This is a genomic window from Proteus sp. fly-1089 (assembly GCF_040138965.1).
Lineage (GTDB): Bacteria > Pseudomonadota > Gammaproteobacteria > Enterobacterales > Enterobacteriaceae > Proteus > Proteus vulgaris_B.
Map to the genome: position 1 here is coordinate 57672 of NZ_JBEETS010000004.1, position 115343 is coordinate 173014.

The following is a 115343-nucleotide window of genomic DNA, read 5'->3' on the forward strand; positions in this document are numbered from 1 at the left end:
TATAAGGGAATTGATTTAAGTCGCTATTTATCTGCTGATCCTAATGCTAAGCGTGGCATATTTTTATTAAAACTGACTTCTTGGGATCCGAATAAAGCATCAAGAACAGATGATGAAAACGAAGAGTATTATGAAGAGGGCGATGATGAAGTGGTTTCTGATGCTCGCTTTGTTGTTGTCACTGATTTAGGCATTATCGCGAAATCCTCGATTAACGGTTCAAGAGATGTTTTTGTACAATCTATTTATAGTGGTGAACCTGTTAGTAATGCGAAAGTCTCTGTCATTGCTAAAAATGGAACAACGTTACTTAGCAAAATAACTAATGCTGATGGACATGTTGCTTTTCCAACGCTTAAAGACTTTAGAAATGAACAAACTGCGGTTCTCTTTTTAGTTGAAAAAGAAGGGGATATTTCATTTTTACCGACAAATGCTTATTACGATAGACAATTAAACCTTTCTCGCTTTGATGTTTATGGCGATGATACGCCCAAAGATCCCCGCACTCTTGATAGTTTTCTTTTTTCTGATAGAGGTGTTTATAGGCCTGGTGAAACTTTCAATATAGGGCTAATTACACGGACATTTGACTGGAAAACGGCTATTGATGGAGTACCTCTACGTGTTGAAATTCGTGATCCTCGTAATACATTAATGTTAAATAAGTCCATGACATTAAACGAATTTGGTTTTAATGAATTGAGTTATACCACTTCAGAAAACTCGCCGACTGGAGATTGGAATATTTATCTTTACTTGGTGGGTAAGAATAACGAAGATGCCAGTTTATTAGGCAGTACGAGTATTGTCGTTAAAGAATTTGAACCTGACTTACTTAAAGTTGCACTTAATCTGAAACCTAATAGGCAACAAGGGTGGGTTAAACCTTCTGAATTAAAAGCATCAATTGACGTACAAAATTTATTTGGTACGCCTGCACAAAATAGACGTGTTGTGTCCAAATTAACGTTACGACCAATTTATCCTAATTTCTCACGCTATTCTGATTATCGTTTTTATGAAAACCGCCGTAATCACGATAGTTTTGAAACAGAGTTAGAAGAGACGACAACAAATGATGAAGGGATAGCTGATATTGATTTAGGGCTAGAGTCCTATGATGATGCAACTTATCAATTACAACTTATCTCTGAAGCTTTTGATGCAGGAAGTGGTCGCTCAGTCACTGCGGCGGCCCGTGTAATGGTATCTCCTCATGATTATCTCGTTGGGGTAAAAGCAGATGGAACACTTGACTATATCAATCAAAATGCACAACGTAATCTCAATTTTATCGCCATTGATCCAACATTAAAACAAGTTACTCAAGAGGCACTCACACTAGAACGTTATGAGCAAAAATACCTTTCTGTTTTAACTCGTCAAAATTCGGGTGTTTATAAATATCAGTCTAAATTAAAAGAAGTTTTTATTAATGAAGTCTCATTTTCTATTGATGAAAAAGGTAGCCACTTTTTATTAGAGACGCAAACACCAGGTAATTTTGTATTATTAGTCAAAAATAAAGCAGGTAATGTACTCAACCGTATCAATTATACGGTTGCAGGAAACGCGAATGTTACGCGATCCCTTGATCGCGAAGCTGAGCTACAACTTACTTTAAACAAAGACACATACAAAGCTGGTGAAGAAATAGAAATTGCCATTAATGCGCCTTATATCGGTAGTGGCATTATCACTATAGAAAAAGATAAGGTTTATCATTGGCAGTGGTTTACATCATCAACAACAAGTTCAGTACAAAAGATCCGTGTTCCAGATGATTTACAAGGTAATGGTTATATCAATGTCCAATTTGTTCGAGATATTAACTCTGACGAAATATTTATGAGTCCACTTAGCTATGGTGTTATACCGTTTAAAGTGAGTCGTGAAAATTTTCAAGCTAATATTGAATTGCAATCACCAGAGATTATCAAGCCAGGTGAGACTTTGCCGATCACCGTAAAAACAGAGATTCCGCAACAAGTTGCTGTATTTGCTGTTGACGAAGGCATTTTACAAGTTGCACGATATAAATTAAAAGATCCATTGGATTACTTCTTCCGTAAACGATCATTAGAAGTTGAAAGCACACAAATACTCGATCTTATCTTGCCTGAGTTTAGTAAAATGATGTCACTGACTTCGGCACCGGGTGGAGATGCAGGAGAAGGTGTTGATCTCTATTTAAATCCATTCAAACGTAAAAAAGAAGAACCTGTGGCCTATTGGTCTGGTATTACGGAAGTAGAGGGTGAAGCAGTCTTTAATTATAAAGTGCCTGAATATTTTAATGGCAAGATCCGCATAATGGCAGTATCTGTTACCCAAAGTCGTATAGGGAATGCACAACGTTATACTACAGTGCGTGATGATTTTGTATTAAGCCCACATATACCGACGACTGTCGCACCAAATGATGAATTTGATGTGACTTTGGGTATTGCAAATAATCTCACTGATCTTAATGGCGTTGAAACAAAACTAGATGTCATGATAACACCAGAGCCTCAATTAGAGGTGATAGGACAAAAGAGTTATCAATTGGAATTAGGCGAGAAAAAAGAAACGGTGGTTTCCTTTAGACTAAAAGCGAAATCGCAATTGGGTAATGGTGCTATCACTTTCTCAGTGAATACAGAAGGTAAAGTAACTCAACGGACGGTGGCTCTCTCTATTCGCCCAGCTTCAGCTTATCGGACTCAATCAAGCTTAGGACGCATGGATGGAAAAGAGCAGAGTGTCACGTATATTCGCCAAATGTATGATGAATATGCCAATAGAGATGCGCGTGTTTCTTACTCTCCTTTGGTGCTCAGTAGTGCATTAGCACAATACCTAGCTAATTATCCTTATAATTGTTCAGAGCAAATAACCAGTCAGGCAATACCGTTATTATTCCATCAACGTAATCCTGAAATGAAGGCTATCTATTCACAAGGTAAAATTCGTTCTCAACTTGAACAAACAATGGCGACATTACTCACTCGTCAAAATGGGCAAGGAGCAATAGGAACATGGCGCTCTACACCATCGACAGATCCCTTTGTCACCTTATATGTGGTTCAATTTTTACTAGAGGCACAAGAAGCAAATTACCCTGTATCTGATACGCTATTGCGATCATCCAATGAATATTTAACTAAGCTTGCCGTCAATGTAGGGTTAAATAATCAAGACGAACTTAGAATGCGTGCTTTTGCAGTCTATTTGTTAACGCGTCAAGGTAAAGTCACTACCAGTGAAATAGCTGCTATTCAAACGCGTATGCAAAAGAATTATCCAAAAACATGGCAGAGTGATTTAGGTGCTTTATATTTAGCAGCTTCTTATAAAATGTTGAAAATGGATAAACAAGCTGACGAGTTGTTAAAACCCACATGGCAAGAGCTAAGCAAGGCTTATAGTAAGGCGTGGTGGTCGAAAAACTATTTAGATCCACTGGTTTTAGACAGTACAAGATTGTATTTGATTGTGAAACATTTCCCTGAAAAAGTCGCTGATATTCCACCGCAGCTCTTAGAGAATATGGTATTGAGTTTTAAAGAAGAGCGCTATACCACACAATCATCAGCGATGAGTATTTTGGCGTTAGAGCATTACACTAAACAGATCCAAAACACCACAGCATCAGCACAACCATTAACTGTGAGTGCTAAAAAAGGTGAAAATCCGCCAATAGTGATCTCATCGATGACAAATGCAACTGCGATTGGCCAGTTTGGTGCAGGTATTAACGAAGTTTTGTTTAATAACCAAACAAATAATCCTGCTTGGTATGTTGTCACACAGTCTGGTTTTGATAGCGAGCAGCCTAAAGAAGCGTTTTCACAAGGATTAGAAATTTCTCGTGATTACGTGAATGAAAATGGTGAGTCTGTAAATAGTGCAATATTAGGCGAAAAGCTTTATGTACATATAAAAGTCAGAGCCAATGCAAAGCAGGGCGTTGATAATGTTGTGCTGGTGGACTTACTTCCGGGAGGATTTGAGGTTGTACAACAATCAATGGATGATGTTGATAACCCTGAAGTGGAATGGTTGTCACCAACCGGATCAAAAGGAACACGCTGGTCACCAGAATACAGTGATATTCGAGAAGATAGAGTCATTATTTATGGTACAGCTAGCCAACAGGTACAAGAATTCGTTTATCAAATTAAAGCGACTAATTCTGGGGTGTTTACAATACCGCCAGCATTTGCAGAAGCGATGTATGATAGAGAAATACAAGCATTAGCTGTTGGTAAAGGCGTTATGACTGTTAATAAACCGACGCAAAATAATGGCAATGTAAAATGAAATTAAATTGGGTTTCAAACGCCGGTTTTTGGTTATTTTAAAATGATCAGGAGTCGGCGTGTTTTACAAAATATTTTGATGGGTGGCTTCTTAGTCGCCCTCTTTTGTGTAGTGTTCCGATTATTTCCTCATCCCGCACTTTCAGAGGGTTTTTTATCTTCAACGGCTTATTATGATAGCAATGGAAACCTACTTCGCTTAACACTTGCTAATGATGAACGCTATCGATTATGGACAGATTTAGACGACATTTCGCCTTTAATGGTTGAGAGTGCCATGCGATATGAAGATCGCTGGTTTTATTATCATACAGGTTTTAACCCTTACAGTTTAATTCGTGGTTTTTTTGTCAGTTATATTTATGGTGAACGATTACAAGGTGGCTCTACTATTACAATGCAATTAGCGCGTATGCATTGGCAATTAAATACGCGAAATGTAGGGGGAAAACTGGTTCAAGTATTACGCGCTATCCAATTAGAACTCAGTTATTCAAAACATGATATTTTGGAAGCGTATTTTAACTATGCACCTTATGGGCGAAATATAGAGAGTGTTGGGGCAGCAAGCCTGATTTACTTTAATAAAAATCCTAAAGAATTAACATTACCCGAAGCGTTAACACTTGCCGTATTACCTCAATCACCCAGTTACCGGATAGAACCAAATACCGATGGTATTAGTCTCTCTTTAATGAAAACACGTAACCAGCTTTATGATTATTGGTTAAAAGATCACCCTAAAGATGCCAATTTATCTGCACTCTTCCAATTGCCTCTTCAGTTACGTCAACCAGAAAAAATGCCTTATATTGCCCCTCATTTAGTGGAACAAATAGAAAAACAAGAAAAATTTAATCCAAGAAAACCCACAACTATAGTGACAACGCTTGATCTTTCATTACAGAGATTAGTTGAAAAGCAGGTTGATGCCTTTATTGAGCGAAATAAACATCTTGGTGTTAAAAATGCTTCGGTGATCCTCGTTGATACGCGAGATATGGGGGTTAAAGCGTTAGTCGGTTCGGCAGATTATTATAATGTGGATATTCATGGGCAAGTTAATGGAACTAATGCCAAGCGTTCACCGGGTTCAACATTAAAGCCTTTTATCTATGCATTAGGATTAGAGCAAGGCATTTTACATCCCCGAACAATTTTAAAAGATGTACCCTCTACCTTTGGCAGTTATGCGCCAGAGAACTTTGACTTACGCTTTTTAGGGCCTATTTCTGCCACTCAAGCTCTCAATTATAGTCGAAATATTCCCGCGGTAGCTATTGCTTCACAATTGAAACAGCCTACGCTTTATCAGTTTTTACAAATGTCGGGTATCAGTAATATGGCCAGTGAAAAACATTATGGTTTATCGCTGGTGCTTGGAGGTGGCGAAATTACGGTACAAGAGTTAGCAAAGCTTTATGGAATATTAGCTAATCGGGGAGAGCTTAAACCATTAAGAATGCAAAGTACGGATACTATTGCTAAACCTATCCGATTGCTAAGTGAAGAGGCAAGCTTTATCACGCTAGATATGCTAGGGCAACATCGAAGACCCGATGATACTCTTGCTCAAAAATCTATGACTTTACCCATTTATTGGAAAACAGGCACCTCTTGGGGATTTCGTGATGCATGGAGTAGTGGGATCTTTGGCCCCTATGTTTTAGTGGTTTGGATCGGTAACTTTGATGGTAAAGGAAATAGCGCATTAATTGGCGCCGAAGCTGCTGCACCTCTATTTTTTAATATTATAGATAATATAGTTGCAGACTATCCGAAACTAAAAGAGCCTCGATTTAAACTGCCTGAAAATATTAAACAAGTCGATATTTGTTTGGCGAGTGGTAATTTACCTACACCATGGTGTCAACGTAAGGGTAAAACATGGTTTATTCCAGGAAAATCACCGATTAAAGTGGATACTATTTATCGGCCTCTAGCAATTGATAAAATAACGGGAGAGGTTGTCTGTCCACCGTATAATGAAGATCAGGTAAATATCGAAATTTTTGAATATTGGCCTTCTGATTTAGCCAAAGTATTTGCTCAAGCAGGGCTACCAAAGCGAACACCTCCTTCTACCGCTCATTGTAAAAATGGAGATATGGCCGTGGCAGGGACACCTCCTCGCATATTATCGCCATTACGAAATACAACCTATACCTTAAGACGAGCATCAGTACCAAATACGTCCATTGTATTTAATGCAACAGCAGATAATGACAGTAATATTATTTACTGGTTTGTTGATGATGCTTATTTGGGAAACAGTACCAATCAACGTTCAATAGAGTGGCAGCCAAAAGAAAGTGGCCGTTACCGCATACGTGCCGTTGATGATAAAGGACGAGCAGACACTCGTAATATTCGAGTTGATATTATTGGTGTGATGAGAACACAAGTGGCAGAGGTAGATTAATATTAGTGTTAAAAACCACTGATTTTACTTAATGATTGTCTTGAAATTTTAATATTAATTTCTATCGTGATCTTATTCTAACTATTATAACTCGATATTGTTGCAAGATAATTATTAGGTAAAATATTGAAAAATATTTAATCTTGTCAGCAAGGAAGAAATAATCAGCATGAAAACTCGAATTCTAAAATTAGCATTATTAGGCGCATTAACGTTACCTTTAGTTGGGTGTGGTGATGGAACACCTAATTGTGATAGCACTGAAGCAAAGAACTTAGTGGTCGATATTACGAAAGATGAATTACGTGATCAAAAAATGGCCGCAGTGATAGATCAAATTAAGATAAAAGTGGAAAGCGTACGTACTCGTGAACATGACGAAAAAAGAGATACTTATTCGTGTGCAGCTGAACTTTCTTTTGAAGGTAAAGGCGGTAAGAACTCGATTCCAATTACTTATACCATCGAAAGTACGGATGATGGCAAAGAATTTTACGTCAATGTATTTGGTTTATAATTGATTCAGATAAAAAACCATCGTTATGATGGTTTTTTATCTTAAGAGGGCATATGACTGATTTTAATAAACAGGAAGATTTTTGTGATGAATCGGTAAAAAAGAAATACTCAGCCATTATAAATTTAGCAAGAAATACAGCTCTAAAACATGATGAATTAGAAGATAATCTTTTATGCTCTACTAACTTAGTTGATGTGCTTAATATTAATGAAAATAAACATAGTATTATTTTAAAGAAAATATTAAATAATAAAAAAGATAACGAATATAAATTTATTCCTTCTTTTTTAAAACGGGTTTTAAAGAAAGAAATTATCTTTAATTATAAAGAATTAAAAATTAAAACAGAAATTAATAGAGTTGATATTAGTATTGAAGATGGATTTAATGCAATTATAATAGAAAGTAAAGTTTGTAATGCACCAGATCAAGAACGACAATTAGAAAGATATATTGAGAAGTTTATCTCTAATGGGTATCAAGAAGAGAAGATTTTTATTTTATATTTAACGGGGAATAAAAAAGAAAGTTATCGACCTGAGAGTCTTGGTAAGTATAAAGAAAGTAATAAGGTTTATTTTAAACTTTCTTCATTCGAAAGTGAAATATTAACGTGGTTAGAAAAGGATGTTTATCCTCATATAAATAAAAATAATAAAGCTTTTGATTCTTTTGTTTATCAATATAAAGATAGTTTGAAAATTAATTTTCTAAATAAGCATGAAGAAGAAAAAAATAAAATGAATGATAAAATAAATGACTATATTCTTAATGAAATAAATGTGTCTAAAAATTACATTGATGACGGCATTGATGAGATAAAAAAAATCATTAATGATACAGAATTATTAAGAAAAAATTTAAATGCTCTCTTAATAAGAGAAGTAGAGAGAGCTTTTACTTTATGGGGTAATAAAATAAAAAAGGATTATCCTCAGTTAGAGTTTTCAGATGATAACTGCGAAATAAATGAAAAGTATGTAGGTGTTTTAATCAATTATAACAAAAATAAATTTTCTGTTGCTATCGAAAAAGATAGCTCGAATATTTATATTGGTGTAAAAGTTCATTCTTATAAAGAACCAGGGCTTAATGAAGAAATAGCTGAATTATTAAATAACGTATTTGATACCTCTTATAAAATAGGAGTAAATTATTGGTATGGATGGAAATATATCAATAATTATGGTCAGGTTTACTCTAATTTTGAATTATTATTGGACAAGATAAATCAAGAGATAGAACTGCTATCTGAGAATAAAAAGTAGATATATAAATACTAACCCTATATATCTACCTGTAATAAATTACGCTAGATCATCCAGAAACTCGGGTGATGGAACAAAGAATAATGTACCTGTTATAGGAGTGCTGAATTTAAGTAATTTATCAGTATGACCTTCAGGTGTGCCTGCAAACATATTTTCTAACATGCGACGGGTTGTTGAAAAATAACGTGCATAACCAATAAAATAAGTACCATATTCATTTTTTGATGGATTGGAAAAAGGCATATTGGCTCTGACAATTTTTAAATCATCACCATTTTCATCTTGAATATTGGTGACAACATTATGAGAACCGGGCTCTTTTTCTTCATCGGTTAATTCAACATCATTGAATTTATGTCTACCAATGACTTTTTCTTGTTCGATAAGAGACTGCTTTTCCCATGCTTCCATATCGTGAATATACTTTTGTACAAAGGCGTAGCTACCTCCTGTAAACTCAGGATCTTCATCACCAACAACAGCATAAGAAGCACGTTCATCTTCATATTCAGGGTTTTCAGTTCCATCGACAAAACCAATAATAGAACGCCCATCAAAATATCTAAATCCATGCACTTCATCGACAGGTGTAACAATATTCTTTAGCTTTTGGCTGATGATAGAAGCTAATTCGTAACAGGCAGAAACTTTGAGCGCTCGAATATGGAAAAAAAGATCGCCCGAAGTAGAAACCGCAGTATAAGTATCACCTTTAATTTCTTTAAAGGTATTTAGCTCTTTGGGTTTTGCTTGATTGGGGAATAATGTAGCCCATGCATTTGCACCAAAGCCCATTACACAGCTTGTTTCCAATTCAGGAAAACGAGTTCTCATACTACGTATTAGACCAGAAAAATTATTACAAAGATCGATCAGAATTTCGCGGTTTTCAGGTGAGTGGATGAGGTTAAAAACTAAAAAATAGGCATTCTCACAGGGTGATTTCGTAACATCTTGGTATTTCATGGTGATCCCTAAATGACGAATAATAATTAAGTCATATTTACAAAATATTGTTTTTTAGTTTTACACCAAAACTCTCCCTATTACAAAGAAAGAGAGAGGTTTTTGTCCTGATTTTTATAAAAAAAGAATGGAAGGCTATGTTATTCTTTTTATTTTGTAGCATATTAATGTGATGTGTTAATTAATACTTTCATGACTACGATAAATTAAAGATAAATGAGGATGTTGCCATAAACTTGCTGGAGTGACGGTTGTTCTTTCCCAAGGAATTTGCCCAATAAACCATAATTTCCAAAATTGTAATTTAGCATTAGGATTTTTACTTAATAATTCTTGGAAGGTTTCGATTTCACCTACACGAATAGAAAGCGCTGATTTATAAATATCGAAAACAAATTTAGAGCAAAATTGACGGGAAGAATCGTATTTGAATCCTGTATGGTAAAGCTTATTTAATCTTTCTGGGACTTGTGCGATAAGTGCATTTTTTTGTTCATCGGATAATTGTGTTGATAAACGGCGTATTGCATAGCGTTTACCAGATGAACGATTAATAAAGCGAGTTAATGTCGTTGTTGTTGAGAGTGGAACACGACTTTCTGCTACTAAATAATCTTTACCATTATGGCCAATAATAATGCCAACATGATTGCTCCAGCATAAAGAAGCGGAGGAAATTTGACGAAATAAAGAGGTACCAATACATGTAAATACGATATCACCAACTTCTAATTCTTGCGGATAATCAAGTTTTATCATCATTATATTACCTATTAAATAGAAGCATAATTATCATTCTTTGACTCTAATAAATAGATATGGTTTCTATTTTATAACTCAATGACTTTAAAATAAAAAGTAGACTGCAACTTAATAAAACCTTAATTTTAAGAACAATATAATTTTTTATTGATAATAAGATGCTTAATTTAGAATATTTTAAAAAACATTGTGATTAATCCAATTGTTCATCTGGAATATCATATTTTACGACAACACTATTTTTATAAAGTAATTCAGATTTCAGTAACTTAGGGAAAGCGCCTACATTATTCTTAGTATAAATATCTCGCCAAATTTCATTGCAACGATACACATGCTCTCCTTTTTTAATAAAAGCAGAGGATTTTTCGTAGATATGATAGCGATACTCCCTCGCTTTGTTACAGAGCAATTCTCCTTCTAGTTGATGCTCTGCTACATGTAATTTAATTTGATAATCATAAGGTGTTGGATTATATAAAACTAAATCCACATAATTATAGAAAATAGCAGCGCCAGATCCAAAAGGAAGGACTCTTCCCTCATCAGGAAAAGGATCAAAACTATGATTAGCTTTTTCAATCACTTTTAACTCAGAATGTAGTGCTAGCCAATGAATTAAATTACTTGCCTGACAAATTCCGCCGCCGACACCTTTTCTAGCCTTACCGTAAGAAAGTTGCATGCCATCAATAAAGCCTCGTTTATAACTAGGTTTTCCAACTAGATAGCAAAAAGAGAAATACTCACCAGGATGGATAATGATGCCATCAAGTGCTTTTTCAACTAATTTAAGATTTGTAATTTTATTGTATTGTAATTGAATATCACTTTCGCCACGGCGACTAATTAATTTAGATGTGTGTTTTAGATAACGGTATAAAAGTCGTTGTTCTGGTTGAATATCTCTACTATATTTTCGGCCTGAAAATCGCCAGCTTAGCGAACGAAACAAACGACGTTGCGCCACTCTCAAAGTATAAAGAATAGGGTGATAGGATGAGAGTGTTTTACGCATAAAATCCTTTTAAACGATATTAGAGAAAGGTAGAGAATAGGGAATGTATCATAACGATTTAGCCGAGATATTGATACGCGAATATCCCTAAAATAAGGTAACTAAGAGATTAGATAATCAATTTACTGATTGATATCTTTAGTTAAAATCTGAGCTTGAGATTGTAAGACTGATAAGAAGTTCTTAGTAGCAGGAGAGATATACTTTTCTTTATGATGAAAATAACGAATGCCCCGACTAAATTGAATATCATCAAAAGAAATCTCACATAAAAGGCCTGATTTTAATTCTTGTAAAATAGATAAGCGAGATAAAACGGAAACTCCTAATCCATGAATAACACCTTGCTTGATCCCCTCTAAACTATTTATTTCCATTACATTTTTGATCTCTTTATTATTTTCTTTGATTCTGTCTAATAAAAAATCACGTGTGGCAGAGTGCTCTGGCTTGATCAGAAAAACTTCAGATGCAATATCAGAAAATCTGCAATGTTTCTTTTTGGCTAACCAATGTTTTGGAGAACAAATCAGCACGAGAGGATCGATAAGAAACGTATCAAGGTGATATTCAGTCGGATCTAAATAGATATGATCTGACATGATTAAAAACTCTAATTCTTGGGTATCAAGTTTATGGATAAGTTGTGTTGAACTTGAAATATCCATGCTGAGTTTTACGTCAGGATACTGTTCTCTAAATTGAGCCATAATTTGTGGCAACAGGTAAACACCAACAAAATGGCTAGCGCCAAACTTAATTTCGCCTTTAGAGGGATCATCAAATTGTCGCATATGCTCGGAAGAGGATTTTACTAAATTAATAATTTGAGTTGCATATTGTTGATATACCTTACCTTGAGGCGTTAAATAAAGTCGATTATTGATCCTTTCAAACAATGTTGTTTGTAATTCTTCTTCCAATTTTCGAATTTTTATACTGACACTAGGCTGAGTGCAAAATAGGCGCTCCGCAGTTTCAGTCACATTAAAACCGTTAGCAAGTAATAGAAAGGCATCTAATTGGCTTAAGTTCATATCAATACCATAAATTATTTTTATAGTGATAATATATTAATACAATTATCTTTATACCTCAATATTTCTATACTGGACTTCCTACCCTACATATTAAGAGGAACCGGTTATGGAAAAGACTGCGAAGCGAGATGATATCGCTAAACCAGCGCCATCATCACCAGAACAAAACGGCAAAAAAATAACATTAAAAACAATAGGAATACCTTTAGCTTTATTGGTATTACTCACTCTGTTCTTTATGCCAACACCAGATGGATTAAGCATTGAAGGACAAAAAGCAATTGCTATTTTTTGTGCGGCATTAATTTTATGGGTGTGTGGATCGTTGCCCATTTATTTAACGTCAATGTTAGTGATTGTATTACTCCCATTAACAGGCACTGTAGCAAAAGAAAAAGTTGTTTTTGGTACATTAGGCTATGACGTTATTTGGTTGATGGTGTCAGCATTTGTTTTAACCTCGGCAATGATCAAATCAAATATTGCCAGACGTTTTGCCTTGTGGATGATCACAAATTTTGGTCAGACTCCCAAAAAAGCACTCTTTGTTCTTATTCTTATTAACTTCTGTTTAGTTTTCTTTGTTCCATCAACAACTGCTCGTGCAACATTAATGGTGCCGATATGTATGATCTTATTAGAAATACATAAGGCTATTCCTGGAAAAAGTAATTACGGAAAATTAATGATGTTGCAAGGTGTGCAAGCCGATGCATTAGCAACATCAGGAGTGATGACAGGAACGGCGGCTAATATTATTGCGGTTGGGTTTATCAACTCACAAGCCGGTGGCTCTATTGGTTATATGGATTGGCTAATTGCTTCTTTCCCATTGGCAATTGTGGGAATGACTATCTCCTTTTTTATTGGATTAAAACTTTTCTCTTTTAAAGGAGAGGTCGATTTCGAAGGTTCTTTAGAGAAATTAAAAAAAGAACGCTCACAACTTGGTTTATTAACCAAGAATGAGAAAAAAGCCATGTATATCTTTTTAATGGCGGTCTTTTTATGGGCAACAGAAAGTTATCACCAAGATATGTTTGGTTTTAAAATTAGCGTCTATATGACAGCTGTCATTGCTGCCATTCTCTGTTTGATGCCACGTATTGGTTTATTAACGTGGAATGAAGCCAATATCAAATGGGATCTAATGATATTTGCAGCAGGTGCTTATGCGGCTGGTAACACCTTAGAATCTACAGAAGGTGCGCAATGGTTAATTGGTAAAATGGTTTATGGGCTTGGGCTAGAAAATATGAGCACTACAATGGTCTATATTGTGGTTGTTTTTATCTGCATGTATAGCCATTTAATTTTTACGAGTAAAACAGTAAAAACAACCATATTAATTCCAGCCATTATTGCACTTGCCAAAACATTGGGCATGGATCCAGTTACATTGGCATTAGCTGCGTCATTTACACTGACTTATACCATTACCCTACCACCACATTCAAAAGTAAATACTATCTATTTCTCAAGTGGCTACTTTAGTGTATTAGAGCAAATGAAATATGGATTAATTACTTGTTTTGTTGGGGCGTCGGTAATTTCTATCGCGATATTTACTTGGTTCCAAATTCTTGGATATGGCCTATAAACCATTAAATTAAGGAATAATAATGAGACTAATTTTATTAAGACACGGTGAAACCTTATGGAATATGGAATCGCGCTTACAAGGACATGCTAATTCATGTTTATCACCAAAAGGAATTAATCAAGCAATGGCGATAAAAGAGAGTATTAAATTATTATCGCCAGCTCGGATTATCACGTCAGATTTAGGTAGAACAGTACAAACAGCAGAAATTGTTGGTCATCCAGAAGCAATAAAAGAGCCATTATTGCGAGAACTAAATATGGGTGAATGGACAGGACAAAGAAAACCAGAACTGATAAGGCACCATGCAGATAAATATAAAAATTGGCGAGCTGGAACTTATACACCACCTAAAGGCGAAAATTGGTTTGATTTTTGTGATCGCATAGGGGCTGCATTACAAGGATGGGTACGTAAAGAAGATAGTGATTTATTAGCTGTTGTACATAGTGGGGTTATTCGAGCGGCTTGCAAAGTTTTTTTAAATCTATCTCCAGAGTTTTTATTACCTGCAACACCAGGAACAATAACAATATTAAATTTTGACTTGAATTCTGATAAAGCACCAAAATTAGAAGCTTATAATATTGGTTCCTATATGCCAGATAAGAATGTCGCTGATTAAGATTAATAAGAAGTGGTTTTAAAATTAATCGTTGTAATTTAATTTATATAGCTATCTAAAAAACACTCCGATATTAAATCAGAGCAAGGGAAACCTTGCTCTTTTTTTGCTTATGGAAATGAAAAAAAATCATATATTTTATATGCAATATTTTTTTATTCTTTTTTTATTCAAATTGTAACTGATAAGTTAAATCGAATTTTGTTCAAAAATAGCACGTTAAGGATTTAATTTAATCAAAAAAGAATAAAAAGTAGATTTTATTATTAAGAGAAAATAATACTTTTCTTTATTCACACCATATGCGTTATAAAACGAAATAAAAAATACATTTATTAACAAGAAATAGTATTTAACTTTTATTTTGATTTAACAATGTTGTATCAATATATGAAAATTTAAAATAATTAAAAATAAACTTCATTAATTAACTAATGAAGAGTTTGCTTGGTTTTAAATTCTGATTTAAATCAAAAAAGTGAATATTATACCGCTATAACCAAAACTTGTTTATTATAAAAAACAATTAGATAATACTCATATTCTGAGTTAATTAAGTATTTTTAATTAATTTGGTTTTATTAATAAAAATTAATCGGAGTAAAAATGAGAAAAAACTTACTTGCAACATTAATTGCTGCTACCACTATCTTTGTCGCTAATAATACATTAGCCGCGGATGGCACTATTGATTTTACAGGGGAAATCATCGATAACGCGTGTGAATTAGCGGCTGGTTCAGATGCATTAAAAGTGAATCTTGGTAAAGTTTCTAAAACAGCATTACCAAGTACAGGAAGTACAGCAGCAGCAACGAAATTTACAATTAAATTAATTAATTGCCCTGCAACTATTAATAGTGCAACCGTAAAATTTGATGCTGACTCTTACTTAGGTGACGACACTGTTATTGCCTTAAGAAAGGATACAGGGGTAGCGACAGGAGTTGGTATTCAAATTACAGATGATACAAATACGGTAGTTCCATTATTTACAGCATCTAAAGCGTATGCATTAAAAACAGGGGTGGAAAATAATTTAGATTTTCGTGCTCGTTATATTGCAAAATCTGACACAGTGACTGTAGGTCCTGCAAATGGTAATGCAACATTTACAATTAATTATAATTAAAAATAATTAAGTAGTAACAAAAGGATTAAAGGGATTTGATCCTTTATTTTAAAATTATGGTGATAATATGAAATATATTCTGTATGTTTTAATTTTTATTTTACCTCTGATAAATACTGCGAATGCTGGTGTCATTATCGGTGGTACTCGGGTTATTTATGACGAGGGAAAAAAAGACGTTAGTATTGGTGTTGAAAACCCTGATGCTATTCCTTATTTAATCCAGTCTTGGATTGATGATATTAATGAAAATGAACAACCTTTTTTTACTATAACTCCTCCATTATTTAGGTTAAATAGTGAGAATACTAATGCGTTAAGGATATTCTTGACTGAAAATAAATTACCTAAAGATAGAGAATCACTTTTTTGGTTAAATATAAAAACAATTCCAGCAACAGAAAAAACGGAAAACTCATTACAAATTGCCTTTAAAACACAAATTAAATTAATTTTTCGCCCTGAGGGTTTGAAAGGTGTTAATTTTATAGAAGAACAGAAAAAACTAGAGTGGTCAAAAAATGGGAATAAAATAAATGTAAAAAACCCGACCCCTTACTTTATTAATTTTCAAATAGTCAAATTTAATGGTTTTTCTGTTAATGATGTTTCATATGTCGAACCTTATTCAACAAAATCTTTTGATATTAATAATAATGAAAATCATGGCATTATAAGTTGGGAGATTATTAATGACTATGGTGCAACTACTGAATTATCGGAAGTTAAAATATAATATCTAATAAATTTAGGTTTTAATATGAAATTAAATAAAGTATGTATTAGCCTATTTTTATATTTAGGCTATATAGCCTCATTATATGCAGAAGAGATAAACTCAAAAAATACCTACTTCGATCCGGATTTTTTAGAGTTACCCAATAAAGGCTCTATTGATCTATCTCAATTCGATAATGATGAACAGTTAGCTGGCATTTATTATGTTGATATTTATGTTAACACTAACTTAATTGGTACTAAGAAAGTCAAATTTGATAAGAAAGATAATGGTGAATTAATTCCATGTTTATCAATAATAGATCTTGATAGTTTTGGTATTAAAACAAAAGAATACCAAGAGCAATTCAAGTCGAATGATCAATGTGTGGACTTATCTATTATTCCTAATAGTAAAAGCGAATTTGATTTTAATTCTCAACGCTTGTATTTAAGTATTCCCCAAATTGCGTTAGATAATAAACCGAGAGGATTTGTTAATTTAGATAATGTTGATAATGGGATAGCCGCATTGCTCTTAAATTACAGTTACAGTGGCTCAAAAAATTATGATCGGAAGAATAATGGTTCAAATATAACATCAAATTATCTTAATTTAAGGCCTGGTATAAATCTGGGACCTTGGCGCTTGAGAAATTATACAACTTGGTCAAATAGTAGTGACAGCTCAAGCCAATGGGATACCGTTTATACGTATTTATCTCGTAGTATTAACCAAATTAAAAGCCAATTAATTCTAGGTGATGGTGTTTCTCCCTCTTCTGTCTTTGATAGTGTGCCGTTTAGGGGAATACAACTCGCTACAGATGATGATATGCATCCTGAAAGCTTACGTGGATATGCTCCAGTTGTACGCGGGATTGCTCGTAGTAATGCTCAAATTACGATCAGACAGAATGGTTATACAATTTATCAAACTGAGGTTGCAGCTGGGCCTTTTGAAATTGATGATTTATATCCAACGGGAAGTAGTGGTGATTTGTATGTAACAATTAAAGAGTCTAATGGCAGTGAACAACATCAAATAATCCCTTTTGCCTCTTTACCTGTTTTACAACGAGAAGGGTATTTATCTTATAGTATTACTGGGGGAGAGTATCGCTCTTATGATAAAGATATTGAAAAAAAGAAATTTGGACAGGCGACTTTAATTTATGGTTTACCTTATGGAGCGACTGCTTATGGTGGTAGCCAAATAAGTAATAAATATCAATCATACTCTCTTGGTTTAGGGCAAAATTTAGGCGCTTTAGGCGCGATATCAATTGATGTCACTCAGGCTAATTCAACCTTGAATAACGGTAGCACAGAGCGTGGACAGTCTTATCGTTTTAGATATAACAAGAATTTAAATACGTTAGGAACAAATATTGCGTTAGCAGGATATCGTTATTCTACTGGTGGATATTACAGTTTATCTGAGGTTTTTGATGAATATCGTAGTGGAATGAATGCACCAGAGATTGAACGACGTCGTAATCGTGCTGAAATTACGATCAATCAAAATTTAGGTGAAAGTTATGGTTCACTTTCTGTAGGTTATGTTAGAGAAAATTATTGGAATAGTGAGAGAAAAACACAATCAGCGACAGTCGGTTATAACAATAGTTGGCAGGGGATAAGCTATGGGCTGAACTATATTTATAATAAAAATACGAATCGCTATTCTTATAAATCAGATAGTTATTCTAAGAATGAAGATGATCATCAATTAGCATTTTCGGTTAGTGTGCCATTTAGTTTCTTTGAAGATACTTTTTATTATAACTTTAATACGAATAGCAGTAGTAATAGTCCGAGCACAGGAAGTGTGGGCATCTCCGCATCTCAGTTAAATAATCGGTTAAATTGGAATCTTCAACAAGCTTTTACGAATCAAGATCAAGGATCTTCTGGAAATTTAAACGCATCTTATAAGGGAAAATACGGGGAGTTGTCAGGAGGAAGTGGGTATAGCAAGGATAATTATAATTTATATTATGGCGCAAATGGAAGTTTAGTTGTTCACTCTGGCGGGATTGTTTTAGGGCAACAGCTTGGAGAAACGGCGGCTATTGTTGATATTCCAGATGCCGCAGATGTTGCTATTTTAAATCAGGCGGGAGTTAAAACGAATGATAATGGCTATGCTTTAGTACCTTATATTACGCCATATCGTAAAAATACAATTGATGTTGATACTTCGGCATTACCAGAAGATACCGAAATGGCGCTGACAAGTCAGACCGTTTCACCAAGCCGAGGTGCTTTAGTTAAAGCAAAATTTGCCGCTAATGTCGGATATAGAGCATTAGTAAAATTAACATTTGAAAACGGTGAACCACTTCCATTTGGGGCACAGGTTATTTTTAATAATAATTTACAATTAAACAGTATTGTTGGAAAAGATGGAGAAGTATATTTATCAGGGCTTAATGAATCGGGGAAATTTATTGTTAAATATAACGATGGTCAATGTAGTGTAAATTATAATTTATCAGGAGTGTCTAATTATTTAGGGCTTTATAAAATCACTGCTATTTGTCAAAAATAAACTGACATAAGTTTACATATTAATAAGATAATCTCTTTTTGGCTAATTTAAATATAGCTAAGGGTGTTCTCTGCGCGTAGGTAAATAAAATGAAAAAAAGAGTCAGTAGTTTTATATTAATAAATATATTTTTAATAAGTTTTTGGTCTAAAGCATCAGATAATATTACCTTGAATTTCTCTGGGAATATAAGGGTTTCAACTTGTAATATATCTAATGGAAGTAATATTAATGTTGATTTGAAAAATATTCCCGCGGCTAAATTTGAGAAAGCGAATACCTCATCTGAATGGAATAACTTTTATATTAATTTTACAAATTGTTCTACAGCTATTAATCAAATACACCTGACATTTTCAGGCGTTGCTGATACTGCAGATGTGAATAGCCTATATAAAAACCAAGGAAGTGCTAAAAATATCGCTGTGCAATTAGAGAATGGTACGGGTACGGTGAAGCTAGGAAATAAACAATCATTAGTTCTCACATTAAATGGGAAAACAGACGTTAATTTATGGTTGCGAACACGTGCTTTTAGTCCATCAGGAAAAGGAATGCCGGGGACAATATCAGCGAAAGTAACTGCCAATATTGTTTATTTATAAAAGAGAATAATATGAGAAATTTAATATTTTTATTGTATTTCTTTTCATTTTTTACAATGGCAAATACTGTCAATATCAATATTTATGGTTCAGTGACAGTATCACCTTGCGAAGTTGTTAGTAAAGATTATTTAATCGATTTTAAAAAGGTAAATATCAGAGAGTTAAAAAGTACACAATATACTGATTGGATTAATTTCTCAGTAAAATTAAAAAATTGTCCTATAAGTACCCAGAAAGCAATAATGACAATAACAGGTGTTGCAGATCCTAATAATGGAAATTATTTTATTAATAATGGGACAGCGAAAAATATTTCATTAAATTTGATAGAAAACATTAATAAAGCAAATGTAAAAAATGGGACTAAATTAGAAACTACGATTAATAGTGGAACAAAAACAGCAGAATATCTCTTTGCTGCTAGATTAATTAGAACAAGTAATGAAATAACTACAGGCTCATTTAAAAGTCACCTTGAATTTACATTACTTTATAATTAAAAAATATTTAATTTAGGAGATAAATGTGACAAATAAATATCCAGTATCAAAAGCAATAGGTAAAAAAATTGCATACTACAGAAAAATGTATGGGATTTCATTGGATGAATTAGCGGAAAAAATTGGTGTTAGCCAGCAACAACAATCAAGATATGAAAGAGGTATTAATAGAATTAATATAGATAGATTAAATCAATATGCAGAAATATTTGGTGTTCACTTAAAGGATTTTTTTATTCTCGATGAAAAAGACGATAGTGAAATTAAAAAAATTCTATTGAAAAAAAATGAGATAAAAAATGAAAGATACAATAACTAAATCATTGTTATTAAGTGGTTTTTTGTTTTATTCCACTTATTCGGTTGCGGCTTGCATTCAAAATCCAAACTTTAATAACATTATTGTTAATGTGCCTAATCGAGAGTTTAATATTCAATATGACGACACCACAACACGAACACTTGCTGAGCTTAAAATTACGTACAAACAAAATTTTATTAATACATTCTCAGGAAAAGATGGTAAATGCGGAAATGCCGTTATTTCAGGTGATTATATTAATGGATGGGTAACTAATTCAAATAAAATAGCGGCAACCAATATTCCGGGTATAGGGATTAGAGTCAAGATGACAGAAATTGGTTATATAAATACCACGTTTAGTCGATTCGCAGATAATCTTAAGTATGAAATTAGAAATCCTTATTGGACTGTGGAAATAATAAAAACAGGTAGAGTAACTCAATCAAACTCTTTAACCGCAGGAAATTTAGCACGAATGGTACAAACGAATACATTACCAAATAATAGCCGATGGATTTTATCGACATTAAGAATACCTATCGGTGCGATAAAGGTAAATTCATTAAAATGCACCACTAAAGCGTATAGCTATAATATCAATTTAGGCACATGGTATGATACCCAGTTTAAAAACATTGGAGATGTTAGTCAAAATGTTAATATTCCGATCACCTTAAATTGTGCAGCAGGAACAAATATAAAGGCAACTGTAACAAGTAGTGCTGGATATATTGACGTGAATACAGGAAAGTTAAATTTGTCGGGTTCAAACAGAGCTACGGGAATAGGGATACAACTAGTTGACCGTAATAATAATCCGATTAGGTTAAATACAAAGCTTAGTTTACAAAATAACGTCTCATCTGGAGATTATATTTTTAACTGGAAAGCACGTTATATTAAAACGGGTAGTAAGATAACAGCTGGTTCGGCTAATTCAACCGCAACAGTAAATATTTTATATGAATAAATTTATAAAAATAAGTACATATTAATTTATTTTTAAGGATATATTGTGAACAAGAGAATATCGAAGATAGTTGGAAAAAAAATTAGATGTTTGAGAGAGCGATACTCTATGAGTGGTAATGATTTTGGTGCTTTACTCGGCATTAGCCAGCAGCATCAATCTCGTTATGAAAATGGAGTAACTAATATTCATGCTGATACTCTTTATAATTTATCTTACCTTTTTGATGTTGATCCAGAGTATTTTCTAAGCGATTTACAGATTGAGGATAATAAGTTAGATAAGGATAGGATTGAATGTAATAAAAATCACTATATTGCTGAATCATTATTTTTAAAATGAAGTTAAATATAAATAATGCCTAAGAGCTGAATAAACATTTATAAAAATGAAATAATCGCTGATACTTAGGCATTTAAGTTTAAATTAATTAAATAGTAAAGATAAATTTCTTGTCTTTTTTACCAATACCCTAATACTTTCCACCATAAGCTTCCGAGTGTTAACCAAATAACTAAATTCACTACACTCATGACAAAACCCGCTTTCCACCACTCTCCTAAAGTAGCATAACCTGAGCCGAAAATAATCGGTGCTGTACCTGTGCCGTAATGGGTAAGAGACATCATTAATGATGAGGAAAAAGCTAAAATTAACCCTAATAACATCGGTGGCGCGCCAAGTGCTAAACCTGCGGCATAGAAAGCGGCAAACATTGCAGTAATATGCGCGGTAGTGCTGGCAAAGAAATAGTGAGAATACACATAAATTAACACCAGTAATATCATGCCACTGACCCAACTAATTCCCATACTATCAATACTTGCCCCTACGCTGAGTGATAACCACTTAATTAATCCTAATTTTCCTAAGAAGGATGCCATCATCACTAAAGCTGAGAACCAAACGACGGTATCCCAAGCACCTTTATTTTTTAAAATATCATCCCAGTTTAAAACACCCGTACATAATAAAATAGATAAACCAATAAAAGCCGCAGTGGTGGCATTTACGCTAAATCCATCACCAAATAACAATGCAGGTACACCTGCCCACATAATTAATAATAAGGCGAATACTGCAAGGGTTATTTTTTCAGGTAATGAAATAGGTCCTAATTGTGCTAAACGCTCTTTAGCAAAATGTGGCGCATTCGGGGTGCTGGTTATTTCAGGTTTATAAAGAAGGTAGATAACAATGGGCATTAATATTAATGAAACGATAGCGGGCACAAACGCAGCAATTGCCCACATAGACCAACTAAGTTCATGTGTAGGATCAGTTTCACTGATAATTAAACTCACTATAAGTGGGTTAGGCGCTGTTGCCGTAATAAACATGGCAGAAGTAATTGGATTTATATTGTAGTTCACTAAAGAGAGGTAACGACCTATTTTACCACTTGTACCGTCTTCTGCTTTAGAGTTAAAACTGTCTGAAATTGAACGCATAATCGGGTGAATAATACCTCCACCACGAGCAGTATTACTTGGTGTTACCGGGGCTAATATTGTTTCGGCAATGGCTAATGAGTAAGCTATTCCAATCGTTTTTTTACCAAATAGTGAAATAAAATAGTAACCAATTCTCGCACCAAGCCCAGTCTTATTTAGGCTCATGGAAACCATAATAGAAATACCAATTAACCAAATAAGATCATTAGAAAAACCACTTAATGCATCACCGATAGCGGCTTTAGTTGAATTAGGGTTAGTGACACCAGTAACAGCTACTAAGGCAATAGCAATTATAGAAACAGCACCGATAGGAAGTGCTTTACCAATAATAGCAGCGATAGTCCCAACAAAAAGAGCTAATAAATGCCAAGCATTGGGATCAACGCCTTCTGGAACGGGAATCAAAAACCAGATAATAAGGGTAATAGAAACAGCGATTAAAGTAGGTATGGGTCGTAATGGAGTTAATTTGTTCATCAGGTTATTCCATTAAGTTGCAGGTTAAATAAATAATAAGAAGTAAAAATGAAACTAATAAGTATTTTTATTGCTAGTAATCTTATTAACATATTATTAAACATTCATTGACTGATGTCATAAAAATAAAATTATTTGTTAACTTGTTTTCTTAATAAGTGTTTTTATGTAACTTGATGTTGTTAAAATAAAGAGTAATTCTTTATCCTTTTGTTTTTTCTGTGATTTTTGTCGTTTCTTAATGGTTGGCATTAAATTCAATAATAGGTGGAAATAAAATATAGTTGTGATAAGTGAAGTGATTGGATATCACATTTATCATATTTCATACATTTAACAAAGATAGATTATGTTATTATTTCTAGTCGCCTTTGTTTCATTAATCTACGAAAATAAAGATGTTTTTAACAATTATTGAATAATAGAAAAGAAAAATAACATCTTTTTTTGCTATAATATTGTTGCCTGAAACAATTCAGCTCAATATTGAAAATAACCTAATAGGTGATACGCAATGAAGTATGATTTAAACGACCTCTACTATTTTGTGAAAGTTGTTGAGTTCGGCGGTTTTTCTCAAGCGGCAGAAACACTAGGAATACCTAAATCTAAACTCAGTCGTCGTATTGCAGATTTAGAAGAGAAACTCAATGTCTCTTTAATTTATCGCTCTACTCGTCAATTTCATGTCACCAAAATTGGGCAAACTTTTTATCAACAATGTAAAAATGTGGTTGCAGAAGCTGAAATTGCAGAAGAGGTTATTTGTTCAGCACAAGGGCACCCTCATGGCACAATTAAACTCTCTTGTCCTGTTGCATTATTACAAATATATATTCAAGATATTTTGGTCGATTTTATGGAAAAATATCCAGATATTAATATTCAGATATTAGCCATTAATCGCCCAGTTGATGTGATTAGTGAAGGCCTTGACCTTGCATTAAGAGTCAGAGCATTGCCACTAGATGATTCAGGTTTAACAATGAAAATTCTAGGTTATTCTCGACGTGTATTAGTCGCTAGTCCCTTGCTTTTTAAAGGACGTGAGATCCCTGAGTCACCAGAACAACTTGCAGATTATCCTATTTTGGCAAATAGCGAGCACTCACAACAATATACGCTAACGCTGACACATGAAACGGGTTCTGTTTCCACTCAGCATGTTACCCCTAAATTAGCCACAACCGATGTTTTGACTCTTTATAAAGCAACATTAAAGGGATTGGGTATAACAAGATTACCCTTGAGTGTGGTTGAAAAAGAGTTACAAGATGGCAAGTTAATTGAGGTATTGCCAAGTTGGCGTTTTCCTAAAGATGTGATCCATGCCGTTTATCCATCAAGAAAAGGGCTATTACCTGCAATCCAAGTATTATTGGAATACCTTGCTGAAAATATGTCACCAATGAAAGAGTAAAATTGATATAAAAACGGCTCCAAATAGAATAAGGAGCCGTTTGATTTCTATTATTTTTGTATGAAATAACAACGTTATTCGTTAGGTATACGGCCAAATTTACCTTGGTTAAAATCATCAATGGCTTGTCTGATTTGCGCTTCACTATTCATTACAAAAGGGCCATAACCTACGACAGGTTCATTAATAGGCTCACCACTGAGATATAAGACAACGGCATCTTCAATTGCTTCAAGATTAACAGAGCCTCCTTCATTATCTAAAATAACCAAATCTCCAGTTTGTAATTGGGTTTGATTATCAAGATAAACACTACCATGTAATACGACTAAGCCCACATAACGCCCTTTTTTCGTTGGCAGTGTGGCTGATTTTGCATTCTTTAATTGCAGATCCCACACATCCACAGGCGAAAAGGTTTTAGCAGCACCTTTAGTTTCATGGTAATCACCTGCGATAATACGAAGCTGTCCTGCATTATCAGGCAATGGGAGTACTGGGATCGCACTTTCTTTCAGTAATTGATAGCCAGCAGGTGCTGATTTGGCATCTGATGGGAGATTAACCCATAATTGCACCATATCTAATACCCCCCCTTCTTTGGTAAATGCATCAGAATGATATTCTTGATGCAAAATACCCGATGCTGCAGTCATCCATTGCACATCACCAGGACCAATAACACCGCCTTCACCCGTTGAATCATGATGTGCAACTTCGCCTTTATAAACGATGGTCACTGTTTCAAATCCACGGTGAGGATGTTCACCCACACCTCGGTTATGGCCTTGAGAGGCAGGAAAATCGGTTGGTCCTGCTCTATCTAACAGTAAGAATGGATTTAAATATTTACCATGATCACCATAACTAAACAGTGAACGCACATGAAAGCCATCACCTACCCAATGTTGACGAGGTGCTTTATAAATACCAATAACTTTTTTCATAATGATATTCCTATAAAATTTCTATAGGACGTATTTTAAAGTAATTAATATATTTAAGTAGTATTAAAAATAGATTTCATTATTCTAAGAATAGAACAATAACAAAATGTTTCAGTGTTCTATTTTTAGAATAGTGTTTATCATAATTGACTCTAGCGATATTTTAATTAATTGACTATTGTTTATTACAACGAGGGGGGGAACGATATAAAGATATCATCTTTTAATATTTCTCCTTAACTCAGTTAATAATCAATATTTATTAATTAAAAGGAATAAGCAAATGAGCGCTCCAGCAAATTTTAATGGCCAACGTCCTGTTATTAATCCAGAAGATGCTGTTATGTTATTAATTGATCACCAAAGTGGTTTATTCCAAACGGTTGGTGATATGCCGATGACTGAATTACGAGCACGAGCTTCAGTATTAGCGAAAATGGCAACATTAGCTAATATGCCGGTAATTACTACAGCATCTGTTCCACAAGGCCCAAATGGCCCATTAATTCCTGAAATTCATCAAAATGCACCACATGCTAAATATGTTGCACGTAAAGGTGAAATAAATGCATGGGATAACCCTGAGTTTGTTGAAGCGGTTAAAGCGACTGGTAAAAAACAATTAATTATTGCTGGTACTATTACGAGTGTTTGTATGGCATTCCCTGCTATTAGTGCTGTTGCTGAGGGTTATCAAGTCTTCGCAGTTATTGATGCATCAGGAACTTACAGTAAAATGGCGGAAGAAATTACCTTAGCTCGTATCGTTCAAGCAGGAGTTGTGCCAATGGATACCGCAGCGGTTGCTTCTGAAATGCAGAAGACATGGAACCGTGATGATGCTGCACAATGGGCGCAAGCATATACCCAAATTTTCCCAGCTTATCAATTATTAATTGAAAGTTATAGCAAAGCTCAAGATGTATTAAAAAATAACGAGATATTAGATTCTCAGCGTTAATTAATTCTCAACTCTCTTTGTACTTTATATTATCTGTGTTTAAAAATGCCCATAAAGTATTTTCTTTATGGGCATTATTCTATAAAAATAGATTAGGAAATTATAATGAAATTTATTTTACCGGCTGTACTATCTTCATTATTACTTGTGCCAGCAGTACAAGCCAATGAATATAAACTTGAACCAACGCATACTAAGGCAATGTTTTATATTGATCATTTTGGGACATCTACCAACAGTGGTGGTTTCTATGAAATTGAAGGTGATTTAACATACTCACCAGAAAAAAATATAGGAAAAATAAACGTTTCTATTCCAGTTAAAACTCTAAATACGGGATTAACGGCATTTGATAATCATGTAAAAAGTGCAGATATTTTAGATGCGGATAAGTACCCAACAATTCAGTTTTCATCAACAAAATGGTATTTCTCGGATAATAAACCCACATCCATAGAAGGGCTATTAACGATGAAAGGAAAAACATTGCCAGTTAAATTAACAACAACTAAGTTTAATTGTTATGAAAGCCCTGTATTTAATGCGTCAGTCTGTGGTGGTGATTTTGAAACAACTATTAAACGTTCAGATTGGGGCGTGGATTTTTTGGTCAAAGAAGGGATGGCTGATAATATGACATTAAAAATTCAAGTTGAAGCTATTAAGCAGTAAATTAAGTCATATTTTATTTTTATTTCATAGAAAAGGCCTTGTTAAATATGAGGCCTTTTCTGTTTTTATATAACAATAAATATAATTTAAGTTAGGTGTTAAATTCTAAAAATAGAGTTAAAAGAGAGTTTGTTTTTAATTGTTGATAATAATGATTTATTACGGTATGTTATCGAATTGTTGCTTTGATTTTATTTCCTATTGTTTTATATGATTTTTGTTGCCATTGTTTTGTTTCTTGTTCGTTAAATCTCACCTTTCTATTTTTAATTTTATCTCTGAATTAATAAACTTTCCTCATCATAATTTATTTAATAAATATCATCCGATTAAATAAAAATTTTTTACAATAAATAAGTGTGACTTCAATCACTCTACATTTCGATATTTCTTCAGTATGTTTATACGCAGAGATTCAAAATTAATAAATCAGACATTTATTTATATTGCTTAATAACTTAAGCAAATAGGCTTCTTATTATCAAAAAAACGAAATGCAAATAGATATGTGCTGTTACATATATTAAATGCGTTAAGGATATCATAATGATCCATGCTTTTATTAAAAAAGGGAGCTTTCAGGATTCAGTAAGCCTGATGATTATTTCCCGAAAATTAAGTGAAGCCCCAGAGGTGGAAGAAATTTCCGTCATGATGGGAACACCAGCGAATAAATCTCTTCTTGATGTCACCGGTTTCTGGCATGACATGTTTAACGAAGCAACACCGAATGACATCTGTGTTTCGATTAAGGCAGAATCAGAAGACCCTGCCATTATCGATATGATTTCGACTGCTTTAGAAGAAGCATTAGCTGAAATTGCAAGTGGTCAGAAAGGCGGTAACAAATTAACGACAGTACGTAGCTGGCGTACCGCTAAACAAAAAAGCACTAATGCCAATATGTTGCTCATCTCTATTGCTGGTGAATATGCTGCTGAGCTAGCAGATACTGGTTTAGAAGATGGCTGTAACGTTATGCTGTTCTCTGACAACGTATCTATCGCAGATGAAAAAGCATTAAAAGAAAAAGCAGCGGCGAAAGGTCTGATTGTTATGGGACCTGACTGTGGTACGGCAAATATTGCAGGCGCGCCTCTTGCTTTCGCTAACATTGCACCTAAAGGCTCTATTGGTATTGTTGGCGCATCAGGTACAGGTATTCAAGAAATTACCTCTCAAATCGTTTTACAACGCCAAGGTATTTCTCATTCAATTGGCCTAGGTGGTCGTGATTTAACAGAGCAAATTGGTGGTATCAGTGCAATCACTGCTATCAATATGCTGGCTGCTGATCCTAATACGCGTGTTATTGCCTTTGTTTCTAAGCCACCCGCACCTGCGGTTCGTCAAAAAATCATTGCAGAAATGAAACGCCATAATAAACCAATTGTGGCTCAATTCTTAGGAACAACACCTGAGAAATTCCAAGACGACAATATCTATTTTACTCGTACTTTAGATGAAACCGCACGTATTGCGGCTGAATTAGCACGTGTTGAAGATATCGCAGCTGAGTTACCAAAAGTTACAGGTAAGAAAATCATTGGTCTTTATGCCGGTGGTACGCTAGCGGCTGAATGCGCCATGTTGTTATCTGAAAAACTTAATGTTGAAGTCGATAACGAGCATAAGCAAGGCACAATGCTAGATGCTGATGGTCACAAAATCATCGATATGGGTGATGATTTTTATACACAGGGTAAACCACACCCAATGATTGACCCATCAACACGTAACAAATTTATCAGTGAGTTAAGCAATAAAACAGAAGCTGGCGTGTTACTGGTTGATTTTGTTATTGGTTATGGTGCAACTCAAGATCCAGCCGGCGCGTTAATTCAGGAAATCAAAAAACTGAATGAGAAACGTGGCGAAGCTAATCCACTGATCACTATCGCAACCATCACTGGTACTGAAGACGATCCACAAAACCGTAGCGAACAGCAAAAACAGCTGAAAGAAGCGGGCATTATTGTGATGGATACGTTGCCAGAAGCGGTTTTATTAGCAAAAGAATTAATCCAGCCACATCCAGCAGAAGCACATGCTGAAGTGTCACCACTGCTTAACGGGATCTCTGTGATCAACGCTGGTCTACGTAGTTTTGCAGACGATCTGCAATCGAGTGGGACACCTGTTGTGCATTATCAGTGGGCACCTGTCGCAGGTGGTAATAAAAAACTGGCTGAAATATTAAAGAAATTGAAATAAGGAATTGCAGATATGTATTCAACTATCGAACAAGCGAATGAAGCAGTTATCGAACGTATCCGTGAAGCCCGTCCTCACTGGTGTGATGTTAACTTAGCAAAAGAAGTTGTACCGGCTTTAGAAACAGGCAAAAAATTACTTCATGCTGGCCCTCCTGTAACTTGGGGGGAAATGAGTGGCCCTGTTCGTGGTGCATGTATCGGAGCTTCTTTATTTGAAGGCTGGGCAGAAACAGAAGAACAAGCATTAGCGATGTTAGAAGCGGGTGAAATTGAGTTTATCCCTTGCCATAACGTAAATGCAGTAGGCCCAATGGGCGGTATTACTTCTGCTCATATGCCAATGTTGGTGATTAAAAACCACATTCACGGTAACTACGCTTACTGCAACATGAACGAAGGTATCGGTAAAGTAATGCGTTTTGGTGCTTACGGCCCAGACGTGCAAGAGCGTCTACATTGGATGCAAAAAAGCTTAGCGCCAGTGTTAAAAGCAGCGATTGCCACTTTTGAAAATGGTATCGACCTGACTGCAATTATGGGTCAAGCAATTACTATGGGTGATGAATTCCACCAACGTAATATCGCTGCTTCAGCCCTGTTACTGCGTCAATTGGCACCAGTATTAAGCACATTAGATTTTGAAGATGCTGAAATCACAAAGGTAACAAAATTCCTGAGCATTACAGACCAGTTCTTCCTGAACTTAGCAATGGCTTACTGTAAAGCTGCGATGGATGCTGGTGCTCAAATCAAACAAGGCACCATCGTTACGGTTATGACCCGTAATGGTAGCAACTTTGGTATCAAAATCAGTGGAATGGGTGATCAATGGTTTACTGCGCCAGTAAATACACCACAAGGTCTGTTCTTCTCTGGTTTTAGTCAAGCAGATGCAAACCCAGATATCGGTGACAGTGCAATTACTGAAACTTTCGGTATTGGTGGCGCAGCAATGGTTGCAGCACCAGGTGTAACACGCTTTGTTGGTGCATCAGGTGGTATGGATGCCGCACGTGAAGTGACTGAAGAAATGGCTGAGATCTACCTTGCTCGTAACATGATGTTGCAAATTCCAACTTGGGATTTCCAAGGTGCATGTTTAGGATTAGATGCTCGTCGCGTTGTTGAAACGGGTATTACACCACTGATTAATACGGGTATTGCACATAAAGAGCCGGGTGTTGGCCAGATTGGTGCAGGTACTGTACGCGCACCTTTAGGTTGCTTTGAAAAAGCGATTGTTGCATTGGCAGAAGAGTTAGGCATCGACGCTTAATCGTGCTTTGTAACGATAAATCACAGCAATAAAGGGGGCATTATGCAAATTCAAGCACTTCAAACCAGCCAGCATATCACTGATTTTGAAGGTGAGATTAAATGTGTGGGCATTTATGACCATGCTTTGAATTTCATTTGCCCTCAACAACGCTTAATCACTTTTCATCGCGAAGGGAGAGGATTAAGCCCGATGGGATGGTTATTGAAACAAAATGATTTCGATTATTTTGCTAAACAGTGCCATCCTTCGGTCATGATGAGTCTAAAAGATCATCAAGCAATACTTGCAAATAAACTCACTCTACTCGCAGGTCAGAGTGAGAATTTACGTTTACAAGATAAAGCGGAACTAGATTTGCGTTGGTTAGAAAGTTTTTTTTCTCTGCTCTCACCCTCGATTGCAACAGGGTTGTATGGGCCATTAAAAAATTATCGCCAAATTGCGCAACTCAGTGAAATTAAGTTATTAATTAAGCTATTTCATAATCAGTCAGTGGGCAATGCGGTTAACTGGGCTATTTTTACAGGGAAAGGCCCCGGATTAACACCAAGTTCAGATGATATGCTAGTGGGAATGTTATTTGCACATTATTTAGCAGAGCCAGAAAAAAAACTTAATTATTTTTTTAATAACACTCCCCCTTTATCTGAATTGACCACCGTTGTCAGTAAGCATTATTTGGAATATGCCACCCAGGGAATATTTTCTACCTATCTCATTCAACTAGGTAAAAAAATAAAGAATAAAGAGATTATTTTTAAGGATATGTTGGAAATACTCTCTATTGGTCATCATTCCGGTGCAGATACATTACTGGGATTATGGATTGGTTACCAAACTAAAAAACAACGACAGCATATTGATTAAATTTTTTTAATAAAAGAATTTATATAAACATTCGGATACGGATAATTATGAAAACAATTGTTATTGCTTTAGGCGGAAATGCATTATTACAACGCGGAGAAGTTTTGTCTGCTGAGAATCAATATAAAAATATTGAATTAATGTCAGAGACAATTAATAAATTAGCAAAAGAGTACCGTGTTGTATTAGTACACGGCAATGGGCCTCAAGTTGGACTACTTGCACTACAAAATCTGGCATATCAAGATGTTCCTGCATATCCGTTGGATATTCTAGTGGCTGAAAGCCAGGGTATGATTGGTTATATGATGATGCAAAAAATTAATCAAAATAACCCAGATCAAGCTATTACAACGGTAATGACGCGTGTTTCTGTTGATATTAATGATGAAGCATTTAACGATCCAAGTAAATTTATTGGCCCTATTTATGATGAAGCTGATAAAGAAGAATTGATTGCTAAGTATCAATGGACATTTAAACAAGATGGTAAACATTACCGTCGTGTTGTGCCATCACCAACACCGAAAAAGATTATTGATATCGAAGCGGTAAGACTTTTATTAGATAAAGGTCATATTGTTATTTGTGGTGGTGGTGGCGGTATTCCAGTCAATAATACAAATAATGAATTTATTGGTAGTGAAGCGGTTATTGATAAAGATTTAACCGCGGCTTTAATTTCTCGTGAATTAAATGCAGAGCACTTTGTTATTTTAACAGAGGCTGATGCTATTTATAAAAATTGGGGTACACCAGAACAAGCCGCAATTCGTGAAGCAACACCAGAAGAACTTGCACCAATGGCTGTCGCTGATGGCGCAATGGGACCAAAAATTATGGCGGTGAGTGATTTTGTTAACGCAACTGGGCAACAAGCCCATATTGGTGCATTACAAAATATTCAACAAGTTATTGAAGGTCAGTCTGGCACTTTAATTTATAAGTCTTAATAAAAATTCTTTCAGGAGCGTCATTATGAACGATGCACAAGTGAATGAGAAAGGCAAAGTCCCTTATTGGGTCAAACTGACCATTATCTTCTTTTTTGGTTGGATTGCACTTTATGGTAGCCGCGCCATTGTCGGCCCATTAATGGTAAATATTGGTGCTGAGTTTGATCTTACTAAAGCTCAACTTGGTTCTATTATGAGTATTTTCTTTATCGGATATACAGCACTCAATATTCCATCAGGCATGATTGGTGACTATTTAGGTAAGAAAAAAGTATTAGTAACCGGGGTTGTGCTCTTTGGTGGGTTCACCATTATTGCGGGTATGATGCCAACTTACGTGACCTTTATGTTTGCATGGGTCATGGTAGGTATCTTTCAAGGCTTCTATTATGGCCCTCAATATGGCTTATCTTCAGAAGCGATACCGAAACATCGTATTACGTTAGGTAGTGCGATTATCAATAGTGGTATGGCCTTTGGTCTGTCGATTGGTTATTACATCTCAAGTATTTCTGTTGGTGAGATGGGAATGAGCTGGCGTGCGCCGTTCTATATTATTGGTGTTCCTATTATCATCATTGGTTTGGTGATGTTATGGATAATCAAAGATAAACCCAAAGCACAATCTGTGGCAGAAGCTGGCGCACCAAAACAGAAAGTTAAACTGACATTTAAAGATTTATTTGGCAATCGCAATATCAACCTTGCGTATGTCACTATCTTCTGTTCAATCTATGGTTTCTTCGTATTAGTCACTTGGTTACCGTACTACTTAGAAACTGAACGTGGAATTACAGGGACACAAATTTCAACTATTGCATCATTAATGCCGTGGTTTGCTATTCCTGGTTCACTTATTTTTAGCTGGGTTTCAGATAAAATTGGTCGTCGTAAGCCTGTATTGCTGATCATGTTACCACTGTCACTTGTCGCTATTCTTGCTGTACCAATGTCAGAATCAATGCCTGTATTAATTGGTGCTCTGATCCTTTACGGTATTGTAGGTAAAATCAGTACAAACCCAGTATTGGTTGCTGTAGTTGCTGATAATTCACCACGACATGCGTTAGGTACATCGTTTGGTGTTTATAACTGTATTGGTATGCTGGGTTCGGTTTTCGCACCAACACTAACTGGTTTCTTATCAGATAAAACAGGAAGTATGGACTCAGGTTTCTACTTTGCCGCTATTCTGATTTGTATTGGTATTGTGGCCAGCCTCTTTATTAAAGAAAGCAACAATAATAATGAAGAAGCAAAAGCATAGTTCACCATTCAGTTAGTCACTGAATAAACAGTAAAAGGGCAGACTTCGGTTTGCCCTTTTAGTTTAAAGGATCATAAAACGATTGCACGCTAGGATGATTTTGCTTAAAAAGCTCGACTAAATAACTGACCACAGCGCCTTTTTTATCTTCACACCATGCAAAAGAAAGTGGCGAATTATGACGACGATTTTTTACTTCTTTGGCAATTAGTTGCCCACTATCAATAAGAGGTTTACACAAACTTAATGGTAAAAATCCGATACCGACGCCTTTTAAATGACAGGCTAATTTGGTGTGTAAATCAGGTACGCGAATTTCGTGCTGACCGGATAAGCGCCATGCTGTGCGTTTAGAAAGATGGCGAGACGTATCTTCTACGTTAACCGCGGAATACATTCGCATTTGATCATCACTTAATACCCCACTGATATTGGCTAAAGGATGATTAGGTGCGACAACAAATTGCCATTGAATTTCACCCATGGCGCAAATATTGATATTATTCTTAAGTGACTCATTCCCCGTAACGCCAATAGCAAAATGATAATCTTCATTAATAAGTGCATCCCAAACACCCATATAAACTTGGCGAGTAATATGAAATTGTGTGGAAGGAAAACGTTGATGAAGACAAGCCAGCATACTGGCAACCGCAGTGCGATCATAAAGAAGATTATTAATGACAATATTCACTTGATGTTCGACACCAGCATTCATTTGTTGAAGCTCAACAGGCATCGATTCTAACCATACAATCCATTGGCGGCATTTTTCTAATAAATATTCACCTGCTGGGGTTAATGTTACGGTTCTGGTTGTACGATTAAAAAGTTGAGTACCAATATTTTCTTCTAATGTTTTAATCCGATAACTAATGGCTGCGGATGTTTTATGAAGCATATCGGCAGCTTTCGTAAAACTTTGGCAATCGGCGACCTGTATAAAAGTACGGATCATTTCTTGGTCTAACATATCTTTTGTCCTGGTAATAAGAGAGGCAAAATTTCAGCAGATAATGCTGAACTAAAAAAAGCAAACAAAGCAAAGCTTACCTATTTTTTCTAAGGTCTATACTGCAAAGTAAGACAACTTCTTATCGTGTTAATGGATGTTATTATTATTGGTTTGATATTGTGTGCCGTATGAAGTTTCGATTATTTATAGATAAGCGATAAAGCATACTAACAAAAATTCCATCGGATGATGGGCGTAAATAAGAATATCTATATTCCATTTGTGTGATTACTTTCACGTTTCACTCATCCTTTTACCGATGAAGTTAAGATATCAGTAAAAGGCGGTGAAAGTCAGGATAAAAAATTCTTTAATAAGATGAAAGAAAAGAGATCAGGCTATTTTAAATGGGTAAGTAAAAAAGAGTAGATGAGTCAAATTAAGCACAAAATGAAACGCGGTTGAAACCCAAAGCCGACCACTCCACATCCAAGCCAAACCATAAATAATCCCTGCCAACGAAGCGAAAACAACTAACAATATTCCTCCTGCAATATGTGCGAGGCCAAAGATTATGGATGCAATTAATAGTGCAACATAAGGAGGAAGGTAACGTGATAAGGTTTGTTGAATAACACCTCTAAATAAAGCTTCTTCAGCAAGAGAGACAAAAAAGAGGTTTGCCAGAATAAATGCAGGTAACCAATGTGGTAAATGAAGCTCAATGGCTAATCCCCCTAATTTTACGGCAATAAGTAATAATGCGGGAATAGCAATAATCAACATTATCCATTGTAATTTATTCGCTTTTTTTAATGGAGGACAGACAAAAAGTGTGGGAATAAAAATGAGAAAAATAAAGGGTATCAATGCTTTATCCGCATTGAAATAAAACGTAAAAGGGACGCTTTTTATTCCTATAGAGGTGTGTGAAAGGTAACGTAAATTGTTAAAGCCAGGAATAAGATGAAAGGCTAAACCACTAGCAATGATAATAAGAGCAAGAATGATAATTGCTCGAAGCAGTGGTTGTGTTTTATAACGGGAATAAGCAAACGTTAATAACAGAATACTAAAGATAATCGGCAAGATTTGCCATGTAATAATGCCTGTTATAAATGCGCTAAGTGCTGTGACTGCAAGTGTAATAAGTGCAAGTATGCGATTGAAACCTAAAAATAATAAAGAAGCAGCGAGAAGTAGCCAAGTGATCATAATTATAGATATTTTAGAATGAAAAGGGGCGTTAGGGTAAAAGATAGCTGGCATTTAGGCTATCACAATGAATAAAAAATACAGAAATCAGACCTCTGGATTAAGAATGTAATTAATTAATTTATTGATTTTATTATGAAAGTAATGATATTTACTTTTAGTCTAAAATAAAAACAATTGTTTAATTATTATGTTGATAATCAATATCTGATATTAAATTTGTATGAATAATAAGATAAAAGTGAATATATAAAAATGCCGATAATATGGATATCGGCATTTTTGTTTGTCTTGAGTTCGCTTATTTTTGACTAAATAGTGTAAAAACTAAACGTAAAAATAGCGAATAACATGAAAGAAAATAGGGGCTGCAAAACAGAGTGAATCCATTCTATCCATCATGCCACCATGGCCTTCTATCATTGTGCCAAAGTCTTTTACGCCACTGTCTCTTTTTATCGCTGACATACATAAACCACCAGCAAAACCCGCCAATGTAATGACTAAAGAGAGTAAAAAGGCAGCCCACCATGAAAAAGGCGTCGCCCACCACAACATCATACCGATAAGGCTGGCGGAAATAATGCCACCAAAAAATCCTTCGATTGTTTTATTTGGGCTTAATTTAGGCACGATAGGATGTTTGCCAAATAATTTACCAAAGACATATTGGAGTACGTCAGAAACTTGTACCACAATTATTAAAAAGAGCAGTAAGTTGATATTACGGCCTTCAAAACCTTCAATAGGTAACATTAATAGTGCCGGAGCATAACTTAGGCAATAAATGGCGATCATCACACTCCATTGCACTTTTGCCATACGCTCTAAGAAATGGCGGGTATCACCTGAAAGTGCCATGCGTGTTGGGATTAATAAAAAGGCGTAAACAGGAATGAATATCGCCATTAAATTATACCACTGCACACCAACGAGAATGTATTGGATAGGTAAGATCACAAAGAAACACCAAAACAATGCCTCATGATCGCCTCGATGTGTTGGGGTTAATGTAATGAGTTCACGAAGAGCAAGCCATGAAATAATAGTAAACAGTACCACAGAGCCAATTGCGCCAATACCAATTGCAACACCCGCAATAATACACATTACCCACCAAGCATTGATCCTTGAGTTAAGGTTAGTAATTGTTGATGTAGGGCCTTTAATTGCCGCAAGAATAGCGCCAATAATGCTGGCAACAATTAAGAAAGAGAAGAGTCCGATAAATATCCAGAGGACTTCATTATTAATACGTTCCATTGTGTAACTCCTCTAACGCGCTTTTGGCTCTTATCAGAAACTCTTGTTTACTTTCATTTTCATGGGTAGCTACTATAGGGGCACCAAAAATTGCACTACAAATAACGGGAACAACTAAGCGGGAGCCTTTAGGGAGTACCCGATTTAAGTTTTCAAGATAAATGGGGACTAATTGAACATTCGGATTTTTACGAGAAAGATGCCAAAGGCCAGCTTTAAAATCCTGAATAGATTCGCCATTGCCTCGTGTGCCTTCTGGGAAAATAATTAGAGATTCACCTTGGTCTAAAATATCTTGCATGATAGCCAGTGCATTCACTTTATTCGATGTTGATGATGCAGTTTCGTCCGTTGATTGTTCAAGTATCTTTTCACATTGATTGTTTTCTTCAGCAATATTCATTTTAGCAGCATGGCGAGGAATAAGGATTGCCCTAAAAATACGGCGAGACAAATAGCGACGTAAGCGATTTTTATTCCAGTAATCTTCAGCGGCAACGGGGTGTACATAAGGACGAATATCAGGCGCAAGGCAAGACCAAATTACCAAACCATCAAGATGACTAGAGTGGTTAGCGTAATAAATACAAGGTGTATCTTTCGCTATCGGAGACGTTTGTTTTGCTCGAATACCCGTTAAAAAACGACAGATAGAGACTAATACGGATGACACCACTTTTGCATCTAAAGCAAGTTTTCCATTTTTCATTAATCAGACACCTTGTGCTAAATCCCGTAAAATTCGACGGGTTCTGAAAATTGTGGTTAGTGTTGAACCTAAAATAATAATCCATAATGAGATAAAAAAGAGCCACACTCCCCAAAGGTTAGGAATAAAAGCAGCAATTACAGCAATTGAAGTGAGTAAAGCCATTCGATGTTGTTTTGCCATAGGGCCTGTAAAGTGTTGTTCTAATCCACAGCTCCCGCCTAGCACACGAACATAAGCAGTCATTACCGCAAAAAAAGCACCTATCCAGCCTAAAGTAATAGCCATTGAAAAGTCGCTGGATAAACCATAACCGACACCTAAAATGATCAGCGTATCTGCAATTCTGTCTGGTAATTCATTATAAACTGCCCCTACAGGGCTTTTCATCCCGCCTTCAACCGCAACCATACCATCTAGTAAGTTACAAATAAGACGACCTTGGATCATTAATGCACCAAGGATCAATAAGAACGAGCGTAATAAGCCATGAGAATAAGAAAGGGCAAAAAAGAGCGATAGGCCAGCAAGCAATGCAAATACGATGCTAAACACCGAAATACCGTTGGGCGTAGCCCCTTTTTGCTGTAAATAGCGGCTTGATTTTGTTGCCCAGTTTGTTTGTCTTGCTTTTATAGGACGGCGATTTTTATCTTGGTTATTCATTTTTCTTTGTAAAAAAGCGAGTTAGGAGGGGATAGCATAAGGCTTATTGGTCAAAGTGAGAATAAGAATAAACGTATAAGCTTATCTTATATTTTTAAAGTACATATTTATCCTATCTTCTAATACTCAAATTAAGACTATAAATAAATTATCAATAAATATTTACTTTTCTAGGGGTTAATACTTATTCAGTGATAGTCTATTATACTTACCAGTAATGATCTTTTAATGATGATCTTTATTGGATTGGTATTAAGTGGGAATGACAAATAATGTATTACATTATTTAAACTATAAAGAGAATAAATTTCTTAAGTAAAAGGGAGTGTAAAGGATAATACTTATTATTCTTTCTTGTTTTACGACCAAGATTACGATAATTTAAATGCGTTAATTAGAATATTCTTATTAATAAAATCTTGATTAAATCGAAAATAAAATCGCATAAACAATCTATAAATGAACATAAAAAAAAGAGACCAGAATCTATTTTGTATTATTTTTTAATCATTAATAATTTCTATCGTAAAATAAGAATAAAGAATAATGGAAATTTAAAATGAGAATATTCATCTTTATAAAAAGTAAAAAATGATTTATATCAAATGAAATGCTTCACATATTCTTATATTGCTATTACTAATAAAAAACAGTAATTATAGTTATTAATAATAGCGATTATGAAAATAAAATATATGAGTGTTTTAAATCGAAATTAAACGAACCATAATGAAAGGGTGGCATCAAAATAAGTTGCCGCCCCTTCTATCGTAGAATGGAGTATAACGTGTTAATTATTCCCATATTAAGTACAAATCATCCAAAATAGAATGTTTTAGAAGTACAGATTCTCTCATTAATAAAAGATAATGAAAATTAAACAGGTCATATCGTTATATCTTTAGATAATACAACCTATTGATAAATAAAAATCACTTGATGGAATTAGTTTATTCTTAAGTCATATTTCTTAAAGAAATCATACTCTTGAACTAACTGTGGCAGTGATCTTATTTTCAATTTTGTATACATATTTGAGCGATGAACTTCAACAGTACGAGGAGATAGCGAAAGTTTTTCCGCCGCTTCTTTGCTCGTATTTCCCTCAAGGATCATTTCCATAACTTCTTTTTCTCTATTTGATAACTTACCAAATTTATCTTTTAAAGATATATATGTTCGGAATTGCTCAACTTCACTTTCATAATGAAGGAATGATTCTGAGACAATATTAAGAAGTTCATTTACATTTAAAGGGCGAGTTAAATATTCAAAAGCGCCTGATTTAAATGCACTACGACAACTTTCAATAGAACTATCCCCAGAAATAATAATAACCGGAATGATATTTTTCAATTTGTTGAGTTCTTTAATCAGTGCAATTGATGGTGCTGCACTGCTTTTTGTATTAATGATGATGCATTCTTTATGTGCTCCTTTTGTTGAAGAAAAATAGTATTTCAAGAAAGCCTGTTCATTTGAATAGGTTTTCACATTAGCAGCTAAAGAAGAAAGAACAGCTTTAAGTTGAACTTTTGTACTGTCATCTTCAAATGTGATTAAGTGGATTATTGATTCCATATGTTGCTCCTGGTTTTACTCAGCTCTTTCACTAAAAGTGAATGAGTAACGAAATTTGACTAATTTATAAGTTTTTTATGTAGGGTAACATTCACGCAACGGAGCCATATTCAGAATATATCAAATTAAAAATGATTAATACTTCTGTATTATATTATAGATAAAATATCAGAACTTTGTTTTGTTTCAATATTTGTATTTTATAGATAAGAATAATTTATTTCCATAATGGATGTTCGGATAACTATTATTAATTGTAACTAAGTTTTTTACCGTAAGTGATTTTAACTATATTGAACGCACTTAATAAGTAAAAAAATAATATATTTAGGTGTCTATTAGTGAGAAAATTAATAGTTGTATTTAGTTACAATAAAATTCCCTTTGTGGCTTTTTGACTTTACTTCTTGTAAAATAGCACTTTATTTATACCTATTCCTTTTAATAAACCAATCGAGCCAATACTATGGCGTCACTGAAAGATGTAGCTCGACTTGCATCCGTTTCTTTGATGACAGTCTCAAGAGCGATTAATAACCCAGAGTTATTAAAACCAGAAACACTGAAACAAGTCCAAAGTGCTATTGATCAACTTAACTATGTTCCAGATTATTCTGCACGAAAAATTCGTGGGCAAGGAACAAAAGTTTCCTCAATTGGCGTTTTAGCAATTGATACCGCAACAACACCATTTTCTGTTGAAATGATTTTATCTATTGAACAAACAGCAAGAGAATTTGGATGGAGTTCATTTGTGGTCAATTTGACTGCGCAAGATTGTTATGAAAATGCTATTTGGCAACTTTTAGCCCAGCGACCGGACGGTATTATCTACACGACAATGGGATTACGTGAAATTTCTGTGCACGAAAAATTGCATGATAAGAATCTAGTGTTAGCGAACTGCTTGGATAAGTCACACTCTTTTCCAACTTATATTCCAGATGATTATCATGGGCAATATTATGCAATGAAAAAAGTCATTGAGAAGGGATATCGTCATCCTTTGTGCTTCTATATACCTGAAGAATCGGTTGCGGGGCCTATTCGCCGTAAAGCGGTTGAAGATGCTTGGCAAGAAGCAGGGCTACCATTAACACATTTACGCCAATATACGATGATGTTTGGCGATGAGCATTACCGCGATGTGATTGAAATATTGAAAAAACATTGCACTCATCAAAAAGCAGATTTTGATATCCTAATTTGTGGTAATGACCGTATTGCTTTTTTAGCTTATCAAGTCTTGTTGTCTATGGGATTGCGTATTCCAGATCAGGTTGCTGTTTTAGGATATGACAATATGATTGGTACAGGCGATCTATTTTATCCGCCATTAACAACGGTTCAACTACCTCATTATGAGTTAGGTAAAGAAGCAACATTACATATTATTCAAGAGCGAAATCATCAAAATACGGTACACGTACCTTGCCAATTAGTTGAACGTGAGTCGTTATAGGACTCACGTTTTATCATCATCAAAATAGAATGAATGGTTTTCAAAACTAGCCGATATGATTTAATCGCCAATATTCACCTGATAGCAATATTGCATCACCACTCATTGCAAAAAGGCGTAAAGAACGTGCGTCTTGTGGTGCATAATATCGACTACTTAATGTATATTCACCTTGATTAACAAAGACTTCAATTGATGAACGATCAATGAATATGCGTAAATTTAATTGACACCCTTCAGGTAGTGAAATACTGCGAGCTCCACTGATATTGTATTGAGGGTAATGTCGATTAAGCACTAAACGATTTGATTGATTATCTACAAAAAGCTCTAGCCCTTCACCTAGCCATAAGCCAAACTTTTCAGCTTGGCTGTCTAAAGACCATGTTAAATCAAGTTCGATAGCTGATGCGTTATCTATTAACTCTATAGATTGATGGCTTAATGTAAGAGGTTTAATGGTATTTTTTTCTTGGCGTAATGATTCAACTTCTTTGACTGGTACCATACATAAACGATTTTTGATTTTATCAAAGGTAATTTCACGAGGCAATGTGAAGCAACCGGACCAAAACTCCGCTTTTGATGGCATGGGGGAATTCCACATATCCATCCAACCCATAGAAACACGACGACCATCAGGAGTCATAAATGATTGGGGCGCATAATAATCATGGCCGTTATCTAGCTCAATAAAGTGACCTTGTGGTTTAAATGGTTGGTTTGGTGACCATTGACCGATTAACGCGCCAGCTTGAAAAAGGTTCCGGTATTGATAGCCTTCCGTACGTTTTCCTTGGGGTGAAAAGACAATCGCAAATTCATTGTCTTGGCTTATCGGGAAGAAATCAGGGCACTCCCACATATAGACGTTTTTATCGTCAGTTTTTCCCAAAATAATGTAATCGGTGCTCCACTGTTTCCCTTCTTCAAATAAGGTTTCACTAGAAAAGAGCAAAACTTGTCCTTGATCTTTTTCATCTCTGGCACCGACAACCATCCACCATTTCCCATCTTGATACCATACTTTAGGATCACGAAAATGCATATAACCTTCGGGGGGCGGTAAAACGATCCCTTTTTTTTCAAAATGAATACCGTCTTCACTGATTGCAACACATTGTGCTTCATAGATTTGGCTATCATCACCTTCGGCTGCTAACCAGTTGTGCCCTGTGTAGAAAAGATAGAGTTTACCTTCGTGGCTAATTGCTGATCCTGAGAAACAACCACTTTTGTCGTAGTCATCTCCCGGTGCTAACGCAATAGGCTGATGTTGCCAGTGGATCATATCAGTGCTTGTGGCATGCCCCCAATGCATTGGACCCCAATCTTGAGAATAAGGATGGTGCTGATAAAAAGCATGATATAAACCATCATGATAAATAAGACCATTAGGATCATTTAACCAACCAGCAGGTGCAGCTAAATGAAATTGGGGATAAAAAGTATTACCTCGCTTTTCAATCAAGGTACTTAAGGCATTTGTTGATTGTTCTAAACGGTGTTTCATATCATTATCCTTATTATATTTTCAGTGTCTTTAGCTCACGTTTTTACGTTATGAAAGAATAAAAAACAGATTAAACTATGCGTTACTTTTCTTTGTTAACGATAACATTTCAAGGTAAAAAAACACTTTTTATAAGATTGACTTTATCATAATATCTCATTATGTTAACGTTATCAGCGTGGATTTACGAGCAATATCTTCCTTTAATCGTTATGAATAGTCATAAAAACAGAATATAGTGAAGAAAAATAATTGCTTATCTTCAGGAGAGATTATGAAAGTCTGGTCTTTAGGTGATGCTGTTGTTGACCTGATCCCATTGCAAAACATGCAATATGAAGCATGTGCTGGTGGCGCGCCTGTCAATGTCGCTGCGGGCGTTGCTAAACTTGGTCAACAAAGTGGTTTTATTGGGCGTGTAGGTGAAGATGCGTTCGGCCATTTTATGCAAAAAACATTGTTTGATTTGGGTGTTGATACTCGAGCAATGGAATTTGATGAGTTTCACCGTACCAGTACAGTTCTTGTCTCTTTACAAGAAAATGGTGAGCGTGATTTTACTTTCTTAGTTGCTGAATCTGCAGATCAATTTTTAACTGAAAAATCTTTACCTGCGTTCGAAAAAGATATTTTGCATTTTTGCTCTTTAGCATTAGTGAATCCCATTTGCCGCTCAACCTTGGATACCGCGATAAAGAGTATTAAAGAGACGGATTCATTGCTGAGTTTCGATATTAACTTACGCCCTCAAATGTGGCGTGATCATGAGGAAATGCGCGAAGTTATCGATAATTATGCGCATAAGGCCGACATATTAAAATTATCAGAAGATGAACTTACGTGGATGACACAAGAAGTGACATTGAATAATGCGCTTAAAAAATTAGAAGATTATCCCGCGCGTTTAAAAGTGATCACTCAAGGCTCTAAAGGATGTTTAGTATTAACTCCCAATACTCAAGTTGCATTTAGTGCTTTTACCGTTGAATGCATTGATACAACAGGGGCAGGGGATGCCTTTATGTCTGGTTTGTTGGCGGCACTTGCAGAATATGGTTTTGCTGAAGATGAACAATACTTATCAAAAATAGTGACGCAAGCGGCTGCTTGTGGTGCTTTGGCCACAACTCAAAAAGGGGCGATAGCCGCGGCACCAAGTCGTAAAAAATTACATGATTTTGTTCAACAACAACCTCCTTTACATGTTCGGGAGATTTTCTGATAACTCACTGATTTTTCTGGTTGTGGTTTTTACCACGCTTTCTCTTAATGGTATTTTCTTGCCCTCCATTAATACTGGTTTTTCTCGAAGCCATTATTAGTGGAGATTTTTTTATCTTTACGATTAGACGCTTCTATTTTTTATCAATCAATCAGCGATGTTGATCATATTGTTCTATCTGTTTTAAGCGTATGATATTAAAACGTATCGACTTTTATTGATGGAATATTAAATGTGGGCTCAATCGGGCGCAGTATTAGCCATTTTTTCTTATATTCTTTGGGGGATCACACCTCTTTTTTATCGGCTTTTACCTGGTGCTCAACCATTAGAAATGTTAGCCCAGCGTTTAATTTGGTCTATTCCTTTATTATTGTTGGTGCGACTTTTTATCAAGAATAGAACTCAATGGTGCGTGGTTTTCCAAGATAAACGCTCTGTTTTTATGTGTTTATTTAGTTCAATGGCAATGGCGGTTTCTTGGTGTACCTTTACCTATGCATTAACGCATCAACAAGTATTAGAAGCGAGCTTAGGATATTTTATTAATCCACTTTTCTCGATTTTATTAGGTGTGATCTTTCTGAAAGAAAAGCTTAATCCAGCAGAAAAGTGGGCAGTTACCTTAATTTGTGCGGGGGTGGGATACCAGCTGTGGATGTACGGGGAATTACCGGTGCTGGCTATTATGATGGGGGGCGCATTTGCTGTATATGGATTAATTCGTAAGTTTATTCGTTTTGATGTAATAACCTCTTTATTTATGGAAACTCTTTGGCTAATGCCATTAGCAATAGGTGTGACCATTTGGTTGTTTATGACAGATAAAAGCGCGCTACCTTCAGCAGATAATCTGACTCGTTTTTATTATGTTTTAACCGCACCTGTTACTATATTACCATTATTGTTTTTTACTGCGGCGGTGAAACGAACTACGTTAACCGTTATCGGACTAGCGCAATATATAGAACCTACTATTCAATTTTTATTGGCTGTTTTCTTATTTCATGAAGCTTTTGATGAAGTTAAAGGTGTCAGTTTTTCTCTAATTTGGCTGGGGCTTTTATGCTGTATCTTGGCACTTATCCGAAAACGTCTTAATTATCTAAAAATCCAAAAAGGAAAACGTAGCCAAATTTTGTAATTGTTTTCTTTCTTTGATTGATTATTTTTGCCTGCCTATTTTTCTATCAAGTAAAATCCGTTATGCTACGCAAAGGCAATCGTTTGCGTCATTGTGTTTTTTATAAATAGTGAGGGTAAAAAATGACTGTGTTGGGTACGGCTCTTACAGCTAATGCAACAAAGGTAATGCTATTAGGTGCAGGTGAACTGGGTAAAGAGGTGGCTATTGAATGCCAGCGCCTAGGTATTGAAGTGATTGCAGTTGATCGCTATCCCAATGCACCCGCGATGCATATCGCACATCGCCATCATGTGGTGAATATGCTTGATAGTAATGCATTAAAGCTCATTATTGAACAAGAGAAACCTAATTTTATTGTTCCTGAAATTGAGGCGATAGCAACCTCGTTATTGGTTGAATTAGAACAAAAAGGGCAAAAAGTTGTTCCTTGTGCACGTGCTGTAAAACTCACAATGGATAGAGAGGGGATCCGTCGTTTAGCTTCGGAAACATTACTTTTACCAACATCAAATTATCAATTTGTTGATGATGAAGTGAGTTTTAAAAAAGCTGCTTTAGATATCGGTTTTCCTTGTATTGTCAAACCTGTTATGAGTTCGTCGGGGAAAGGACAAAGTGTTATCCGTAGTGAAAATGATTTAGCACATGCTTGGGCCTATTCTCAAGAAGGCGGACGAGCAGGAAAAGGGCGTGTTATCGTTGAAAAAATGATCCCGTTTGATTTTGAAATTACTTTACTGACTATTCATGCTGTTGATGGTATCCATTTTTGTGCTCCCATTGGTCATCGACAAGAAAAAGGAGATTACCGTGAGTCATGGCAACCTCAAAAAATGAGTGATATAGCGCTTGCTAAAGCAGAACATATTGCGAGTAAAGTGGTGGAAAATTTAGGGGGGTACGGCTTATTTGGCGTAGAGTTGTTTGTTCAAGGCGATGATGTGTTTTTTAATGAAGTATCTCCCCGTCCTCACGATACGGGATTAGTGACACTAATTTCACAGGATTTATCAGAGTTTGCACTTCATGTGCGTGCTTTTTTAGGTTATCCCATTGGGGGGATCCGTCAGCTAGGTAACTGTGCTTCAGCTGTTATTTTGCCAGAGCTACATAGCTCAAATATCGTTTATTCTGGTATTGAAAAAGCGTTGAAGGCGAACCGTCAAATTCGTCTTTTTGCGAAACCTGAAATTACAGGCTCTCGCCGTTTAGGGGTTGTACTTGCACATGCTGATACCATCAAACATGCGCTAGATGAAGTAAAAGCCGGAGTAAAAGCGATAATTATTAGTGATGGTGAGCAACTATAACATTTTTTGCTGCTAAGTTTTCGCTATTGCTTAGCAGTGTTTTTTATTTACTTGATCGATTTTTAATCGATATCAGCCTGCTAATATATTTTCTTCATGTAATTTATGACTCCACCCTTGAAACTTGCTTAACTATCCCCACTTTTTACTCATATTGATTTTTTTCGCCAAATTAGGATTAATTGAGGTAAAAATGAGTATGAAAGGTCAGGAAACAAGAGGATTTCAGTCAGAAGTTAAACAACTTCTTCAATTAATGATCCATTCTCTTTACTCCAATAAAGAAATTTTCCTTCGCGAATTGATTTCTAACGCATCAGATGCGGCAGATAAATTACGTTTTCGTGCATTATCAGATGCAGCACTTTATGAAAATAACGGTGAATTGCATGTGCGCATTTCCACTGATAAAGAGAACCGAACTCTGACTATCAGTGATAATGGTATTGGTATGACTCGTGATGAAGTCATTGATAATCTAGGTACTATCGCAAAATCAGGTACCAAATCATTCTTAGAATCTATCGGACAAGATCAAGCTAAAGATAGCCAATTAATTGGTCAGTTTGGTGTGGGCTTCTATTCAGCTTTTATCGTTGCAGATAAAGTTACTGTACGCACGCGTGCTGCGGGTGAAACAGCTGATAAAGGCGTTTTCTGGGAGTCTGAAGGTGAAGGTGATTACACCGTTGCTGATATTGAAAAAGCGGATCGCGGTACTGAAATAACGCTTCATTTGCGTGAAGGCGAAGATGAGTATTTAGATGACTGGCGTCTACGTAGCATTATTAGTAAATATTCTGACCATATTTCTTTGCCTGTTGAAATTGAAACGAAAAATGAAGAAGACGGCACAGTAACGTGGGAAAAGATTAATAAGGCACAAGCACTGTGGACTCGTAATAAAGCTGAAGTCAGTGATGATGAATATAAAGAGTTTTATAAGCATATCTCTCATGACTTTGCTGATCCATTAAGCTGGGTACACAACCGCGTTGAAGGTAAACAAGAATATACAAGTTTGTTATATGTACCTTCAAAAGCGCCTTGGGATTTATGGAATCGTGAACAGCGTCATGGCTTAAAACTGTATGTACAGCGTGTCTTTATTATGGATGAAGCTGAGCAGTTTATGCCTAATTACCTACGTTTTATTCGTGGGTTAGTTGATTCCAATGATTTACCACTAAACGTTTCGCGTGAAATTCTACAAGACAGCTCTGTTACACGTAACTTACGCAGTGCATTAACTAAACGTGCATTACAAATGTTACAAAAACTGGCGGAGAATAAGCCTGAAGAGTATCAAACATTCTGGAAAGAGTTTGGTTTAGTCTTAAAAGAAGGCCCAGCAGAAGACTCCTCTAACATTGAAACTATTGCTAAATTACTGCGTTTTGCATCAACACATAACGACAGTGATGCTCAAATTGTTTCACTGGAAGATTATGTGAGCCGCATGGTAGAAGGTCAGGAAAAAATTTATTACATCACTGCTGATAGCTACGCTGCCGCGAAAAATAGCCCTCATTTAGAGCTATTCCGCAAAAAAGGTATCGAAGTATTGCTGTTATCAGATCGTATTGATGAATGGATGATGAATTATCTGACAGAATTTGATGGCAAATCATTCCAGTCTGTCAGTAAAGCCGATGAATCACTTGATAAGCTGGCGGATGAAGAAAAACAAGCTGAACAAGAAGAAACCGATAAACAATTAGCACCTTTCGTTGAACGCATTAAAACTTTGTTGGGTGACAAAGTTAAAGAGGTAAAATTAACACACCGCTTAACAGATACCCCTGCGATTGTGACAACCAGTGCGGATGAAATGACTACTCAAATGGCGAAATTGTTTGCGGCAGCTGGACAAGAAGTGCCAGAAGTAAAATATAACTTTGAGCTAAATCCAAATCATCCATTAGTGAAACAAACAGCAGAGTTAACTGATGACGCTTTATTTGCTGATTGGGTCAATTTATTACTGGATCAGGCATTATTTGCTGAAAGAGGCTCTTTGGAAGATCCAAACCAGTTTATTCGCTTAGTGAATCAACTTTTAGTTCAAAAAGCGTAACTGTTTTCGTTTTCAAACATTTAAACCACGTTTATCTGAAAAGAGAGCGTGGTTTTTTCTTTTTCGACAAAAATAAAATGCAATCGCTACCGTGATTTCTTGAGCGATGACCTCACAAAATGGTATGGTAATGCGTTTTCGAGTTTAAATATAAAAAATTAAATGCAAGGGGATTTACGCGATGCGTATCATTCTGCTAGGCGCTCCAGGCGCTGGTAAAGGCACTCAGGCTCAATTCATTAAAGAAAATTATGGTATCCCGCAGATTTCAACTGGTGACATGTTACGTGCAGCAGTAAGCGCAGGTACAGAACTAGGGCTGAAAGCAAAAGCGTTGATGGACAATGGTCAATTAGTCACTGATGAATTAGTGATTGCGTTAGTTAAAGAGCGTATCAAACAAGACGATTGTCGTAATGGTTTCTTGTTGGATGGGTTCCCAAGAACAATTCCACAAGCTGATGCAATGAAAGAAGCAGGTATCAATGTGGATTTCGTACTGGAATTCGCAGTACCGGATGACATCATTGTAGAACGTATTATTGGCCGTCGTGTTCACGCACCATCTGGTCGTGTTTATCATGTGAAATTTAATCCACCTAAGGTGGAAAATCGTGATGACGTGACAGGTGAAGAGTTAACAACACGTAAAGATGACCAAGAAGAAACCGTTCGTAAACGTTTAGTTGAGTATCATACTCAAACGGCACCGTTAGTTTCTTATTATCAAAATGAAGCTAAAGCAAGCAATGCAAAATACTTCAAAGTTGATGGTACACAAAAAGTTAGCGAAATTAATGCTGAACTGAAAAGTATCCTTGGCTAATTTGTCATCGCTATGATTAATCCCGGTTTAGCCGGGATTTTTTTTATCTTATTTAGCCTGTATAAAATAAGTTAAAAAATTCGATCCAATAAATTGACAAGCACAATTCATTATTTTCCTTTATTCTTCTACTCTTTGGTTATCCTAATAAAAATAACTCTAAGGAGTCATGGTATGAATCATGCTAAGTATGGTGTTCTTCTCGTTAATCTTGGTACACCTGATGCGCCGACAACGGGTGCTGTCCGACGTTATTTAGCACAATTTCTTAGCGATCCTCGTGTTGTTGATGTTTCTCCTTTAATTTGGAAACCAATATTACAGGGCGCGATATTGCCGTTTCGTTCTCCTAAAGTAGCAAAACTTTATCAACAAATATGGATGGCAGAGGGGTCCCCGCTGTTAGTTTATAGTCGAGCTCAACAACACGCGCTTGCTCAGCGATTACCTAATATACCTGTGGAATTAGGGATGTGTTATGGCAATCCATCGCTAAATGAAGGGATTGAAAAACTGTTACACCAAGGTGTTGAGAACATTATTTTGTTACCACTTTATCCTCAATACTCTTGTTCTACTTCTGCTGCTGTGTTTGATGGTGTAAGCAAAATATTGAAAGGGATGCGCACTATTCCATCCTTAAATTTTATTCGTAGCTACCCTGAACACCCGCTTTATATCAAAGCACTTGTTACCTCTATTGAGAAGAGCTTTCAGCAATATGGAAAACCAGATCGCTTAATTCTCTCTTTCCATGGCATTCCTGAGCGCTTTATCAAAACAGGGGATATTTATTATGATGAATGTTGCCTTACAACGGAAAAGCTTAAAGAACAATTAGAAATACAATTAGGCTACTCTAAAGAGCAGGTCATGTTGACGTTTCAATCGCGCTTTGGTCGTGAACCTTGGTTATCACCTTATACTGATAAAACGATGGAAAAGCTGGGAAGTGAAGGTATTAAACATGTTCAGGTTGTATGTCCAGGATTTTCGTCGGATTGCTTGGAAACATTAGAAGAAATTAATGAACAAAACCGCGAGTTCTTTATTCATGGTGGTGGTAAACAGTATGAATATATTCCCGCATTAAATGATGATCCTGAGCATATTGACTTGCTAGAGGCGATGATCCGCGAGATATGCAAAAAATAATTACTGAATTCTATAAATAAAATTATCGGATTTGATGATATATTAATTTGATCATATTTCAGTTATATATAAACTTATCTTTTCTCATTTTTTAAGTGTTTTAGTGTTAATCACTAAAATGCTGATAAACGGACACTGCATTACATAAATTTAGGCAGGAAAATGAATAGTAAGCTTTCAAAACCACAATCTTCAGAAATTGATAAAGGAAATTTCGATGACTTTTATCTAAAACAGAACGATGAAATCGATCTTTTTGAATTATTTTCTGTTATTTATAAATCAAAATTTGTCATTATTGGTATTACGTTATTATTTGCTATCGTTGGCTTTACTGTTGCAAGCTTTTTACCTCAAAAATGGACAAGCCAAGCTGCAATTACCAAGCCAATGCTCGATGAAATGAAGCAATTAAGAGCCACATTGACTGAACTAAGCCTAGTGGATGTTGATACGGGTGTTAATGGTTCTTCCGTTTATCAAAAATTTATCAATAACTATAACTCTCGTGTTTTACGTGAAGAGTATTTGGTAAGTACGGATTATTACAAAAGTTTGCTGGCTAAAATGGAAGAGCCAACGCCACTGGATAAACGTAAATTAATTGAAGAAATCGTAACGAAAGATATTAATTTAAAAGCTTCAGATGATAAAAATAGTGAAGAAGAGTTTAGTGGCGAAATTAATCTAAGCTTTACTGCACCAACCTCAGAAGAGGCTTATGATTTACTTTCAGGCTATATTCGTTTTATTTCCACTAAAGTACGTATGGAAGTGAAAGACGAAATAGATGACCAAATTGAGCGTAAATTAAGCTTTGCTCAAAAAGCGTATGAAATGGACTTAGAACGTATTGCTAATGCACGTAATGTAAATGTCCAACGCTTAAAATATGCGTTAGAGATTGCTAATGCGGCAGGTGTAAAAAAACCAATTTCAAGTGAAGGCGCACAAATTAAAGATGATCCTGATTACTCTATTGCTATGGGTTCCGATGCGTTAAGTAGTAAATTGGCAATCACAGAAGCTATCACTGATCCAACAACAGTGAGTGCTGATCTGAAAAACCGTTTATATAACATGAAGCAGTTAGAGAAAGTGAAATTAGATGAGCTTCAATTTGTACCATTCAAATATATGTTGAAGCCTTACGAACCGACTAAAAAAGATGCCCCTAAACGTGCTCTGATTTTAGTTGGAGCTGCTTTTGTTGGTTTCATCCTTTCTGTAATGGGTGTTTTACTGAGCTATATGGCGAGAAGCCGTCGTAAAGCTGCATAAAAATATCTCCAAATAAGTAGGTGTACAGACGTACACCTACTGTCTCTCCCATAATATTGTGTTAACATTGCGCATCTTTTTTAGCTGTGTAGCATCGTTCACAATGAAATTCCCTGGCAAACGAAAATCCAAACACTATTTTCCCGTTAGTTTACGAGATCCTTTATTACAACCCATCATCAATATGACGGAGAGCGAATCTTCTCGCGCCTATATTGTCGGCATTGACCAAACATTGGTGGATATCGAAGCGAAAGTTGATGAGGCATTTATTACCCGTTATAACTTGAGTCAGGGACACTCTCTCGTTATTGAAGATGATGTTGCAGAAGCACTTTATCGTGAATTAACAGATAATAACTTAATTACTCACGAATTTGCGGGTGGCACCATTGGTAACACGTTGCATAACTACTCTGTATTGGCTGATGACCGCTCTGTGTTATTAGGTACTATGTGTAATAACATTCAGATTGGTAGCTATGCTTATCGCTATTTATGTAACACGTCTAGCCGTACTGATTTGAATTACCTTCAAGGTGTCGATGGTGCTATTGGGCGCTGTTTTACGCTGATAACGGAAAATGGCGAACGTACTTTTGCGATAAGCCCGGGGCAAATGAATCAACTCAGGCCTGAAAGTATTCCAGAAGAAGTGATTGCAGAAGCATCAGCATTAGTGCTAACCGCCTATTTAGTACGTTGTAAGCCCGGTGAGCCAATGCCTTTGGCGACCATGAAAGCGATTGAATATGCGAAAAAGTATGATGTACCCGTAGTGCTGACATTAGGTACTAAATACGTTATTGCGGATGATCCACAATGGTGGCGTGATTTCTTAAAAGAACATGTGTCTGTTGTGGCAATGAATGAAGATGAAGCATTTGAGTTAACAGGGCATTCTGATCCTCTTCTTGCCTCTGATGTGGCGTTAGAATGGGTTGACCTAGTTCTTTGTACCGCAGGCCCTGCAGGGCTTTATATGGGCGGTTATACGGAGCAAAGCTTTAAACGTCAAACAACGCATCCATTATTACCTGGTGCAATTGCTGAATTTAATCGTTATGAATTTAGCCGCGCAATGCGCTACAAAGATTGCGAAGAGCCTGAAAAAGTTTATTCCCATATCGAGCCTTATATGGGGGGCCCTGAGAAAATCATGAATACAAATGGTGCGGGTGATGCTGCATTATCAGCATTACTGCATGATATTACAGCGAATAGCTATCATCGAATTAATGTGCCGAATTCGAGTAAGCATCCTCGAACTTATTTAACCTACTCATCATTAGCACAAGTATGTAAATATGCTAACCGAGTGAGTTATCAAGTGTTAAGTCAGCATTCACCGCGTTTAACTCGTGGTTTACCTGAAAAAGAAGACAGCTTAGAAGAAGCCTATTGGGAACGTTAAGTTGATATAGCTTTATTGCAGAGTAATAAAAAAGCCTATCTTAGATAGGCTTTTTGTTGGTTTAAACGGATTAATTTAAACGCTTATTTCTTTATTGTGCTGTGCTAGGCGCGATTATCTGCTGACCATCTTCAGGTGTATCATCAATAGCACAACCAAATTCGACTTCTTTAATCAACATATCAGCCATAGCGGACGCCGTTTGATCTTCATCGATAATGACGTGATTTGCACCTTTTTCAAGGATAAAAGAGGCTTCTTCATCATAGTTAGCCCGAACAATAATATCGTCGAAATGAGCACGAACAATGATATTTAAATTAGGGTTCATACTTCTTGCTGTTTCAGCAATATCAGCGGCTTCATAACCATTAGGGATAGTCAGTAATAACGATTTAGCACAATCGATACGTGCTAAAGCAAGCGACTCTTTAGTGGAGGCATTACCCAGTACCGTATTTAAGCTTTTCTCTTTTAATTCAGCAAATTTATTACGGCTATTTTCGATAATAACTAACGGAATAGATTTAGCTAATAATTTTTCAGAAAGCATACTTCCTGCTCGTCCATAACCGACAATGATGGCATGACCACAAATATCGACAGGAACTGGCATTTCTTCTTCCAGCTCTTCTTGTTGTAGCTGTTCCACTTCTTCTTTTGTCTCTGTTTTTGCCAAATAACGGTCTAATAAAGAGAACAAAACAGGGTTTAGCATAATAGAAACTAAAGCACCGGCTAAAACAAGGTTACGTGCATCTGGCTCTAAAACGTTGAGTGCAACACCAAGGCCAGCAAGAATAAAGGCAAATTCACCAATTTGAGCAAGACTTGCAGAAATAGTTAAGGCGGTTCGTCTGGAATGCCCAAACATTCGCACAAGCACTAATGCGGCAGCTGATTTACCAATAATAATGATAGCGAGTGTTGCTAAGATGCCGAGTGGGTGTTCAATTAAGACCATAGGATCAAACAGCATACCTACAGAAACAAAGAACAGTACAGCAAAGGCATCACGCAGTGGCAAAGTATCTTGAGCAGCTCTGTGGCTTAAATCAGACTCATTGAGTACCATACCGGCAAAGAATGCGCCTAATGCGAAAGAAGCATCAAATAGGGTTACAGCAGCATAGGCGATACCTAAGGCTAGTGCTAATACACATAACGTAAAGAGTTCGCGAGAGCCTGTTGCTGCGGTTTTGGCTAAAATCCAAGGAATAAGCTTACGACCAACAATCATCATGATTAAGATAAAGGCAACAACCTTACCGATTGTGATCCCTAAATTAACCATTAGTTGAGAAATACTGGTTTGGTCACTACTTTCTAGCATATTGGCAGCTGCTGGGAGTAGTACAAGGGCCAATACCATTGCTAAGTCTTCAACAATCAACCAACCAATAGCAATTTGCCCTCGCTGGCTATCAATCAGGCCTCTTTCTTCAAGTGCTCGTAAAAGAACAACGGTACTTGCTGTTGATAGACATAAACCGAATACAATGCCACTAAATAAACCCCAGCCAAAAAATGCTGATAATCCCAATCCTAATAGTGTTGCGACTGCAATTTGCGCAATAGCACCCGGAATAGCGATAGCTTTTACCGCCATAAGATCTTTTAAAGAAAAATGTAAACCCACGCCAAACATTAGCAGAATAACGCCGATTTCAGCGAGTTCAGGGGCGAGAGAGGTATCAGCGACAAAGCCTGGGGTAAATGGACCAGCGAGTACACCCGCAGCAAGATATCCTACTAAAGGTGAGATTTTTAGCCGTTGAGCGATCATGCCTAAAATATAAGCAAGTGCTAACCCACCAACAATGGTGGTAATGAGGGGTGTTGAATGCGGCATCAATTCTCCTTCTTTTTATAAAACTACATGTATCGGGGGGGCGAGTAATATAGCAGGCTGATAGTTTAACGTATTCATGCAATAAATTCGCTAAAAATTATCGATTATTTATAAAAATAGCAAGTTGATTGAATTTTATGACGCAAATGCGATTTTTTATGTTATTTTAATAAGTCTTGTCTTGTAAGGTAAGATTTACCCTGTTATTGGTTCATTTAAATAACAGGGGTAATTACAGTTTATTCAGTTTTATCTACCCCAATGTTAGGAAGAAAAATGGTAAAAACACCTAACAGTGGGAGATAAGCGCAAATATGATAGACATATTCAATACTCTTCTGATCTGCAATATATCCTAAGACTGCAGCACCAATCCCTCCCATCCCAAAAGCAAGCCCAAAGAAAAGTCCTGAAACCATGCCTGTTTTACCCGGAATTAACTCTTGAGCATAAACTAAGATAGCAGAAAATGCTGAAGCTAAAATCACACCAATGAATACAGTAAGTACGCCAGTCCAGTATAAGCTGGCATAAGGGAGTATTAGTGTAAAAGGCGCAACACCTAGAATAGATCCCCAAATAACGTATTTTCTACCAATTTTATCGCCTACAGGGCCACCAATCATGGTGCCAGCAGCAACAGCAAAAAGAAAAACAAACAGATGAATTTGGGCATTCTGTACTGAAACACCAAATTTATGTATTAAATAGAAAGTATAGTAGCTACTGATGCTTGCAAGATAAAAATACTTAGAAAAAATTAGAATAAGTAAAATAGCCAAAGAACCAAGTAGGGCTTTACGTGGCAGTGTTGCTGTGTTTTTGATGGTTTTGGGTTGTTTTTTCTGTACTTCTTGCTGAATTTTATACCAGCGACTTACTTGTAATAACACAACAATAGCCAATAGAGCAGCAAGAGAGAACCAACCGACATTACCTTTACCATAAGGGGCAATAATTAAAGCAGCTAAAAGTGGGCCTAAGGAGCTACCTAAATTGCCACCAACTTGGAAAAGGGATTGTGCTAAACCATGTCTTCCACCTGATGCCATTCTGGCAACACGTGATGATTCAGGGTGGAAAACAGAAGAGCCAGTACCCACTAACCCAGCAGCAAGTAATAACATTGGGAATGTATCAGCAAAGGCGAGGAGTATAAGTCCTGTTAGCGTAAAGCCCATACCAATAGGCAATGAGTAGGGTTTAGGATATTTATCAGTATAGAGACCAATAAAAGGTTGCAATAAGGATGCAGTAATTTGGTACGTTAAGGTGATCATCCCTATTTGTACAAAGCTTAAAGAGAACTCTGATTGCAACATAGGGTAGATAGCTAATATCAATGATTGGATCATATCATTGAGAAGATGTGAAAAGCTGATAGCCGTTAAAATACTAAAAACCGTATTACGCTTATTAGCTTTTCGTTGTAAAGCTTTGGCTTCTTCTATAGGAAGCGTTGGGTCACTATTGCTCATTTTAATTCCCTGTCACATTATATTGTTAATAAATTGTTTCTGTTTTTATTAATCTAGTTTACATCTATTTGGAATAGAGTACTTTTGTGAGAAATAGAATTTGATTCATGTCTCAAAAAAACTATTGGATCAATGAAATAATAAAAAAATTATATAACCTACGTCATAAAATACAGCAAAAGTATTTAACTTCTGTCTTCTTTTTCTACAGTAGAACCATGGCAGAACCTTCTCAATAAATAATATACATGGGGATATACCATGAGCTTATCGTTTAAATTATCGGCATGCGCATTGACCGTTTCTTTAGCTATGGCGCCAGCGTTGTCTCAGGCATGGGAAAAGGATAAAACCTACGAAATTACTATTTTGCACACCAATGATCATCATGGACATTTTTGGCATAACGATCGTGGCGAATATGGATTAGCAGCACAGAAAACTGTGGTTGATAATATCCGCGACGAGGTGGCTAAAAAAGGTGGTAGCGTACTGCTGTTATCTGGTGGTGATATCAATACCGGTGTTCCAGAATCTGACTTACAGGATGCTGAGCCCGATTTTAAAGGTATGAACCTTGTAGGTTATGATGCAATGGCTCTGGGTAACCATGAGTTTGATAATCCTTTAGAGGTTTTACGCCAACAAGAAAAATGGGCTACATTCCCATTCTTATCCGCCAATATTTATCAAAAGAGCACCGGTGAGCGTTTATTTAAGCCTTACACCATTTTTGATAAACAAGGTGTAAAAATTGCCGTATTAGGTTTAACCACAGACGATACTGTACGTATCGGTAACCCAGCAAACTTCCCAGACACTGAATTCCGTAAACCTTCAGATGAAGCAAAAAAAGTTGTTGAGGAGTTACGTACCACAGAAAAACCAGACATTATCATCGCGGCAACACATATGGGGCATTATGATGATGGTAACCATGGTTCTAACGCTCCGGGTGATGTTGAAATGGCGCGTGCGTTACCAAAAGGGTATCTTGATATGATTGTGGGTGGTCACTCCCAAGATCCTGTCTGTATGTCTCAAGAGAATAAAAACTATAAACAAGCTGATTATGTGCCGGGAACACCGTGCGCACCAGATAATCAGAATGGTACATGGATTGTTCAAGCCCATGAATGGGGTAAATATGTTGGACGTGCAGACTTTGAATTCCGTAATGGTGAATTCACGCTAAAACACTACCAATTAATCCCAATCAACTTAAATCAAAAAGTGAAGAAAGACGATGGCACAACGGAACTTGTCTACTACACTAAAGAAATCCCTCATAATCCTGAAATGATGAAATTGCTGACGCCTTATCAAGAAAAAGGCGGTGAGCAACTCAATGTTAAAGTAGGTGAAGTGGTTGGTAAACTGGAAGGCGATCGTAGTAAAGTTCGTTTTGTTCAAACCAATATGGCGCGTTTATTGTTATCAGCACAAGCTGAGCGTGCTAATGCTGACTTTGCCATTATGAGTGGTGGTGGTGTGCGTGATTCTATCGAATCGGGCGATATCACTTATAAAGATGTATTAAAAGTTCAACCATTCGCGAATGAACTGGTTTATGTTGATTTTAAAGGTGAAGAAGTTGAACCTTATTTATCAGCAGTAGCTTGCATGAAAGTTGACTCAGGTGCTTATGCGCAGTTCTACAATGTTAGTTTAACTGTTGATGCTGATTGCAAAGTGAGCGATGTTAAAATTGCGGGCAAACCATTAGACAAAACTAAATCTTACCGTATGGCGACATTAAACTTTAACGGTATTGGTGGCGATGGCTATCCTAAGATCGATGTTCACCCAGGTTATGTTAATACCGGTTTCGTGGATGCAGAAGTGTTGAAAGGTTATATTGAAGCACATTCTCCACTGAAAGCCGCAGACTTTGAACCAAAAGGTGAGATTGTTTATAAAAAATAGCTCTCATTAAGAGATATTATTTTTGCCATATTGATAAAAGCAGAAAAGGCGATATTCATATCGCCTTTTCTTTTGCTTTAAGAATAGTAAATTGTATTAATTTCTTATTTTGAGGATGAGCCTTAAAATAAAAAATCGACAATGATCAAGGCTCTTTGCGGATCAGTGCAAATTGAGCTCCTAATACCGTAGCGAGATCTTTAGCTGATAATTCAATATCTAAGCCACGTTTACCACCAGAAACAAAAATAGTATTAAATTCAAGTGCTTGTTCATCAATTACAGTGGGCAGCCGTTTTTTCTGACCTAATGGGCTTATTCCCCCCACTAAATAACCTGTTACCTTTTGTGCAATTTGTGGATCTGCCATATCTGCTTTTTTCGCTTTAAAGCACTTAGCGACAAGCTTTAAATCTAACTGGCCAGAAACAGGAGTGACTGCAACTGCTAGATTTTTTGCATCACCATTTAAGGAGACTAAAAGTGTTTTAAAAACTTGACGATTATTCAAGCCCAGTTTTTCAACGGCTTCATCACCAAAATTATGAACATTAGCATCATGCTCATAAGGATGGAGGATAAATTTAATTTTCTGTTTTTCCAATAAGTTTACAGCGGGAGTCATAGTTATTCCTACTCAGAAGGTTTTATGCTTGATGTGTTAATAAATCAATTAAATTCTCTTCACCAAATAAATGCAGAGCACCTACAGTGACCACATAGCGTCCGGCCGGTAATTTTAATAATAGATTAGCCCATTTTTGGTTACGACTTTCCATTAAAATATCAAATACCGCTTTGCTAAAGGTGTTTGGTAAAGGAAGCTGTTTTTCTCGACTATTATAATTTAACCACCAATTAATCATGATTTGCAATGTACGTGCATTATCGTGCCAATTTTTTAGAGTATCTTCGAGTAATTGCTGACCATCGTGAGGGAAGTTCAATAATAATGCGACCTGATTTTCAATACCTTCCAGCTCTATAATATTTTTTTTGCACTCATTAGCATGTTGAATGACTTGATAATCAATGCCATGTTGAGGTTCTAAACCCAACTGCATTGCTTGGGTAGATTGCATAATAAGGGCAATTTGCCAAAGGGGCTTATTTTCAATTTGATAAAGAGAAAGGGAGAGCGCTTCGCAATGCTGTGTAATTTGAGAAAAGAGAGGGTCGCTTATACGAGTTTCGAGAGGCTCTCTAGAAAGGGAAGATTGATCAAAAGGTTGTACCTCTGTTGAAATATCGGCTTCAACAATAACAGCATCTGCTTTTTTTATTTCATTTATAAGTACATTCGATAGCGGTGTCATTGTTGGAACACCCATATGAATACTACCCACAAGGTGCAAAGAGACATTATTTGGTAGCATAATATCAACAGCGGGATAAGGGTAATGGGTTGTGTTTTTTATCCCAACCCAGTGTTTGATTTTCTGAAAAATACCCGTCATTGATATGCTCCTTAGGGATTGAATCGCAAGGTTTTAGCATAACGGATTTGAAAGGGAATGAAACAACGAAAACCAAGCTTTACTTAGTTTTCGCTGTTTTTACTTTATTTACCAACTAATACCGATACCACCAGCTGAAACAAAATTATTTGAATCATTCCATGCTGTTGAAGCTCTGACTTTAACATTTTCATTAATACGATACTGCATACCCCAAGCAAGAGCAGTGGCATTACGATAATTACCTATGCCAATAGCGGTACTAAATGTAGCAGAATCGGTAAAAGGTAAATTACTCATTGCAGCTACAGACGCAATACCTTGGTTGGCGCGTTTTTCTACTTTATAGAAACGATTTTGAGTATCTGATTTAAAGTGTTTGAAATCAGATTCAAGCACATCAAGTCTATTTTTAGTGACGATATCTTTGCTATACAGTTTTGAAAAATGACCAGTTATATCACTGGGGTAACCGGCAATATCTAAAGTGTTTAAGTATTTATCTACTTTTTCTTTATTATTAGTGATGTCATTTTTATTTTTCTCAATATTTTCTTTGTTATTTTTTATATCAATTTTATTTTTATCAGTAATTTCTTTGTTATTTTTTATATCAATTTTATTTTTCTCAGTAATTTCTTTATTTTCTAATATTCCCATTGTGTTTTTTTCAGTCATTGATTTTATTTCGTTATGTTTTTGATTTGCATCATCATCAATATGGTCTGACAATATAACTAAATCCAATAAAGTTGCCTTCTTTTCAAGGTTATCATTTGTACTATTATATTCTGATAGAACACCATAATTCTCATAATCTTTTTCTATTATAACATGGTGTTCACTATTAAAATCATAGTCTTTAAATATGTTGGCTAGATTAATTGAGCGCTCTTTGATAGTAGGATTATTAGCTGTACCAGTAACGAATGTCTCTATGTTTTCAAAAAAATAAGATAAACTAAGGTGTTCTAATTTATTTAAATCTTTAATGATAATTTTATTACCATTTTCTATTATTTTATTATATAAAAGAGGGTCGTTGTGAATTAAATAGTTATTAGTTAATCCATCGAATATTTCAGTATTTATTAATATTGTGCTATTGTGTGATTTATCATCAACAGAGTAATCAGAACCTTTTGAATAGATAAATCTTTTTGAAAACATTTTTTTACCATCTTCGTAAGTTTCTTTTATGTGATGGATTGGTGTGAGTTTTGAGGGATACATTGGATTTAAATTGAAGTGTTTAAAATATAATTTTCTAACATAATTAAAATCATTCAATCCTGGATTTGATATTTCATTAGGCATATTGGGATAATGATTATAAGAAAGCATAGGTGCTTTCTCTAAATTTAATCCGATATCAATATTAGATAAAGCACTTGCAGAGTATATGGATGATAGTAATATAATTAATAATTTACTATATTTCATTTTTAAATCCTTTTAGTATTGAAATTTGACCTTTTATTTTAAAAGTTAGTTTAATGATTGACAATAATATATTTAATTAACGCCTTAGTTTTGTTTCTTTTTTATAAAAATGTGTTTTAGATATGAATTAATAAAAATGAATGAAATATTTATAATATATTGCTATTCTAGCGCTAAGAGGGCGGAGTAATGACTCTCTTGTATAATGAGAAATTCCTCTTTGACTGGCCGATAGAAATATCGGCTTTTTTTTAACCTTTTGAAAATATTCATAATTGTTAATTAATAGCAATAAAAAACCGCTTTTACCGAGAAGTAAAAGCGGCTTAAATATAATATTTCTTGATGGTTTTAAGGGTTATTGCTTAGGCTTGAAACGCAATAAACGGTTTGCATTACTGACAACCGTGATTGAAGACAGCGCCATTGCTGCGCCGGCAACTACAGGATTAAGTAATGTTCCTGTCAGTGGATATAAAATACCAGCTGCAATGGGGATACCTAAGCTGTTATAAACAAAAGCACCGAATAAATTTTGCTTCATATTGCGCAATGTCCCTTTTGAGATCTCAACCGCATCGGCAACACCATGCAAACTGTGGCGCATTAAAGTAATTGCCGCAGTTTCTATGGCAATATCACTGCCTCCACCCATGGCAATACCAACGTCAGCTTTTGCGAGAGCAGGGGCATCATTAATGCCATCACCTACCATTGCCACTCGATGACCTTGTGCTTGAAGCTCTGTAATGGCTTGCGCTTTACCTTCAGGCATAACACCTGCAATCACTTGATCAATACCCGCTTCTTTTGCAATGGCATTTGCCGTAATCGGATTATCACCGGTTAACATGACTAAGCGATAACCTTGATTATGCAAGCGTTGCAGTGCACTGACGGTGTCTTCTCTTAACGGATCTCTAATAGAGAGAAGTGCCACAACTTTACCTTCTTGAGCAAGTAAAACAGGAGTAACACCTTTTGCTGCTTGAGAATCGATAAGTGTATTGATTTCACTAATATCAATGCCCGATTCTCTCATCAGTTTAGGGTTACCCAATAGAACAGTCTTACCTTTGATCTTGCCTGTTAATCCCATACCCGCTAAGGTGCGGAACTGATTAATCTCAGGTAATGATATGCCTTCAGCTCGTGTTAAAATTGCCTTCGCTAATGGGTGATTAGAACCGTTTTCAAGCGATCCCGCTAATGCCAATGCTTCCTCTTCACTGACTTGATTGAAGGTATGTATTTCAGTTACCTGTGGCAATCCTTCTGTTAAGGTACCTGTTTTATCAAAGACTAAAGTATCAAGTTTACTCGCTTGTTGAAGAGCATCTGCATCACGAACTAAAACACCATATTCCGCAGCTCGACCTACACCTGAAATAATTGACATTGGCGTTGCGAGACCCAGAGCACAAGGGCAGGCGATAATTAACACCGTTGTGATAATCACGAGTGCATAAGTGATTTGAGGCGATGGACCAAAGAAGTACCAAATAGCGCCAGCAATTAAGGCAATCGCGACAACAACGGGAACAAATACACTTGAAATTTTATCAGCCAACTGGCCAATTTCAGGTTTACTGCTTTGTGCTTGGCGAACTAATTTAATGATGCGCGCCAGTGTTGTTTGGCTTCCTACAGCGGCAGCTTTAAATAAAACCGAGCCATCTTGCACCGTTGTTCCTGCATGAATGGAGTCGCCAATGGTTTTTTGCTGTGGGATAGGCTCTCCCGTTAGCATTGCCTCATCCATCCATACTTCACCTTGGATAATTTCACCATCAACAGGCACTTTATCACCCGCTGCTAACCGTAAAGTCATGCCTTGTTTGACATCAGCTAATGGCATATCGACTTCACCATTTTCAGTGACAACTCTTGCTGTGGGCGGTGTTAAGTCTAATAGACGCTCTAGTGCTTTAGATGAACGTTGTCGCGCACGTTGTTCAAGCATATGACCTAAGTTGATTAAACCGATGATCATTGCGCTGGCTTCATAATAGAGATGTCGAGCTTGAGCGGGGAATATTTCTGGCCATAAATTCACTGTAATGGAATAGAGCCACGCTGTTCCTGTTCCTAATGCAACAAGGGTATCCATCGTTGCACTGCGGTTTTTTAAGCTTTGCCATGCACTACGATAAAAATGTCCACCCGCAACCACCATCACAAAGAGTGTTGCAATACCAATACCCAACCAAATACTATGATTTGCTTCGGTAAGCATCATGTTATCGCCGATCATTCCCCAAATCATAACGGGAAGACCAACGACTAACGCAAGTGCAGCTTGCCAACGAAAACGCTTCATATTTGCTACCGCAACTTCTTGCTGGCGTTCTCTTCGTTTTACATCATCTTGAATAATTTCAGCGCCATAACCCGCTTTTTCGATAGCGTTAACAAGTGCGTCATGATTGATGTCACCGGTTACTAATGCACTGCGTTCTGCAAGGTTTACACGTACATTCTCAACACCATCAACAGATTGTAATGCTTTGTGAACCTTGTTTACACAACTTGCACAGGTCATGCCATCAATTAAAAGCTGAACACTGCTGTCATCGTCAGTGTCTATTTCTGGGCTAATTTCAATGTCAGAGTTTTCAACTGGAATGTCACAAATAGCCGCTGACGATGCATCCAGTTGTGTATGCGTTTGCGTCAGCGGCTCAGTTTTTGGGAAATCAGTACCTGCTAGTTGTGCTTCAAAACCAGCATCTTTAATGGCAGTTATTAATGTCTCTGCGGTGGCTGTTCCGATTACTTTTGCATGAGTTAATTCAACTTCAGCGCTATCAACGCCTGTTGTAGCTTCAAGCGCTTTTTTGACTGAACCGATGCAATGGCCACAATTTAAGCCTGAAAGGGTTAAATGAATTGTGTTATCTGTGGGGGCTAAACTGGCTTGAAAACCTTCTGCAGTAATTGCTGTAATTAAGGTATCCGCAGTAGCATTGCCAAAAACTTCAGCTGACTCTTTTGTTACATTAACAGCTACTACACCTTCAATGGCTAATAATGCTTTTTCGGTTTTACCTACACACTTCATGCAGTTAAGACCACTTAAGCTTAATTTTACATCAGGTTGTGTTGCGACCGTTGCTTCATACCCAGCATCTTCAATGGTCTTGATTAAACTTTCGGCAGTTGCATCACTGTCAATTTTAGCGTATTGAATAGTCACATTTGACTGTTCTATATCATTGCGAGCATCAAGTGCTTTTTTTACACTGTTAACACAGTGGGAGCATGAAAGCCCTTGTAATGAGAGTAGCGTAGTTTTTGCCATGTTAGTTGTCTCCGAAATAAAAAGCGTTACCTCTATTATTGCGCAATATCTGGTAACTTGCTTTCTTTAAAGGTTTTTTCTTATCAGAGATAAAGGCTAAACCTTTCCGCTAGGGGAAGGTCAAGGGGGAATTTTGAATATTAGTGAAATCGCAAATAAAACAGGATTAACAGCTAAAGCCATTCGGTTTTATGAAGAAAAAGACTTGATTACACCCCCAGGAAGAGGTGAAAACGGCTATCGCTATTATCAGGCGCAACATATTGAAGAATTAACATTATTGCGACAAGCCAGAGAGGTTGGTTTTAACCTAGAAGAGTGTCGTGCATTATTAATGTTATTAAGAAATCCATCACGACATAGCGCTGATGTGAAAGAAGCGACCTTAAAAAAGGTGGCTGAAATTGAGAAGACGATTAATGAACTTAACGCAATTCGTCAACGTCTTCTCTTGTTAGCCAGCGAATGTCCTGGCGATGATGGTGCTGATTGCCCTATCATCAATCATTTGTCAGGGTGTTGCCACCATCAGAAGTAGTCGGTTTAAGTGGAATAACGTGTAAAGTAATGCCATCAATAGCAATCACTTCTACCTGATCACCCGCTTGTAATGGCGTGTCTGAATAAACACGCCAGCTACCATCTGCTAATTTTACACGGCTAAACCCATTTTCCGTATCTGATGATAAAACAGCATGAACACCAATCAATTGATGACTTTTCTGATTTAAGTTCTCAGCTTCTTTTGATTGTTTTCTGCGTTTAAGCCAAAGGTGCCAAAGTACAGCACTAATAACTGTTAATATCGCAAATAACACACCTTGAATAGGCCAGTTAATAGGTAGCACCCATGCGAGTAAAGAAACGCACAATGCTGCCATTCCTGACCATAAAAGGTATCCTGCTGTTCCTAGCATTTCTGCAATTAACAGCAAGCCACCAAGACAAAGCCAGAAAAGTGCGGGGTGGGCACTAATCCATTCAATCATCATTAATTACTCTTGTTACCAGAGTCATTCTTTTTGGTATTAAGGAGCTCTGAAATACCACCAATTGCGCCCATTAAATTACTAGCTTCTAGTGGCATCATCACAACTTTACTGTTGTTGGCTGAGCCAATTTGAGCGAGTGCATCTGTGTATTTTTGAGCAACAAAGTAGTTAATTGCCTGCATATCACCTTTAGCAATTGCTTCAGATACCATTTGTGTTGCTTTAGCTTCAGCTTCTGCAGCACGTTCACGGGCTTCTGCTTGTAAGAATGCAGATTGACGCTCACCTTCAGCTTTCAGAATTTGTCCTTGTTTCTCACCTTCAGCTTTTAAAATAGCGGCTTGACGAATACCTTCAGCTTCAAGAATGTCGGCACGTTTAGTACGTTCGGCTTTCATCTGAGCATTCATTGCAGAAATCAATTCTTTTGGTGGACGAACATCACGAATTTCAATACGGGTAATTTTGATACCCCAAGGATTGGTTGCATCATCCACAATGAGTAAAAGACGGCTATTGATTTGGTCACGTTGAGAAAGAATTTCATCAAGTTCCATTGAACCTAATACTGTACGGATATTCGTCAGTGTTAAGTTGATAATAGCAAGTTCTAGATTGTTAACTTCATAAGCCGCTTTAACTGGGTCGATTACTTGAATAAAGCAGACTGCATCGATGCTGACGTTGGCGTTATCACGAGAGATCACTTCTTGAGATGGAATATCAAGTACTTGTTCCATCATATTAATACGGCGACCAATACGATCGACAAAAGGAATAAGAATTTGAAGTCCTGGAGTGAGTGTTCGTGTGTAACGACCAAAACGTTCGACAGTCCACTGATAACCCTGTGGAACGGTTTTAACACCACTTAAAACCAAAATAATAGCGAATAAGATGATAATACCAATGACTATTTCCATATATCTGTCCTGAGTCTGCTTTTATAAGAAAATAAAACTAATAAAGTAAAGAATACACCATACGGCGATATTTAGACGCTAAATTATCATTAGTACCTAAGGCAGATAAAATATCCATCAGTGTTTTCTTAACTTGCCCATCACCTGCATTTAAGTCTTTTTTGATAAAACCAAATAGTAATTCTAATGCTTCTTCATTACGGGCAACTTCATGCAATTTTAGTGAAAGTTGAATAGCAAGATCGGTATTTGCAGGTTGTTGGTTAAAATCATTTTGTAATTGCTGAATTTCTGGAGTATCAGCTGCTTGTTTTTGTAATTCAATTTGTGACAGTAAGCTATGATAATAACTGTCTTGATCTTGTAATGGGATAGTGCTTAACAGTGTTTGTGCCTCTTCATTTTTATTTAAAGAAATAAGAGCACCCGCTAAAGCTAGCGTAATTTCACTGTTTTTAGGCGCGAGTTGATGTGCTTCTTTTAATAAAGGTAAAGCTTCATCCGCTTTTCCTTCTGAAAGAAGTTGCGCTGCTTGAGCCGCTTTTAGCTCTTCAGGTTTTGGTAATACATTGGCTAAAACTTGGCGGACTGCTTCTTCAGGTTGAGGGCCTTGGAAACCATCGACAGGGCGGCCTTCTTGCAAAATATAAACAGTTGGGATCGCACGTAGGCCAAATTGTGAGGCAATCATTTGTTCTGCATCGCAATCCAATTTGGCTAAAATAAATTGATCAGCAAATTCGGCTGCCAGTTTATCTAATGTTGCGCCAAGTTCTGCACAATGAGGGCTATGTTCTGAATAGAAATACATCATGACGGGTTTGGTCATGGACTGTTCTATAACTTGTTGAATATTTGATTCATTTACATCAACAATATGTGCAGTTGCTAACATTAACTTGTCCCTTTTTGAGTGTTTTAAATATAGATGCGATTTATAACGCTATTTCATTAATAAGTAAGGGTGAAACCAAAAAAATCAAGCCTTACCACTTTGGCGACTTAAAATTGCATCCATCAAGGTATCAGGTAGAAAACGTTTTAATATTCTGACAGCATAAGTTAATAGCGTTACGGGATAACGTATCTTAGGTTTTGGGTTTTCTAAAGCGTGGATAAGCTTTTTCACTACATCTTCAGGTGTTAATGTGAAACGACTCGCAATCCCTGGGTTTTTTACGGGTTTATCTTTCTCAGCTTGGTTCACATTTTCTGTAAAGCAGGTTCGTATCGGGCCTGGCTCAATTAAACTGACTTTAACACCCGTATGTGCGATTTCCATTCTTAGTGCATCAGACCACGCTTCTACAGCATATTTACTGGCTGCGTAGGCACCCCGACCCGGCGTTGAAATAATGCCCATCACTGAGCTCGTTTGAATAATTCGCCCTTCACCGTGGGGTAACATTGCAGGCAAGAGTAAGGTAGTGAGTTGGTGTAAGCCAAAAAAGTTCGTCGAGAACTGTTTCTCCATTTGTTGGCGAGTAATGGCATCTAGTGGACCATAAACACCAAACCCACCGTTATTAAATAATCCATATAAACGACCATTTGTTAGATGAATAACCTCTAGAGCGGCATTTTCAACACTTTCTGCATCATCAAGATCAAGATAAATAGGTTCTAATCCCAGTGTTTCCATGCGTTTAAGATCTTCATCTTTACGGCAAGCTGCAAGGACTCGATAGCCTCTTTTCTTAAGCGCTTTAGCTGCACAAAGCCCTATTCCACTAGAACTTCCTGTAATCAATACCGTTTTTTGCATAATTTTACAATTAATCTCGTTTAATCTACGTTAACTACTGTCAGAATAGTCTAACGTGTTAAGTAAGGGGATAATGTTCTATCCATCCATTGCGCAATAAAAGGCTGAGCATCTTCATTGGGATGTATACTGTCGTTTTGCATCCACTCAGGCTTATCTGCGATTTGCTCCATATAAAAAGGAAGCAGAGGAAGTGCATTCTCTTCAGCAAGTTTAGGATAAATCGCTGAAAAGGATTGTGTATAACGTTTACCATAATTAGGTGAAATCATTATTTGCATAAAAAGTGGGGTTGCGCCCGACGCTTTAACTTGTGTAATGATGTTTTGTAACGCGTCTTTTGTTTGTGCAACAGGGTATCCCTGTAAGCCATCATTTGCACCTAATTCAATTAAAACCCAACGTGGTTGATGCTGTTTTAATAAATCAGGCAGTCTATTTTGACCCTGAAATGCAGTTTCACCACTGATACTTGCATTAATAACATTAATTTCAGGGTGAGTTGTTTTCCATTTATCAGCAAGGCGCTGTGGCCATGCACTCTCAAGAGGAAGACGATAACCTGCACTCAAGCTGTCACCAAAGATTAAAAAGGTATCAGCAGCAATCGCCTTAAAGCTAAGCATCATCATAACGATAAGGAAAAATGTATGTCGACGGAAAAGGTTCTTGAAGTTCATCAGTTAACCAAACAAGTAGGACAAGGTGATAGTCAGATCTCTATATTGCAGGGTGTTGAGTTAGTTGTCGAGCCTGCACAAACAATTGCGTTAATTGGTGAGTCAGGATCGGGTAAATCGACATTGTTAGGGATCATTGCCGGACTTGATGATGGAAGCGCTGGCAGTGTGAAATTAATGGGGCAAGATCTCACAAATATGGATGAAGAAGCGCGTGCAAAGTTGCGTGCTCAGCATGTTGGGTTTGTTTTTCAATCCTTTATGTTAATTCCGACATTGAATGCACTCGAAAATGTGCAATTGCCCGCATTATTAAAAGGTGAGTCCGAAAAACACAGTTATTCTCGTGCGGTAGATTTACTTAAGCTGTTAGGATTAGGGGAACGCTTGCACCATATGCCAGCACAACTATCGGGTGGTGAACAACAACGTGTGGCACTGGCTAGAGCGTTTTGTACTCAACCTGCTATTCTTTTTGCTGATGAACCAACAGGAAATTTAGATCGTAAAACAGGAGATAAAATTGCTGATCTACTGTTTTCCCTCAATCGAGATTATGCAACAACATTGATTTTAGTGACTCATGACAATGAGCTTGCCGCTCGTTGTCAGCGACGTTTACGATTAGTTGATGGACAACTTAAGGAGGAGTCATGATTTGGCGTTGGTTCTGGCGTGAATGGCGTTCTCCTGCATTATTAATTGTTTGGCTTTCTTTAGCACTTGCGGTCGCTTGTGTACTTGCTTTAGGACGCATAGGTGATCGTATTGATAAAAGCATTTATGCCCAAAGTCGAGACTTAATCGCGGGCGATTTAGTACTACGAGCATCTTATCCCGTTGATGAAAACTGGCTTGCTGAGGCGAAAAAAATGGGGTTAACGCTCAGTCGCCAAATGCAATTTACTACAATGTCTTATGCTCCAGAAGGAGATACACCACAGCTTGCATTAGTTAAAGCTACTGATAATTTATATCCACTTTATGGTGAATTAGAAACAGAACCTGCGGGTTTGAAACCAGAAAAAGGAACTGCGCTTGTTGGCGCCAGATTACTGGAGCTGTTGGATATAAAAGTCGGTGATAAAATTGATGTAGGTGACGCTACATTTACAATCAGTGGTGTATTAATTCAAGAGCCTGATAGTGGTTTCAATCCCTTCCAAATAGCGCCACGTATTTTAATTAATATTGATGATGTTGAATCAACCGGTGCAGTACAACCGGGGAGTCGCCTAACTTATCGCTATATGTTAGCGGGTAATGAGTCAGTAATTGATAGTTATCAACAACGCTTTGATCCTCTATTAAAACCCGATCAGCGTTGGAATAGTTTAAAACAAGACAGCGGTGCGCTTTCACAATCGATGGAAAGAGCAAAGAACTTTCTTCTACTCTCAGCCCTGTTAACGTTACTGCTCGCAATATCGGCAGTAGCGGTTTCAATGGCACACTATTGTCGTAGCCGCCATACCTTAATTGCGGTACTAAAAACCTTAGGTGCAGATAAACACGCATTGCGGAAATGGATAGTAGGGCAATGGGGCGTTATTCTTATCGGAGCCGTTATTGTTGGTTCATTGGCGGGACTTCTCTTTGAAAGCATTCTGCTACAAATTTTAGCTCCTGTTTTGCCTAAACGTTTGCCTGATGCGAGTTTTTTACCGTGGTTTTGGTCCGTGGGCTCTTTATTGTTAATCGCCTTATTAACAGGATTAAGGCCTTACTATCAGTTAATGGCAACCCAACCTTCTCGTGTATTAAGAAGCGATACCACAGCATCGATCTGGCCTCTGCGTTTTTATTTACCACTCGTAGCATTAATTGTTATCGGTACTTTAACGCTTTTTGCCGGAACTGGGGTTTTATTGTGGTCAATTCTATTTGGTATCGTTGTTATCGCTTTTTTACTGGGTGTTATTGGTTGGCTTGGATTGTGGATATTAAAGCAGTTCAAATTTCGCCAACTTAGTGCTCGGTTAGCAGTAACTCGCTTGTTGCGACAGCCTTTTCAAACCATGACTCAACTGGCTGCTTTTGCACTTTCATTTATGTTGCTAACGCTATTGGTGCTGATCCAAGGTGATTTGTTAGATAAATGGCAAAAACAGCTACCAGAAGATAGTCCTAATTATTTCCTGATTAATATGTCCGCACCTCAAGTCCAAGAAGTTAACACCTTATTGGCACAACATAACGTCAAACCTACAGACGCCTATCCTGTAGTATTAGCGCGCTTAACGCAGATTAATGAGAATAATGCCAAAGAGTGGGCTGATAAACGTGATGCTGGTAATAACACAGTGCGCCGTGAGCTTAATTTAACGTGGCACAGTGAGTTGCCTAAAGATAATGTGATTGTAGAAGGAACATGGCCACCTGTTGGTAATGGTGTTTCTCTTGATCAAGGTGTTGCCAAGCAACTTGAGATTAAACTGGGCGATGAATTAACTTTTGTGGGAGATACTCGAGAGTTTAAGTCAGTTGTGACGAGTATTCGCCATGTCGATTGGGAAAATATGCGCCCTAACTTCTTCTTTATTTTTTCTGAAGAAGGATTAAATAATCAACCAGAAAAATGGATGAGTAGTTTTTATTATAATGGAGATGGTGCATTAATTACGGCGCTTAATCGACAATTCCCGACCGTAAGCGTGTTAGACACAGGCGCATTAATTCAGCAAGTTCAACAAATTTTACAGCAAGTCAGTCGAGCATTGGAGATAATGGTTGGGTTGGTGATGATTTGTGGCGCATTATTATTAATTGCCCAAATTCAAGTAGGAATGACGCAACGGCGTATTGAGCTGGTGGTTTACCGCACATTGGGAGCTGGTAAATTATTATTACGACGTACACTTTGGGCGGAGTTTGCTTTATTGGGCTTAATGGCAGGTTTAGCCGCAGCAATTGGCGCTGAAATGGCATTAGGTCTATTGCAGAAATTTGTATTTAATTTTTCTTGGCAACCTCAATGGGGAATGTGGTTTACTGTACCTATTATCGCGGCACTTTTATTATCGCTGTGTGGCAGTATGTTAGGTGTAAGGCTTTTGCAAGATAAAGGGCAATATCGCCGAATTCAAGGTGAGTAGTGAAAAGAAACAAGAGCTATAAATAGAGTTAAATAAAAATGCTGATATCATTAAATATCAGCATTTTTTTATGGAAAAAATAAAGAATTATTCTTTTATAACATAAGCATAAATACGCTTACTACCATCATCTTCATTATAAATATAAACACCTTGAAGCTCCGTTGAAAAACCAGGAAGTTGGTTAATAGTGACTTCAAGGGCTTGGAAATAACGTAACACCGCACCTCCCCAAATTTCACCGGGAACTGTGCATAAAACACCCGGCGGATAAGGTAAAGCCCCTTCAGCAGCAATTCTGCCATCTAATTGACTTAAAGGTAAAAACTCTACATTGCCACGTACAAATTCAATATTAGCTTGTTGAGGGCTTAGCGCTCGCTTAGGGAAATGATTTTTCCTAAACATTTGTTTTTGCAGTAACTTGATATTGTATTTGATACAAATATCATGCATTTCCTGACAGAGTTGACGCAATGTATAACCCTGATAACGAGATTGATAACGACGACAGATAGAAGGTAATACCTGTTCTAATTGGGAGTCATCAATTAGCAGTTTTTCAAATCTTATAATTAATGAAATTAAGCGCTCAAATTTATCATTATGCTCTGCGGGTGTGAGCAAAAATAAAATAGAATTTAAATCGCTTTTTTCAGGAATAACGCCATGTTCCCGTAAATAGTTTGCCAAAATAGATGCTGGCACACCAAAGGGCTCGTATTCTCCAGTATGAGGATCGATCCCCGGTGTTGTAAGCATTAATTTGCAAGGATCAACAAAATATTGATTGGTGGCATAACCTTCAAATGAGTGCCAATTATCATTAGGAATAAAGTTGAAAAAGCGTTGATCGTGAGCGATTTCATCTGTGTTGTGATCTTGCCAAGCAATGCCATCAACAACTTCAGGAATAAATGGCTTAATAAATTGGCACTGTCTTAGTAAGGATTTACGAGCCTCAATACCTTGTTTTACACAATTCATCCACATTGCTTCACCGCTTTTGCCCGAATGCATCTTTGCGTTGACATCAAGAGCGGCAAAAAGTGGGTAAAAAGGGCTGGTGGATGCATGCATCATAAAGGCATTATTCATACGCTTATGATTAACATATCGAGATTGTCCTTTGATATGTGCATCTTTTTTATGGATCTGAGAGGTTTGTGAAAAGCCGGCTAGTTGCTTATGAACAGATTGAGTGACGAGAATACCGGGATCGTTTTCATTAAGCGCCAGCAACAAAGGCGAACACTGTTTCATCATTGGGATAAACTGTTCATAACCGACCCAAGCGGAATCAAATAAAATGTAATCACAAAGATGACCAATTTTATCAACCACTTGTCTTGCATTGTAAATAGTGCCGTCATAAGTGCCTAGTTGAATAACGGCTAAACGAAAAGGACGCTTATCGAATTGGCGTTCAGGTGTAATCTCTGCAATTTGTTGGCGTAAATAACTCTCTTCAAAGCAATGCGCATCAATACCACCGATAAAACCAAAAGGGTTGCGAGCTGTTTCTAAATAAATAGGGGTTGCACCTGCTTGAATAAGTGCACCATGGTGATTGGATTTATGATTATTTCTATCAAATAACACTAAATCATTTGGTGCCAGTAATGCATTTAAGGCAACTTTATTCGAAGAGGAAGTTCCATTTAAGACAAAATAGGTTTTATCTGCATTAAACACTTGTGCTGCAAAGGATTGTGCATCGTAGGGTGCACCTTCATGAATAAGTAAATCCCCCATTTCCACATCAGCATTACAGAGATCAGATCGAAATAGATTCTCACCAAAATATTGATAAAACTGCTCACCAGCAGGATGGCGTCGGAAAAACTCGCCACCTTGATGTCCAGGGCAATCAAAAGCAACATTTTTTTCGGCAACATAATTGACTAAGCGTGAGAAAAACGGTGTAGTCAAATTTTCTTCATATTGATGAGCTGCTTTATTGATCAAAATACTATTCTTTTGATATGCACTTTCATCTGTAATGACAATACCTGAAACTTGATTAAGCAAGTCAGCACCGATGGTATCGTTAAGATCAACAGCAATAAAGACAGGTAATTCAAAGCCTGTTTGTTGAATACGCGCTAATTCACCTGACTCAATATCTGGCAATGATAATATTACCGCTGATACTTGTGTTAAATTTGCATCAACAATATCAATAATAGGGCGTTCACACGAAAAATAGTGTGAAAGCGAGAGGCGACATGCCAACTTCATTTTTTTCATTACACACACTTGTGTTTAATCAATCGGAGAATTGGCGAACAATATACTTGGTTGTGAATATGATTGGAATGGATTAAAACAATAAGATTAACAATTTTATGCATAATAAATGCATAGATTACCATTGATAGTGATTGGTAAATGGATAAGTTTATAAGAGGCTAAACTTATCCATTTCTATTATTGTGGGATAGAAGATGATTTTTCGATATAGATTGTTTGAGATGGGAATGCAAAGTCAGCACCATGTTTATGCACAATCTCAATTATCTTCAAATAGACTTCTTGCTGAGCTTCAAGCCACTGTGCCCAGACGGTTGTTTTGGTAAAACAATACACCATGATATTGAGTGAAGAGTCTGCGAATTGATTAAAATAGACTAGCAAAGTTTGTTGCGTATCAATTTTGTCATTTTGCATTAGCATGGTGCGAATATCTTCAACGATCACACCAATTTTATCTGAATCTTCGTAACGTAAACCGAGTTCAGTTTCAATACGTCGATTAGTCATTCGTCCCGGATTTTCAACACTAATGGAGGAAAAAATTGAGTTAGGAATATAAAGTGGTCGATGGTCGAAGGTAATAATTTTAGTAATGCGCCAACCTATTTCTACTACCGTACCTTCAATATTACGATCAGGTGAGCGCACCCAGTCACCAATATTAAAAGGGCGATCGAAATAAAGCATAACCCCAGAAAAAAGGTTACTGAGCACATCTTTACTTGCCATACCAATGGCAATACCACCTAATCCGCCAAAAGTCATTAAGCCAGATAAGCTCATACCAAAATGTTCACCAAACAATAAGATGATGATGACAAAAAGGCTGATTTTAAATATCCGAGAAATAATACGGGCAGAGGTGGGATCACTACCTTTTTGGATCTGTGATTGCTCTAGTCTATTAATAAGTAAGAAAAACTTACGCATTAAAACTAAGGCGATACCAACGTAAGTAAAGAAATTAATCATCCTAAAAGAGATAAAATGGAGATTAAAATCAACAACAGCCATTTCACAGTATTGGCTTAAGATGATCACTAAACTACAAAGGAAGATGGCTTGGCTAATATGAATAATAATATTTCTACGACGTTTTTTCTTTTTGTCATGAAAAAGAGAGACGGCGACAAAGCCAACAAAACAGGCTAAAGCAATCCCTACACCTATTGAGTATTTTATTATTAATGCATCATTCATCAGCTTAACATCTCCTTAGAAAATGCGTTTGTATAATACAAAATCTATTACCATGTTTATTCAATCGCTATTTTTTGTGTTCACTAGCATGCTGAAATTTAGGGTAAGTCGGTGGTTTCATAAAGAGTGTTATCGCTAGGATCAATAGTACAGGTACAGTTAAAATTAAGAATGCAGGAGTAAAACTTCCTGATATATCTTTTATTGCACCCGCAAAGAACGGCGCTAAACAAGCAAGTGTCGAAATTAAATTCATGACTGAAAATAGTTCAAGGTAAGGAGAGCGACCAAAGTAGTTAGCCAGTAATATACTTGATGCTAAAAAGGTCATACCATAGCCGATACCAACACAAACCGTAAACAGGATCAGGTAAACCCAAGAGTTTGCCATACTGAGTGCTAACAGCCCAATAATGATAATACTTAAACTAGCGATAAGTAATTTTTTAGGTTCTAGCCATTCACCAATTGCGCCGCCGGCTAAGCGTGAGAAAGCGTTGATAAATGCCATGCTACTTAATAAGGTCGCGGCAATGGTTTCACCAAAGCCATTTTCAATAATATGAGCAACAGCAAAACTATTAACGGTAATACCGCACCATAAAAAAGCAGTATAAGTGGCAGCGATAACATAAAATTGCCATGTTCTCAAAGCATGGCGTGCCGTCCAAATTTCTTTGGTTTGATAGATGCGTTTTGTGCTTTGGAGTTGGCTAATTCTTTTGGCATGCTCTTGCTCTTTACTTCCTTCTCGTAAAAAGAGAATAGTGAAAAGAGTAATAACGGTAAGCGTGATCGCTGAAATAAGCCAATGCATACGCCATGTATGCCATAAATGCGTGGCTAAAAAGTAGATCCAAGGCCCCGCCACACCACCTAATCCGCCAATAGTAAAATAAACACCGAAGGCAAAAGATTGTTTTTCGAATAAGCGAGAAATTACATAAGTCCCGGGTACTGTTGCAAGTAAGGTAAAACCAATACCTAATAGTGCTGTACCAAGGAAATATCGTGCAATGGTGTAGGTTTCATAAAGAAAATAAAAACCGCTAACGAAAATAATCAGTCCAATAAGAAGGGTAAAGCGAACACTTAATTTACGAATAAGTAAAGTGGGTAAAAAACTAGCAAGACCACAGGTTAATCCTAATAACGTAAAACCAAGGCCCGCTTGTGTCCAATTCCACTCTAGCTCACTTATCATGCTAGGAAGAACAACACCCAAAGATGTAAATGTGGTTGCGGTAGCTAAAAAATAGACCAAACCCAGTAATATCAGCATACTCCACTGATAAATGGGTCCAAAACTCTGTTGTGTGGCTTGCATCCTGACTCCATCAAACGGGTGCAGTAACCTGAATAATCAGGAGAAAATAGCGAATAACAGACCTCTTTAATCAAGGTCTGTTCATTTAAAGGCTATTATTCTCTAACTTTATGAGTCGGACTGCTAGCTTAATTTTTCTAAAGCCCATTGGATGGGTTTTTGATAGGTATCATCAAGCATAAGACTCAATGATTTAAGTGTGTCTTTCAGCGGTTGGTTATCACGATGAACAAGATTGAGATGACCCACTTTTCGCACAGGGCGAACTTCTTTTTCATACCAATGTAAATGCACTAAAGGTAATGAAAGCCATTGAGGATTGATATCAGTACCAATCAAATTAACCATCACTGCGAGTTGGCAAACTTCAGGTTTTGGCATAGGTAAATCTAAGATTGCACGTAAATGTAACTCAAATTGGCTAATTGAGGCGCCATTTTGTGTCCAATGTCCACTGTTATGAACTCGTGGTGCTAATTCGTTGATGAGTAATTTATTACCGACAATAAAACACTCCATCGCCATTACACCGACATAATTGAGTTTATCAAGAATAGATGTCAGCATTTTTTCTGCTGATTGTTGTAATTCTGGGGCAGGTGTTGGTAATGCAACACTCATACGTAAAATGCCATCTTGATGAAGGTTATGTGTTAAAGGATAAAATACACAATGACCTTTTTTATCTCTGGCTCCAACTAAGGACACTTCACCAGAAAAGGGAATACCTTGCTCAACAATGCATTCACCATAAATTTCAGCGGGTAATTGTTGTTCTTCACCAGGGTGAATTCGCCATTGTCCGCGGCCGTCATAACCACCAACACGACGTTTCACGATAATAAAATCACCTAGCTGAGAAAAAATATCAGGCCATTGTGTTGGCGATGTTAAGGTTTGCCAAGGTGCGGTTGCTAGGCTTAGTTCATCAAGAAGTTGTTTTTGAGGCAATCTATCTGCAAGTAAAGGGAAAATATCACGGTTAACAAAGTTAGTATGACGTTCTAATTCTTTTGTTAATGCCGTTTCTGGCCAACGTTCAATTTCTGCAGTAATAATGCTTTTTTGATAGGGAACAGCTTCAGGTTCTGCATCTAATCCTACAGGGTAAACAGCAATACCTAAAGGTTCACCTGCTTGTCTTAACATTCTACCTAATTGACCATTTCCAAGGACACAAACCGGTTTCATAGTGCCTCTCTTGGGTCTGGGTTATTTAATACATCGTCGGTTTGTGCTGTGCGCCATGCAGTCAGTGCGTCTAAAATAGCAGGAGAATGTAATGCCAAAATTTGAGCCGCTAATAAAGCTGCATTGGCAGCACCCGCTTTTCCAATCGCTAAGGTTCCTACTGGAATACCTTTTGGCATTTGTACGATTGAATAGAGGCTATCAACACCGCTTAATGCTGCACTTTGAACAGGAACACCGAATACTGGCACTAACGTTTTAGCTGCAAGCATTCCAGGTAAATGGGCTGCTCCTCCGGCACCAGCAATAATGACATCAAAGCCATTACTTTTTGCTTTTTCAGCAAAACTAAATAATTTATCAGGGGTGCGGTGTGCAGAGACAATCTCAACATGGTAAGGAATGTGTAGTGCATCTAATACATCAGCGGCATGAGACATGGTTGCCCAGTCACTTTTAGATCCCATAACAATGGCGATACGAGGAAAAGCGGTATTTAGACCAACGTGAGAAGACATTACTTAACTGCTCCTGTAAGTATAAACGGATATAGCCTAATAAATTGAGAATGATAGTATCACGCTAACACGCCAAGGAAAACGTTTGCGTAAAGAAAAAAAAGACTTTTTATAGAGAAAATAAGTGAAACAACTTAAAAGGGAAAATGGATCAGTTCTATTTTTTCAGCGGTGACTTTAAACATAGAACCTTCGGTATGCCAAGCACCCAATACACCACGATAGTGTGTTTTTCCTTCAATATGGACAGTATGAACAGCCGGTCGGTGTGTATGTCCGTGGATCATCCATTGTGTATTGAAGTGTTTAAAGGTATTAATCACCGCTTGTGGGTTAACATCCATAATTGCATCTGATTTATATTGGTTTTCATGCTGGCTACGAGAGCGCATTTTATTGGCAATTCTTAGTCGAACAAACAGAGGCAGTAATAAGAATAGGCGCTGTATAAATTTATTATGCACTTTTTTACGGTAACGTTGATAAGCCTCATCATCTGTACAAAGTGTATCACCATGTAAAATCAAGATATGATGTTGATAAATTTTGAGCACTTTTTCTTGAGGAAGTAGAGTGATACCACTCTCTTTTGCAAAACGAGAGCCAATTAAAAAATCACGATTTCCATGAATAAAATAACAGGGAATACCCGCATTTTTTAGTGTCATTAGCGCTTGAGCAATTTGTTGATGTAAAGGATTAGGATCATCATCACCTATCCAAAAATCAAAAAAATCGCCTAAGATATAGAGCGCTTTAGCGTGAATGGCTTGCTCTTTTAGAAAGCGAAGAAAACCGGCAGTGATTGCCGGTTCATGTTCACTTAAATGCAGGTCTGCAATAAAAAGCGTACACATAAAGAGTAATGCTTATTCGCTAACCGTTACACTTTTAATGATGATATCTTCACGAGGAACATCTTGGTGGAAACCGCTACGACCTGTAGAAACCGCTTTAATTTTGTCGACAACATCCATTCCTTCAACAACTTCAGCGAAGACACAATATCCCCAACCATTCGCATTTTCAGCACGGAAGTTTAAGAAATCGTTATCTGCAACGTTAATAAAGAATTGTGCAGTCGCGGAATGTGGATCGTTAGTACGAGCCATCGCTAATGTACCACGATTATTTGCAAGTCCATTGTTTGCTTCGTTTCTAACAGGTGCTTTGGTTGCTTTTTGGTTCATACCAGGTTCAAAACCACCACCTTGGATCATAAAGCCATTGATGACACGGTGGAAGATAGTGTTATCGTAGAATCCTTCTTTACAGTAGTCTAAAAAATTTTCTACGGTTGCAGGCGCTTTGTCTGCAAATGTATTAATCACGATATCGCCGTAATTGGTATGAAAAGTAACCATATTTAGATCCTAATATAATTTTAGCTTTACCCAGATTTGGGCATAAACAATAGTCCCGTTTTTTATATCACAGTTGCCTTATTTAGTCAGTATTCATCTTTTTTTTGCCCGGTTTTTCTAATTAAACAGGCGTACAAAATAGAGAAAACACATTTTTCGCCAAAATTTAGCTCAATAACAGAAGTTTGATTGTTCACTATCAAGGATAGAACAGTGAAAATAAGGATTAAGCAGAGTAATATATTAGCGCAGATCTTGAGTTTGCTTTGTCTCCAAGATCCAATATCCTAATTAATATCGTGCTATAGTAGTCGTTATTTTCTTTTATATAAAAACGTAATAAACACGTACAGTTGAAAACGGGAACGTCCACCGATGCTAAAGATTTTTAATACTCTCACTCGCCAAAAAGAAGAATTTAAACCTATCCATGCAGGGAAAATAGGTATGTACGTGTGTGGCATCACTATTTATGACCTGTGTCATATTGGTCATGGACGTACGTTTGTGGCTTTTGATGCCATAACCCGTTATCTGCGTTATTTAGGTTATGATGTTAATTATGTGCGTAACGTAACGGATGTGGATGATAAAATCATCAAACGTGCGATCGAGAATAATGAAACATGTGAGCAATTAACAACTCGTATGTTAGCTGAAATGCATAAAGATTTTGATGCATTAAATATTGCTCGTCCTGATTCAGAGCCTCGTGCGACACACCATATTGCTGAAATTATTGAATTAACGGAAACGTTAATCAAACGTGATCATGCTTATGTTGCTGAAAACGGTGACGTTATGTTTGCGATTGACACCGATCCTGATTATGGGTTGCTTTCTCGTCAAGATTTAGAACAACTGCAAGCAGGTGCTCGTGTTGAAGTGGCTAACGTGAAACGTAATCCTATGGACTTCGTTTTATGGAAAATGTCTAAGCCGGGTGAACCAAGTTGGGAGTCTCCATGGGGAGCGGGTCGTCCTGGTTGGCATATTGAATGTTCTGCAATGAACGGTAAAGAGTTAGGATGCCATTTTGATATTCATGGTGGTGGTTCAGATTTAATGTTCCCACACCATGAAAATGAGATTGCTCAATCAACGTGTGCTCATGATGGCCCATATGTAAATTATTGGATGCATTCCGGTATGGTGATGGTAGACAAAGAAAAAATGTCTAAGTCACTCAATAACTTTTTCACCATTCGTGATGTATTAGCTTATTACGATGCTGAAACGGTGCGTTATTTCTTATTATCTGGCCATTATCGTAGTCAGCTTAACTACACAGAAGAAAATCTAAAACAAGCACGTACCGCTTTAGAGCGTCTCTATACGTCATTACGTGGTACTGATGCTAATGCACAACCTACTGGTGGCGAAGCGTTTGAAGCACTGTTTATAGAAGCAATGAATGATGACTTCAATACACCAGAAGCGTATTCAGTATTATTTGATTTAGCGCGAGAAGTAAATCGCTTAAAAAGCGTGGATATGAATAAAGCTAACGGTTTAGCTGCGGTGCTACGCAAATTAGCTAAAGTATTAGGTCTGTTAGAGCAAGATCCTGAAGCCTTTTTACAAAGTAGTGCTAAAGCAGATGATGCTGGTGAAGTTGAAAAAATTGAAGCTTTAATTCAACAACGTAACGATGCACGTAAAAATAAAGATTGGGCTGCTGCTGATGTTGCGCGAGATGCATTAACAGCGATGGGAATTGTTTTAGAAGATGGCCCTAAAGGAACAACTTGGCGTCGTAATAATTAATATAATTAACGACTAATTACACATAACACGTGTTTTTATAAAAATATCGGATATTTATTATCCGATATTTTTTTTTGCTATTTATTATTTAATTTATTGGCTAATAATACGGGTTTCTCTTTCATTATCTTTTTGTTTATCTTTAAAATAATTTATGACATTCTCAGAAAAAAAGAGTCTATGAGTTAAGATAACTATAATAGAAAAAGCAACAAAACTAAATTCAGACATATTGGTTAATGACATCGAAACACTTAGTATAAAAAATAGCGAAATAGATAAACATACCCATGATATTTTTAAAAAAGAGTAAGCATTTTTACTGTTTCTTGCGAGTTTTATCCATGCAATAACTTGTATTATCATTGTGATAATCAGGCACAGCATAATAAATAGGCCCAGGAGTATCGTTTGACCACCGCCCATCGCCATTGCTAATAAATAAATGGGTGCCCCAGCAACCAATATAAACAAACTTATACCTAAAAATAGTACTGAAATAACTTGGATCCATAAAAGCACTATGGGCCTTTCCATAAATTCTCCTAAAAACAAAATAAGTTTTTATTAGCTTTAGAATATCTTTATTAACTTTTATTAAAGTGAAGTTTATCGAATAAATAGAAAAAATAAAGTTTGATTTAATAATAAATAAATGTTAATCAATTTAAGAGGCTCTATTTTAGAGTTTCTATAAACATGATATTAATATATTTAATTGAAGCAGTGGTAACTCTACTTAATATTATTCGATATACCACTGGTATTATTACTTATAATTTTAGAGGGGTTAATTTTACTTCTGCCATCATTTTTGCCAATTGTTCGCGGTCATGAATACCAACATTGGTCTGACTTACTGCAAGAGCAGAAACGGCAGTTGCAAGACGTAATGTATGCTCGCTAGTTTGTCTCATCATCAGTCCATAAATTAGGCCGCCAACCATAGAATCACCAGCACCTACGGTGCTGACAACATCACATTTAGGAGGTGTTGCCATCCATGCGCCAGATGCATTTACCCACATTGCACCTTGCTCACCTAATGAAATCACAACGTGAGCAATACCTTGTTGGCGTAATGCTTGTGCGGCTTGTACAACATCAGATAGTTCAGGTAAAGGCCTGCCAGCCCAAATTTCTAATTCATGATGATTAGGTTTAACAAGCCAAGGAGAGGCTTTTAATCCTGCGACAAAAGCATCTCGGCTACTGTCAAAGATCAAACACATGCATTCACTGCGTAAACGAGTCATCCATGCGGTGAAATCATTAAGATCAACGCTAGAAGGAACACTACCACTGACACAGATCATATCAAATTGACCAGCCCAGCTTAGTGTGTCATTCACGAAACGAGCCCAATCTTGTTTTGTAATTTCAAAACCAGAAAAATTAAAATCAGTAACTTTGCCATTAGGCTCAGTAAGTTTCACATTAATGCGAGTACGGCCTTCAACCATTTGAAAACGGTTTGCAATACCTGAATCACTAAACTCTTTTTGAAACCCATCTTGATTTTCTTTACCTAAAAACCCGCCAACAGTGACATCAACGCCGAGGCTTTTTAAGACTTTAGCAACGTTAATACCTTTACCTGCAGCATGAAAGCCTGCTGTTTTAACACGATTAACTTCACCAAGCTCAATAGGGTTACTTAAACCAACAAGATCATAAGCAGGGTTAAGTGTGATGGTCGCAACTCTGCGTTTCATGCTAGTTCCTTACCTTAAATAAAAGAATAGGCATCATTTTTTGCTGTTGTTCAGCAATGATAGAGATACCTTGAGTGGGTAGGCCGAGCATAAAATCTCCTGTTAGATGAAGGGCAAAAAAGATCTAAATATCATAAAATAACAACTAAGATTGCATCACTAAGCTGAATCGTTTCAAATTATAACGTATAATTTAGTACAAACAATGTTCTTTTACCTAATGAAAGTAGAAATAAATTAGATCTAAATCACATTTTAGTGCATTTAAACATGAATAAATGAGTAAAAAGTGTCAGCAAAAAAGTTTGTTGCTGAAGTTTTACAGTAATGGTTGAAAAGTGTTATTTTTATATAAAATAATGACTTACATGGTCTTTTTTTTCTATTTATTGATGAAATGTATAATGTGCTGAACACCTGAGAGAGATTATACCAAGAGATATGTCTAAAAATAATGATTTGAATTTAATTAAATTAAACTAAATTTATTATTTTTATTTTAATTCAATTGGTTATGCTTATCTCTTTTTTTAAAAGATGATTAAATAAGGAAAAGTAGAGGAAAAAAGAAGAAAAGTGTTTAAAAGAAAAAAAGTGCCACTTATTGTAGCAGCACTTTTTAATTTTAACTGATTTGCTGATTATTTGCTGACACTGACCGAGAACTCACCAAAGGTGACAACTTTCCCATCAACGATTTTACAACGTTTACGGGTTTCAACTACGCCATCGACGCTAACTAAGCCTTCAGCAATGACACTTTTAGCGGCAGCTCCGCTTTCAGTCCAACCTTGAAGTTTTAATAAATCACAAAGCTCGACATAGTCGTGCCCATCTAATTGAAATGTTTCCATTGACTAATTATTTCCTGTTTCAGGGTCGTGATACTCTTCACATGCTTGTAAAGTGTTTTGAATAAGAGTGGCGACTGTCATTGGACCGACACCACCAGGGACTGGCGAAATCCAACCTGCGCGTTGTGAAGCGACTTCAAATTCAACATCGCCAACCACTTTACCACTTTCAAGGCGGTTAATACCGACATCAATGACAATAGCACCTGGTTTGATCCATTCACCGGGGATAAAGTTAGGTTTACCTACCGCTACAACGACGAGATCAGCGTGTTCAACATGAAAACGCAAATCTTTAGTAAAACGATGAGTAACCGTTGTTGTACAGCCCGCAAGTAAGAGCTCTAGGCTCATTGGACGCCCCACAATATTTGACGCACCAATAATAACTGCGTTTAAACCATTCATAGGGATATCACAACGTTCTAGTAGTGTGACAATACCGCGAGGTGTACAAGGGCGTAATTTGGGTGCACGTTGACATAGGCGACCGACATTGTAGGGATGAAAACCATCCACATCTTTATCTGGACGAATACGTTCTAGTACTTTAACGTTATCAATTCCGGCCGGTAAGGGGAGTTGAACGAGAATACCATCAATGGTGTTATCTTCATTAAGCTGGTCGATAAGGTTTAATAAATCAGCTTCACTGGTAGTATCAGGTAAATCATAAGAACGAGAAATAAAACCAACTTCATCACAAGCTCGGCGTTTACTTCCGACATAAATCTGTGATGCTGGGTTATCACCCACTAAAATAACAGCTAAACCAGGTGCACGTTTTCCTGCATTAATACGTTGTTTTACTTTTTCGGCAACTTCGCTTCTGATGGTCTGCGCAATCGATTTCCCATCTATAATTCTTGCTGACATCTATACATCCAAATTATTCAATTACGGTATTGCTCTATTTTGTCAGATCAAGAGCAATCTGTCAGTCGAATACTTGCCATATTTTAACCATATAGTTTGATATCGTTGAAAAATCGTTGACTCTCAGAATGTTGAACGTATAATTCACACCCGTTATCAGCAGTGATTGCTGACGTCTAATCTCTTCTAGGCGCCCTTAGCTCAGTTGGATAGAGCAACGGCCTTCTAAGCCGTAGGTCACAGGTTCGAATCCTGTAGGGCGTACCATTTAAAATCAACATCTTACGCTAATTTTAATCCAACTTGGTTTTTGCTTTGTGTCGTATTTGTGTCGTTATTATTAAAAACGTCATCAATTTTACGTGCGTGCTCTGTCAAATGGTTTGGTGCCAAATGAGCATACCTTCTTACCATTTCTATACTTTCCCAGCCTCCCATTTCTTGTAATGCTGTTAGTGGTACGCCAGATTGAATTAACCAACTTGCCCAAGTATGCCTTAAGTCATGAAAGCGAAAGTTTTCGATACCAGCTCTTTTTAATCCAGCTCGCCAGCCGCTGTTATCATCAACTCTCATTTTTCTAACCTGGGGTGTCATGGTTCCATCAGGACGTTTTTTTGACTCCGTATGAACAAAGACATATCTTGAGTGTTTTCCGATCTGATCTCTTAAAACCTTACATGCTGTATCATTCAGAGCTATGCCAATTGCCTTACCGCCTTTGGCGTCCTCTGGATTGACCCATGCTACACGCCTTTGCATATCTACCTGTTGCCATTCTAGATTTATGATATTTGAGCGTCTCAATCCTGTAGCTAATGCAAATGTAACTATCGGCTTGATACTCTCTGGCATACAAAGGATTAATCTGCTTGCTTCATCCTTTGTTAACCAGCGTATACGCTTACTTAAAGGCTTGTTTGTCTTTATTGATGGACAAGTCTCCATCCATCGCCAATCATTAGTTGCAGTCCTTAGTAGTGATCTAATAAAAGATAGATACTGACTTCTTGTAGCTAAGCTAACTTGTTTAGGCGTATATTTTGGTGACTCTATACCTTTTTTTATAGCCACCTCTTTTCTTGTCTCCCATATTTGACGATGCTTTCTGTTTTCCATGCAAGAGACAGATTCGTATATTTCATCAGCAGTAATACTGGATATTGCTCTGCCTGAAAATTTCGTTAAAAAATATTCTATTTTTGTTTTGTCATCATCTAAGGTTTTTTTATTTTCCTTCTCTCTGATCCACCTAATACAGCATTCCTCAAATGTACGTTGAGGGAGCTCATCTAATTGCTCAGACCTCCATGACTCAGCCCTTAATTTGTCATACAGCTCCTGCGCTTGCTTCTTGTCTTTTGTGCCAAGAGATTTTCTAACTCTCTTCCCTGACGGTGTAAAGAAATGACAGTGCCATATTCCGTTTCTTTGTTTGATTGACATAATCTACCTCCATTTAGATTATCCTTGTTCGCATCATGAGTTTGCTCTGGGCTATTTATATAATCAAGCACTGCCGATCTTGTTGTTCTATAACCTCTGCCAACTTTTCTACCTCTTAGTTCTCCAGTAGAAATAAGATAGGCAACCGTTCTCGGGGTGGTTTTTAACTCTTTAGCAGCATCTGATGTATTCCATATTTCATCTTCCATTCTTCTCTTCCTTTTGCAGATTTCTGATGTATTGGCACATAACATCTTTGGTGTTGTACTTTGTGTGATTTAGAGGCTTAAACTTCGGTGTGTATTTATCGAGGATCTGAGTGGTTAGTTTGTCGTTGGGTATTCCGTGGCTTCTGAGTTCGATTAAGCATTCCTTTGCTATTTGTCTTCGTGCGTTTTCCATTGCCTGTGCATTCATAGTCTTTGCCTTTTATTTCTCATTATTACTCTGAGAGAATTGCGGCAATTTTCTATTTCAACGTTATAAATTGTATTTTTAATTTTAACTCTGTGATTTATTCGAAACCCTTTCTTGATTTTATCGTGGATATTTAAAGCTGCATTTATTGCCATCCTTTCTATATCACTAACATCACCATGAATTCTGATTTCCATAATTCACCTACGCTATTTTCCATTCATTTAATATTTGATTTGAGATGTTTAATTATTAAACTCGATAGCCTTTAACAGATATATTTCCATTTTTCTTTCTAACTATCCATACTTGCATATCATTAAGAGAATAAGCACATTCTTTATATTTAAGGTCAATGAAATTAGATAAGCACCAATGTGAGTATGTAATTAATTTAACATCATCTTTATTTTTAACTGTTGTTGTTATTCTCATTCTCCGCATCCTTCATTAATAAAAATAATTCCATAGCTTTACGATAAAAATTGTCATTGTAATTTTCTAATCCACTCCATACGCTTAGTTCTGGATGTTTTACACAGCTAACATCCCATGCTATTCCATCATGAGTTATAGATATGAAATTATCTTTAATAACTGGCATCGCATCGGCTGGGTTGTTACATGGGTCGAATACATCGTCATTAATAGTTACTCCGTACTGGTTATATTCAATCTCATACTCATATTCATCATCACCAAAAGCCTTTTTAGCAACTTTTTTATTAATCTCGAAATCAGATAGTTCGGTGTATTTATTCATTGATTAACTCCAACCTGTTTTATCTTATAATGTCTTTAGGTGTTGCAAACTCAACACCATCTCTAATAAAGTTTTTAACTTCCCACATTATTTCTGCTCTTAATTTTCGGAGGTCTCGCTTATTTGGCTTTACTGCATACTCGATATCGCAATAATCAATTAACGATTTACCTGTGTTCGCGTCAATTACTCTTGCTGCGACTTTCCATTTACATTTATTGTGTCTTAACGCTGGGTATTTTATGAATGAAACGTATCCAATATAATACACTTCAAATCCTATGTTATATTTACTCACGAATCACCTCACCACAAATAACCTCAACATTCTTAACTGACATTAAATATTCAGCACGTTTATTGCATTCCGATTGCGTGTATATATCTTCCGTTACAGGCACAGCAGAACCATGCATTAGCATGAGTAATACATATCCGATTATTTGCATGGTTATTTAATTTTATATATGTGGGCTACTTTGAATTTAGAATTTAAGTTATTAGCTCTTTTTACTGCATCTGAATATGAAATAAATCCTTTTTCAATCAAATTTCCATTTAATAAAATAACTGGTTTGCCGTTAATTAGTTCGGCTTTGTATTTATCATTCATCTTTTATTTCCACCTCGTCGCTGATTAATATATCTTTGCATTCAATCAAAGCTGCTCTATAACCAGCCTCAAATGCCATGCGCCTAACGCCAGTTAAATGACTATCAGGTGGCGCTACTGATGGGCTATAACCGTGAGACTTCTTAAACCAGACTTCAAATGCTTCTTCTAATATATCCATCATTCCACCTTTTTAGTTCTTCAATGCCTAACTCTGTTAATTGCCATCCGTCCTTTGGGTGAAGCTTAATAAGCCCTTTATTCTCCAACGAGAAAATTGACATACTATTGCTTAACTGCCTATATCCATTATCTACATTTTTTAATGTGCTAATTTGACGCTCTGTTAATTTCATCACTCCACCTTTCTATACCCAGCTCTATATAAGCGCTCTGCATGTTTTCTTGCAGTACCCATTCCCATATCAACTAAACCTATGCCACCAGTTGATAAATCAGTTGCCATTTGCTGAATTTCCTTTTCTGCTATTTCCTTACGCTTTTCATCTGCTATTTCTTTCGCCAAGTCAGAACACTCAAAACAAATATTTGCTGCTTTACCTTGGATTAAATTGTCCTTACTACCGCTTCCACCGCAAAAGTTGCAAACATTCCTAGGATCTGGTTCTGGCAATGTAAATTTCATAATTTGATTATGGTGTGTAAAAGTATTCATATTCATTCCTCTTCATTGCATCCCTGCGAGTTAAATTAAGCTGTCCGTAGCTTTCATGGTTATATCCTTTGGTTAAACGGGTAGGGTGGTTAGAATGGTATTTCTTGGTCATCCCAATCTTGAGGCGGTTCATTTTGTGCTGTTTGCGGTTGTTGTGGCTTCTGGCTTCCTGCCTGATTACCACTGTTACCACCTAGCATCTGCATTGTTCCGCCGACATTAACCACTACTTCCGTTGTGTATCGGTCTTGCCCGCTTTGGTCTTGCCATTTTCTGGTTTGCAGTGAGCCCTCGATATATACCTGACTTCCTTTTCTCAGATATTCACCTGCAATTTCTGCTAATTTTCCGAAGATGCATACCCGATGCCACTCGGTTTTCTCCTTCACCTCCCCAGTTTGTTTATCACGCCACGATTCCGATGTGGCTAATGTGAACTGAGCCACTGCACCACCTGATGGCATGTATCGAATTTCAGGGTCTTGCCCCAAGTGACCAACAAGGATCACCTTGCATACTCCACGACTTGCCATTTACACCGCCTCTTGTTTAGTTAGTTCTTCTTTTCTTAGTTCATATACTTTCTGAGCTTCCGTTTGCTCAGATGTATCTCTAAGTGCTTTGTATGCTTCACTAAAGGCGACTTTTAACTCATCCATGTTTTGCACTTCCGTTGCAATGCTCGTGAAGTGAGCCAGATCTATCTCTGCTTTAGTGCGTCCATCATTAAGCCAATCCATTAGCTTTTTACCTGTTAATTCATTTAACTGAGTAACTTCGGCGTTGCTGAACAATCCTGTTCTATCCTTGTTTGCCATTGCTGTGTGAGTTTCGTGATTTAGGTCTAGTACAGTTGTAAACTCATACTCAACCCCGTCACGTTGCTCTGATTTCATACCAAGCTTATCTACGCCTTTTTTGCCATTACCTTTATCGACCTGAGCAGTTTCAGTCTTGCTTCTCATCGTTGCGATAATATGCAGATCAGAGCGTAGGATCGCGTCAAGAAATGCATTGTGACGTGGTGTTATTTCGCTCCATGCTGACCACGTATTGCCTCGATACTTGGCTTTTGCTAACACATCGAGTAATTCAAGGCATCCACCTGATCCACTCCATTCGTGAGTAATGCTGTCGATTATGAGATTGTCGTAACCAGCTTCCTGCGCAGCTCCGATAGCTTCAATAAATCGCTCTGGTGTGAATGGTGGGTCTAGTTCCAACACGTCAAAATTAAAACGGTCAGAGTAAAGAGAGGCACTTCCTTTTTCCGTATCAATTAATGCAGTTTTTCCGCCAAGTCCTTTGGCTATTTCCAGTGCCCCGTAAGTTTTCCCTGACCCACTAGGCCCTGTTAAGGCGAGTCTTAACTTTGCTTTTTTTCGCATTGCCTTAGCGAATTTCATATTAATCTCCCAAATATTGACCAGAACGACGATCACTTCCGTAGTAATCGACTTCAAATTTATTACTCGGTGCAGAATCCCTTTCTGCATCACGTAACTCTTGAATATGAGCTGGTAAAGGAGGGTAGTTTTTCGATGCATCTAAATTCATGTGTAGCAATTCCATTGCTAATCGTTTTTCTCTCTCCTTCACGCTCGTATTCGGTAAATGACCATCAATCATTGCAATTGCTTGAGCCAGAGCTTCCTCTCTGTTTTTTGCTAGTGATGGTGATGTTAATTGAGGGTATTTATCGGTAGGGTAAGAGTTAGAAACGTTCATTGAAAATCTCCTGCAAAGTCCTTTAACGGTATCGACAGTCCTTGTCGTCCTAACACTTCCGTTTGATACATAAATTCATCGTGTTCGCGTTCCTGCGTAATTCTTCTAGCCATTGTTGATGCTGAGTCACGCAACCCCCTTAGTAGGTTCATCTTAGAAACAGGTGCATCCTTGCTTGCTTCATTGACAATCCTGTCAATCTCTTCCTTGTCGAACTGCATAATCCATTGCAGAGCTTCAACTGGGTCGATTTCTGTTACCTTAGCCAGCTCACTGAAACTTCCTGTCTCAATACTGAGCTTGCTACTGTCGTCAAATTCCATGACTGTTTTATCGTTCGTGTTAACCCTCATTCCTTGAGCATTTTTGAAGGCTATTTGCATAAACCCTCCTGATAGCTTTCTTTGAGTAATTCCATCGCTAACAACCAGATATCCTCACATTTCTGGCGAATAGCTACCTGCGCCTGAACTTGCGCCAGACGGAAAATATCTTGGTTAATTTTCATAATTTACCTTGCGATAATTAGACTTAATGAAATGACTGCGAATAGAAGTAGGGCGCTGAATATAGTGTCTATGTTCATGCGAAATTCTCACTATTGAGATAGCGATTGTTATTTGGTTTCTCTGGTGTTGGTACGGTGGGTTAGTAGTGAATTTTTACGTTTGATACTAGGTTTTTAGCGATAGCGATAATGCAATTCTTGGCACACTCTTCTGGAATGCCAGCGTCAATTAAGTCTTGCATAGCCTGATTGTTAATTGCTTTCTGATGTTCCTTATCAGCATAACGCTTAGCCTCTTCCTGACGCTTGCGTTCTTCTTCTGCTAATCGCGCTTGTTCTGCTTCTTGTGCTTTCTTGCGCTCAGCTTCTATAGCTAATTGCTTCTCGCGTTCTGCTCGTTCCTGAGCTTCTTTAGCATCACGTTCTGCCTTTTCCTTGGCTTCTTTTGACGCTTGATCTGCACGTTTAATGGCTTCCTGTTTTTCACGCTCTGCACGTTCGGCGGCTTCTTTTGCTTCACGCTCACGCTTAGCTGATGCTTCAATTTCTTGCTGTGCTTTACGTTCAGCTTCGAGCCTTGCTTGTTCCGCAGCTTGTCGCTTCATTTCTTCTTCACGAGCAATGCGCTGGCGTTCTACTTCGGCTTTAGCTTCTGCTAAATCACGGTCGAATTTCTCATTCATGAGTAGGGCGATTTCATGGTCAGATTCGATGCGTTCAGCAAGTGCCTTATCGAACACCTTGTTCATTTCTAGCGCTTCTTCGTGCCACGCTTCCATTTGCAGCCTTTTTTGCTCTTCTTCCCACTCAGTTAATGGTTGTCTAACCTTGTCGCGTAAAGCATCGAAACGCTCACGAACAGTTCGGCGATTGGCGTCGATTAGCTTTGGTATTTCTTTTAACTCTGCGACCAAGTCTTTACCGAGACCATCAAGGTAAGTTTTTGATTGGGCAACCTTGTAAGCCAGTGAAACAATTTCCTTGCGACCTTTGGTGGTGCTAACATCTGGAATAAAAGAGTTAACTTCTCTCTCTACTTTGCGGATGATGTCTTCAACACTGTCTGATGACTTAAATACTTCAAGCGCCGTCGACTTCTCAATTACGACTAATTCATTTGCCATTTCCTATGTTCCTTATGTGCGTATTCCTCACTATTAATAGCGATATGAATGATTAAGTGGTGGGTTACTGCTGACCGAGGGCTTTTGCGATTGCTAAACGAGTCTTTTCCATTGACGACTCATATTTATCATCCCATCCTTGCTTGCGACCGTTACGTTGCATTTCAATCAGTGCATCTAATAACTCTGGTGCCGCTGCGATTAGATGTGCGTTTGCTTCTTGCGCTTCTTCACTTTCGGGCCAATTAGTAGACCAGATTTCAATCCAATCGTTATTTTTACATCCATGTATATTTGTAATTTCTCCAGCGTGAGTGCTGCGTCTATCCATCAACCACGGCGCTGGTGTGTGCTTAAATTCCATATCACCCCCTAGCCTTTAACATTGCATCTGCCAGCTCATAGGCCTTACTTGCAATTTCACCTGTCTCACTGAATGAAAATTGATTTCTCTCTGTGTTTACAAGGATTCCATTCATAGCTTCCATAGCAAACTTGTCTCGTAACGTCGCATCACTCGCCATTTCTACGCGAATTGATGCATATTCGTATTGTTCTGTCATACCCCCTCCGTTATTAACTAAATACGATGCTAATCGTCAAGCTTGAGTTTTTGAATTAAGTTGCTCACTGCGGTATCTACTGCTTCCTGATCGATGGTGTCGAATAGCTTGTTGCGTGCTTCTTCCGCTTCATTAAAGCTTTCCTCATCATCGTCGTCGTAATCTATCCATAATCCAAAATCGACCTCGAAAAGTTTCTCTGGCCAGCAATATTGCACCCCGATTTTTGACTCATCGGCGTTATGAGCTTTCTTGATTAGAATCTGACGCCCGTGTGACTCAAATTCCTTAAACCATATTTCCATCCCTATCTCCTATCTATTAATCAACTCACCACAGCCCACCTTGATGGACTGTAATTAGTTAACTGTGCCTGCTTTTAGCCACGTCAGGCGAGGTGGTTCTCGTGTACCCCTACAGCGAGAAATCGGCTATAATCCACTCACCCCTACAGATAAGAGATATACAGCCTATGATCCATACAATTCACTACCTGTGCCCTGTAACACCTAACTCGGTAAGTCAATTACAAGAAAAGTGCTTAGTTGCAATAGCTAACGGAGCAACTCAATTAAATATTCATATTTCTAGTTCAGGTGGTGATATTACATCTGGGTTTACTGCGTATAACTTTATAAAATCATTACAAATTCCAGTAACAACTCATAACATTAGCAATGTGGATTCAATCGCTAATATTATTTTTTTAGCAGGTAGTAACAGGCTTGCTAATTCAAATGCAAGATTTCTGCTTCATCCGTTTCAGTGGGGAATTGGAGGACTACAAACAGTTGACCATGAGCGAATGAGAGAGTGGGTTTCTAGTTTAGATCATGACCTAGATAGATTTATTAATATATTCAATACAGAGGCATCAGAAAATAATTGGCGCGATATGATTAAATCATCAACTATATTAAATCCTGAAATAGCATTAAATTTAAATGTTATATCAGGAGTTTCCGATGCCACCATTGCTAATGCAAATACCACTTGGTGGGTTACCTGTTGATTCATTCGACTTTTGATAGCTAAATTGACCTGGTTGTGAGGTGCTTTCTTTCTCCAGCTCAATGAAAGCATCCTTTACAAACTTAGCTATATCTTTGGACTGACCATCAGATAGGTCATATGCATGTTCACGTTCAAGTTTTAATATTTCAGCTAGTGTTTCTCTCACCATTTGTTGCGATTCTGGTGATAAATCCTGAAATCTCATCTTACTTCTCCTATTTATCTCGCCGTAACCCCGAACTCACTGCTCGGCTGTTTTGTTTTAACGCCTGAAAATACTGCTACATTAGGTAAGCAACAGTTATCTCCACTTGGATAATGCTTTGTTGGTTTGAGAGAGAGAACAGGGTGTTCTTTCTTCTCTTTCACTGAGTTAGCTTTAGTAATTTCTTCCTCTTTCAGTTTGTTAGCTCTGAAAGATGCATATCTAGCGTATTGACGCGCTTTATATGAATCACTGTTTACATGCTTAACTTCTACTTGTTTCCGTTCACCTGATTTCTTAGGCGACGTTTTTAACGGTTGAATATAAGTTGTCATGTTGCCTCCTCTGAATAAGTTTTAGTGATTGGTGGTAGGTAATTAATTCCTACTTGCGTGATGGGATTTGAACCCACAACCCCAGCTTTATGGCCTCGCTCTACCGTTGAGCTACACGCATTCACCAATCCCAAAACTCACTCAGTGAAATGTTGGACAAGATGTCATTGTCCGTACTGCTATATTTTTAAAGAGCATGGCTTGCTTATGTGTCTTGCTTGCCGTTGATGTGATTACTATAACCATAGTTATATAACCAGTCAATAACCAAGATAGAATAAAATATGAATTAAGTTATATTTGTTTGAATTAGATATGAAAAAAAATAAAAATAATTTTATTTCTTATGATTTAGGCGAAAAAAAATCCCCATTTAAGGGGATTGTATGAGAGTGGTTATAGTATGGATGCTACCCAGAATACCTTTCCTATGATTTCTATTGAACTAACATCAACTTCTTCATCCGGATATTCTTCTTTGTTATAGCTTCGTATTATGACTTTTTCTGGTGATGATCTAACTAAGACTTTTATTCTTTTCCAGCCATTTTGATTAATAGCATAAACCTTTCCATCAACGATTCTTTTGTCATTACAGTTTACACTAACGGTTGCTCCATCTGTGATTACAGGCTCCATAGAGTTCCCTCTTGCAGGGAAGCAAATCACCCCAGTACCATCGGTATTAGCACCAACTTTACGTAAGGTTGATTTTGCAAATCTAAGCTTAAATCCGTTGTAGTCGCCATCATCACAAGCCCCGTCACCACATGCGAACTCTATATCTTTCAAGAAAGGGATCTCCACTTCATCAGAATCTAATTTATCATTATCATCCCATGAAATAACTTTCCCCCATTCATCCTGACTAGGCACGTTTGAGTCTGGAACCCCGTCTCTAATAGATCCAGTACCATTTACTAACCATGCTGGGTTAACGCCCAAAGCTATTGCCATTTCTAGGGATTTCTTTGATGACTTAGCTTTCCCTGAAATAAGTTTTGCAATAGCTGGCTGGCTTATTCCAACAGCTTTAGCAAGTTGCTCTTGAGACATAGAGCTGGCGTCTAACGCCATTTTTAATCGTTCAGCAAATGTTTTCATAAACAAATCATATAACCGAAGTTATCTATTATCAAAGAACCATAGTTATTGATTTATTCTATAACCTGATTTATATTTGGTTATGAAAAATAACTACGGAAGGACTCTGTATGAATTTAGTAATAAAAAAAGCCATTGGCATTGTTGGCAGTCAGGAGAAGTTAGCGTCAGTGTGTGGTGTGACTCAACCTGCTGTCCATAAGTGGTTAAAAGGCGGAAAGGTAGCACCAGAAAGAGTTAGAGCAATTGTAGATGCCACAAATGGCGCAATCAAGGCTCACGAACTTAGACCTGATTTACCTTTTTTGTTTCCACATAACTAGCTTCACCCGCTCTTTAAAAATTCACGCCATGCCTTTTGACTTCAATCGGCAAATTATTATCAACAATCCGCTCATATGGAATGAGCCACGGATCATTACTGCTGTTCCCAATGTGGGAAGTAATTAATAAGGACTTTAGCAAATGGAATGTGCAAAAAATATCAAAGTAGAGTGTTCATCAAACGAATTGATGACGTTTTACATTCAGCAAATGTATTCAGTCGGTAATAACGGACTCGCTAAAGCGCTAGGAATACACCCATCAAAATCCAGTCGAGATAAAGCCCGAATATTCGATTTAGCTTGCCAGTTGGTGAGTCAGTTCGGATTACCCCCTGATTCAGTCGCTATTAGTGAGAAACCAACAAAGGTTGTCATTGAAGGTGATTACGCAGAGAGATTAATTCAGATGCTTGAAGGGAAGGGAAAGATTAAAAGAAAAGCCTCAGCGGTCACTGAGGCTTCTCAACAAATGGACTTAACCATTTAAACTAACAAATACACTGTATCAATAACCAGTATTAAAGGGAAGCTGATTTTGAGCTTTCCTTTTGCTGATACAGCTTAGGAATAAGGGAACTATATATGAATTCTGTTTACTTAACAAACAGATATGGAGGTCGTGGTGAATACAGCTAAATTCTACGATCTTGGTGTTGCAAGACAGCAAAGGAGCAACAGGGTGGAAAACCAGAAACTAGGTTTCATCCCGTTGTACAGGAGCATAAAAAATAAGTCGTGGGCTAAAGATGTTTATCTTAGAACACTATGGGAAAACTTATTGTTAGAAGCTCAGAGCGAGCCATATACAGCCAATTACAAAGGACATATATGGCATTTAAAGGCTGGTCAGTTGGTTACCACTCCAGCCAATCTAGGGCTAAACCTGTGCGACAGGAACGGCAAGCCAACCAGTAGAGATACGGTTAATCGAATGCTGGCTGTTTTTGTTCGTGAAGGGATGATTTCAATCGAAGGAGAGAAGCATAAAGGCACCGTGATAACTATCACAAATTACAGTGATTATGCTCAAAATTTAGCCAACGCACCCGCACATAAGTACGCACATAACAACGCACATGATGAAGCCACTATTCATGCGCCTTTAGATGACATGCCCGCACATAACAACGCACATGAACCCGCACACCATGAACAATATATATTTAATAATAAATTATTAAATGATCGTCCGAGAAAAAAATCTTCTGTGCCTCGTAAGGTAAAACCTGATGCTGTTGTGAGTTCAGAGAAAGGGGGCAAATGGGGTAATGCTGATGACCTGAAAGCTGCTCAATGGATTTACTCGCAAGTCCTGATAGTTAGCCCATCGACTAAAGAGCCTAACTGGTCAACATGGGCTAACGATATTCGCCTGATGAGGCAACTAGACGGGCATGCCCACCAAGATATTTGCAGAATGTTTAAATGGGCCAATCGTGACTCGTTCTGGTGTAGCAACGTGTTATCTCCCGCAAAACTACGTGAGAAGTGGGACACTCTGGTTATCCAAAGTCAGCAGCCTAATCGTAAACCAGCAATTAGTAACCAAATCTCACAGAAGCCCAAGATAGACTTTGATGACACAAAATGGATGGAGGGAGTTGATATATGAAATCACTTGTTACTGCCATTCAGCAACGGGATGGTAGGGCATTACAGGCAATGAGCAATTCAGCGCCATTACAGCAAGCACAGCCAGTCAGAGAGCATACCGCGCAAGTATTCAATGAGTTATTCAAGCAACTTCGAGCAACATTCCCAGCGTCAATGGCGAACTTCAAAGATCAGGAGGATTTAAACGAGTTTAAACGCCAGTGGACAAAGGCATTTGCTGAAAACAATATTCGAACGATAGATCAAATTAACGCAGGGATGAAAATTGCCAGACAGCAAGAGAATCCGTTTCTTCCTGCTCCTGGTCAATTTATTCAATGGTGTAAACAAGGTGAATCTCTAGCAGTTGGATTACCTAATGAGGATCATCTTTACGAACTCTATCGAGAATACTGCAAAATGCGTGGCTGGCGTGAAATGAAATGGCCCTCAAACGCTTGCTACTGGATGGTTACCAAAATTTACTCTGAGATGCGAAGTAAAAGCCTAACGGATAGTGAGGTTAAGAAACTTTGCGCCAAAGAGTTAAGAACCATGACTGCAAGAATCAAATCTGGTGAAACTATTCCAGCGCCGGCACTTCAAGTTGAACACAAAGTCACACCAACAAGTCGTCATAAATCACTATCAATAATCGCCAATCTGAAGCAAAAGCACGGCTTCAGATAACTAAAAGGAATTTAAAAATGAGCAAATACAGATTTGGTAAACCTTACGTTAGACGTTTACGTCCTGATGATGTTCCAGAATCAGAACAAGCTGATTGGTCTATTCGTTATATAAATCACCCACAGCATCACTTATCAACCACTAAGGCATATGCGGTTTGTATGCATGGGTTTAAAGGTGTTTTTCAGGTGTGTCTATGCAAGAGATCGCTAATGAAACTAGTAAAAATGACGCAGAGTGAAGATTAACACGCAAGAGGATTTTTAGATGAACTTATTAAAAAGCACTGTCACCAAGGTATTAGGTGATCCGGTTCGTCACGCTTACAGATCGGATGATGGAACAGAAAATGAATATTACCTAACTCCAGTTGAGTGTGATTGTTGGGGCGATGTTTCCAATACAAAAGTAATGACTAATACCTTAGAGGAAGCCAAGGCGATTAAGGTTGGCTATGAATGGGAATCGTGAGGATTTTTAGATGAAAGGAACAACGTTAAGAGAGCTGAATAAAGCGTACTTACGCCAAGGTAGATTTATAGCGGGTCGATACATTCATGCGAACGTTAAATATTTCAGACAGAGAACTGACGCAATATTTTTTGAACATGAGCTAGCAGCCGATAAGCATAGCCCTAGAGGCAAGGCGTATCAGAGAATAATGGCGATAGAGAATGCAGCTAGGATGATTAAGTTTCAAGAGCTACAGAAAATAATCACTTCTCGCACAAGCCAGAATAATTACAGGGAGGCATCTAATGCAGGGAACTAATTGGGTTAAGGTGAGTGAGAGATTGCCTGATGACCGCACTCAAGTAATTCTTTGGGATAGCGTCCTTGGGGAAGTTACTGCTGGTCATTATAGCTACAAAACGGGATTATTTTATAACTGTGGTCGCACCATCGAAAATGAAATCACACACTGGTGTATGCCACCACTTCCACCAATGCCAGAGGGTGAATGATGAACGAACATCAAAGTGAATGGGAAGAATTTGACGAAAAAATCAAAGAGCACTGCAAGTTTCTTTACGGTGATAAGTGGCAAGTTTCTTATGTCACTAATGATTGGCGTCATTATTACAACCTAGGGTATCGAGCCGAACATATTGGTGAGGTTTTCGAAGATGTTTTTAGGTGTATGTAGTCGGTGAGCCAATGTCAGAGGGGGAATGATGAAGATAAAACGCAAAGTTCACAATAAGCTATTTCCAACTCGTAAATTGTCATTCTATCAGCATTCAAAAGTAGATGAATGGAACTCGCTAGAGTGCTACATGGACAAGTGGTTGTTAGTTATTTTGTTCATACCGATTGTTGTTATTGGGACGCTAGTAGCTGGTTTTCCTACGGCACTCAAAGAGGCGACGGTTTATTTCAACAATCCATATTCAGTTGATAGCCTGACGCTTGCAGAAATTGAAGCCATTAGGTTGGAACAGGAGAGCTAACAGTGAGTGAATTAAAAAAATGGTTCAACCCATTTTACTGGTTCCGCTCAGCAATAGATAAGTTTGAATCTCATTTATGGAAAAGTGTAAATAGAAGAATTGCTGAAACCACCTATTGTAATGATGATCAATTAAAACCTTGCCACCATTGCGAATCTGAAAAGCTTGAGGTTATGCAGGTATTCAGCAATTCATTTGTTCAGTGTAATCACTGTGGTGCAAGAGGTCCTATTGCTGAAAATATGGAATTGGCGGTTGAGTGTTGGAATGCACGAGGTAACTATGGAGAACTTCTGTCTACACGAATCAACGAAAAAGCTATTTGATAACAACGTAATTGAACTACTTAAATCCCACCCAAAACTCAGTGTCACCATCAAGCCTTACAAACCAAAAAGAAGCCTCTCTCAAAACTCATTAAGCCATGTTTGGTACAAAGAAATCAGCGACTACTTGATTAAGTCAGGTCGTGAGTTCTGCACTGAAGCGTGGGTGAAGGAAAGCTTGAAGGCAACTTATCTTGGGTTCGAAGTAACTGAGTACACCGATGTATTAACAGGTGAAAAAACGCAACGAGAGACACTTAAGCGCACCTCAAGGTTAGATAAGGGGGATATGCATCACTTCTTGCAGAGAGTTGAAGCATGGGCTTCACAGTTCGGTTTAATACTAACTACTCCAGAAGATAGTGAGTACATGAAATTGAAAAGGAAGCAGGACGAATAACTATGGCTAGAGATAACTTCCCAATAGAAAACGCAATCACAATTATTAAATCAGTAAGGCATTTAGAGTTATTTGACACCAAAACAGCGTTTGCAGTGACGGGTTTAACGATCAATCAATGTCGAGAAACAATCATGCATCTCAAAAAGATAGGAGCAATAAGAAAGTCTGATAAAAGTGCGTGGAAGTTCGTCGTTTGTGATAACGCGATACAGCTAATAAAATCATATTCCGACGATAGAGCTGAGGTAAAAGCAGTTAGACAAAAGGCGAGAGAGTTTAAAGCGCGGCCTATGAAATTTGTCGATAAGGCCAACGTATCAGGCATGGGTAATCCGATGTTGATGAAAATAGACTCGTTACTCAAAGGGGTTCGCAATGAACTGCATGTCATGCAATAGACCGCTAACAGATGATGAAATTTACGTGTGTGCTCAGTGTGCTGATGAATACGCTCATTTGGAAGTGATGGATAAAATCAAAGGAGAGGGAGATGCCGAACTTACGCAAAGAAGCTCGAGGTCGTGAATGCCAAATTAGAATACCGGGAGTGTGTAACGGTAATTCCGAAACTGTCGTCTTAGCTCATTATCGAATGTCTGGCATTTGTGGTACCGGAATAAAACCTAATGATATTTTTGGTGCTTGGGCATGTAGTGCTTGTCACGATGAATCAGATAGACGCACTCACTATGTTGATGCTGAATATGCAAAACAATGTCATTTAGAAGGAGTTATTCGTACTCAGGATGTTCTCATCAAGGAGGGTAAGATTAAGGTATGAACGAGTATCACTTAAAATTGCCGTGGCCACCGAGCAATAATACGTACTGGAGGCATTGTAGAGGACGCCATTACATCTCATCCAAAGGCACTAACTATCGAAAGCAAGTAACAGATTACATCAAGCAACATAACCTAGACGTCAAAACCACTTCCCGCATCAAAATAGTCATCACAGCAAATCCCCCAGATAAACGACAAAGAGACCTCGATAACTTGCCAAAAGCAGTTTTCGATTCGTTAACTCATGCCGAATTTTGGGTAGATGATAGCCAGATTGATGATATGCGGATTCGTCGAGGTGAAAAGGTTGCTCGTGGCTCATTAGATATCACGATATGGGAGCTGAAGAATGACTCCTGATGCGTGGTTTGCAGTTATAACTTGGGGGATTTTATTGTTTGTTTGGATTCCTTACAGCTACCTCAGGCATAGGCGAAATATACGGATAGTAAAAGCAAAAAGAAGAGCTTACATATTCGCATCTAAGTATAGAGCGGTAAAGGAGCTGAAAAATGTTCACTGACTTAATCGCAGCAATTGAAGAAGCCAGATATTTAAAATCGAAATCAGGCGGTCGAGTTAACTTCTGTGTAATGCAGGTTATGAACTATATGGAAGTAGTCAGCGGGCTGATGGAAGGTGTCAGGGTTTTATATACAACTGCGAATGATGATTATCACACAGTATTACCGGAGGCGAGATGAGCTATATCGGAGAAAAAGAATTAACGGATGAGCAATTTCGCTGGCTAGATGGATGGTTAAATCTGTGGGGGGCGTGGGTGTATTCTGGTCGTATCGATATTCGCATGATCAATATGATTTATAAATTCATGCAAACAGTAGAGCCAAGTAAAAACCCATCAAGACCTATGTGCAATGACGATGAAGGAATGTTGATTTCTCAGGTCGTAGATTCAGTCATCGCCACTGACACACAGGCTTATGGAATATTGCTAAGTTATTACGCTCATGGTTCATCTAAGCTGTCGATTGCATCTTACTATCACCGAGTTGCAAAACCACGCAAAATGCAAACGAGAGGGGGAAATAAATACGCCAAGCCATCTCACAGGACTTGCAGGAGAGAAGTTGACGAAAAACTTAAAGCTGCTCAGTGGTTATTGTACGAACCTCTGCGAAATGCAATGAATAATCGTAAACGTGTAGCTAAAGTAAAGAAGATAACTGAACTTTGCTATTGACATTAATGGACAAATGGACAACAATTATAAGGTAAGTTGCTTTACGTGACTCTTAAGTTTGCTTACCTTGTTAACCTAAGGGTTGATTGACACTACGGAAAGACGTGTAGCCTTGATGGGTAAGGCGTCATGAGAATCTGGGGAGCGTCAGATTTAAACCATCCTTGAACCGCTCAACAATTAATGGCCTCACTTCGGTGGGGCTTTTTCATATCGGCAACTTGTAAGAGTTACTTACAGGTTCAACTAATTTTAAAGGTCATACGGCACCAATGCCTACCAAGTAGGTGCCCAAGCCAGAGCACACTACGACTGATGAAGCTAATAGCAGAAACCTTATAGGTCTCGTAGTCCCCCAGGCTCTGGTGTGGTGGGGGAGTGAGGTAGGCGAGCTTTTTAACTAATCATGATTCCCGTTATTTTTGGGCCCTGCATGAATTTGTTATATAGAGAAGCCCTTAGATAGGTCTAAGACTCTCATGTGAAGCATGTTTTCTATTTTGCTTATTTTTTCTTTGTCATTAGAAATATCATTTAGCCAGATCTTTACCGCAGAAAGGACATCTTCCCCAAATTGGTCTACCTGAAGGTGAAGTGAGTTATTTACCTGAACCCTGTGGACTCTCACGTTTTCTGCTGGTTCGATAAAAGAAAATCTATCCAGCGTCTCTCTTGCTTTTTGTGATGTTATGTCACTACTACCTTCATGTAGGCATGAGCAACGCAGGGCGTAAAAATCGGAGCCGCTCAGGAAAACGTGCATATCCTCACCTTCACCCATGCTATAAATGGGTTTAAGGTATTTATTGAACCAATTTATCGTCCTTGCTTTTGATCCCTTATTGGGTTCATCTATTTTTCCGCATATATCTGGAAGTGCTAATGATATAAATAAAACGGAGTACCAATTTTTTGTTTTTATGGACATGTCTAAAGCTTTAATGAAGTTTTCCATTTGTTAAATCTCACTTTTTTATAGTCAAATACTTCAGTTTGCATCAAGATTAATAAGTATCAACTGCAACTCTCCGGAATTTCCGGATAGTTCACATGTTCGGTTATTCCGAACAACTCATTCAGAAGATCGCTTAGGCGGTCTTTTTTCGTATATGCCGACCACAGAGCAATTACCCTCGTTATCACATACACACAAGAGCTGTGAGTCGGCGTTCTATTAACTAATTCCTCCAGATAGGGGGTGAGTATGAATCATATGAAAGAAAACCCCGATTTATGGGCTCAAATGCTTAACCTCATCGTTATGAATAAAGAGCAAGGTATTAGTGCAATTCTAGCTGGCTCAATGGCAGTTCTTCGAGGTCGATACAATGGCGGTGGATGGGGCAAGACTCTTATTGACGGATTAATGTGCGCATTCTTCGCTTGGTTTGTAAAAGACCTATTAACTCTTCTTGGCATTAATCATGAGTTGGCATATCTAGCCAGTGTATTCATTGGGTATGTCGGTGTTGATGCGTTAAGTAAAATTATTAAAGGTAGAGCGGGGGTGAAAAGTGAGTAGACCAGCACGCGGGGAACGCAATAATAATCCAGGCAATATTCGACATGGTTCGAAATGGCAAGGACTATCCGCACAGCAAACAGATCCGAGCTTCTGCCAATTTGTATCACCTGAATATGGCATTCGGGCAATCTATAAGCTATTGCAAACATATCAAAAGAAATACGAACTCAACACAGTCGAGTCGATTATCAATAGATATGCGCCACCTAACGAAAACAACACTACTGGCTACATTAATCGAGCAGCTAAAGATATTGGTGTTAGCGTAAATGAACCTATTAACGTTTCATCTAAACCGGTTGCTATTGCATTAGCCACGGCGATTGTAGGTGTTGAGCTTGGTTATCAGCCATACAGTCAGAAAGTCTTTGAAGATGCATGGTTGTTGTTATGAATCTAGGCGAAACAATAGTGTCGGTGGGCGTTATTTTGGCAATGACCATCACCATTGGGTGGCAGGGTGGCAGAATTGATAAGCTGAAAGATTCAAATGATGAACTAACTACTCAGTTATCTCAACAAGTCGAAATCAACAAAGACTATCAGGCTCGTATCACTCGATTAAATCAACTCGATATTCGTTACTCACAGGAGTTAGCCAGTGCAAAGAATGAAATCAACACTCTTCGTGATGCTGTTAGCTCTGGCTCTAAACGGGTGTACATCAAAGCCGAGTGTCCAGCAGTCACCAAGAATCCCACCGAAAGCGGAAACAATGAAACCACCGCACGACTTAACAAAGCAGTTGAACAAGATTATCTACGTCTCAGAGAAATGATAGTCGAGAACGAACAGCAAACTTTGTATTTGCAGAATTACATTAACACTGAATGCCTCGCTCAATAGCGGGGTTTTTTAATGGAGAAATATCATGGCAGCACAAGGTTTCGATAACCCAACTCAATTCCGTGAAGAATTGGATAAAAGCATTCCCAAAGAATAACCCCGACAAGGTTAGATAAGTCGTTTATCCATTAAGGAGAGTGATCATATCTTGACTGCTAGGAACAGACTAGAAGTGACCAAAGTAACGTAGTGATACGTGATGATGGTTGCGATTAACTTCACACAGGAACATCAAATGACAGAAATTACAGCACAGAATCAAATGCGCTTAGAGCTACTCCGATTAGTTGGCAATGATACCGCAGCAGCTCAAGCAGCTATCGAGTTCGTTAAGGACGATGCGCTCAAGTTTGAGTTATTCAAAGACGCATACAAAACATGCCAGACAGAAGCTCAGTTTGTATCACGATCACAGAAAGCAGCCCGTGATGCTCAAGAGGCACTGGATTTATTCGCACAGTAGTTAATTACACAGCTCATTTACGAGTGGGCTGGATAATTGATTAAAGGAGGTCACTGTGACGAAGAAAAATAAAGGTGGTCGCCCGTCTAGTTATATGCCAGAAGTTGCAGAAGATATTTGCAAGCTATTAATGGAAGGTGAAAGCCTACGCCAAATATGCAAGAGACCTAGCCTACCTGCGATAAGTACGGTTATGGAATGGTTGCAGAAGCATGAAGAGTTTCGGGAACAGTACGCGCGTGCGCGCGAGATTCAAGCGGAGCTGCTTGCTGAGGAAATAATTGAAATAGCAGATGATAGCTCCGGCGATGTGATTGTTGACGATGACGGAAAGGAGCAGACAAATCATGAGCGCGTTGCCAGGTCACGTCTTCGCGTTGATGCCCGCAAGTGGTATGCGTCGAAGCTGGCGCCTAAACGTTATGGTGATCGCATTCAGCACGAGCAGAAAATTACCATCACTGATTTGACTGATGATGAATTAGATAAGCGCATTAAGGAGCTAAATAATGGACAGGGAGCAGAAAATTGAGCTTCTTAGGCTCCTTGAGGAAAAATCCCGCCGCGCAAATGTCTACCGTTACAAAACCTATTACGAAACTCGTTACCCCTGGCAAAAGAAATTCATCGCACTAAGTATCGAATATTCACAGGTTGCATTGATTGCAGCTAACCGAGTCGGAAAGACTGACACCGCTACCTATATCGACGCTATTCATGCAATGGGTGATTATCCTGATGATTGGGATGGGTATAAGTTCGAGCATGCACCGCTTATCTGGTGCCTTGGTTACTCTGGTGAAAAGTGCAGAGACTTATTGCAAGCACCCATCATTGGCAGGAAAACAGATAACGGCTGGCAAGGTGGATTAATCCCCAGTGAGTTGATTGTCGATACTGAGCCAATGGCTGGTACGCCTAATGCCGTTCGCTCTGCATACATCAGACATAAATCAGGTAACTTATCAAAGATTCAATTCTGGTCATACTCGCAAGGACAACATGCTCTGATGGGCGATAGCGTTGATTGGTTTCATATCGATGAAGAGCCAAAAGACCCTACCATTTATCCGCAGGTTTTAACTCGTACCGCAACAGGTGATAAAGGACGCGGTGGTCGTGGCATCCTAACATTTACACCAGAGAATGGTAGAACAGATTTAGTTATTAGCTTTATGGATGCTCCATCGTCTGCTCAAACGTGCATGAATGTTGGTTGGGATGATGCGCCACACTTGAGTGAAAAAGTTAAAACTGAATTACTGGCTTCGTTTCCGCCACATCAGCGTGACATGCGAACCAAAGGTATTCCGATGCTTGGTCATGGTCGTATTTATGACTTAGGTGAGGACTACATTAAGTGTGACCCGTTCCCTATACCTGACCACTACTTTGTTATTGATGGAATGGACTTTGGGTGGGATCACCCGCAGGCACATATTCAATTGGCATGGGACACTGAAAACGAAACGTTCTATTTAACTCGTGCTTACAAGGCTAGACAGGTATCACCTGCCGAGGCATTTAGTGGGGTTAAACAGTGGGCCGAAAATGTTCCTACTGCGTGGCCTAATGATGGATTGCAAACTGAGAAAGGCTCAGGCCTACAACAGAAATCCTATTATGAAGAGGCTGGCTTCAATATGCTAATTAACCCTGCTCAGTGGGAAGATGGTAGCAGGTCAGTAGAACCAGGCTTATTTGAAATATACGACCTCATGAGGCGTGGGAAATTTAAAGTATTCTCAGGGCTCCGTGACTTCTTCGAAGAGTACAACTTCTATCATCGTGACGAGAAAGGCAAGATTGTAAAAGTTCGTGATGACATCCTAGATGCTGTCAGGTACGCATACATGATGCGTCGTTACGCAATCAGATACGCTGATATACGGAATCCTCCAGAGGAAGAAGATATCTACGTTCCATCATCTTCTAGTTGGTAACTATGGCTGAAACACTACAACAAAGACATGAGCGAATAATGCTCAGGTTTGACCGTGCGCACTCACCGCAAGAAGATGTGAGAGCGAAATGCGTCGAAGCAACACGGTTTGCACGAGTTCCCGGTGGTCAATGGGAGGGTGCAACTTCTGCAGGTACTAAACTCAATGACCACTTTGAGAAATACCCTAAATTTGAAATAAACAAGATAGCCACTGAGCTAAATAGGATCATCAGTGAGTATCGCAATAACCGAATCACCGTTAAGTTTAGACCGGGTGACAAAGAAGCAAGCGAGGATTTAGCAGATAAGTTAAATGGCCTATTCCGTGCTGACTACGAAGAGACTGACGGTGGTGAGGCTTGTGATAATGCATTTGATGATGCAGCAACAGGTGGATTTGGTTGCTTTAGGTTAACAACAAACTTGGTCAATGAGTTAGACCCGATGGATGACAGACAGCGAATTTCTATCGAGCCTATTTATGATCCGTCTCGTTCTGTGTGGTTTGACCCTGACGCCAAGAAATATGACAAGTCTGATGCCGAATGGGCTTTTTGCATGTACTCGCTATCCACCGAGAAGTACAAGGCTGAGTACAAAAAAGACCCAGCAACGTTAGATGTAGGCATTGATAGATCATGGGATTATGACTGGTTTGATTCTGATGTCGTCTATATTGCTAAGTATTATGAGGTAAGAAAAGAATCAGTTGATGTTGTCAGCTTCCAAAACCCAATTACTTCAGAGGTTGTTACTTATGACAGCGAACAACTTGAGCAGGTTGGTGATGAATTAATTGATATTGGCTTTGTTGAGGTTGCTCGAAGAACAGTTAAGCGCCGCCGAGTTTATGTGTCAGTGGTCGATGGTGATGGATTCCTTGAGAAATCTCAGAGAATACCCGGTGAACACATTCCTTTAATCCCTGTTTATGGTAAGCGCTGGTTTATTGATGACGTCGAGCGAGTTGAGGGGCATATTGCAAAAGCAATGGATGCACAACGCCTTTATAACTTGCAGGTGTCAATGCTTGCTGATTCAGCAGCACAAGACCCAGGTTCGGTTCCTATTGTTGGCAAGCAACAGATTAAAGGGCTTGAAAAACACTGGGCTGATAGAAATTCAAAAAGACCTGCATTCCTTCCTCTGAATGAAATAACCGATAAGCAAGGCAATGTTATTGCGCCAGCATCAGCAATTGGTTATACGCAACCACAACCACTTAATCAGGCAATGGCTGCACTGTTGCAGCAAACAAGCTTAGATATTCAGGAAGTAACTGGTGCTAGTCAGGCAATGCAGCAAATGCCTAGCAATATTGCCAAAGAGACTGTTAATAGCCTCATGCATCGCTCTGATATGGCATCGTTTATCTATCTGGATAACATGGCTAAAAGCTTGAAACGGGCTGGTGAGGTATGGCTGTCGATGGCTAGAGAGATATATGGATCAGATAGACAGGTTCGCGTAGTCAATGAAGATGGAACTGACGATATAGCGTTAATGTCAGTGACAGTAAGAGATAATCAGACAGGCGAAATTGTAGCTATGAATGATTTATCTACTGGTCGTTACGATGTAACCGTTGACGTTGGCCCATCTTATACAGCAAGGCGCGATGCCACTGTTTCTGTGCTCACTAATCTACTTGCTGGCATGTTGCCTCAAGATCCGATGCGCGCAGTTGTTCAGGGAATCATCCTAGACAACATGGACGGAGAAGGTCTTGATGAGTTCAAGGAGTACAACCGCAATCAGCTACTTACTCAAGGTGTAGTCAAACCTCGCAACTCAGAAGAAGAGCAAATTGTCGCTCAGGCACAGCAACAGGCGCAACATCCTAACGCTGAGTTATTGGCAGCGCAAGGTGTGTACTTGCAAGGACAGGCAGAAGTCCAGAAGACGAAAAATGAAGAGCTATCCATTCAGGTTAAAGCATTCCAAGCTCAAACAGAAGCTAGAGTTGCAGAGGCTAAAGTTGTCCAGCTTCTGGCATCAGCAGATAGCACAAAGCGCGCTGAAATTAGAGAGGCGCTTAAAATGTTACATAACTTCCAGAAAGAACAAGGCGACTCATCACGAGCAGATGCCGAGTTAATTCTAAAAGCAACTGATACGCAGCATAAGCAAAGCCTAGATGTTGCGAAAACCATTCAATCACAAAATAACCAACAGTCTCCTGCGGACTTCTCGCAGAGTTAAGGAGTAATAAATGGAAAGCGAACTGATCATTGATGGTCAGGCTGTACCTATGTCTGAAAATCAGGAATCACAACAGCAGGAAGCCTCAGAGCAATCAAAGCAAGTTAGTGAGAATAATGCCGCTAATAACGCCGAGACTGTTACTGATGATTCTGCTGAAGTAAAGCCGGATCAGAGCGTCGAGCAGGAGCAAGATTACTCCTTGCAAATCGGCGATGAAGAAATCTCGTTGACTGATGAAGAAGATTTAATTGAAGACCAGTCTACAGCCAAATGGATTAAAGACCTTCGAAAAGGCTTTAAAGATACTCAGAAAGAAAACCGTGAACTAAAGCGCCAACTTGAGGAGATTACAGCCAAGCAAACGCAAGAGCCAGCGGTTAATCATAATGATGAAATACCTCAGAAGCCAACACTAGAATCGTGTGATTGGAGCGAAGAGGCATACGAAAAAGCATTAACTGATTGGTATGAGAAAAAAAGCCGTGCTGATCAGAGCAAAAAAGCCAAGGAGAAAGAGCAGCTCGACTATAAGGAAAAAATTCTTAAGCGACTGGAAGATCATAAGCAACGAGCATCTAAGTTACCTGTAAAAGATTACGCTGAGATGGAAGAGATTGTCACCAATGAAGTTCCTATCATCCATCAGGAAATCTTACTTAGAGCTGCCGATGAAGGTACAGAGCTAATTGCTTATGCACTTGGTAAGAATAAAGAATTGCGCCAGCGGCTTACAGCTGAGAAAGACCCAATACGTGCAGCATTCCTACTTGGTCAGCTTAGCCAGAAAGTTAAGTTAGCACCAAAACCAAAGAAAGCACCTAAACCTGAGCCGGAAGTTAAAGGTGGAGCGGGAAGCGTCACGACTGATGAATTAAACAAACTGTGCCCCGGCGCAATTATTGAATAAACAAGGTGTAAAACATGGCTAATAACTTAGATTCAAACGTAAGTCAGATTGTACTTAAAAAGTTTTTACCGGGCTTTATGTCCGACTTAGTTTTATGTAAGACAGTTGATCGCCAATTACTGGCTGGCGAAATCAACTCAAGCACTGGCGAAAGTGTCAGCTTTAAGCGCCCGCATCAATTCAGCTCTGAGCGTACGGCTGATGGTGACATTACTGGTAAAGCAAAGAATGGTCTTATTTCAGGTAAGGCTACTGGCCGCGTTGGTAATTATATCACTGTCGCTGTTGAGTGGGCTCAAGTTGAAGAAGCATTAAAGTTAAATCAGTTAGACCAAATCTTAGCGCCAATTCATGCTCGAATGGTTACTGACCTTGAGACTGAATTAGCTCACTTCATGATGAATAATGGTGCACTGTCACTTGGCACGCCAAACTCACCAATTGCCAAATGGTCAGATGTTGCTCAGACAGCTACCTTCTTGAAAGATATCGGCATTAAAGCTGGTGATAACTACGCAGTGATGGATCCTTGGTCTGCTCAACGTCTCGCTGATGCTCAAACTGGCTTGCATGCGTCTGACCAATTAGTGCGTACAGCGTGGGAAAATGCACAAATTCCGGGTAACTTTGGCGGCATTAAAGCTCTAATGTCAAATGGCTTAGCATCTCGTGAGCAAGGTGATTTTGGCGGAACGCTGACTGTTAAAACAGCTCCAACAGTGGATTACACTGCCATTAAAGATTCCTATCAGTTCACTGTTACTCTTACTGGCGCAACAGCAAGCAAGACTGGATTCTTTAAGGCTGGTGATCAGATTAAATTTACTGCAACACATTGGTTAAATCAGCAAAGCAAGCAAACTCTGTATAACGGTTCTACTGCAATCAGTTTCACCGCCACCGTTCTTGAAGATGCAAACTCTGATGGTACTGGTGATGTCACTGTTAAACTTTCTGGTGTTCCGGTGTATGACGCAGTAAACAAACAGTACAACGCAGTTGATCGCAAAGTGGCATCAGGTGATGAGGTTGTAGTGATCGGTACTGCTAAGCAGCAAATGAAGCCTAATCTGTTCTTTAATAAAATGTTCTGTGGCTTGGGCACTATCCCACTGCCAAAATTACACAGCATTGATTCAGCAGTGGCCACATATGAAGGTTTCTCTATCCGCGTACACAAATATGCTGATGGCGATGCTAACAAGCAAATGATGCGTTTCGACTTGCTACCTGCTTATGTGTGCTTCAATCCACACTTTGGAGGTCAATTCTTCGGAAACGTATAATACCATCGTTGTTTATTTGGGGGCTTCGGCTCCCTTTTTTATTTGAGGTAAATATGGAACGTAAAAGCGTTTTCGCATGGGCTAACAATGAAAATGGTTATGTACAGGCTGTCATTGTGGCTAGTGATTTTCCTGCATTTAAGGAACTTGGCTTCGTCGCTTCGGTTGATGAGGTTATTAAACCAGAGGTAAAGAAATCTAAGGCAACTAAGAAGGCAGAAACAAATGTCAATGACACTGACTAAAGGTGAAATTGTTCTATTTGCGTTGCGTAAGGCTGGCGTTGCTTCAGATGCGACGCTAACTGATGCTGAGCCACAATCGGTAGAGGATGGCATTCATGATCTAGAAGATATGATGTCCGAACTACAAATAACATTTGGCGATTTGGGTTATAAGTTTTCACTAGAAGATGATCAACCAACACCAGATGATGATTCTGGCTTACCTCGCAAATACAAACAAGCTATCGGCTACCAATTGTTACTCAGAATATTAACTGATTACGGGCTAGAGCCAACGCCAAGACAAGAGGCATCAGCATCTTCTTCTTATGATGCATTATTACTTGATACACTTAAGGTTCCGTCTATTGATAGGCGTGGGGATATGCCAGTTGGTCAAGGTAATAAATACACAGCTTTAGGCGTAGATAGCTATTACGTCGAAAGGGGGTTTAATGCCACAGGTAAAGATTCCACTAGCTAGAGGTTTGCGAAAAGACCCGCATACAGCAGATTATATTGATGGCCTTCCAGTCAATATGTTGGCAACACCGAAAGAAGTATTGAATGCGTCCGGCTATTTGCGTTCGTTCCCTGCATTAGAAAAGCGTCATAATGTCGATGGTGTATCTCGTGGTGTTCAGTACAACACGAAAAACAACACTGTATATCGTGTGTGTGGTAATAAGCTTTATCGTGGTCAGAATGCTATTGCTGATATTCAAGGTAAAGATAGGGTGACTATGGCGCACTCTGGTTACAGTCAAGCAGTAGCGTCAGGCGGTAAGTTAAAACTCTATCGCTATGACGGTGAGGTCAAGGAGCTGTCAAACTGGCCTGAAGAAAAAGTAATTACTGAAGGCTATAAGCGTGAAGTTAAAAAATGGACTCACAAAGAAGGTAATGATGATTTTGTACCGCTCACAAAGAATGATCTAGATGGGTTCTTAACGTTAAAGATCACGCCTAAAACTTCTGATGGTAAAACCGGTAATGAGATGCTTATCACTGAGCAAATGGTAGGCGTTAAATTATCTCAGCAGGAAGAAGATGATAAGCCTTATCTTACTGATGTTCTGGTAGAAGGTGTTAAGCGCGCAGGTGGTAAAATTACAGTCACGTATAAAATGAACCTTGCCAAATCTAGCGAGCAAACAGCCAAAGACGTTACTGAATTTGTAATGACGCAAGAGGTGCTAGAGGTAGTCGAAAAATATACTCAATACGAATTAGGTGATGTTGTCGATGTTGCACGTAATCGTGGTCGTTATATTTGGTTACAGAAAGGCGGTGAAAGGTTCGGAGTTACTGACTTAGAAGATGAGTCTAAACCTGATCGCTATCGCCCATTCTACACCGCTGAATCTCAACCTGACGGCATCATTGCTATCGATTCTTGGCGTGACATGGTTCTTTGCTTTGGTTCGTCAACTATCGAATACTTTACCATTACCGGATCAACAAACGCGTCACAAGTAATATATGCGCCACAGCCATCTTACATGGTTCAGATGGGTATTGCTGGTCGTGATGCTAAGTGTAAGTTCGGGGAATCATTTGCATTCATCAGCAACCCAGCAAACGGAGCGCCATCTGTCTATATCCTTGGTTCTGGTTCTGCCAGTCAAATATCTACTGCAAGTATTGATAAGATCATTCGTAGTTATACATCAGACGATTTATCACATGCGGTTCTTGAATCTATTCGTTTTGATGGTCATGAGTTACTCATTGTTCACCTGCCACGCCATACGCTTTGCTTTGACGCGGCGGGAAGTCAACAATATCCGCAGTGGTGCATTCTAAAGTCTGGACTGTATGACGAAACCTATCGTGCAATTGATTTTATGTATGAAGGTAATCAAATCACTGTTGCGGATAAAACCGAGGGGATTGTTGGCAATCTTGCTTTCAATAAATCAGCTCAGTACGACAAGCAGGTCGAGCATATTTTATACACACCTATGGCTAAAGCCGATAATGCAAGGGTATTCGATTTAGAGCTTGAGGCATCAACAGGCGTTGCTCAGATTGCCGATAAGTTATTTCTCTCTGCAACGACTGATGGCATTAACTTTGGTCGTGAGCAAATGATTGAACAAAACTCGCCTTTCCAATATGACCGCCGTGTTTTATGGCGACGAGTTGGAAGAGTGAGAAAGAACATAGGGTTTAAGGTTCGTGTTATCACTAAGTCACCTGTAACACTGAGCGATCTATCGATGAGGGTTGAATGATGGCAAGTGAAGACCTTTCTAAACCCATAGAAATTCAAGCCACTTATATTGTTCCAGATATCCTACCGACCAACTTTAGTGAAACGTATCGACGAATAGTGCTTAGCGGTGCTGATGATATGGCGAAGGTGGCTGGTCGTGCAAATCAGGCTGGCGCTGAAGCTTTCGATGCTCAAAAGAGGAATGATGAGCAAGATGTTGTTCTTGAAGATCATGAGGAAAGACTTGGCAAAGCTGAAACAAAGATAGAGACACATGAGAAGCGACTAAATAATCATGAATTAAGAATTACTTCTGCTGAAGAAAAGATAATTGAGCATGAAATCAGGCTTAATGACATTGATGCTAAAGTGGAAAATCATGAACAGCGAATAACAACCGCCGAAAGTGACATTGATTATTTAACCGAAAAAACAGCAGAGATTGATGCAGATTATGTGTCACTGTCGAAGTTGACCAAGCAAACTCTTGAATCCCCCATTGATGTTTCAACGTCCTACTCAGTAAACGGAACTAAAGTTGTCGGCACTCGCGTTACTGGCTTTACATCGGCAACAGGTACATCACTTAAGGGATCGTTTAATGCTAACCAGTCCTACTCATTCAGCGCCGATTACACTCGTTCAGAAATGCAAAACCTAGCAAATGGGTTAATTGAGGCTAGGCGACGAATCAAGGCGCTCGAAGATGCACTTCGCTCACACGGATTAATAGACTAATGGAAATTAAATTAATTGATAACTTTGAAAGGTTAAAAGATTTTCTCAATGACCCTAAGAATACAGGAAATATTGTAGATAAAGGGAGTAGTTATTTTATT

General features: G+C 37.8%; 125 protein-coding genes and 2 tRNA genes (2 of these 127 cut by a window edge). 70 read left to right on the plus strand and 57 right to left on the minus strand.

What is annotated here, in order from left to right:
• From ABN080_RS10710 to ABN080_RS10725, 4 genes are all read left to right on the plus strand, one after another.
• On the plus strand, positions 1-4308 hold the 3' portion of the coding sequence (locus tag ABN080_RS10710; protein WP_349441004.1) for an alpha-2-macroglobulin family protein. 1638 nt of this gene lie to the left of the window's left edge; the window shows 4308 of its 5946 coding nt (coding positions 1639-5946); the start codon falls outside the window, past its left edge; it ends in the stop codon at positions 4306-4308.
• 42 nt (positions 4309-4350) lie between these two features.
• The gene (gene pbpC / locus ABN080_RS10715; RefSeq protein ID WP_349441005.1) at positions 4351-6729 is read left to right on the plus strand and encodes a penicillin-binding protein 1C; all 2379 of its coding nucleotides are present in this window, start codon (positions 4351-4353) and stop codon (positions 6727-6729) included.
• Between the two features lie 169 nt (positions 6730-6898).
• On the plus strand, positions 6899-7246 hold the full coding sequence (locus tag ABN080_RS10720) for a hypothetical protein (RefSeq protein WP_072070169.1): 348 nt from the start codon (positions 6899-6901) through the stop codon (positions 7244-7246).
• 53 nt (positions 7247-7299) lie between these two features.
• A complete protein-coding gene (locus ABN080_RS10725; RefSeq protein ID WP_349441006.1) occupies positions 7300-8517 on the plus strand; it encodes a PDDEXK-like family protein in 1218 nt (405 codons plus the stop codon).
• 39 nt (positions 8518-8556) lie between these two features.
• On the opposite strand, the gene ABN080_RS10730 is transcribed toward ABN080_RS10725, so the two are convergent.
• The 4 genes from ABN080_RS10730 to ABN080_RS10745 all read right to left on the minus strand — a co-directional run bounded on the left by ABN080_RS10730 (position 8557) and on the right by ABN080_RS10745 (position 12303).
• Complete coding sequence (locus ABN080_RS10730; protein WP_349441007.1) at positions 8557-9486, minus strand: Dyp-type peroxidase; 930 nt, start codon at positions 9484-9486, stop codon at positions 8557-8559.
• Positions 9487-9663: 177 nt separating this feature from the next.
• A complete protein-coding gene (locus tag ABN080_RS10735) occupies positions 9664-10245 on the minus strand; it encodes a YebB family permuted papain-like enzyme (RefSeq protein ID WP_349441151.1) in 582 nt (193 codons plus the stop codon).
• Positions 10246-10441: 196 nt separating this feature from the next.
• Positions 10442-11266, minus strand: coding sequence for a VanW family protein (locus ABN080_RS10740; protein WP_349441008.1), 825 nt, complete (start codon positions 11264-11266; stop codon positions 10442-10444).
• 122 nt (positions 11267-11388) lie between these two features.
• Positions 11389-12303 carry a LysR family transcriptional regulator gene (locus ABN080_RS10745; protein ID WP_349441009.1) on the minus strand — a complete coding sequence of 305 codons (915 nt, stop codon included), beginning with the start codon at positions 12301-12303 and terminating at the stop codon, positions 11389-11391.
• Positions 12304-12412: 109 nt separating this feature from the next.
• Here ABN080_RS10745 and ABN080_RS10750 point away from each other — a divergent pair, with 109 nt between their 5' ends.
• The 10 genes from ABN080_RS10750 to ABN080_RS10795 all read left to right on the plus strand — a co-directional run bounded on the left by ABN080_RS10750 (position 12413) and on the right by ABN080_RS10795 (position 21660).
• On the plus strand, positions 12413-13906 hold the full coding sequence (locus ABN080_RS10750) for an SLC13 family permease (protein ID WP_072070163.1): 1494 nt from the start codon (positions 12413-12415) through the stop codon (positions 13904-13906).
• A gap of 22 nt (positions 13907-13928) precedes the next feature.
• On the plus strand, positions 13929-14534 hold the full coding sequence (locus ABN080_RS10755) for a histidine phosphatase family protein (protein WP_349441010.1): 606 nt from the start codon (positions 13929-13931) through the stop codon (positions 14532-14534).
• A 606-nt stretch (positions 14535-15140) separates the two neighbouring features.
• Positions 15141-15665, plus strand: a complete 525-nt coding sequence (locus ABN080_RS10760; RefSeq protein WP_072070161.1) for a fimbrial protein — start codon at positions 15141-15143, stop codon at positions 15663-15665.
• Positions 15666-15732: 67 nt separating this feature from the next.
• Complete coding sequence (locus ABN080_RS10765) at positions 15733-16401, plus strand: fimbrial biogenesis chaperone (RefSeq protein WP_196553870.1); 669 nt, start codon at positions 15733-15735, stop codon at positions 16399-16401.
• Positions 16402-16425: 24 nt separating this feature from the next.
• Positions 16426-18936 carry a fimbria/pilus outer membrane usher protein gene (locus tag ABN080_RS10770; protein WP_349441011.1) on the plus strand — a complete coding sequence of 837 codons (2511 nt, stop codon included), beginning with the start codon at positions 16426-16428 and terminating at the stop codon, positions 18934-18936.
• 89 nt (positions 18937-19025) lie between these two features.
• Positions 19026-19541: a fimbrial protein gene (locus ABN080_RS10775; RefSeq protein ID WP_349441012.1), complete on the plus strand. Its 516-nt coding sequence runs from the start codon at positions 19026-19028 to the stop codon at positions 19539-19541.
• A gap of 11 nt (positions 19542-19552) precedes the next feature.
• Positions 19553-20044 carry a fimbrial protein gene (locus ABN080_RS10780; protein WP_197269942.1) on the plus strand — a complete coding sequence of 164 codons (492 nt, stop codon included), beginning with the start codon at positions 19553-19555 and terminating at the stop codon, positions 20042-20044.
• A 25-nt stretch (positions 20045-20069) separates the two neighbouring features.
• Positions 20070-20363: a helix-turn-helix domain-containing protein gene (locus ABN080_RS10785; protein ID WP_349441013.1), complete on the plus strand. Its 294-nt coding sequence runs from the start codon at positions 20070-20072 to the stop codon at positions 20361-20363.
• Positions 20344-21318 carry a fimbrial protein gene (locus ABN080_RS10790; protein ID WP_349441014.1) on the plus strand — a complete coding sequence of 325 codons (975 nt, stop codon included), beginning with the start codon at positions 20344-20346 and terminating at the stop codon, positions 21316-21318. Before ABN080_RS10785 ends, ABN080_RS10790 begins: the two co-directional genes overlap by 20 nt.
• A gap of 45 nt (positions 21319-21363) precedes the next feature.
• Positions 21364-21660 (plus strand): helix-turn-helix domain-containing protein, encoded by a 297-nt coding sequence (locus ABN080_RS10795; protein WP_196553873.1) that lies wholly within the window; start codon positions 21364-21366, stop codon positions 21658-21660.
• Between the two features lie 119 nt (positions 21661-21779).
• Here the strand turns inward: ABN080_RS10795 and ABN080_RS10800 are convergent, their stop codons facing one another.
• The gene (locus ABN080_RS10800) at positions 21780-23252 is read right to left on the minus strand and encodes an anion permease (RefSeq protein ID WP_349441015.1); all 1473 of its coding nucleotides are present in this window, start codon (positions 23250-23252) and stop codon (positions 21780-21782) included.
• 514 nt (positions 23253-23766) lie between these two features.
• On the opposite strand from ABN080_RS10800, the gene ABN080_RS10805 reads away from it, so the two are divergent.
• Positions 23767-24672 (plus strand): LysR substrate-binding domain-containing protein, encoded by a 906-nt coding sequence (locus tag ABN080_RS10805; RefSeq protein ID WP_072070152.1) that lies wholly within the window; start codon positions 23767-23769, stop codon positions 24670-24672.
• Positions 24673-24746: 74 nt separating this feature from the next.
• On the opposite strand, the gene ABN080_RS10810 is transcribed toward ABN080_RS10805, so the two are convergent.
• A complete protein-coding gene (locus tag ABN080_RS10810) occupies positions 24747-25619 on the minus strand; it encodes a pirin family protein (RefSeq protein WP_349441016.1) in 873 nt (290 codons plus the stop codon).
• 283 nt (positions 25620-25902) lie between these two features.
• On the opposite strand from ABN080_RS10810, the gene ABN080_RS10815 reads away from it, so the two are divergent.
• The 7 genes from ABN080_RS10815 to ABN080_RS10845 all read left to right on the plus strand — a co-directional run bounded on the left by ABN080_RS10815 (position 25903) and on the right by ABN080_RS10845 (position 33837).
• Entirely contained in the window at positions 25903-26580 is a 678-nt protein-coding gene (locus ABN080_RS10815; protein WP_349441017.1) for a hydrolase, read from the plus strand.
• A gap of 105 nt (positions 26581-26685) precedes the next feature.
• Complete coding sequence (locus ABN080_RS10820) at positions 26686-27252, plus strand: YceI family protein (RefSeq protein ID WP_349441018.1); 567 nt, start codon at positions 26686-26688, stop codon at positions 27250-27252.
• 546 nt (positions 27253-27798) lie between these two features.
• Positions 27799-29466, plus strand: coding sequence for an acyl-CoA synthetase FdrA (locus tag ABN080_RS10825; RefSeq protein ID WP_349441019.1), 1668 nt, complete (start codon positions 27799-27801; stop codon positions 29464-29466).
• A gap of 12 nt (positions 29467-29478) precedes the next feature.
• Positions 29479-30744 (plus strand): YlbE family protein, encoded by a 1266-nt coding sequence (locus ABN080_RS10830; protein ID WP_072070147.1) that lies wholly within the window; start codon positions 29479-29481, stop codon positions 30742-30744.
• 42 nt (positions 30745-30786) lie between these two features.
• Entirely contained in the window at positions 30787-31614 is an 828-nt protein-coding gene (locus tag ABN080_RS10835) for an oxamate carbamoyltransferase subunit AllH family protein (protein ID WP_196553879.1), read from the plus strand.
• 47 nt (positions 31615-31661) lie between these two features.
• On the plus strand, positions 31662-32567 hold the full coding sequence (locus ABN080_RS10840) for a carbamate kinase (protein WP_197269944.1): 906 nt from the start codon (positions 31662-31664) through the stop codon (positions 32565-32567).
• 25 nt (positions 32568-32592) lie between these two features.
• Complete coding sequence (locus ABN080_RS10845; RefSeq protein ID WP_349441020.1) at positions 32593-33837, plus strand: MFS transporter; 1245 nt, start codon at positions 32593-32595, stop codon at positions 33835-33837.
• Between the two features lie 58 nt (positions 33838-33895).
• On the opposite strand, the gene allS is transcribed toward ABN080_RS10845, so the two are convergent.
• From allS to ABN080_RS10875, 6 genes are all read right to left on the minus strand, one after another.
• Positions 33896-34810, minus strand: coding sequence for an HTH-type transcriptional activator AllS (gene allS, locus ABN080_RS10850; protein WP_072070143.1), 915 nt, complete (start codon positions 34808-34810; stop codon positions 33896-33898).
• 375 nt (positions 34811-35185) lie between these two features.
• Positions 35186-36007, minus strand: a complete 822-nt coding sequence (locus ABN080_RS10855) for a CPBP family intramembrane glutamic endopeptidase (RefSeq protein ID WP_349441021.1) — start codon at positions 36005-36007, stop codon at positions 35186-35188.
• Between the two features lie 327 nt (positions 36008-36334).
• The gene (locus tag ABN080_RS10860; RefSeq protein WP_349441022.1) at positions 36335-37270 is read right to left on the minus strand and encodes a phosphatidate cytidylyltransferase; all 936 of its coding nucleotides are present in this window, start codon (positions 37268-37270) and stop codon (positions 36335-36337) included.
• Positions 37257-37979, minus strand: coding sequence for a lysophospholipid acyltransferase family protein (locus ABN080_RS10865; protein WP_349441023.1), 723 nt, complete (start codon positions 37977-37979; stop codon positions 37257-37259). The genes ABN080_RS10860 and ABN080_RS10865 overlap by 14 nt, the downstream gene beginning before the upstream one ends.
• A 3-nt stretch (positions 37980-37982) precedes the next feature.
• On the minus strand, positions 37983-38645 hold the full coding sequence (locus ABN080_RS10870) for a CDP-alcohol phosphatidyltransferase family protein (protein WP_196553884.1): 663 nt from the start codon (positions 38643-38645) through the stop codon (positions 37983-37985).
• Positions 38646-39590: 945 nt separating this feature from the next.
• Entirely contained in the window at positions 39591-40226 is a 636-nt protein-coding gene (locus tag ABN080_RS10875) for a response regulator transcription factor (protein WP_109409787.1), read from the minus strand.
• A gap of 466 nt (positions 40227-40692) precedes the next feature.
• On the opposite strand from ABN080_RS10875, the gene ABN080_RS10880 reads away from it, so the two are divergent.
• A complete protein-coding gene (locus ABN080_RS10880; RefSeq protein ID WP_196553885.1) occupies positions 40693-41688 on the plus strand; it encodes a LacI family DNA-binding transcriptional regulator in 996 nt (331 codons plus the stop codon).
• A 46-nt stretch (positions 41689-41734) separates the two neighbouring features.
• On the opposite strand, the gene ABN080_RS10885 is transcribed toward ABN080_RS10880, so the two are convergent.
• Positions 41735-43201: a glycoside hydrolase family 32 protein gene (locus tag ABN080_RS10885; RefSeq protein WP_349441024.1), complete on the minus strand. Its 1467-nt coding sequence runs from the start codon at positions 43199-43201 to the stop codon at positions 41735-41737.
• 274 nt (positions 43202-43475) lie between these two features.
• On the opposite strand from ABN080_RS10885, the gene ABN080_RS10890 reads away from it, so the two are divergent.
• The 8 genes from ABN080_RS10890 (at position 43476) to ABN080_RS10925 (ending at position 53633) form a co-directional block, all read left to right on the plus strand.
• On the plus strand, positions 43476-44423 hold the full coding sequence (locus ABN080_RS10890) for a PfkB family carbohydrate kinase (protein WP_115350804.1): 948 nt from the start codon (positions 43476-43478) through the stop codon (positions 44421-44423).
• Between the two features lie 232 nt (positions 44424-44655).
• Entirely contained in the window at positions 44656-45567 is a 912-nt protein-coding gene (gene rarD, locus ABN080_RS10895; protein ID WP_349441025.1) for an EamA family transporter RarD, read from the plus strand.
• 122 nt (positions 45568-45689) lie between these two features.
• Entirely contained in the window at positions 45690-46880 is a 1191-nt protein-coding gene (gene purT, locus ABN080_RS10900; RefSeq protein ID WP_349441026.1) for a formate-dependent phosphoribosylglycinamide formyltransferase, read from the plus strand.
• A gap of 193 nt (positions 46881-47073) precedes the next feature.
• A complete protein-coding gene (gene htpG / locus ABN080_RS10905) occupies positions 47074-48957 on the plus strand; it encodes a molecular chaperone HtpG (protein WP_196553889.1) in 1884 nt (627 codons plus the stop codon).
• A 181-nt stretch (positions 48958-49138) separates the two neighbouring features.
• The gene (gene adk / locus ABN080_RS10910; protein ID WP_023582632.1) at positions 49139-49783 is read left to right on the plus strand and encodes an adenylate kinase; all 645 of its coding nucleotides are present in this window, start codon (positions 49139-49141) and stop codon (positions 49781-49783) included.
• A 174-nt stretch (positions 49784-49957) separates the two neighbouring features.
• On the plus strand, positions 49958-50938 hold the full coding sequence (gene hemH, locus ABN080_RS10915; protein ID WP_072070133.1) for a ferrochelatase: 981 nt from the start codon (positions 49958-49960) through the stop codon (positions 50936-50938).
• A gap of 162 nt (positions 50939-51100) precedes the next feature.
• Positions 51101-52219, plus strand: a complete 1119-nt coding sequence (gene wzz(fepE), locus ABN080_RS10920; RefSeq protein ID WP_164526679.1) for an LPS O-antigen length regulator Wzz(fepE) — start codon at positions 51101-51103, stop codon at positions 52217-52219.
• Positions 52220-52322: 103 nt separating this feature from the next.
• Positions 52323-53633 (plus strand): inosine/guanosine kinase, encoded by a 1311-nt coding sequence (locus ABN080_RS10925; RefSeq protein WP_349441027.1) that lies wholly within the window; start codon positions 52323-52325, stop codon positions 53631-53633.
• Between the two features lie 91 nt (positions 53634-53724).
• Here the strand turns inward: ABN080_RS10925 and ybaL are convergent, their stop codons facing one another.
• Entirely contained in the window at positions 53725-55485 is a 1761-nt protein-coding gene (gene ybaL / locus ABN080_RS10930; RefSeq protein WP_349441028.1) for a YbaL family putative K(+) efflux transporter, read from the minus strand.
• A 239-nt stretch (positions 55486-55724) separates the two neighbouring features.
• Positions 55725-56963, minus strand: coding sequence for an MFS transporter (locus ABN080_RS10935; protein WP_349441029.1), 1239 nt, complete (start codon positions 56961-56963; stop codon positions 55725-55727).
• 261 nt (positions 56964-57224) lie between these two features.
• Between ABN080_RS10935 and ushA the strand changes: the two genes are divergently transcribed.
• On the plus strand, positions 57225-58889 hold the full coding sequence (gene ushA, locus ABN080_RS10940; RefSeq protein ID WP_115350799.1) for a bifunctional UDP-sugar hydrolase/5'-nucleotidase UshA: 1665 nt from the start codon (positions 57225-57227) through the stop codon (positions 58887-58889).
• A 145-nt stretch (positions 58890-59034) separates the two neighbouring features.
• Here the strand turns inward: ushA and ybaK are convergent, their stop codons facing one another.
• The 4 genes from ybaK to copA form a co-directional block, all read right to left on the minus strand.
• Entirely contained in the window at positions 59035-59514 is a 480-nt protein-coding gene (gene ybaK / locus ABN080_RS10945) for a Cys-tRNA(Pro)/Cys-tRNA(Cys) deacylase YbaK (RefSeq protein ID WP_196553893.1), read from the minus strand.
• A 22-nt stretch (positions 59515-59536) separates the two neighbouring features.
• A complete protein-coding gene (locus tag ABN080_RS10950) occupies positions 59537-60346 on the minus strand; it encodes a TraB/GumN family protein (protein ID WP_349441030.1) in 810 nt (269 codons plus the stop codon).
• Between the two features lie 108 nt (positions 60347-60454).
• Positions 60455-61789, minus strand: coding sequence for a YadA-like family protein (locus tag ABN080_RS10955; protein ID WP_349441031.1), 1335 nt, complete (start codon positions 61787-61789; stop codon positions 60455-60457).
• A 358-nt stretch (positions 61790-62147) separates the two neighbouring features.
• The gene (gene copA / locus ABN080_RS10960) at positions 62148-65090 is read right to left on the minus strand and encodes a copper-exporting P-type ATPase CopA (protein WP_349441032.1); all 2943 of its coding nucleotides are present in this window, start codon (positions 65088-65090) and stop codon (positions 62148-62150) included.
• A gap of 133 nt (positions 65091-65223) precedes the next feature.
• On the opposite strand from copA, the gene cueR reads away from it, so the two are divergent.
• Complete coding sequence (gene cueR, locus ABN080_RS10965; RefSeq protein ID WP_072070124.1) at positions 65224-65628, plus strand: Cu(I)-responsive transcriptional regulator; 405 nt, start codon at positions 65224-65226, stop codon at positions 65626-65628.
• Here cueR and ABN080_RS10970 read toward each other — a convergent pair.
• The 5 genes from ABN080_RS10970 to tesA form a co-directional block, all read right to left on the minus strand.
• A complete protein-coding gene (locus tag ABN080_RS10970; protein WP_196554031.1) occupies positions 65591-66079 on the minus strand; it encodes an NfeD family protein in 489 nt (162 codons plus the stop codon). The genes cueR and ABN080_RS10970 overlap by 38 nt on opposite strands.
• 2 nt (positions 66080-66081) lie before the next feature.
• Entirely contained in the window at positions 66082-67005 is a 924-nt protein-coding gene (locus ABN080_RS10975; protein ID WP_349441033.1) for an SPFH domain-containing protein, read from the minus strand.
• A gap of 37 nt (positions 67006-67042) precedes the next feature.
• On the minus strand, positions 67043-67900 hold the full coding sequence (locus ABN080_RS10980; protein ID WP_349441034.1) for a co-chaperone YbbN: 858 nt from the start codon (positions 67898-67900) through the stop codon (positions 67043-67045).
• An 84-nt stretch (positions 67901-67984) separates the two neighbouring features.
• The gene (locus tag ABN080_RS10985; RefSeq protein ID WP_349441035.1) at positions 67985-68770 is read right to left on the minus strand and encodes an SDR family oxidoreductase; all 786 of its coding nucleotides are present in this window, start codon (positions 68768-68770) and stop codon (positions 67985-67987) included.
• 50 nt (positions 68771-68820) lie between these two features.
• The gene (gene tesA / locus ABN080_RS10990) at positions 68821-69450 is read right to left on the minus strand and encodes a multifunctional acyl-CoA thioesterase I/protease I/lysophospholipase L1 (protein ID WP_349441036.1); all 630 of its coding nucleotides are present in this window, start codon (positions 69448-69450) and stop codon (positions 68821-68823) included.
• On the opposite strand from tesA, the gene ybbA reads away from it, so the two are divergent.
• Together ybbA and ybbP are read left to right on the plus strand one after the other, a co-directional pair.
• Entirely contained in the window at positions 69421-70107 is a 687-nt protein-coding gene (ybbA, locus tag ABN080_RS10995; protein ID WP_196553901.1) for a putative ABC transporter ATP-binding protein YbbA, read from the plus strand. The genes tesA and ybbA overlap by 30 nt on opposite strands.
• Positions 70104-72545, plus strand: coding sequence for a putative ABC transporter permease subunit YbbP (gene ybbP, locus ABN080_RS11000; RefSeq protein WP_349441037.1), 2442 nt, complete (start codon positions 70104-70106; stop codon positions 72543-72545). The genes ybbA and ybbP overlap by 4 nt, the downstream gene beginning before the upstream one ends.
• Before the next feature lie 87 nt (positions 72546-72632).
• On the opposite strand, the gene ABN080_RS11005 is transcribed toward ybbP, so the two are convergent.
• From ABN080_RS11005 to ppiB, 7 genes are all read right to left on the minus strand, one after another.
• Positions 72633-74795 carry an ornithine decarboxylase gene (locus ABN080_RS11005; protein ID WP_349441038.1) on the minus strand — a complete coding sequence of 721 codons (2163 nt, stop codon included), beginning with the start codon at positions 74793-74795 and terminating at the stop codon, positions 72633-72635.
• Between the two features lie 180 nt (positions 74796-74975).
• The gene (locus ABN080_RS11010) at positions 74976-76001 is read right to left on the minus strand and encodes a mechanosensitive ion channel family protein (protein WP_349441039.1); all 1026 of its coding nucleotides are present in this window, start codon (positions 75999-76001) and stop codon (positions 74976-74978) included.
• Positions 76002-76068: 67 nt separating this feature from the next.
• On the minus strand, positions 76069-77328 hold the full coding sequence (locus tag ABN080_RS11015) for an MFS transporter (RefSeq protein WP_349441040.1): 1260 nt from the start codon (positions 77326-77328) through the stop codon (positions 76069-76071).
• 123 nt (positions 77329-77451) lie between these two features.
• The gene (purK, locus tag ABN080_RS11020; RefSeq protein WP_349441041.1) at positions 77452-78519 is read right to left on the minus strand and encodes a 5-(carboxyamino)imidazole ribonucleotide synthase; all 1068 of its coding nucleotides are present in this window, start codon (positions 78517-78519) and stop codon (positions 77452-77454) included.
• The gene (purE, locus tag ABN080_RS11025; protein WP_349439725.1) at positions 78516-79037 is read right to left on the minus strand and encodes a 5-(carboxyamino)imidazole ribonucleotide mutase; all 522 of its coding nucleotides are present in this window, start codon (positions 79035-79037) and stop codon (positions 78516-78518) included. Before purE ends, purK begins: the two co-directional genes overlap by 4 nt.
• A gap of 134 nt (positions 79038-79171) precedes the next feature.
• Positions 79172-79894, minus strand: a complete 723-nt coding sequence (gene lpxH, locus ABN080_RS11030) for a UDP-2,3-diacylglucosamine diphosphatase (protein WP_349441042.1) — start codon at positions 79892-79894, stop codon at positions 79172-79174.
• A gap of 12 nt (positions 79895-79906) precedes the next feature.
• Positions 79907-80401, minus strand: coding sequence for a peptidylprolyl isomerase B (gene ppiB / locus ABN080_RS11035; protein ID WP_036934689.1), 495 nt, complete (start codon positions 80399-80401; stop codon positions 79907-79909).
• Positions 80402-80776: 375 nt separating this feature from the next.
• On the opposite strand from ppiB, the gene cysS reads away from it, so the two are divergent.
• Positions 80777-82168 (plus strand): cysteine--tRNA ligase, encoded by a 1392-nt coding sequence (gene cysS / locus ABN080_RS11040; protein ID WP_349441043.1) that lies wholly within the window; start codon positions 80777-80779, stop codon positions 82166-82168.
• A gap of 93 nt (positions 82169-82261) precedes the next feature.
• On the opposite strand, the gene ABN080_RS11045 is transcribed toward cysS, so the two are convergent.
• From ABN080_RS11045 to folD, 4 genes are all read right to left on the minus strand, one after another.
• Positions 82262-82705 carry a hypothetical protein gene (locus ABN080_RS11045; RefSeq protein WP_349441044.1) on the minus strand — a complete coding sequence of 148 codons (444 nt, stop codon included), beginning with the start codon at positions 82703-82705 and terminating at the stop codon, positions 82262-82264.
• A 236-nt stretch (positions 82706-82941) separates the two neighbouring features.
• The gene (gene fruK, locus ABN080_RS11050) at positions 82942-83883 is read right to left on the minus strand and encodes a 1-phosphofructokinase (protein WP_072070111.1); all 942 of its coding nucleotides are present in this window, start codon (positions 83881-83883) and stop codon (positions 82942-82944) included.
• A gap of 641 nt (positions 83884-84524) precedes the next feature.
• A complete protein-coding gene (gene ybcJ, locus ABN080_RS11055; protein ID WP_072070110.1) occupies positions 84525-84737 on the minus strand; it encodes a ribosome-associated protein YbcJ in 213 nt (70 codons plus the stop codon).
• Positions 84738-84740: 3 nt separating this feature from the next.
• The gene (folD, locus tag ABN080_RS11060) at positions 84741-85613 is read right to left on the minus strand and encodes a bifunctional methylenetetrahydrofolate dehydrogenase/methenyltetrahydrofolate cyclohydrolase FolD (protein ID WP_196553908.1); all 873 of its coding nucleotides are present in this window, start codon (positions 85611-85613) and stop codon (positions 84741-84743) included.
• A gap of 190 nt (positions 85614-85803) precedes the next feature.
• Between folD and ABN080_RS11065 the strand changes: the two genes are divergently transcribed.
• A tRNA-Arg gene (locus tag ABN080_RS11065) sits at positions 85804-85880 on the plus strand.
• Positions 85881-85895: 15 nt separating this feature from the next.
• On the opposite strand, the gene ABN080_RS11070 is transcribed toward ABN080_RS11065, so the two are convergent.
• The 14 genes from ABN080_RS11070 to ABN080_RS11135 all read right to left on the minus strand — a co-directional run bounded on the left by ABN080_RS11070 (position 85896) and on the right by ABN080_RS11135 (position 92813).
• Positions 85896-87053 carry a tyrosine-type recombinase/integrase gene (locus ABN080_RS11070; protein ID WP_349441152.1) on the minus strand — a complete coding sequence of 386 codons (1158 nt, stop codon included), beginning with the start codon at positions 87051-87053 and terminating at the stop codon, positions 85896-85898.
• A complete protein-coding gene (locus tag ABN080_RS11075) occupies positions 86936-87268 on the minus strand; it encodes a helix-turn-helix domain-containing protein (protein ID WP_349441045.1) in 333 nt (110 codons plus the stop codon). The genes ABN080_RS11070 and ABN080_RS11075 overlap by 118 nt, the downstream gene beginning before the upstream one ends.
• A gap of 460 nt (positions 87269-87728) precedes the next feature.
• Positions 87729-87911 (minus strand): hypothetical protein, encoded by a 183-nt coding sequence (locus tag ABN080_RS11080; RefSeq protein WP_349441046.1) that lies wholly within the window; start codon positions 87909-87911, stop codon positions 87729-87731.
• Positions 87889-88239, minus strand: a complete 351-nt coding sequence (locus ABN080_RS11085; protein ID WP_349441047.1) for a phage protein NinX family protein — start codon at positions 88237-88239, stop codon at positions 87889-87891. Before ABN080_RS11085 ends, ABN080_RS11080 begins: the two co-directional genes overlap by 23 nt.
• A gap of 19 nt (positions 88240-88258) precedes the next feature.
• The gene (locus ABN080_RS11090; protein WP_349441048.1) at positions 88259-88537 is read right to left on the minus strand and encodes a hypothetical protein; all 279 of its coding nucleotides are present in this window, start codon (positions 88535-88537) and stop codon (positions 88259-88261) included.
• 153 nt (positions 88538-88690) lie between these two features.
• The gene (locus ABN080_RS11095; RefSeq protein WP_349441049.1) at positions 88691-88852 is read right to left on the minus strand and encodes a hypothetical protein; all 162 of its coding nucleotides are present in this window, start codon (positions 88850-88852) and stop codon (positions 88691-88693) included.
• A complete protein-coding gene (locus tag ABN080_RS11100; RefSeq protein ID WP_349441050.1) occupies positions 88845-89033 on the minus strand; it encodes a hypothetical protein in 189 nt (62 codons plus the stop codon). The genes ABN080_RS11095 and ABN080_RS11100 overlap by 8 nt, the downstream gene beginning before the upstream one ends.
• Before the next feature lie 174 nt (positions 89034-89207).
• Positions 89208-89528: a ClpX C4-type zinc finger protein gene (locus ABN080_RS11105; RefSeq protein WP_349441051.1), complete on the minus strand. Its 321-nt coding sequence runs from the start codon at positions 89526-89528 to the stop codon at positions 89208-89210.
• 89 nt (positions 89529-89617) lie between these two features.
• On the minus strand, positions 89618-90061 hold the full coding sequence (gene ssb / locus ABN080_RS11110; protein WP_349441052.1) for a single-stranded DNA-binding protein: 444 nt from the start codon (positions 90059-90061) through the stop codon (positions 89618-89620).
• Positions 90062-90934, minus strand: coding sequence for an ATP-binding protein (locus ABN080_RS11115; RefSeq protein WP_349441053.1), 873 nt, complete (start codon positions 90932-90934; stop codon positions 90062-90064). It abuts the gene before it with no gap.
• A gap of 1 nt (position 90935) precedes the next feature.
• A complete protein-coding gene (locus ABN080_RS11120; protein WP_349441054.1) occupies positions 90936-91256 on the minus strand; it encodes a hypothetical protein in 321 nt (106 codons plus the stop codon).
• Positions 91253-91639, minus strand: a complete 387-nt coding sequence (locus ABN080_RS11125) for a hypothetical protein (protein ID WP_349441055.1) — start codon at positions 91637-91639, stop codon at positions 91253-91255. The genes ABN080_RS11120 and ABN080_RS11125 overlap by 4 nt, the downstream gene beginning before the upstream one ends.
• The gene (locus ABN080_RS11130) at positions 91630-91764 is read right to left on the minus strand and encodes a hypothetical protein (RefSeq protein ID WP_349441056.1); all 135 of its coding nucleotides are present in this window, start codon (positions 91762-91764) and stop codon (positions 91630-91632) included. Before ABN080_RS11130 ends, ABN080_RS11125 begins: the two co-directional genes overlap by 10 nt.
• A 140-nt stretch (positions 91765-91904) precedes the next feature.
• Positions 91905-92813: a cell envelope biogenesis protein TolA gene (locus ABN080_RS11135; RefSeq protein WP_349441153.1), complete on the minus strand. Its 909-nt coding sequence runs from the start codon at positions 92811-92813 to the stop codon at positions 91905-91907.
• Between ABN080_RS11135 and ABN080_RS11140 the strand changes: the two genes are divergently transcribed.
• Positions 92758-92925, plus strand: a complete 168-nt coding sequence (locus ABN080_RS11140) for a hypothetical protein (RefSeq protein WP_349441155.1) — start codon at positions 92758-92760, stop codon at positions 92923-92925. The genes ABN080_RS11135 and ABN080_RS11140 overlap by 56 nt on opposite strands.
• A 27-nt stretch (positions 92926-92952) precedes the next feature.
• Here the strand turns inward: ABN080_RS11140 and ABN080_RS11145 are convergent, their stop codons facing one another.
• The 3 genes from ABN080_RS11145 to ABN080_RS11155 are packed head-to-tail and all read right to left on the minus strand — an operon-like array spanning position 92953 to position 93756.
• Entirely contained in the window at positions 92953-93252 is a 300-nt protein-coding gene (locus ABN080_RS11145; protein ID WP_349441057.1) for an XkdD/Y8K6 family phage-associated protein, read from the minus strand.
• Position 93253: 1 nt separating this feature from the next.
• Positions 93254-93451, minus strand: coding sequence for a hypothetical protein (locus ABN080_RS11150; RefSeq protein ID WP_349441058.1), 198 nt, complete (start codon positions 93449-93451; stop codon positions 93254-93256).
• 29 nt (positions 93452-93480) lie between these two features.
• On the minus strand, positions 93481-93756 hold the full coding sequence (locus ABN080_RS11155; RefSeq protein ID WP_349441059.1) for a hypothetical protein: 276 nt from the start codon (positions 93754-93756) through the stop codon (positions 93481-93483).
• A 167-nt stretch (positions 93757-93923) separates the two neighbouring features.
• Here ABN080_RS11155 and ABN080_RS11160 point away from each other — a divergent pair, with 167 nt between their 5' ends.
• Positions 93924-94463, plus strand: coding sequence for an ATP-dependent Clp protease proteolytic subunit (locus ABN080_RS11160; protein WP_349441060.1), 540 nt, complete (start codon positions 93924-93926; stop codon positions 94461-94463).
• Here ABN080_RS11160 and ABN080_RS11165 read toward each other — a convergent pair.
• From ABN080_RS11165 to ABN080_RS11180, 4 genes are all read right to left on the minus strand, one after another.
• Entirely contained in the window at positions 94404-94670 is a 267-nt protein-coding gene (locus ABN080_RS11165; RefSeq protein WP_349441061.1) for a hypothetical protein, read from the minus strand. The two genes, ABN080_RS11160 and ABN080_RS11165, sit on opposite strands and share 60 nt — an antisense overlap.
• 14 nt (positions 94671-94684) lie before the next feature.
• The gene (locus ABN080_RS11170) at positions 94685-95005 is read right to left on the minus strand and encodes a hypothetical protein (protein WP_349441062.1); all 321 of its coding nucleotides are present in this window, start codon (positions 95003-95005) and stop codon (positions 94685-94687) included.
• Positions 95006-95060: 55 nt separating this feature from the next.
• Positions 95061-95126 (minus strand) — tRNA-Tyr (locus tag ABN080_RS11175).
• Positions 95127-95401: 275 nt separating this feature from the next.
• On the minus strand, positions 95402-96109 hold the full coding sequence (locus tag ABN080_RS11180; protein WP_161770190.1) for an XRE family transcriptional regulator: 708 nt from the start codon (positions 96107-96109) through the stop codon (positions 95402-95404).
• Between the two features lie 110 nt (positions 96110-96219).
• On the opposite strand from ABN080_RS11180, the gene ABN080_RS11185 reads away from it, so the two are divergent.
• From ABN080_RS11185 to ABN080_RS11260, 17 genes are all read left to right on the plus strand, one after another.
• On the plus strand, positions 96220-96432 hold the full coding sequence (locus ABN080_RS11185; protein ID WP_099659428.1) for a transcriptional regulator: 213 nt from the start codon (positions 96220-96222) through the stop codon (positions 96430-96432).
• A gap of 142 nt (positions 96433-96574) precedes the next feature.
• Positions 96575-96922, plus strand: a complete 348-nt coding sequence (locus tag ABN080_RS11190) for a hypothetical protein (RefSeq protein WP_349441063.1) — start codon at positions 96575-96577, stop codon at positions 96920-96922.
• A gap of 192 nt (positions 96923-97114) precedes the next feature.
• Positions 97115-98047: a phage replication protein O gene (locus ABN080_RS11195; protein WP_349441154.1), complete on the plus strand. Its 933-nt coding sequence runs from the start codon at positions 97115-97117 to the stop codon at positions 98045-98047.
• 50 nt (positions 98048-98097) lie between these two features.
• Positions 98098-98718, plus strand: coding sequence for a replication protein P (locus ABN080_RS11200; RefSeq protein WP_349441064.1), 621 nt, complete (start codon positions 98098-98100; stop codon positions 98716-98718).
• A gap of 17 nt (positions 98719-98735) precedes the next feature.
• Positions 98736-98966: a hypothetical protein gene (locus ABN080_RS11205; RefSeq protein WP_349441065.1), complete on the plus strand. Its 231-nt coding sequence runs from the start codon at positions 98736-98738 to the stop codon at positions 98964-98966.
• Positions 98967-98985: 19 nt separating this feature from the next.
• A complete protein-coding gene (locus tag ABN080_RS11210; RefSeq protein ID WP_311746837.1) occupies positions 98986-99189 on the plus strand; it encodes a hypothetical protein in 204 nt (67 codons plus the stop codon).
• Positions 99190-99476: 287 nt separating this feature from the next.
• Positions 99477-99683 carry a DUF551 domain-containing protein gene (locus tag ABN080_RS11215; protein ID WP_349441066.1) on the plus strand — a complete coding sequence of 69 codons (207 nt, stop codon included), beginning with the start codon at positions 99477-99479 and terminating at the stop codon, positions 99681-99683.
• Positions 99683-99865 (plus strand): hypothetical protein, encoded by a 183-nt coding sequence (locus tag ABN080_RS11220; protein ID WP_349441067.1) that lies wholly within the window; start codon positions 99683-99685, stop codon positions 99863-99865. The genes ABN080_RS11215 and ABN080_RS11220 overlap by 1 nt, the downstream gene beginning before the upstream one ends.
• 28 nt (positions 99866-99893) lie before the next feature.
• A complete protein-coding gene (locus ABN080_RS11225; RefSeq protein ID WP_349441068.1) occupies positions 99894-100169 on the plus strand; it encodes a hypothetical protein in 276 nt (91 codons plus the stop codon).
• Between the two features lie 2 nt (positions 100170-100171).
• Entirely contained in the window at positions 100172-100495 is a 324-nt protein-coding gene (locus ABN080_RS11230; protein WP_349441069.1) for a Lar family restriction alleviation protein, read from the plus strand.
• The gene (locus ABN080_RS11235; protein ID WP_340896234.1) at positions 100452-100895 is read left to right on the plus strand and encodes a recombination protein NinB; all 444 of its coding nucleotides are present in this window, start codon (positions 100452-100454) and stop codon (positions 100893-100895) included. The genes ABN080_RS11230 and ABN080_RS11235 overlap by 44 nt, the downstream gene beginning before the upstream one ends.
• Positions 100896-100897: 2 nt before the next feature.
• On the plus strand, positions 100898-101296 hold the full coding sequence (locus ABN080_RS11240; RefSeq protein ID WP_349441070.1) for a hypothetical protein: 399 nt from the start codon (positions 100898-100900) through the stop codon (positions 101294-101296).
• Positions 101283-101423, plus strand: coding sequence for a hypothetical protein (locus tag ABN080_RS18245; RefSeq protein ID WP_502935113.1), 141 nt, complete (start codon positions 101283-101285; stop codon positions 101421-101423). The genes ABN080_RS11240 and ABN080_RS18245 overlap by 14 nt, the downstream gene beginning before the upstream one ends.
• Positions 101389-101679, plus strand: a complete 291-nt coding sequence (locus ABN080_RS11245) for a DUF1364 domain-containing protein (RefSeq protein WP_349441071.1) — start codon at positions 101389-101391, stop codon at positions 101677-101679. Before ABN080_RS18245 ends, ABN080_RS11245 begins: the two co-directional genes overlap by 35 nt.
• The gene (locus ABN080_RS11250) at positions 101676-102041 is read left to right on the plus strand and encodes a RusA family crossover junction endodeoxyribonuclease (protein ID WP_349441072.1); all 366 of its coding nucleotides are present in this window, start codon (positions 101676-101678) and stop codon (positions 102039-102041) included. The genes ABN080_RS11245 and ABN080_RS11250 overlap by 4 nt, the downstream gene beginning before the upstream one ends.
• A 152-nt stretch (positions 102042-102193) precedes the next feature.
• On the plus strand, positions 102194-102385 hold the full coding sequence (locus ABN080_RS11255; protein ID WP_311748363.1) for a hypothetical protein: 192 nt from the start codon (positions 102194-102196) through the stop codon (positions 102383-102385).
• Positions 102382-102885: an antiterminator Q family protein gene (locus ABN080_RS11260; RefSeq protein ID WP_049206610.1), complete on the plus strand. Its 504-nt coding sequence runs from the start codon at positions 102382-102384 to the stop codon at positions 102883-102885. The genes ABN080_RS11255 and ABN080_RS11260 overlap by 4 nt, the downstream gene beginning before the upstream one ends.
• Before the next feature lie 442 nt (positions 102886-103327).
• Here ABN080_RS11260 and ABN080_RS11265 read toward each other — a convergent pair whose 3' ends face one another.
• A complete protein-coding gene (locus tag ABN080_RS11265) occupies positions 103328-103840 on the minus strand; it encodes a hypothetical protein (RefSeq protein ID WP_205439495.1) in 513 nt (170 codons plus the stop codon).
• A 249-nt stretch (positions 103841-104089) separates the two neighbouring features.
• Between ABN080_RS11265 and ABN080_RS11270 the strand changes: the two genes are divergently transcribed.
• From ABN080_RS11270 to ABN080_RS11335, 14 genes are all read left to right on the plus strand, one after another.
• On the plus strand, positions 104090-104407 hold the full coding sequence (locus ABN080_RS11270; RefSeq protein ID WP_109409565.1) for a phage holin, lambda family: 318 nt from the start codon (positions 104090-104092) through the stop codon (positions 104405-104407).
• Entirely contained in the window at positions 104400-104804 is a 405-nt protein-coding gene (locus ABN080_RS11275; RefSeq protein WP_349441073.1) for a structural protein, read from the plus strand. Before ABN080_RS11270 ends, ABN080_RS11275 begins: the two co-directional genes overlap by 8 nt.
• Positions 104805-104821: 17 nt before the next feature.
• Positions 104822-105256 (plus strand): lysis protein, encoded by a 435-nt coding sequence (locus ABN080_RS11280; RefSeq protein WP_349441074.1) that lies wholly within the window; start codon positions 104822-104824, stop codon positions 105254-105256.
• 235 nt (positions 105257-105491) lie between these two features.
• Positions 105492-105719, plus strand: coding sequence for a DUF2560 family protein (locus tag ABN080_RS11285; RefSeq protein ID WP_349441075.1), 228 nt, complete (start codon positions 105492-105494; stop codon positions 105717-105719).
• 55 nt (positions 105720-105774) lie between these two features.
• On the plus strand, positions 105775-106251 hold the full coding sequence (locus ABN080_RS11290) for a terminase small subunit-like protein (RefSeq protein WP_349441076.1): 477 nt from the start codon (positions 105775-105777) through the stop codon (positions 106249-106251).
• Positions 106229-107662: a phage terminase large subunit family protein gene (locus ABN080_RS11295; protein WP_349441077.1), complete on the plus strand. Its 1434-nt coding sequence runs from the start codon at positions 106229-106231 to the stop codon at positions 107660-107662. Before ABN080_RS11290 ends, ABN080_RS11295 begins: the two co-directional genes overlap by 23 nt.
• 2 nt (positions 107663-107664) lie before the next feature.
• Positions 107665-109866, plus strand: a complete 2202-nt coding sequence (locus ABN080_RS11300; RefSeq protein ID WP_349441078.1) for a portal protein — start codon at positions 107665-107667, stop codon at positions 109864-109866.
• A 10-nt stretch (positions 109867-109876) separates the two neighbouring features.
• Positions 109877-110776, plus strand: coding sequence for a phage capsid protein (locus ABN080_RS11305; RefSeq protein ID WP_349441079.1), 900 nt, complete (start codon positions 109877-109879; stop codon positions 110774-110776).
• 14 nt (positions 110777-110790) lie between these two features.
• Positions 110791-112062 carry a P22 phage gp5 family major capsid protein gene (locus ABN080_RS11310; RefSeq protein ID WP_349441080.1) on the plus strand — a complete coding sequence of 424 codons (1272 nt, stop codon included), beginning with the start codon at positions 110791-110793 and terminating at the stop codon, positions 112060-112062.
• Between the two features lie 53 nt (positions 112063-112115).
• A complete protein-coding gene (locus ABN080_RS11315) occupies positions 112116-112307 on the plus strand; it encodes a hypothetical protein (protein ID WP_285714214.1) in 192 nt (63 codons plus the stop codon).
• Positions 112288-112770 (plus strand): packaged DNA stabilization gp4 family protein, encoded by a 483-nt coding sequence (locus ABN080_RS11320; protein ID WP_349441081.1) that lies wholly within the window; start codon positions 112288-112290, stop codon positions 112768-112770. Before ABN080_RS11315 ends, ABN080_RS11320 begins: the two co-directional genes overlap by 20 nt.
• On the plus strand, positions 112742-114523 hold the full coding sequence (locus tag ABN080_RS11325; protein WP_349441082.1) for a packaged DNA stabilization protein: 1782 nt from the start codon (positions 112742-112744) through the stop codon (positions 114521-114523). Before ABN080_RS11320 ends, ABN080_RS11325 begins: the two co-directional genes overlap by 29 nt.
• Positions 114520-115242 (plus strand): phage tail protein, encoded by a 723-nt coding sequence (locus ABN080_RS11330; RefSeq protein ID WP_349441083.1) that lies wholly within the window; start codon positions 114520-114522, stop codon positions 115240-115242. The genes ABN080_RS11325 and ABN080_RS11330 overlap by 4 nt, the downstream gene beginning before the upstream one ends.
• A protein-coding gene (locus ABN080_RS11335; protein WP_349441084.1) for a DUF2824 family protein crosses the window boundary here: on the plus strand, positions 115242-115343 show its start. 360 nt of this gene lie beyond the right edge of the window; the window shows 102 of its 462 coding nt (coding positions 1-102); it begins with the start codon at positions 115242-115244; its stop codon lies beyond the right edge, outside the window. The genes ABN080_RS11330 and ABN080_RS11335 overlap by 1 nt, the downstream gene beginning before the upstream one ends.

What these genes read in the sequence shown, in the direction of transcription:
- ABN080_RS11220 (WP_349441067.1), top strand. Translation starts at nt 99,683, where the DNA reads ATGAACGAACATCAAAGTGAATGGGAAGAATTTGACGAAAAAATCAAA.
- adk (WP_023582632.1), top strand. Translation starts at nt 49,139, where the DNA reads ATGCGTATCATTCTGCTAGGCGCTCCAGGCGCTGGTAAAGGCACTCAG.
- ABN080_RS10755 (WP_349441010.1), top strand. Translation starts at nt 13,929, where the DNA reads ATGAGACTAATTTTATTAAGACACGGTGAAACCTTATGGAATATGGAA.
- ABN080_RS11200 (WP_349441064.1), top strand. Translation starts at nt 98,098, where the DNA reads ATGAGCAATTCAGCGCCATTACAGCAAGCACAGCCAGTCAGAGAGCAT.
- ABN080_RS10855 (WP_349441021.1), bottom strand. Translation starts at nt 36,007, where the DNA reads ATGATCACTTGGCTACTTCTCGCTGCTTCTTTATTATTTTTAGGTTTC.
- folD (WP_196553908.1), bottom strand. Translation starts at nt 85,613, where the DNA reads ATGTCAGCAAGAATTATAGATGGGAAATCGATTGCGCAGACCATCAGA.
- ABN080_RS11150 (WP_349441058.1), bottom strand. Translation starts at nt 93,451, where the DNA reads ATGACAGAACAATACGAATATGCATCAATTCGCGTAGAAATGGCGAGT.
- ABN080_RS10720 (WP_072070169.1), top strand. Translation starts at nt 6,899, where the DNA reads ATGAAAACTCGAATTCTAAAATTAGCATTATTAGGCGCATTAACGTTA.
- ABN080_RS10890 (WP_115350804.1), top strand. Translation starts at nt 43,476, where the DNA reads ATGAAAGTCTGGTCTTTAGGTGATGCTGTTGTTGACCTGATCCCATTG.
- hemH (WP_072070133.1), top strand. Translation starts at nt 49,958, where the DNA reads ATGAATCATGCTAAGTATGGTGTTCTTCTCGTTAATCTTGGTACACCT.
- ABN080_RS10975 (WP_349441033.1), bottom strand. Translation starts at nt 67,005, where the DNA reads ATGGAAATAGTCATTGGTATTATCATCTTATTCGCTATTATTTTGGTT.
- ABN080_RS10830 (WP_072070147.1), top strand. Translation starts at nt 29,479, where the DNA reads ATGTATTCAACTATCGAACAAGCGAATGAAGCAGTTATCGAACGTATC.
- ABN080_RS11210 (WP_311746837.1), top strand. Translation starts at nt 98,986, where the DNA reads ATGAACTTATTAAAAAGCACTGTCACCAAGGTATTAGGTGATCCGGTT.
- ABN080_RS11190 (WP_349441063.1), top strand. Translation starts at nt 96,575, where the DNA reads ATGGAATGTGCAAAAAATATCAAAGTAGAGTGTTCATCAAACGAATTG.
- ABN080_RS11285 (WP_349441075.1), top strand. Translation starts at nt 105,492, where the DNA reads ATGACAGAAATTACAGCACAGAATCAAATGCGCTTAGAGCTACTCCGA.
- ABN080_RS10810 (WP_349441016.1), bottom strand. Translation starts at nt 25,619, where the DNA reads ATGAAAAAAGTTATTGGTATTTATAAAGCACCTCGTCAACATTGGGTA.
- tesA (WP_349441036.1), bottom strand. Translation starts at nt 69,450, where the DNA reads ATGAACTTCAAGAACCTTTTCCGTCGACATACATTTTTCCTTATCGTT.
- ABN080_RS11235 (WP_340896234.1), top strand. Translation starts at nt 100,452, where the DNA reads ATGGAGAACTTCTGTCTACACGAATCAACGAAAAAGCTATTTGATAAC.
- purK (WP_349441041.1), bottom strand. Translation starts at nt 78,519, where the DNA reads ATGAAACCGGTTTGTGTCCTTGGAAATGGTCAATTAGGTAGAATGTTA.
- ABN080_RS11250 (WP_349441072.1), top strand. Translation starts at nt 101,676, where the DNA reads ATGAACGAGTATCACTTAAAATTGCCGTGGCCACCGAGCAATAATACG.
- ABN080_RS10880 (WP_196553885.1), top strand. Translation starts at nt 40,693, where the DNA reads ATGGCGTCACTGAAAGATGTAGCTCGACTTGCATCCGTTTCTTTGATG.
- ABN080_RS11205 (WP_349441065.1), top strand. Translation starts at nt 98,736, where the DNA reads ATGAGCAAATACAGATTTGGTAAACCTTACGTTAGACGTTTACGTCCT.
- ABN080_RS11105 (WP_349441051.1), bottom strand. Translation starts at nt 89,528, where the DNA reads ATGAATACTTTTACACACCATAATCAAATTATGAAATTTACATTGCCA.
- copA (WP_349441032.1), bottom strand. Translation starts at nt 65,090, where the DNA reads ATGGCAAAAACTACGCTACTCTCATTACAAGGGCTTTCATGCTCCCAC.
- ABN080_RS10950 (WP_349441030.1), bottom strand. Translation starts at nt 60,346, where the DNA reads ATGACGGGTATTTTTCAGAAAATCAAACACTGGGTTGGGATAAAAAAC.
- ABN080_RS10770 (WP_349441011.1), top strand. Translation starts at nt 16,426, where the DNA reads ATGAAATTAAATAAAGTATGTATTAGCCTATTTTTATATTTAGGCTAT.
- lpxH (WP_349441042.1), bottom strand. Translation starts at nt 79,894, where the DNA reads ATGTGTACGCTTTTTATTGCAGACCTGCATTTAAGTGAACATGAACCG.
- ABN080_RS10925 (WP_349441027.1), top strand. Translation starts at nt 52,323, where the DNA reads ATGAAATTCCCTGGCAAACGAAAATCCAAACACTATTTTCCCGTTAGT.
- ABN080_RS10740 (WP_349441008.1), bottom strand. Translation starts at nt 11,266, where the DNA reads ATGCGTAAAACACTCTCATCCTATCACCCTATTCTTTATACTTTGAGA.
- ABN080_RS10875 (WP_109409787.1), bottom strand. Translation starts at nt 40,226, where the DNA reads ATGGAATCAATAATCCACTTAATCACATTTGAAGATGACAGTACAAAA.
- ybcJ (WP_072070110.1), bottom strand. Translation starts at nt 84,737, where the DNA reads ATGGAAACATTTCAATTAGATGGGCACGACTATGTCGAGCTTTGTGAT.
- ABN080_RS11305 (WP_349441079.1), top strand. Translation starts at nt 109,877, where the DNA reads ATGGAAAGCGAACTGATCATTGATGGTCAGGCTGTACCTATGTCTGAA.
- ABN080_RS10765 (WP_196553870.1), top strand. Translation starts at nt 15,733, where the DNA reads ATGAAATATATTCTGTATGTTTTAATTTTTATTTTACCTCTGATAAAT.
- rarD (WP_349441025.1), top strand. Translation starts at nt 44,656, where the DNA reads ATGTGGGCTCAATCGGGCGCAGTATTAGCCATTTTTTCTTATATTCTT.
- ABN080_RS11330 (WP_349441083.1), top strand. Translation starts at nt 114,520, where the DNA reads ATGATGGCAAGTGAAGACCTTTCTAAACCCATAGAAATTCAAGCCACT.
- ABN080_RS11255 (WP_311748363.1), top strand. Translation starts at nt 102,194, where the DNA reads ATGTTCACTGACTTAATCGCAGCAATTGAAGAAGCCAGATATTTAAAA.
- ABN080_RS10730 (WP_349441007.1), bottom strand. Translation starts at nt 9,486, where the DNA reads ATGAAATACCAAGATGTTACGAAATCACCCTGTGAGAATGCCTATTTT.
- ABN080_RS11165 (WP_349441061.1), bottom strand. Translation starts at nt 94,670, where the DNA reads ATGAGATTTCAGGATTTATCACCAGAATCGCAACAAATGGTGAGAGAA.
- ABN080_RS11185 (WP_099659428.1), top strand. Translation starts at nt 96,220, where the DNA reads ATGAATTTAGTAATAAAAAAAGCCATTGGCATTGTTGGCAGTCAGGAG.
- ABN080_RS11310 (WP_349441080.1), top strand. Translation starts at nt 110,791, where the DNA reads ATGGCTAATAACTTAGATTCAAACGTAAGTCAGATTGTACTTAAAAAG.
- ABN080_RS10825 (WP_349441019.1), top strand. Translation starts at nt 27,799, where the DNA reads ATGATCCATGCTTTTATTAAAAAAGGGAGCTTTCAGGATTCAGTAAGC.
- ssb (WP_349441052.1), bottom strand. Translation starts at nt 90,061, where the DNA reads ATGGCAAGTCGTGGAGTATGCAAGGTGATCCTTGTTGGTCACTTGGGG.
- ABN080_RS10735 (WP_349441151.1), bottom strand. Translation starts at nt 10,245, where the DNA reads ATGATAAAACTTGATTATCCGCAAGAATTAGAAGTTGGTGATATCGTA.
- ABN080_RS11180 (WP_161770190.1), bottom strand. Translation starts at nt 96,109, where the DNA reads ATGAAAACATTTGCTGAACGATTAAAAATGGCGTTAGACGCCAGCTCT.
- ABN080_RS11155 (WP_349441059.1), bottom strand. Translation starts at nt 93,756, where the DNA reads ATGGAAATATGGTTTAAGGAATTTGAGTCACACGGGCGTCAGATTCTA.
- ABN080_RS10970 (WP_196554031.1), bottom strand. Translation starts at nt 66,079, where the DNA reads ATGATTGAATGGATTAGTGCCCACCCCGCACTTTTCTGGCTTTGTCTT.
- ABN080_RS11125 (WP_349441055.1), bottom strand. Translation starts at nt 91,639, where the DNA reads ATGCAAATAGCCTTCAAAAATGCTCAAGGAATGAGGGTTAACACGAAC.
- ABN080_RS11005 (WP_349441038.1), bottom strand. Translation starts at nt 74,795, where the DNA reads ATGAAAAAAATGAAGTTGGCATGTCGCCTCTCGCTTTCACACTATTTT.
- ABN080_RS11160 (WP_349441060.1), top strand. Translation starts at nt 93,924, where the DNA reads ATGATCCATACAATTCACTACCTGTGCCCTGTAACACCTAACTCGGTA.
- ABN080_RS10980 (WP_349441034.1), bottom strand. Translation starts at nt 67,900, where the DNA reads ATGTTAGCAACTGCACATATTGTTGATGTAAATGAATCAAATATTCAA.
- ABN080_RS11260 (WP_049206610.1), top strand. Translation starts at nt 102,382, where the DNA reads ATGAGCTATATCGGAGAAAAAGAATTAACGGATGAGCAATTTCGCTGG.
- ABN080_RS10790 (WP_349441014.1), top strand. Translation starts at nt 20,344, where the DNA reads ATGAAAGATACAATAACTAAATCATTGTTATTAAGTGGTTTTTTGTTT.
- ABN080_RS10840 (WP_197269944.1), top strand. Translation starts at nt 31,662, where the DNA reads ATGAAAACAATTGTTATTGCTTTAGGCGGAAATGCATTATTACAACGC.
- ABN080_RS10985 (WP_349441035.1), bottom strand. Translation starts at nt 68,770, where the DNA reads ATGCAAAAAACGGTATTGATTACAGGAAGTTCTAGTGGAATAGGGCTT.
- ABN080_RS10870 (WP_196553884.1), bottom strand. Translation starts at nt 38,645, where the DNA reads ATGAATAACCAAGATAAAAATCGCCGTCCTATAAAAGCAAGACAAACA.
- ushA (WP_115350799.1), top strand. Translation starts at nt 57,225, where the DNA reads ATGAGCTTATCGTTTAAATTATCGGCATGCGCATTGACCGTTTCTTTA.
- ABN080_RS10745 (WP_349441009.1), bottom strand. Translation starts at nt 12,303, where the DNA reads ATGAACTTAAGCCAATTAGATGCCTTTCTATTACTTGCTAACGGTTTT.
- ABN080_RS11295 (WP_349441077.1), top strand. Translation starts at nt 106,229, where the DNA reads ATGGACAGGGAGCAGAAAATTGAGCTTCTTAGGCTCCTTGAGGAAAAA.
- ABN080_RS11240 (WP_349441070.1), top strand. Translation starts at nt 100,898, where the DNA reads ATGGCTAGAGATAACTTCCCAATAGAAAACGCAATCACAATTATTAAA.
- ppiB (WP_036934689.1), bottom strand. Translation starts at nt 80,401, where the DNA reads ATGGTTACTTTTCATACCAATTACGGCGATATCGTGATTAATACATTT.
- allS (WP_072070143.1), bottom strand. Translation starts at nt 34,810, where the DNA reads ATGTTAGACCAAGAAATGATCCGTACTTTTATACAGGTCGCCGATTGC.
- ABN080_RS11325 (WP_349441082.1), top strand. Translation starts at nt 112,742, where the DNA reads ATGCCACAGGTAAAGATTCCACTAGCTAGAGGTTTGCGAAAAGACCCG.
- ABN080_RS10780 (WP_197269942.1), top strand. Translation starts at nt 19,553, where the DNA reads ATGAGAAATTTAATATTTTTATTGTATTTCTTTTCATTTTTTACAATG.
- ABN080_RS11015 (WP_349441040.1), bottom strand. Translation starts at nt 77,328, where the DNA reads ATGCAAGCCACACAACAGAGTTTTGGACCCATTTATCAGTGGAGTATG.
- ABN080_RS11315 (WP_285714214.1), top strand. Translation starts at nt 112,116, where the DNA reads ATGGAACGTAAAAGCGTTTTCGCATGGGCTAACAATGAAAATGGTTAT.
- cysS (WP_349441043.1), top strand. Translation starts at nt 80,777, where the DNA reads ATGCTAAAGATTTTTAATACTCTCACTCGCCAAAAAGAAGAATTTAAA.
- ABN080_RS10865 (WP_349441023.1), bottom strand. Translation starts at nt 37,979, where the DNA reads ATGAAAAATGGAAAACTTGCTTTAGATGCAAAAGTGGTGTCATCCGTA.
- ABN080_RS11010 (WP_349441039.1), bottom strand. Translation starts at nt 76,001, where the DNA reads ATGAATGATGCATTAATAATAAAATACTCAATAGGTGTAGGGATTGCT.
- pbpC (WP_349441005.1), top strand. Translation starts at nt 4,351, where the DNA reads ATGATCAGGAGTCGGCGTGTTTTACAAAATATTTTGATGGGTGGCTTC.
- ABN080_RS11225 (WP_349441068.1), top strand. Translation starts at nt 99,894, where the DNA reads ATGAAGATAAAACGCAAAGTTCACAATAAGCTATTTCCAACTCGTAAA.
- fruK (WP_072070111.1), bottom strand. Translation starts at nt 83,883, where the DNA reads ATGAAACGCAGAGTTGCGACCATCACACTTAACCCTGCTTATGATCTT.
- ybbP (WP_349441037.1), top strand. Translation starts at nt 70,104, where the DNA reads ATGATTTGGCGTTGGTTCTGGCGTGAATGGCGTTCTCCTGCATTATTA.
- ABN080_RS11265 (WP_205439495.1), bottom strand. Translation starts at nt 103,840, where the DNA reads ATGGAAAACTTCATTAAAGCTTTAGACATGTCCATAAAAACAAAAAAT.
- ABN080_RS11075 (WP_349441045.1), bottom strand. Translation starts at nt 87,268, where the DNA reads ATGGAAGATGAAATATGGAATACATCAGATGCTGCTAAAGAGTTAAAA.
- ABN080_RS11145 (WP_349441057.1), bottom strand. Translation starts at nt 93,252, where the DNA reads ATGGAATTTAAGCACACACCAGCGCCGTGGTTGATGGATAGACGCAGC.
- htpG (WP_196553889.1), top strand. Translation starts at nt 47,074, where the DNA reads ATGAGTATGAAAGGTCAGGAAACAAGAGGATTTCAGTCAGAAGTTAAA.
- ABN080_RS10835 (WP_196553879.1), top strand. Translation starts at nt 30,787, where the DNA reads ATGCAAATTCAAGCACTTCAAACCAGCCAGCATATCACTGATTTTGAA.
- ybaK (WP_196553893.1), bottom strand. Translation starts at nt 59,514, where the DNA reads ATGACTCCCGCTGTAAACTTATTGGAAAAACAGAAAATTAAATTTATC.
- ABN080_RS11170 (WP_349441062.1), bottom strand. Translation starts at nt 95,005, where the DNA reads ATGACAACTTATATTCAACCGTTAAAAACGTCGCCTAAGAAATCAGGT.
- ABN080_RS10845 (WP_349441020.1), top strand. Translation starts at nt 32,593, where the DNA reads ATGAACGATGCACAAGTGAATGAGAAAGGCAAAGTCCCTTATTGGGTC.
- ybbA (WP_196553901.1), top strand. Translation starts at nt 69,421, where the DNA reads ATGTCGACGGAAAAGGTTCTTGAAGTTCATCAGTTAACCAAACAAGTA.
- ABN080_RS11085 (WP_349441047.1), bottom strand. Translation starts at nt 88,239, where the DNA reads ATGAATAAATACACCGAACTATCTGATTTCGAGATTAATAAAAAAGTT.
- ABN080_RS11045 (WP_349441044.1), bottom strand. Translation starts at nt 82,705, where the DNA reads ATGGAAAGGCCCATAGTGCTTTTATGGATCCAAGTTATTTCAGTACTA.
- purT (WP_349441026.1), top strand. Translation starts at nt 45,690, where the DNA reads ATGACTGTGTTGGGTACGGCTCTTACAGCTAATGCAACAAAGGTAATG.
- ABN080_RS10935 (WP_349441029.1), bottom strand. Translation starts at nt 56,963, where the DNA reads ATGAGCAATAGTGACCCAACGCTTCCTATAGAAGAAGCCAAAGCTTTA.
- ABN080_RS11320 (WP_349441081.1), top strand. Translation starts at nt 112,288, where the DNA reads ATGTCAATGACACTGACTAAAGGTGAAATTGTTCTATTTGCGTTGCGT.
- ABN080_RS10955 (WP_349441031.1), bottom strand. Translation starts at nt 61,789, where the DNA reads ATGAAATATAGTAAATTATTAATTATATTACTATCATCCATATACTCT.
- ABN080_RS11300 (WP_349441078.1), top strand. Translation starts at nt 107,665, where the DNA reads ATGGCTGAAACACTACAACAAAGACATGAGCGAATAATGCTCAGGTTT.
- ABN080_RS10725 (WP_349441006.1), top strand. Translation starts at nt 7,300, where the DNA reads ATGACTGATTTTAATAAACAGGAAGATTTTTGTGATGAATCGGTAAAA.
- ABN080_RS11120 (WP_349441054.1), bottom strand. Translation starts at nt 91,256, where the DNA reads ATGAACGTTTCTAACTCTTACCCTACCGATAAATACCCTCAATTAACA.
- ABN080_RS10805 (WP_072070152.1), top strand. Translation starts at nt 23,767, where the DNA reads ATGAAGTATGATTTAAACGACCTCTACTATTTTGTGAAAGTTGTTGAG.
- ABN080_RS10800 (WP_349441015.1), bottom strand. Translation starts at nt 23,252, where the DNA reads ATGAACAAATTAACTCCATTACGACCCATACCTACTTTAATCGCTGTT.
- ABN080_RS10860 (WP_349441022.1), bottom strand. Translation starts at nt 37,270, where the DNA reads ATGGAACGTATTAATAATGAAGTCCTCTGGATATTTATCGGACTCTTC.
- ABN080_RS10760 (WP_072070161.1), top strand. Translation starts at nt 15,141, where the DNA reads ATGAGAAAAAACTTACTTGCAACATTAATTGCTGCTACCACTATCTTT.
- ABN080_RS11215 (WP_349441066.1), top strand. Translation starts at nt 99,477, where the DNA reads ATGCAGGGAACTAATTGGGTTAAGGTGAGTGAGAGATTGCCTGATGAC.
- ABN080_RS10815 (WP_349441017.1), top strand. Translation starts at nt 25,903, where the DNA reads ATGAGCGCTCCAGCAAATTTTAATGGCCAACGTCCTGTTATTAATCCA.
- ABN080_RS11270 (WP_109409565.1), top strand. Translation starts at nt 104,090, where the DNA reads ATGAATCATATGAAAGAAAACCCCGATTTATGGGCTCAAATGCTTAAC.
- purE (WP_349439725.1), bottom strand. Translation starts at nt 79,037, where the DNA reads ATGTCTTCTCACGTTGGTCTAAATACCGCTTTTCCTCGTATCGCCATT.
- ABN080_RS10885 (WP_349441024.1), bottom strand. Translation starts at nt 43,201, where the DNA reads ATGAAACACCGTTTAGAACAATCAACAAATGCCTTAAGTACCTTGATT.
- ABN080_RS10775 (WP_349441012.1), top strand. Translation starts at nt 19,026, where the DNA reads ATGAAAAAAAGAGTCAGTAGTTTTATATTAATAAATATATTTTTAATA.
- ABN080_RS10820 (WP_349441018.1), top strand. Translation starts at nt 26,686, where the DNA reads ATGAAATTTATTTTACCGGCTGTACTATCTTCATTATTACTTGTGCCA.
- ABN080_RS11100 (WP_349441050.1), bottom strand. Translation starts at nt 89,033, where the DNA reads ATGGATATATTAGAAGAAGCATTTGAAGTCTGGTTTAAGAAGTCTCAC.
- ABN080_RS11245 (WP_349441071.1), top strand. Translation starts at nt 101,389, where the DNA reads ATGCCGAACTTACGCAAAGAAGCTCGAGGTCGTGAATGCCAAATTAGA.
- ABN080_RS11080 (WP_349441046.1), bottom strand. Translation starts at nt 87,911, where the DNA reads ATGAGAATAACAACAACAGTTAAAAATAAAGATGATGTTAAATTAATT.
- ABN080_RS11130 (WP_349441056.1), bottom strand. Translation starts at nt 91,764, where the DNA reads ATGAAAATTAACCAAGATATTTTCCGTCTGGCGCAAGTTCAGGCGCAG.
- ABN080_RS11115 (WP_349441053.1), bottom strand. Translation starts at nt 90,934, where the DNA reads ATGAAATTCGCTAAGGCAATGCGAAAAAAAGCAAAGTTAAGACTCGCC.
- ABN080_RS11095 (WP_349441049.1), bottom strand. Translation starts at nt 88,852, where the DNA reads ATGAATGATAAATACAAAGCCGAACTAATTAACGGCAAACCAGTTATT.
- ABN080_RS10750 (WP_072070163.1), top strand. Translation starts at nt 12,413, where the DNA reads ATGGAAAAGACTGCGAAGCGAGATGATATCGCTAAACCAGCGCCATCA.
- ybaL (WP_349441028.1), bottom strand. Translation starts at nt 55,485, where the DNA reads ATGCCGCATTCAACACCCCTCATTACCACCATTGTTGGTGGGTTAGCA.
- ABN080_RS18245 (WP_502935113.1), top strand. Translation starts at nt 101,283, where the DNA reads ATGTCATGCAATAGACCGCTAACAGATGATGAAATTTACGTGTGTGCT.